Annotated in this window: 107 protein-coding genes (2 of these 107 cut by a window edge); 55 read left to right on the forward strand and 52 right to left on the reverse strand. The window is 69.5% G+C overall.

Annotated features, from left to right (window positions below):
* Together fliJ and fliI are read right to left on the reverse strand one after the other, a co-directional pair.
* Positions 1-305 carry the 5' portion of a flagellar export protein FliJ gene (gene fliJ, locus MKK67_RS31355; protein ID WP_092042766.1) on the reverse strand. 103 nt of this gene lie to the left of the window's left edge, so 305 of the gene's 408 nt are visible here — the first part of the coding sequence; it begins with the start codon at positions 303-305; the stop codon falls past the left edge of the window.
* Between the two features lie 149 nt (positions 306-454).
* The gene (gene fliI / locus MKK67_RS31360) at positions 455-1,807 is read right to left on the reverse strand and encodes a flagellar protein export ATPase FliI (protein ID WP_243972949.1); all 1,353 of its coding nucleotides are present in this window, start codon (positions 1,805-1,807) and stop codon (positions 455-457) included.
* A gap of 421 nt (positions 1,808-2,228) precedes the next feature.
* On the opposite strand from fliI, the gene ctrA reads away from it, so the two are divergent.
* On the forward strand, positions 2,229-2,930 hold the full coding sequence (ctrA, locus tag MKK67_RS31365) for a response regulator transcription factor CtrA (RefSeq protein ID WP_147857559.1): 702 nt from the start codon (positions 2,229-2,231) through the stop codon (positions 2,928-2,930).
* Positions 2,931-3,017: 87 nt separating this feature from the next.
* Here the strand turns inward: ctrA and MKK67_RS31370 are convergent, their stop codons facing one another.
* Positions 3,018-3,785 (reverse strand): trypsin-like serine protease, encoded by a 768-nt coding sequence (locus tag MKK67_RS31370; RefSeq protein ID WP_243973370.1) that lies wholly within the window; start codon positions 3,783-3,785, stop codon positions 3,018-3,020.
* Positions 3,786-3,870: 85 nt separating this feature from the next.
* Entirely contained in the window at positions 3,871-5,268 is a 1,398-nt protein-coding gene (gene cysS, locus MKK67_RS31375) for a cysteine--tRNA ligase (protein WP_243972951.1), read from the reverse strand.
* 309 nt (positions 5,269-5,577) lie between these two features.
* Here cysS and MKK67_RS31380 point away from each other — a divergent pair, with 309 nt between their 5' ends.
* A complete protein-coding gene (locus MKK67_RS31380; protein ID WP_243972953.1) occupies positions 5,578-5,925 on the forward strand; it encodes a hypothetical protein in 348 nt (115 codons plus the stop codon).
* 9 nt (positions 5,926-5,934) lie between these two features.
* Here the strand turns inward: MKK67_RS31380 and MKK67_RS31385 are convergent, their stop codons facing one another.
* The gene (locus tag MKK67_RS31385) at positions 5,935-6,450 is read right to left on the reverse strand and encodes a CreA family protein (protein ID WP_243972955.1); all 516 of its coding nucleotides are present in this window, start codon (positions 6,448-6,450) and stop codon (positions 5,935-5,937) included.
* 163 nt (positions 6,451-6,613) lie between these two features.
* Between MKK67_RS31385 and MKK67_RS31390 the strand changes: the two genes are divergently transcribed.
* Together MKK67_RS31390 and MKK67_RS31395 are read left to right on the forward strand one after the other, a co-directional pair.
* Positions 6,614-7,666, forward strand: coding sequence for a DUF2865 domain-containing protein (locus tag MKK67_RS31390; RefSeq protein ID WP_243972956.1), 1,053 nt, complete (start codon positions 6,614-6,616; stop codon positions 7,664-7,666).
* A 77-nt stretch (positions 7,667-7,743) separates the two neighbouring features.
* On the forward strand, positions 7,744-9,768 hold the full coding sequence (locus tag MKK67_RS31395; protein WP_243972958.1) for an OmpA family protein: 2,025 nt from the start codon (positions 7,744-7,746) through the stop codon (positions 9,766-9,768).
* A gap of 9 nt (positions 9,769-9,777) precedes the next feature.
* Here the strand turns inward: MKK67_RS31395 and MKK67_RS31400 are convergent, their stop codons facing one another.
* A complete protein-coding gene (locus MKK67_RS31400; protein WP_243972960.1) occupies positions 9,778-10,995 on the reverse strand; it encodes an MFS transporter in 1,218 nt (405 codons plus the stop codon).
* Between the two features lie 100 nt (positions 10,996-11,095).
* On the opposite strand from MKK67_RS31400, the gene MKK67_RS31405 reads away from it, so the two are divergent.
* From MKK67_RS31405 to MKK67_RS31435, 7 genes are all read left to right on the forward strand, one after another.
* Positions 11,096-11,692, forward strand: a complete 597-nt coding sequence (locus tag MKK67_RS31405; RefSeq protein WP_243972961.1) for a TetR/AcrR family transcriptional regulator — start codon at positions 11,096-11,098, stop codon at positions 11,690-11,692.
* Positions 11,693-11,841: 149 nt separating this feature from the next.
* Positions 11,842-13,050: an MFS transporter gene (locus tag MKK67_RS31410; RefSeq protein WP_243972962.1), complete on the forward strand. Its 1,209-nt coding sequence runs from the start codon at positions 11,842-11,844 to the stop codon at positions 13,048-13,050.
* Between the two features lie 80 nt (positions 13,051-13,130).
* Complete coding sequence (locus tag MKK67_RS31415) at positions 13,131-13,382, forward strand: type II toxin-antitoxin system ParD family antitoxin (protein ID WP_243972964.1); 252 nt, start codon at positions 13,131-13,133, stop codon at positions 13,380-13,382.
* On the forward strand, positions 13,379-13,669 hold the full coding sequence (locus tag MKK67_RS31420) for a type II toxin-antitoxin system RelE/ParE family toxin (RefSeq protein WP_243972967.1): 291 nt from the start codon (positions 13,379-13,381) through the stop codon (positions 13,667-13,669). The genes MKK67_RS31415 and MKK67_RS31420 overlap by 4 nt, the downstream gene beginning before the upstream one ends.
* Positions 13,670-13,777: 108 nt before the next feature.
* Complete coding sequence (locus MKK67_RS31425) at positions 13,778-14,545, forward strand: class I SAM-dependent methyltransferase (protein WP_243972968.1); 768 nt, start codon at positions 13,778-13,780, stop codon at positions 14,543-14,545.
* 315 nt (positions 14,546-14,860) lie between these two features.
* Positions 14,861-16,150 (forward strand): hemolysin family protein, encoded by a 1,290-nt coding sequence (locus MKK67_RS31430; protein WP_243973372.1) that lies wholly within the window; start codon positions 14,861-14,863, stop codon positions 16,148-16,150.
* 162 nt (positions 16,151-16,312) lie between these two features.
* Positions 16,313-16,630: a hypothetical protein gene (locus tag MKK67_RS31435; protein WP_243972969.1), complete on the forward strand. Its 318-nt coding sequence runs from the start codon at positions 16,313-16,315 to the stop codon at positions 16,628-16,630.
* A 196-nt stretch (positions 16,631-16,826) separates the two neighbouring features.
* Here the strand turns inward: MKK67_RS31435 and gltX are convergent, their stop codons facing one another.
* Positions 16,827-18,167, reverse strand: coding sequence for a glutamate--tRNA ligase (gltX, locus tag MKK67_RS31440; protein ID WP_243972970.1), 1,341 nt, complete (start codon positions 18,165-18,167; stop codon positions 16,827-16,829).
* Positions 18,168-18,316: 149 nt separating this feature from the next.
* Between gltX and MKK67_RS31445 the strand changes: the two genes are divergently transcribed.
* Positions 18,317-19,588, forward strand: coding sequence for an NAD(P)/FAD-dependent oxidoreductase (locus MKK67_RS31445; protein WP_243972971.1), 1,272 nt, complete (start codon positions 18,317-18,319; stop codon positions 19,586-19,588).
* A 3-nt stretch (positions 19,589-19,591) separates the two neighbouring features.
* Here the strand turns inward: MKK67_RS31445 and MKK67_RS31450 are convergent, their stop codons facing one another.
* The 5 genes from MKK67_RS31450 to MKK67_RS31470 form a co-directional block, all read right to left on the reverse strand.
* Positions 19,592-20,062 carry a hypothetical protein gene (locus MKK67_RS31450; protein WP_243972972.1) on the reverse strand — a complete coding sequence of 157 codons (471 nt, stop codon included), beginning with the start codon at positions 20,060-20,062 and terminating at the stop codon, positions 19,592-19,594.
* On the reverse strand, positions 20,059-20,475 hold the full coding sequence (locus tag MKK67_RS31455; protein WP_243972973.1) for a hypothetical protein: 417 nt from the start codon (positions 20,473-20,475) through the stop codon (positions 20,059-20,061). Before MKK67_RS31455 ends, MKK67_RS31450 begins: the two co-directional genes overlap by 4 nt.
* Before the next feature lie 407 nt (positions 20,476-20,882).
* Entirely contained in the window at positions 20,883-21,302 is a 420-nt protein-coding gene (dksA, locus tag MKK67_RS31460) for an RNA polymerase-binding protein DksA (RefSeq protein ID WP_050733124.1), read from the reverse strand.
* Positions 21,303-21,473: 171 nt separating this feature from the next.
* Complete coding sequence (locus MKK67_RS31465) at positions 21,474-22,490, reverse strand: hypothetical protein (RefSeq protein WP_243972974.1); 1,017 nt, start codon at positions 22,488-22,490, stop codon at positions 21,474-21,476.
* A gap of 2 nt (positions 22,491-22,492) precedes the next feature.
* Entirely contained in the window at positions 22,493-23,866 is a 1,374-nt protein-coding gene (locus tag MKK67_RS31470) for an MBOAT family O-acyltransferase (protein WP_243972975.1), read from the reverse strand.
* A 259-nt stretch (positions 23,867-24,125) separates the two neighbouring features.
* On the opposite strand from MKK67_RS31470, the gene MKK67_RS31475 reads away from it, so the two are divergent.
* Complete coding sequence (locus MKK67_RS31475; RefSeq protein WP_243972977.1) at positions 24,126-24,380, forward strand: type II toxin-antitoxin system Phd/YefM family antitoxin; 255 nt, start codon at positions 24,126-24,128, stop codon at positions 24,378-24,380.
* Positions 24,377-24,820 (forward strand): type II toxin-antitoxin system VapC family toxin, encoded by a 444-nt coding sequence (locus MKK67_RS31480; protein WP_243972979.1) that lies wholly within the window; start codon positions 24,377-24,379, stop codon positions 24,818-24,820. The genes MKK67_RS31475 and MKK67_RS31480 overlap by 4 nt, the downstream gene beginning before the upstream one ends.
* 7 nt (positions 24,821-24,827) lie before the next feature.
* On the opposite strand, the gene MKK67_RS31485 is transcribed toward MKK67_RS31480, so the two are convergent.
* Positions 24,828-26,075 (reverse strand): Hsp70 family protein, encoded by a 1,248-nt coding sequence (locus MKK67_RS31485; RefSeq protein ID WP_243973374.1) that lies wholly within the window; start codon positions 26,073-26,075, stop codon positions 24,828-24,830.
* Positions 26,076-26,230: 155 nt separating this feature from the next.
* Here MKK67_RS31485 and MKK67_RS31490 point away from each other — a divergent pair, with 155 nt between their 5' ends.
* Positions 26,231-27,727, forward strand: coding sequence for an ATP-binding protein (locus tag MKK67_RS31490; protein WP_243972981.1), 1,497 nt, complete (start codon positions 26,231-26,233; stop codon positions 27,725-27,727).
* Between the two features lie 117 nt (positions 27,728-27,844).
* Here the strand turns inward: MKK67_RS31490 and MKK67_RS31495 are convergent, their stop codons facing one another.
* Positions 27,845-28,273: a flagellar assembly protein FliX gene (locus MKK67_RS31495; RefSeq protein WP_243972983.1), complete on the reverse strand. Its 429-nt coding sequence runs from the start codon at positions 28,271-28,273 to the stop codon at positions 27,845-27,847.
* Positions 28,274-28,517: 244 nt separating this feature from the next.
* Between MKK67_RS31495 and MKK67_RS31500 the strand changes: the two genes are divergently transcribed.
* The 3 genes from MKK67_RS31500 to MKK67_RS31510 all read left to right on the forward strand — a co-directional run bounded on the left by MKK67_RS31500 (position 28,518) and on the right by MKK67_RS31510 (position 30,559).
* Positions 28,518-29,657: a flagellar basal body P-ring protein FlgI gene (locus MKK67_RS31500; RefSeq protein WP_243972985.1), complete on the forward strand. Its 1,140-nt coding sequence runs from the start codon at positions 28,518-28,520 to the stop codon at positions 29,655-29,657.
* Positions 29,658-29,739: 82 nt separating this feature from the next.
* Entirely contained in the window at positions 29,740-30,099 is a 360-nt protein-coding gene (locus MKK67_RS31505) for a rod-binding protein (protein ID WP_243972987.1), read from the forward strand.
* On the forward strand, positions 30,086-30,559 hold the full coding sequence (locus MKK67_RS31510) for a hypothetical protein (protein ID WP_243972989.1): 474 nt from the start codon (positions 30,086-30,088) through the stop codon (positions 30,557-30,559). The genes MKK67_RS31505 and MKK67_RS31510 overlap by 14 nt, the downstream gene beginning before the upstream one ends.
* A 209-nt stretch (positions 30,560-30,768) precedes the next feature.
* Here MKK67_RS31510 and MKK67_RS31515 read toward each other — a convergent pair whose 3' ends face one another.
* The 5 genes from MKK67_RS31515 to MKK67_RS31535 all read right to left on the reverse strand — a co-directional run bounded on the left by MKK67_RS31515 (position 30,769) and on the right by MKK67_RS31535 (position 36,427).
* On the reverse strand, positions 30,769-30,975 hold the full coding sequence (locus MKK67_RS31515; protein WP_243972991.1) for a hypothetical protein: 207 nt from the start codon (positions 30,973-30,975) through the stop codon (positions 30,769-30,771).
* A gap of 142 nt (positions 30,976-31,117) precedes the next feature.
* Positions 31,118-31,378: a hypothetical protein gene (locus MKK67_RS31520; RefSeq protein WP_243972993.1), complete on the reverse strand. Its 261-nt coding sequence runs from the start codon at positions 31,376-31,378 to the stop codon at positions 31,118-31,120.
* Positions 31,379-31,474: 96 nt separating this feature from the next.
* Positions 31,475-33,073: a flagellin gene (locus tag MKK67_RS31525; RefSeq protein ID WP_243972995.1), complete on the reverse strand. Its 1,599-nt coding sequence runs from the start codon at positions 33,071-33,073 to the stop codon at positions 31,475-31,477.
* 2 nt (positions 33,074-33,075) lie between these two features.
* Complete coding sequence (gene flgK, locus MKK67_RS31530; protein WP_243972997.1) at positions 33,076-35,010, reverse strand: flagellar hook-associated protein FlgK; 1,935 nt, start codon at positions 35,008-35,010, stop codon at positions 33,076-33,078.
* 34 nt (positions 35,011-35,044) lie between these two features.
* Positions 35,045-36,427, reverse strand: coding sequence for a flagellar hook protein FlgE (locus MKK67_RS31535; protein ID WP_243972999.1), 1,383 nt, complete (start codon positions 36,425-36,427; stop codon positions 35,045-35,047).
* A 301-nt stretch (positions 36,428-36,728) separates the two neighbouring features.
* Here MKK67_RS31535 and MKK67_RS31540 point away from each other — a divergent pair, with 301 nt between their 5' ends.
* Together MKK67_RS31540 and MKK67_RS31545 are read left to right on the forward strand one after the other, a co-directional pair.
* Complete coding sequence (locus tag MKK67_RS31540) at positions 36,729-37,196, forward strand: BLUF domain-containing protein (protein ID WP_243973002.1); 468 nt, start codon at positions 36,729-36,731, stop codon at positions 37,194-37,196.
* An 8-nt stretch (positions 37,197-37,204) separates the two neighbouring features.
* Complete coding sequence (locus MKK67_RS31545) at positions 37,205-37,663, forward strand: response regulator (protein ID WP_243973010.1); 459 nt, start codon at positions 37,205-37,207, stop codon at positions 37,661-37,663.
* Positions 37,664-37,860: 197 nt separating this feature from the next.
* On the opposite strand, the gene MKK67_RS31550 is transcribed toward MKK67_RS31545, so the two are convergent.
* Positions 37,861-39,474 carry a peptide chain release factor 3 gene (locus tag MKK67_RS31550; RefSeq protein WP_243973011.1) on the reverse strand — a complete coding sequence of 538 codons (1,614 nt, stop codon included), beginning with the start codon at positions 39,472-39,474 and terminating at the stop codon, positions 37,861-37,863.
* Between the two features lie 255 nt (positions 39,475-39,729).
* Positions 39,730-40,776: a threonine aldolase family protein gene (locus MKK67_RS31555; RefSeq protein WP_243973012.1), complete on the reverse strand. Its 1,047-nt coding sequence runs from the start codon at positions 40,774-40,776 to the stop codon at positions 39,730-39,732.
* A gap of 322 nt (positions 40,777-41,098) precedes the next feature.
* Here MKK67_RS31555 and rpsU point away from each other — a divergent pair, with 322 nt between their 5' ends.
* The gene (gene rpsU / locus MKK67_RS31560) at positions 41,099-41,434 is read left to right on the forward strand and encodes a 30S ribosomal protein S21 (RefSeq protein WP_243973013.1); all 336 of its coding nucleotides are present in this window, start codon (positions 41,099-41,101) and stop codon (positions 41,432-41,434) included.
* A 394-nt stretch (positions 41,435-41,828) separates the two neighbouring features.
* Here the strand turns inward: rpsU and MKK67_RS31565 are convergent, their stop codons facing one another.
* Positions 41,829-42,221: a response regulator gene (locus MKK67_RS31565; RefSeq protein WP_243973014.1), complete on the reverse strand. Its 393-nt coding sequence runs from the start codon at positions 42,219-42,221 to the stop codon at positions 41,829-41,831.
* Between the two features lie 309 nt (positions 42,222-42,530).
* Here MKK67_RS31565 and MKK67_RS31570 point away from each other — a divergent pair, with 309 nt between their 5' ends.
* Positions 42,531-43,319, forward strand: coding sequence for a class II glutamine amidotransferase (locus MKK67_RS31570; protein ID WP_243973015.1), 789 nt, complete (start codon positions 42,531-42,533; stop codon positions 43,317-43,319).
* 123 nt (positions 43,320-43,442) lie between these two features.
* Positions 43,443-44,876: an NAD-dependent succinate-semialdehyde dehydrogenase gene (locus tag MKK67_RS31575; protein WP_243973017.1), complete on the forward strand. Its 1,434-nt coding sequence runs from the start codon at positions 43,443-43,445 to the stop codon at positions 44,874-44,876.
* A 260-nt stretch (positions 44,877-45,136) separates the two neighbouring features.
* Here the strand turns inward: MKK67_RS31575 and MKK67_RS31580 are convergent, their stop codons facing one another.
* From MKK67_RS31580 to MKK67_RS31595, 4 genes are all read right to left on the reverse strand, one after another.
* Complete coding sequence (locus tag MKK67_RS31580) at positions 45,137-45,343, reverse strand: SlyX family protein (protein ID WP_243973019.1); 207 nt, start codon at positions 45,341-45,343, stop codon at positions 45,137-45,139.
* Between the two features lie 60 nt (positions 45,344-45,403).
* Entirely contained in the window at positions 45,404-46,546 is a 1,143-nt protein-coding gene (locus tag MKK67_RS31585) for a sensor domain-containing diguanylate cyclase (RefSeq protein ID WP_243973021.1), read from the reverse strand.
* A 163-nt stretch (positions 46,547-46,709) separates the two neighbouring features.
* Positions 46,710-50,798: a Pls/PosA family non-ribosomal peptide synthetase gene (locus MKK67_RS31590; RefSeq protein WP_243973023.1), complete on the reverse strand. Its 4,089-nt coding sequence runs from the start codon at positions 50,796-50,798 to the stop codon at positions 46,710-46,712.
* A gap of 373 nt (positions 50,799-51,171) precedes the next feature.
* The gene (locus tag MKK67_RS31595; protein ID WP_243973024.1) at positions 51,172-51,759 is read right to left on the reverse strand and encodes a histidine phosphatase family protein; all 588 of its coding nucleotides are present in this window, start codon (positions 51,757-51,759) and stop codon (positions 51,172-51,174) included.
* 98 nt (positions 51,760-51,857) lie between these two features.
* On the opposite strand from MKK67_RS31595, the gene MKK67_RS31600 reads away from it, so the two are divergent.
* Entirely contained in the window at positions 51,858-52,850 is a 993-nt protein-coding gene (locus tag MKK67_RS31600; protein WP_243973025.1) for a polyphosphate kinase 2 family protein, read from the forward strand.
* Positions 52,851-52,866: 16 nt separating this feature from the next.
* Positions 52,867-54,030, forward strand: coding sequence for an AAA family ATPase (locus MKK67_RS31605; RefSeq protein ID WP_243973026.1), 1,164 nt, complete (start codon positions 52,867-52,869; stop codon positions 54,028-54,030).
* Here MKK67_RS31605 and fabI read toward each other — a convergent pair.
* Together fabI and MKK67_RS31615 are read right to left on the reverse strand one after the other, a co-directional pair.
* Positions 54,027-54,851, reverse strand: a complete 825-nt coding sequence (gene fabI / locus MKK67_RS31610) for an enoyl-ACP reductase FabI (RefSeq protein WP_243973027.1) — start codon at positions 54,849-54,851, stop codon at positions 54,027-54,029. The genes MKK67_RS31605 and fabI overlap by 4 nt on opposite strands.
* A gap of 114 nt (positions 54,852-54,965) precedes the next feature.
* Entirely contained in the window at positions 54,966-55,907 is a 942-nt protein-coding gene (locus MKK67_RS31615; protein WP_243973032.1) for a DnaJ C-terminal domain-containing protein, read from the reverse strand.
* Positions 55,908-56,110: 203 nt separating this feature from the next.
* Between MKK67_RS31615 and MKK67_RS31620 the strand changes: the two genes are divergently transcribed.
* The 4 genes from MKK67_RS31620 to MKK67_RS31635 are packed head-to-tail and all read left to right on the forward strand — an operon-like array spanning position 56,111 to position 59,356.
* Positions 56,111-56,494: a VOC family protein gene (locus MKK67_RS31620; RefSeq protein WP_243973033.1), complete on the forward strand. Its 384-nt coding sequence runs from the start codon at positions 56,111-56,113 to the stop codon at positions 56,492-56,494.
* Complete coding sequence (locus MKK67_RS31625) at positions 56,494-57,531, forward strand: iron ABC transporter substrate-binding protein (RefSeq protein ID WP_243973034.1); 1,038 nt, start codon at positions 56,494-56,496, stop codon at positions 57,529-57,531. The genes MKK67_RS31620 and MKK67_RS31625 overlap by 1 nt, the downstream gene beginning before the upstream one ends.
* A 47-nt stretch (positions 57,532-57,578) precedes the next feature.
* Positions 57,579-58,583: a FecCD family ABC transporter permease gene (locus MKK67_RS31630; RefSeq protein ID WP_243973376.1), complete on the forward strand. Its 1,005-nt coding sequence runs from the start codon at positions 57,579-57,581 to the stop codon at positions 58,581-58,583.
* Entirely contained in the window at positions 58,583-59,356 is a 774-nt protein-coding gene (locus MKK67_RS31635) for an ABC transporter ATP-binding protein (RefSeq protein ID WP_243973035.1), read from the forward strand. Before MKK67_RS31630 ends, MKK67_RS31635 begins: the two co-directional genes overlap by 1 nt.
* A 16-nt stretch (positions 59,357-59,372) precedes the next feature.
* Here MKK67_RS31635 and MKK67_RS31640 read toward each other — a convergent pair whose 3' ends face one another.
* Positions 59,373-60,185 (reverse strand): Crp/Fnr family transcriptional regulator, encoded by an 813-nt coding sequence (locus tag MKK67_RS31640; RefSeq protein WP_243973037.1) that lies wholly within the window; start codon positions 60,183-60,185, stop codon positions 59,373-59,375.
* Between the two features lie 137 nt (positions 60,186-60,322).
* Positions 60,323-61,093, reverse strand: coding sequence for a glycoside hydrolase family 25 protein (locus MKK67_RS31645; RefSeq protein ID WP_244017504.1), 771 nt, complete (start codon positions 61,091-61,093; stop codon positions 60,323-60,325).
* 313 nt (positions 61,094-61,406) lie between these two features.
* On the opposite strand from MKK67_RS31645, the gene MKK67_RS31650 reads away from it, so the two are divergent.
* Entirely contained in the window at positions 61,407-61,850 is a 444-nt protein-coding gene (locus MKK67_RS31650) for a DUF488 family protein (protein WP_243973041.1), read from the forward strand.
* Between the two features lie 138 nt (positions 61,851-61,988).
* On the opposite strand, the gene MKK67_RS31655 is transcribed toward MKK67_RS31650, so the two are convergent.
* From MKK67_RS31655 to MKK67_RS31670, 4 genes are all read right to left on the reverse strand, one after another.
* Positions 61,989-62,354: a DUF6894 family protein gene (locus MKK67_RS31655; protein ID WP_243973042.1), complete on the reverse strand. Its 366-nt coding sequence runs from the start codon at positions 62,352-62,354 to the stop codon at positions 61,989-61,991.
* A 44-nt stretch (positions 62,355-62,398) separates the two neighbouring features.
* The gene (locus MKK67_RS31660) at positions 62,399-62,611 is read right to left on the reverse strand and encodes a hypothetical protein (protein WP_092041911.1); all 213 of its coding nucleotides are present in this window, start codon (positions 62,609-62,611) and stop codon (positions 62,399-62,401) included.
* A gap of 106 nt (positions 62,612-62,717) precedes the next feature.
* The gene (locus MKK67_RS31665) at positions 62,718-63,638 is read right to left on the reverse strand and encodes a response regulator transcription factor (protein WP_243973044.1); all 921 of its coding nucleotides are present in this window, start codon (positions 63,636-63,638) and stop codon (positions 62,718-62,720) included.
* Entirely contained in the window at positions 63,631-67,005 is a 3,375-nt protein-coding gene (locus MKK67_RS31670) for an ATP-binding protein (protein ID WP_243973046.1), read from the reverse strand. The genes MKK67_RS31665 and MKK67_RS31670 overlap by 8 nt, the downstream gene beginning before the upstream one ends.
* Before the next feature lie 254 nt (positions 67,006-67,259).
* Here MKK67_RS31670 and urtA point away from each other — a divergent pair, with 254 nt between their 5' ends.
* From urtA to MKK67_RS31715, 9 genes are all read left to right on the forward strand, one after another.
* Positions 67,260-68,528: an urea ABC transporter substrate-binding protein gene (gene urtA / locus MKK67_RS31675; RefSeq protein ID WP_243973048.1), complete on the forward strand. Its 1,269-nt coding sequence runs from the start codon at positions 67,260-67,262 to the stop codon at positions 68,526-68,528.
* A gap of 219 nt (positions 68,529-68,747) precedes the next feature.
* The gene (gene urtB, locus MKK67_RS31680) at positions 68,748-69,674 is read left to right on the forward strand and encodes an urea ABC transporter permease subunit UrtB (RefSeq protein WP_243973049.1); all 927 of its coding nucleotides are present in this window, start codon (positions 68,748-68,750) and stop codon (positions 69,672-69,674) included.
* A 10-nt stretch (positions 69,675-69,684) separates the two neighbouring features.
* Complete coding sequence (gene urtC, locus MKK67_RS31685; RefSeq protein ID WP_243973050.1) at positions 69,685-70,857, forward strand: urea ABC transporter permease subunit UrtC; 1,173 nt, start codon at positions 69,685-69,687, stop codon at positions 70,855-70,857.
* A gap of 7 nt (positions 70,858-70,864) precedes the next feature.
* On the forward strand, positions 70,865-71,650 hold the full coding sequence (urtD, locus tag MKK67_RS31690) for an urea ABC transporter ATP-binding protein UrtD (protein ID WP_058191210.1): 786 nt from the start codon (positions 70,865-70,867) through the stop codon (positions 71,648-71,650).
* A gap of 2 nt (positions 71,651-71,652) precedes the next feature.
* Positions 71,653-72,417 carry an urea ABC transporter ATP-binding subunit UrtE gene (urtE, locus tag MKK67_RS31695; RefSeq protein ID WP_243973058.1) on the forward strand — a complete coding sequence of 255 codons (765 nt, stop codon included), beginning with the start codon at positions 71,653-71,655 and terminating at the stop codon, positions 72,415-72,417.
* A gap of 164 nt (positions 72,418-72,581) precedes the next feature.
* Positions 72,582-73,811, forward strand: coding sequence for a formamidase (gene fmdA, locus MKK67_RS31700; RefSeq protein ID WP_243973059.1), 1,230 nt, complete (start codon positions 72,582-72,584; stop codon positions 73,809-73,811).
* A 117-nt stretch (positions 73,812-73,928) separates the two neighbouring features.
* A complete protein-coding gene (locus MKK67_RS31705) occupies positions 73,929-74,246 on the forward strand; it encodes an FmdB family zinc ribbon protein (protein ID WP_243973061.1) in 318 nt (105 codons plus the stop codon).
* Between the two features lie 253 nt (positions 74,247-74,499).
* Positions 74,500-75,555, forward strand: coding sequence for an aliphatic amidase (locus tag MKK67_RS31710; protein ID WP_243973063.1), 1,056 nt, complete (start codon positions 74,500-74,502; stop codon positions 75,553-75,555).
* Between the two features lie 15 nt (positions 75,556-75,570).
* Positions 75,571-76,140, forward strand: coding sequence for a ClpP family protease (locus MKK67_RS31715; protein WP_243973065.1), 570 nt, complete (start codon positions 75,571-75,573; stop codon positions 76,138-76,140).
* 143 nt (positions 76,141-76,283) lie between these two features.
* Here MKK67_RS31715 and MKK67_RS31720 read toward each other — a convergent pair whose 3' ends face one another.
* A complete protein-coding gene (locus MKK67_RS31720) occupies positions 76,284-77,186 on the reverse strand; it encodes a LysR family transcriptional regulator (protein ID WP_243973067.1) in 903 nt (300 codons plus the stop codon).
* A gap of 107 nt (positions 77,187-77,293) precedes the next feature.
* Between MKK67_RS31720 and MKK67_RS31725 the strand changes: the two genes are divergently transcribed.
* On the forward strand, positions 77,294-78,529 hold the full coding sequence (locus tag MKK67_RS31725; RefSeq protein ID WP_243973069.1) for an MFS transporter: 1,236 nt from the start codon (positions 77,294-77,296) through the stop codon (positions 78,527-78,529).
* Positions 78,530-78,562: 33 nt separating this feature from the next.
* Here the strand turns inward: MKK67_RS31725 and MKK67_RS31730 are convergent, their stop codons facing one another.
* The 3 genes from MKK67_RS31730 to MKK67_RS31740 all read right to left on the reverse strand — a co-directional run bounded on the left by MKK67_RS31730 (position 78,563) and on the right by MKK67_RS31740 (position 82,341).
* Positions 78,563-79,408 (reverse strand): oxidoreductase, encoded by an 846-nt coding sequence (locus tag MKK67_RS31730; protein ID WP_243973071.1) that lies wholly within the window; start codon positions 79,406-79,408, stop codon positions 78,563-78,565.
* 20 nt (positions 79,409-79,428) lie between these two features.
* Positions 79,429-81,390: a cytochrome C oxidase Cbb3 gene (locus MKK67_RS31735; RefSeq protein WP_243973073.1), complete on the reverse strand. Its 1,962-nt coding sequence runs from the start codon at positions 81,388-81,390 to the stop codon at positions 79,429-79,431.
* Between the two features lie 174 nt (positions 81,391-81,564).
* Positions 81,565-82,341 carry an AraC family transcriptional regulator gene (locus MKK67_RS31740; protein ID WP_243973075.1) on the reverse strand — a complete coding sequence of 259 codons (777 nt, stop codon included), beginning with the start codon at positions 82,339-82,341 and terminating at the stop codon, positions 81,565-81,567.
* 170 nt (positions 82,342-82,511) lie between these two features.
* Here MKK67_RS31740 and leuA point away from each other — a divergent pair, with 170 nt between their 5' ends.
* The gene (gene leuA / locus MKK67_RS31745) at positions 82,512-84,197 is read left to right on the forward strand and encodes a 2-isopropylmalate synthase (RefSeq protein WP_243973077.1); all 1,686 of its coding nucleotides are present in this window, start codon (positions 82,512-82,514) and stop codon (positions 84,195-84,197) included.
* Between the two features lie 381 nt (positions 84,198-84,578).
* Positions 84,579-86,558 (forward strand): acyl CoA:acetate/3-ketoacid CoA transferase, encoded by a 1,980-nt coding sequence (locus MKK67_RS31750; protein WP_243973079.1) that lies wholly within the window; start codon positions 84,579-84,581, stop codon positions 86,556-86,558.
* A gap of 213 nt (positions 86,559-86,771) precedes the next feature.
* Here MKK67_RS31750 and MKK67_RS31755 read toward each other — a convergent pair whose 3' ends face one another.
* Together MKK67_RS31755 and MKK67_RS31760 are read right to left on the reverse strand one after the other, a co-directional pair.
* Complete coding sequence (locus MKK67_RS31755) at positions 86,772-87,713, reverse strand: 2-hydroxyacid dehydrogenase (protein ID WP_243973081.1); 942 nt, start codon at positions 87,711-87,713, stop codon at positions 86,772-86,774.
* A 105-nt stretch (positions 87,714-87,818) separates the two neighbouring features.
* Positions 87,819-88,109, reverse strand: coding sequence for a hypothetical protein (locus MKK67_RS31760; RefSeq protein WP_243973083.1), 291 nt, complete (start codon positions 88,107-88,109; stop codon positions 87,819-87,821).
* 159 nt (positions 88,110-88,268) lie between these two features.
* Between MKK67_RS31760 and MKK67_RS31765 the strand changes: the two genes are divergently transcribed.
* On the forward strand, positions 88,269-89,741 hold the full coding sequence (locus MKK67_RS31765; protein WP_243973085.1) for an MFS transporter: 1,473 nt from the start codon (positions 88,269-88,271) through the stop codon (positions 89,739-89,741).
* A gap of 78 nt (positions 89,742-89,819) precedes the next feature.
* Here the strand turns inward: MKK67_RS31765 and MKK67_RS31770 are convergent, their stop codons facing one another.
* The 4 genes from MKK67_RS31770 to otsB all read right to left on the reverse strand — a co-directional run bounded on the left by MKK67_RS31770 (position 89,820) and on the right by otsB (position 92,343).
* Positions 89,820-90,206, reverse strand: coding sequence for a type II toxin-antitoxin system VapC family toxin (locus tag MKK67_RS31770; RefSeq protein ID WP_243973087.1), 387 nt, complete (start codon positions 90,204-90,206; stop codon positions 89,820-89,822).
* Positions 90,203-90,445 (reverse strand): type II toxin-antitoxin system Phd/YefM family antitoxin, encoded by a 243-nt coding sequence (locus tag MKK67_RS31775; RefSeq protein ID WP_243973089.1) that lies wholly within the window; start codon positions 90,443-90,445, stop codon positions 90,203-90,205. The genes MKK67_RS31770 and MKK67_RS31775 overlap by 4 nt, the downstream gene beginning before the upstream one ends.
* A gap of 65 nt (positions 90,446-90,510) precedes the next feature.
* Entirely contained in the window at positions 90,511-91,518 is a 1,008-nt protein-coding gene (locus MKK67_RS31780; protein ID WP_243973091.1) for a glucokinase, read from the reverse strand.
* A gap of 81 nt (positions 91,519-91,599) precedes the next feature.
* A complete protein-coding gene (gene otsB, locus MKK67_RS31785; RefSeq protein WP_243973099.1) occupies positions 91,600-92,343 on the reverse strand; it encodes a trehalose-phosphatase in 744 nt (247 codons plus the stop codon).
* A gap of 118 nt (positions 92,344-92,461) precedes the next feature.
* On the opposite strand from otsB, the gene MKK67_RS31790 reads away from it, so the two are divergent.
* On the forward strand, positions 92,462-92,971 hold the full coding sequence (locus MKK67_RS31790) for a DUF427 domain-containing protein (RefSeq protein WP_243973101.1): 510 nt from the start codon (positions 92,462-92,464) through the stop codon (positions 92,969-92,971).
* A gap of 58 nt (positions 92,972-93,029) precedes the next feature.
* Positions 93,030-94,253, forward strand: coding sequence for a serine hydrolase domain-containing protein (locus MKK67_RS31795; RefSeq protein WP_243973103.1), 1,224 nt, complete (start codon positions 93,030-93,032; stop codon positions 94,251-94,253).
* A gap of 223 nt (positions 94,254-94,476) precedes the next feature.
* On the opposite strand, the gene MKK67_RS31800 is transcribed toward MKK67_RS31795, so the two are convergent.
* The 5 genes from MKK67_RS31800 to MKK67_RS31820 all read right to left on the reverse strand — a co-directional run bounded on the left by MKK67_RS31800 (position 94,477) and on the right by MKK67_RS31820 (position 97,855).
* Positions 94,477-95,091, reverse strand: a complete 615-nt coding sequence (locus MKK67_RS31800; RefSeq protein WP_243973105.1) for a DUF2147 domain-containing protein — start codon at positions 95,089-95,091, stop codon at positions 94,477-94,479.
* 209 nt (positions 95,092-95,300) lie between these two features.
* Entirely contained in the window at positions 95,301-95,831 is a 531-nt protein-coding gene (locus tag MKK67_RS31805) for a GNAT family N-acetyltransferase (protein ID WP_243973107.1), read from the reverse strand.
* Positions 95,832-95,987: 156 nt separating this feature from the next.
* Positions 95,988-96,197, reverse strand: a complete 210-nt coding sequence (locus tag MKK67_RS31810; protein ID WP_058191194.1) for a hypothetical protein — start codon at positions 96,195-96,197, stop codon at positions 95,988-95,990.
* Positions 96,198-96,488: 291 nt separating this feature from the next.
* Positions 96,489-96,689: a hypothetical protein gene (locus MKK67_RS31815; RefSeq protein WP_243973109.1), complete on the reverse strand. Its 201-nt coding sequence runs from the start codon at positions 96,687-96,689 to the stop codon at positions 96,489-96,491.
* A 62-nt stretch (positions 96,690-96,751) separates the two neighbouring features.
* Entirely contained in the window at positions 96,752-97,855 is a 1,104-nt protein-coding gene (locus MKK67_RS31820; protein ID WP_243973111.1) for a helix-turn-helix transcriptional regulator, read from the reverse strand.
* On the opposite strand from MKK67_RS31820, the gene MKK67_RS31825 reads away from it, so the two are divergent.
* The 6 genes from MKK67_RS31825 to MKK67_RS31850 all read left to right on the forward strand — a co-directional run bounded on the left by MKK67_RS31825 (position 97,854) and on the right by MKK67_RS31850 (position 104,535).
* On the forward strand, positions 97,854-98,024 hold the full coding sequence (locus MKK67_RS31825; RefSeq protein WP_243973113.1) for a hypothetical protein: 171 nt from the start codon (positions 97,854-97,856) through the stop codon (positions 98,022-98,024). The two genes, MKK67_RS31820 and MKK67_RS31825, sit on opposite strands and share 2 nt — an antisense overlap.
* A gap of 291 nt (positions 98,025-98,315) precedes the next feature.
* The gene (locus MKK67_RS31830) at positions 98,316-99,488 is read left to right on the forward strand and encodes a polysaccharide biosynthesis/export family protein (protein WP_243973115.1); all 1,173 of its coding nucleotides are present in this window, start codon (positions 98,316-98,318) and stop codon (positions 99,486-99,488) included.
* A complete protein-coding gene (locus tag MKK67_RS31835; RefSeq protein WP_243973117.1) occupies positions 99,485-101,059 on the forward strand; it encodes a GumC family protein in 1,575 nt (524 codons plus the stop codon). Before MKK67_RS31830 ends, MKK67_RS31835 begins: the two co-directional genes overlap by 4 nt.
* Complete coding sequence (locus MKK67_RS31840; RefSeq protein ID WP_243973119.1) at positions 101,056-101,694, forward strand: CpsD/CapB family tyrosine-protein kinase; 639 nt, start codon at positions 101,056-101,058, stop codon at positions 101,692-101,694. Before MKK67_RS31835 ends, MKK67_RS31840 begins: the two co-directional genes overlap by 4 nt.
* A 238-nt stretch (positions 101,695-101,932) precedes the next feature.
* Positions 101,933-103,606 (forward strand): O-antigen ligase family protein, encoded by a 1,674-nt coding sequence (locus tag MKK67_RS31845; RefSeq protein ID WP_243973122.1) that lies wholly within the window; start codon positions 101,933-101,935, stop codon positions 103,604-103,606.
* A complete protein-coding gene (locus MKK67_RS31850) occupies positions 103,603-104,535 on the forward strand; it encodes a glycosyltransferase family 2 protein (protein ID WP_243973124.1) in 933 nt (310 codons plus the stop codon). The genes MKK67_RS31845 and MKK67_RS31850 overlap by 4 nt, the downstream gene beginning before the upstream one ends.
* Positions 104,536-104,548: 13 nt before the next feature.
* On the opposite strand, the gene MKK67_RS31855 is transcribed toward MKK67_RS31850, so the two are convergent.
* Positions 104,549-105,286, reverse strand: a complete 738-nt coding sequence (locus MKK67_RS31855) for a class I SAM-dependent methyltransferase (protein ID WP_243973126.1) — start codon at positions 105,284-105,286, stop codon at positions 104,549-104,551.
* Between the two features lie 24 nt (positions 105,287-105,310).
* Between MKK67_RS31855 and MKK67_RS31860 the strand changes: the two genes are divergently transcribed.
* Positions 105,311-106,504 carry a DUF1972 domain-containing protein gene (locus tag MKK67_RS31860; RefSeq protein WP_243973128.1) on the forward strand — a complete coding sequence of 398 codons (1,194 nt, stop codon included), beginning with the start codon at positions 105,311-105,313 and terminating at the stop codon, positions 106,502-106,504.
* A 28-nt stretch (positions 106,505-106,532) separates the two neighbouring features.
* Here MKK67_RS31860 and MKK67_RS31865 read toward each other — a convergent pair whose 3' ends face one another.
* A complete protein-coding gene (locus MKK67_RS31865; RefSeq protein ID WP_243973130.1) occupies positions 106,533-107,570 on the reverse strand; it encodes a hypothetical protein in 1,038 nt (345 codons plus the stop codon).
* Complete coding sequence (locus MKK67_RS31870) at positions 107,567-108,181, reverse strand: serine acetyltransferase (RefSeq protein WP_243973132.1); 615 nt, start codon at positions 108,179-108,181, stop codon at positions 107,567-107,569. Before MKK67_RS31870 ends, MKK67_RS31865 begins: the two co-directional genes overlap by 4 nt.
* A gap of 128 nt (positions 108,182-108,309) precedes the next feature.
* On the opposite strand from MKK67_RS31870, the gene MKK67_RS31875 reads away from it, so the two are divergent.
* The 3 genes in view from MKK67_RS31875 to MKK67_RS31885 are tightly spaced (each overlapping or abutting the next) and all read left to right on the forward strand, a layout consistent with a single transcriptional unit that may run on beyond the window.
* Positions 108,310-109,797 carry a lipopolysaccharide biosynthesis protein gene (locus tag MKK67_RS31875; RefSeq protein WP_243973134.1) on the forward strand — a complete coding sequence of 496 codons (1,488 nt, stop codon included), beginning with the start codon at positions 108,310-108,312 and terminating at the stop codon, positions 109,795-109,797.
* Positions 109,794-110,735 carry a glycosyltransferase family 2 protein gene (locus MKK67_RS31880; protein WP_243973136.1) on the forward strand — a complete coding sequence of 314 codons (942 nt, stop codon included), beginning with the start codon at positions 109,794-109,796 and terminating at the stop codon, positions 110,733-110,735. The genes MKK67_RS31875 and MKK67_RS31880 overlap by 4 nt, the downstream gene beginning before the upstream one ends.
* Positions 110,735-111,869, forward strand: partial view of a right-handed parallel beta-helix repeat-containing protein gene (locus tag MKK67_RS31885; protein WP_243973138.1) — the 5' portion only. 236 nt of this gene lie beyond the right edge of the window; the window shows 1,135 of its 1,371 coding nt (coding positions 1-1,135); the start codon lies at positions 110,735-110,737; its stop codon lies off the right edge, out of view. Before MKK67_RS31880 ends, MKK67_RS31885 begins: the two co-directional genes overlap by 1 nt.

A 111,869-nucleotide genomic window follows, 5' to 3' on the forward strand; every position in this document is an offset into this window, starting at 1 on the left:
ACCTTCTTCAGTTCCTCGAACGCCTCGCCGAGTTCGGCCTTGGCCTCGGCCAGCTGACCTTCCAGCGCCTGCGCGGACTGGCGCATGTTGTCCCGGCGGCCGGCGGCGGCGCGGGCATAGGTCGGGTAGGCGAAATGCCCGACATCGGTGATACCGGCGCGGGCTTCCTCGACGGCGACCTCGCGGTCTAGTTCCACCGCCATGCGCTGGAAGTCGGCCATCATCATCTCGATCTGGGTCACACGCCGCCGCTTCTCATCAACCTGGAAGCGACGCAGCCGGATCAGCGTGTCACGCGATTTCATTGGGACGCTCACTCCACGCAACGCTCAGGGCCGCGCCAAGGACCGTACCCGGCCCGTGCCCTGACCAGGATCGCAACGGCGAACCTGCTCAGACCCTAGTTCCGCATCACTCAATGCACCCAAGCGGTTACCGCTTCGCTGCATGATGCCTAGGCCCCGCCGATGATCTGGCTGAGCCGTGCGTAACCATCGCCGATGGACGTTGCTTCTTCCTTACCCTGCCCCAGAAAAGCCTCAAGCTGAGGCATGAGCGCCACGGCCTCGTCGACCTCCTGGGAGGAGCCCGCCCGGTAAGCGCCCAGCCGGATCAGTTCCTCCATGTCGGCGTAGGTCGACAGCACCCGCCGGGCCTGGCGGACCAGCGGCAGGTAGGTCGGATCGCAGGAGCGCGGCATGGTCCGAGAGACCGAGCGCAGCACGTTGATCGCCGGATAGCGCCCGCGCTCGGCGATCGCCCGCTCCATGACGATGTGGCCGTCCAAGATGCCGCGGACCGCGTCGGCGACCGGCTCGTTGTGGTCGTCGCCCTCGACCAGCACGGTGAACAGAGCCGAGATCGTCCCGGCGCCCACCCCGGGTCCGGCCCGCTCGAGCAGGCGCGGCAATTCGGAGAACACCGTCGGCGTGTAGCCCTTGGCGGTGGGCGGCTCGCCCGCCGCGAGGCCGATATCGCGCTGGGCCATGGCGAAGCGGGTGATCGAATCGATCATGCACAGCACCTTCGCGCCCTGGTCGCGAAAATGCTCGGCCACCGAGAGGGTCACGTAGGCGGCGTTGCGGCGCATCAGCGCCGGCTCGTCCGAGGTCGCCACCACCACGACGGAGCGTGCGAGGCCGGCGGCGCCGAGATCGTCCTGCAAAAACTCCTGAACCTCGCGGCCGCGCTCGCCCACGAGGCCGATCACCGCCACGTCGGCGGCGGTGTAGCGGGCCAGCATCGACAGCAGCACCGACTTGCCGACGCCGGACCCGGCGAAGATGCCCATCCGCTGGCCGGCGCACATGGTCAGGAAGGTGTTGATGCACCGGACCCCGAGGTCCAGCGGTCCGCCGACCCGGGCGCGGGCATGGGCGGGGGGCGGGTCGGCGCGCAGCGAATACACGTCCGGCCCCTGCGGCAGCGGCCCGAGCCCGTCGACCGGGCGACCAAGGGCGTCGACCACCCGCCCGAGCCAGGCGGCCGAAGGACGGATCGCGCCCGCTGATTCGTCGCGCACATAGGCCGGGCAGCCGCGGCGGACCCCCTCCAGGGATCCAAACGGCATGGCGAGCGCCCGGTCACCCTGGAAGCCGATGATCTCGCACGGCACCAGCCCGAGGCCGTTGGCGCCCTCCACGTCGATCCGGCCACCGAGCCGCATAGCCGCCACCGGCCCGGCCACCTCGACCAGCAGGCCGCGGATCGCCACCACCCGGCCGAACGTCTCCAGCACCTCGACCCGATCGAGGGCGGCCTGCGCCGCGGCGAGATTGGTAACGGACCTTGCCGGAACCTGTGTCATCCGCCTCGCTCTCAACGCTTCGTTTACCGGCCTCCTTAACACTGAGGTCATCGGGCTCGTAGCGGCCCGATCCGGGCTCTCGCGGCTTTTAACGCTTCACGAAGTCGTGGGGCTGTGGCCGCAGGATCACAGCCGGGATCGGGTCGTTACGGGGGAAGCACTTACGCCCCAGGTCGGGGGCGTGCCGATCGCGGACGGACCGGAATCACAGCCCCGGGCGGGCGTGGAGGGACCTCATTCCTCCCGTCAAGCTCGCGGGCCGGTGAACGAGACGCTTGCGGGTGGGAATCAGGTTTTGTTAACGATTAATCCATAGCGTTCCACGTCAAGAGCGACGGAGCGCCCGTCCACAGGCCGGTGGCGGGTGATCGGTGGGGACGTGTCTGCGCGCTGATGCGGCCGGCGGGGCTGGGGACCGACGATGCGGGTACTTTTGATCGAGGACGATAGCGCGACCGCGCAGAGCATCGAGTTGATGCTCAAGTCCGAGAACTTCAACACCTATACGACCGACCTGGGCGAAGAGGGGATCGACCTCGGGAAGCTCTACGATTACGACATCATCCTCCTCGATCTGAACCTGCCCGACATGTCGGGCTACGAGGTTCTGCGCAACCTGCGCGTGGCAAAGGTGAAGACGCCGATCCTGATCCTCTCCGGCATGGCCGGCATCGAGGACAAGGTGAAGGGTCTGGGCTTCGGGGCCGACGATTACCTCACCAAGCCGTTCCACAAGGACGAGTTGGTGGCCCGCATCCACGCCATCGTGCGCCGCTCGAAGGGCCATGCCCAGTCGGTGATCACCACCGCCGACCTGATCGTGAACCTCGACCAGAAGACCGTCGAGGTCGGCGGCGCCCGGGTGCACCTGACCGGCAAGGAGTACCAGATGCTGGAACTCCTCTCGCTGCGGAAGGGCACGACGCTCACCAAGGAGATGTTCCTCAACCATCTCTACGGCGGCATGGACGAGCCGGAACTGAAGATCATCGACGTGTTCATCTGCAAGCTGCGCAAGAAGCTCGCCAACGCCAGCCAGGGCAAGAACTACATCGAGACCGTCTGGGGCCGCGGCTACGTGCTGCGCGAGCCGATGGATGCCGAAGAGCGCATGGCGGTCTGATCCGCCACGGGTCATCCCCGTCTTGAAAAACCCCGTGCGGCTCGGCCGCGCGGGGTTTTCGCGTGTTTGGGACTTACCGGTTGAGCCCTACCGGACCCCGGTCCCGGAAAAGACCTGGGCGGCCGGTGCGACCACCACGTAACCGCCGCACGGGGCGGTCCGGGTGATCACGGCGCTCGCCACGCCCCAGACATAGGTCCCGCCGCGATCCTGCGCGACGACGGGACCGCCGGAATCGCCGAAGCAGATCCGGGCGCCGTTCGCCCGGGCGATGGTCAGGCCGGTGTTGCTCGCCGCCACCGGCGTCAGGCTGGCGGTGCGCAGGCGCCCGACGCCGCGCCCGGACAGGCCGGCACCCGCGATCCGCAGGCTCTTCGGGATACGGCGCGGATCGGCCGCGAGCGGCACCGGCCGCCGGTCCCGCACCGGCTCGGTCAGGCGCAGGACCGCGAGGTCGAGGGACAGGTCGGCAAGGCTCACGTCGGGGGCCGCGTTCGGCAGCATCTCGCCGGGATCGGGGCTGTAGCGGGCCGCGACCCGTGCGCCGTAGACCGGCCGCGCCGGCTCGGTGCCGCGGAAGAACACCACGAGCGCGCCGAGCGGATCGCCGTTCACGCAATGCGCTGCGGTGAGCACGAGGTCCGGCGCGATCAGGATGCCGGTGCAACGGGTGAGGTTCAGCGCCTCCTCGGGCTGGGTGATCGTCCCGATCGCGACGGTGGCCCGCGCCAGCGCATCCCGCCCCGCCGGCGCCCCACCGTCGATGGCGGCGGCCGGCCCGGCGAGGCCGAGCCCGATCGCGGAGGCGCCTAGAGCGGCCACAAGCCGCGTCCCGATGGTCCCGACACTGATCACGCGCAAACCCTGCTGCTCCGAGCCCCGCCATCAGAGATGCGGCACCAGGCACCCGGCGCAATCGGGCGAGAGGACGCGGCCCAGCTCAGCGCGCCACCGTCCAGGTGCTGGTGCCGTCCTTGTTGTCCTTCACCGACACACCCATGGCGGCGAGAGCGTCGCGGGCCCGGTCGGAGGCGGCCCAATCCTTCGCGGCCCGGGCGGCCCGGCGCTCGGCGATCAGCGCCTCGACGGCGGCGACATCGATCCCGGCGGCGGCGACCTGATCCTGCTCGCGGTCGCTGCGGGTGCGGGTGAGCAGGCCGAACAGGTTCGCGCCGGCCCGCAGCGAAGCCGCCTCGTCGGAACCACCGCCGGCAAGGCCGTGCAGCGCGTTGATCGCCGCGGGCGTGTTGAGGTCGTCGCAGAGCGCGTCGAGCACCGTATCCGGCACCGCCTCGGCGGCCGGCGTATCCCCGGCGGCGTTGTACCAGCGGTCGAGCACCCGGCTCGATTCCTCGAGTCCGCGTAGGGTCCAGTCGATCGGCTGCCGGTAATGCGTCTTGAGCATGGTCAGGCGCACGACCTCGCCGGGCCAATCCTTCAGCACGTCGCGGATGGTGATGAAGTTGCCGAGTGACTTCGACATCTTCTCCCCCTCCACCTGCAGGAAGCCGTTGTGCAGCCAGACATTGGCCATCACCGGCGTCCCGAAGCAGCAGCGCGATTGCGCCACCTCGTTCTCGTGGTGGGGGAAGATCAGGTCGATGCCGCCGGCATGGATGTCGAAGGTCTTGCCGAGGTGCTTGGCCGACATCGCGGAGCACTCGATGTGCCAGCCGGGCCGGCCGGGCTCGGCGATGCCGGCGGGCGAAGGCCAGGACGGCTCGCCCGGCTTCGACGGCTTCCACAGCACGAAATCGAGGGGCGAGCGCTTGTAGGGCGCGACCTCGACCCGGGCACCGGCCTCCATCTCATCGAGGGGACGCTTCGAGAGGCGGCCGTAATCGGGCATCGCCGGCACGTCGAACAGCACGTGCCCTTCGGCCACATAGGCGTGCCCCCCGGCGACCAGCGCGTCGATCATCGCGCGCATCTCGGCAATGTGATCGGTGGCCCGGGGCTCGATGAAGCGGGGCGGCTCGCCCGGCACATTCACGTCCTCGGGGCTCAGCACGCCGAGGTCACGCAGGTCCCGATGGAACTGCGCCAGCGTACCGTCGGTGAGTTCGCGGATCGTGATGCCGCGCTCGGCCGCGCGGGCATTGATCTTGTCGTCCACGTCGGTCACGTTGCGGGCGTAGGTGACGTGCGCCGGTCCGTAGAGATGGCGCAGCAGCCGGAACAGCAGATCGAAGACGATGATCGGGCGCGCGTTGCCGATATGGGCCGCGTCGTAGACGGTCGGGCCGCAGGCATACATCCGCACTTGGGCGGGATCGATCGGCGCGAACGCCTCCTTGGCACCGGTCAGCGTGTTGTAGAGCCGCAACATCGGCGCCATGAAACCCATCCCCTTCCGGCGCCGCGGCCGAAATCCGGCGCCGCACCGTCGCCGGAAAACCGGCCCTGCCCTCAACGACCTGCGGGCTCTGCGACACGAAGAGCGGCCGAACCATGGCGGCTCACGCCCTGCCGCAGCGGCCCGCTGTTGCACTGCGGCGACGGTGCCGCCCGCCCGATGGGGCTAACGCAAAAGCGTGAGGAATTCGAGATGGCCCTCGCGAGCGGCGGGTAAGCCTTCCTTAACCGCGCCGTCGGACCGTCCGGCCCAAGCTCCTCACACCTAAGATACTGCACACAAGGACCTTCGATGCGACGCACGGCCGCCGGTTACTTCGTCATCGCCGCTTGCCTGGCCACGGCTTGCCTCGCGCAAGGTGCGTTCGCCGGCAGCGACGGCGAGACGCCCGCGAAGGTGCCGGCCCATGTCGAGAAGACGTTCTTGATCCCGTCGAGCGACGGCTACGGCGTCGGCGACTGCCTGACGACCCCCGGCAGCGAATGCGGTCAGGTGGTCGCCAATGCCTGGTGCGAAGCGCAGGGCTACGCCGCCGCCAACACGTTCGGGATCGCCGCGGCCGACGAATATACCGGTGCCATCGAGCAGCCGATCGCGACCCCGACCGAGCGCCCGATCCGCATCACCTGCCGGGACTGACGCGCGCCGTCAGCCCTTCACGAAATCCGAGCATTTCGGCGCCGGCTCGGTGCCCCAGGGCGCCAGCGGCACCGCCGAGGTCGAGTTCTTCGGCGACCCTTGGATGACCTTATCCGAATAGACCATGTAGATCAGCGTGTTGCGCTGGGCGTCACAGCCGCGCACGATCTGCATCGACTTGAAGATCAGCGAACGCCGCTCGCTGAACACGACCTCGCCCTGGCCCAGCTTGCCTTTGAAGGCGATCGGGCCGGTCTGACGGCAGGCCAGCGAGATGTCGGAGACGTCCTCGGCCAAGCCGAGCGTCCCCTTGATGCCGCCCTTTTCCGGCTGCGTGTACCAACAGGCGACTCCCGATACGGCCGGGTCGTCGATGCCGTAGACCACCAGCTTGTCGTTGGGGGTCAGCGGCCGCCAGACCGTGGATTTGGAGAAGATCCGGTCCGGCTCCTGGGCCGAGGCCGGTCCGGCCGCGGAGAGGCCGAGGGCGACAAGCCCAACATAGGTGAGACTCCGAAACCACATCACGGGTCAATTCCCTGCCTGAGCGCGCCGCCCCGATGTAGGAGGGGTGTCGCCACCTTGCGAGGGGGCGTACACTCAAGCTGCTTCGGTCCCGAGGCCGGGGCAGAACAGCGCCCGACCAGGGTGGATTGCGGCATTTCCGATCAACGCGATGCAGCAGCCGATGCTTGACCGTCCGATCGTCCGTTCGCTCGGCCGCCTCATCTTGAGCGCGGCGTTGGCGTGCGGTCTGTCTCTCAGCCTCGACACCGCGCGGGCGCAGGATGCTCCGCCCAGCCCGCCGGTCGCCGGAGAGGCGAGGCCGGGCGTGCCGCAGCTTCCGTCGCCGCTCTGCCGGCGCTACCGGGCCGAACTCGCCTCCGTCCAGAACGGCGCCAGCACCACCCGGGCGCTCAACGACGAGATCGGGCGGCTGGAAGCGTATTTCCGCGGCCTCAACTGCGAGGGCGGCAAGTTCCTGTTCTTCGACACCCGCCCGCCCCAGTGCGGCGCCGTGGAGCAGCGCATCCGCGCCCTCAAGGCGACCTATGGCGGCGCGGTGTTCGACGACAGCGGCGCCCGCAAGCGCGAGTTGCAGGGGCTTGTCACCGCCAACTGCCCGGCCCGGGAAACCTACGCCGCCACCGGCGAGGCCTATGCCAAGGGCGGCCCGCAGATGGTCTGCGTCCGAACCTGCGACGGCGGCTTCTTCCCGATGCGCAACCTGCCCGAGGGGCGCGGCGGTGCCGACGAGATGTGCCAGGCGCTCTGCCCCGGCACCGAGGCCCAGGCCTATGCGATGCCCTATGGCGACGAGGCGTTGAAGCACGCCGCCTCGGTGAAGGGCAGCCGCGCCTATGTGAGCCTCGCCAACGCGTTCAAGTTCCGCAAGGAATTCGTCCCGAACTGCTCCTGCAAGCCGCAAAATCAGACCTGGGCGCAGTCCCTGGTGAAGGCCGAGAGCATGCTGGTGCGGCACAAGGGCGATATCTTCGTCACGCCGATGCAGGCCGAGGCCCTGTCGCGGCCGAAGGTGCGCCTGACCCTGGTCGGCCGGGCCGACCGGACCGCGGCCGAACTCGCTGCCGACGCCGCCGGACGCGCCGGGGTCGAGTTGAATGCCAGCGCGGCGGAGAAGGCCGGCGAGGCCAAGCTGGCGGGCACCAAGCCCGACCATGTCGCGGTGCGGATCATCGCCCCCGACATGATCGCGGTGCCCCAGCGGCTGACGCCCTGACGGAGTCTTGAGTGGCGGGCGCGGAACCATAGGCCGCGCACGGGGTTCGGGTCGGCTCGATCCGAAACGAGGCCCCGATGCGGCTGCTGCGACTGATCCTCCTCACCGGCACGGTGCTCCCGGGCCTGACCCTGGTGCAGCCCGCAGTCTCGTCTCCGGACCAGATGCTCCTGGCCCAGGGCGGCCCCGACGAGCGCGGCCCGCGCGGCGGCGGCGAGCCTCCGCATGGCGGCCCCCGCCCGGAACGGCCGCCGCAGGAGCGTCCCGGGCCGCCGCCCGGTCCACCGCCCGCCGCACGTGAACGGCCGGAGCCGCGCCCCGAGCGCGCCCCGCCGCCGCGGGAGCGTCCCGAACCGACGCGCGAGCGCCAACCCCAGGCCGAGCCGCCCCCGCGCGAGCGCGCTCCAGAGCGCCAGCCCGAGCCGCCGGCGGCCCGTCCGCCTGCGCAGGAGCGGCGGCCGGATCGCGGCCCGGACAGCCCGGAACGCCCCGGGGCGGAGCGTCCGGCGCCTGAGCAGCGGCGCGCACCCGATCGCCCCGCGCCGGAACGGCCCGGACCCGACAGGCAGCCGGCACAGCGGGATCTATCGCCTCCGCCGCCACCCCGGTCGACGCCGGAGCGTCCGCCGCAGCCGCAGCGTGCGCCGGATCAGGACCGCCGGTCTCCCGACCCGGAGCGGGCGGCGCCCAATGCCGCGCCGAACGCTCCGGCGCAGCGCCGGGACGCCGTTCCCGATCGCGAGGCCCCGGCGCAGCGCTCCGGCAGCCCGGGGGCACCGCCTCCAAACGCAGCTCCCGGCGTGCCGGGTCGGCCCGTACAGCGACCGGATGCCCAGCCGGGCGCTCAGCCTCAGCCGAATGCAGGCCCCGGCGCAGAGCCCGGTCGGCCCGTGCCGCCCAACATGGCCCCGGGCGTCCCCGGCCGACCCGTCCAACGCCTGGAGAACCAGCCCGGCGCCCAGCCGCAGCCGGGCGCGGAGCCCGGTCGCCCAGTGCCGCCGAACCTGGCGCCGGGGGTGCCCGGCCGCCCCGTCCAGCCACTCGCACCACCGCCCGGCGCCGATACCCCTCCCCCGCCGCCACGCGCACTGCCGGGTCAGCCGCCAGCCGGAGGGCCAGGCGCGCGCGGCGCGTTCAACACGCCGGGCCAGCCCGGCTACGTTCCGGGCGGTTTCCGCGCGGACGACGACGTGCGCGACTACGATCAGGTCCGCCGTGACCGGCGCGAATTCAGCGAGGGCGGCCGGACCTATTACCGGGAGCCCGGCCGCATCATCGTCCGGGACCGCGACGGCTATCTGATCCGCCACGACGAGAACGAGCGCTTCCGGGATCTCGACCCGCGCGGCTTCCGCTCCGAGCGGCGCGGCGCCGACTTCTACAGCTTCATCGACCGGCCGGGCGGCGAGCAGATCGTCACCGTCACGGACGACGACGGGCGGATGCTGCGCCGCTACCGCCGTTTTCGCGACGGCCGCGAGGTGGTGATCATCGACAACAGCACGGCCGGCCCGCCGCGCCCGATCTACGACGACGTGGTCGTGCTGCCGCCCCCCGACATCCGCATCCCCCGCGACCGCTACGTGGTGGAATACGAGCAGGCGGACGAGGGCGCGGTCTACGAGGCGCTGACGGCCCCGCCGGTGGTCGCCGTGGACCGCCGCTACACCCTGGACCAAGTCCGCTACAGCCCGGACCTGCGCGCCCGGATGCGCTCGGTCGACATCGACACGATCACCTTCGACACGGCCTCGTTCACGGTCACGCCGGACCAGGCGGCCCGGCTGTCGGTGATCGCCGCGGCGATCAACCGGGCGATCCGCGCCAACCCGCAGGAGGTTTTTCTGATCGAGGGCTACACCGACGCGGTCGGCTCCGACATCGACAACCTGTCCCTGTCGGACCGCCGGGCGCAGTCGGTGGCAACCGTGCTGACCCAGCAGTTCCAGGTCCCGCCGGAGAACCTGACCACCCAGGGCTACGGCGAGCAGTCCCTGAAGGTGAACACGCAGGGCGCCTCCCGGGAGAACCGCCGCGTCACGGTCCGGCGGATCACGCCGCTGCTGCAGCAGGGGACGGCGCCGACGGCACCGCCGCGGTGAGCGGCCCCGTCACGAAGTCAGGTTCCGCCACCGGCGCGGGGCGAGGCTGAGCAGGCCCAGCACGGCGAGCCCCGCGCCGATCCAGAGCGGGGCCGCCAGGCCATAACCTCGGTCGATTGCGAGGCCGCCGAGCCAGGCGCCCAAGGCGAGACCGGCGGTGATCACCGAAGTATGAAGACTGTTCACCAGCGGGCCGGGATGGGCGACCCGCATCACCCGGGCGACCATGGCCGGGTTGAGAGAAACGCCGGTCAGGCCGATCACCAGGAACGCGCCGACGCTGACGGCCGCGTCAGTCGGGAAGGCCGCGAAACTCGCCAGAGCCGCAGCGAGGATGATGAGGCCGATTGCCAGGACGGGGATTGTGAACCGATCCGCCAGCCGGCCGATCACGAGATTGCCGATCACCGTCGCGAGGCCGTAGGTGGCGAGCACGATCGGGATCAGCCGCGGCGCCAGTCCGGTGACTTCGGTGAGGATGGCGGTGACGTAGCTGAAGGCCGCGAAGGTCGCGCCGATGATCAGCCCGCTGGTTGCATAGGCGGCCCAGAGGCGGCCGTTGCGCAAGTCGGCCAGGCCGGACGCCAGGGTGACCTGCGTGCGGCAAGCGGGTCTCGGAATCGTCGGGCCGACGATGGCAATGCAAAGGGCCGTCAGCCCGACGACGAGCCAGAAGCTGGTGCGCCAGCCGAACAGGTCGTTGATCAGCGCGGCGGCGGGCACGCCGACGACCGGCGACACCATCAGCCCGGCCAGGACCAGGGAAGCGGCACGACCCCGCAGATCGGCCCGGACCGATTCGGCGCAGAGCGTCAGGCCGATCCCGAAACAGGCGGCGCTGGTGATACCTTGCAGGGTGCGGGCGAGCGCCATCACCGCGTAGCTCGGCGCCAGGGCGGCCAGCGTGCTGCCGATCAGGAACACGCCGAGCAGCCATAGCAGCGCGTCCTTGTTCGGCACCCCGAGCCGCAGCAGCAGGGCGATCACCAGCGGGCCGCCAAACGTCATGCCGAGGGCGAACAGCGCGATCAGGTTGCCGATCTCGCCGACCGAGACCGCGAAGGCCGAGGCCAGCGACGGCATCAACCCGGCGACCATGAACTCCGCCGTGGTGATCACGAAGATCGTCGCGCTCAGGAGATAGACCCAGGGCGGCACCGTGGCGGCGCCGGGCTCGACCGCGCCAGTAACGTCCCGTGATTCGACCGTTGTCTCCGCTGCCCGCATCGTCGGCCCCCATTTCTGTAAAATCGACTACAGAATGGGTAGGCGAGCTTGCTCCGGATGGTCAAGCCATTCTATAAATCCTGCTACAGAAAGGTGTGCGATGGCTTCCGCGCGAGGACGGCCCCGCGGCTTCGACCGCGATCAGGCCCTGGAACAGCTGATGCAGGTGTTCTGGGCCAAGGGTTACGAGGGTGCGCAGCTCAACGACCTGACCGCCGCGATCGGGGTGAATCCGCCGAGCTTCTACGCGGCCTTCGGCTCGAAGGAGGCGGCGTTCCGCGAGGCGATCGACCTGTACATCGCCACGGTCGGCTCGGCCCAGATGCGGGCGCTCGATGAGGCGGCGACCGTCCGGGACGGCCTTCGCGCGATGCTGGAGGGCAGCGTCGAGGTCGCGCTCTCGACGAAGCCCGGCGGCTGCCTGCTGATCCTCGGCGTGATCAATTGCCTGCCGGCGAACGAGGCGGTGCGCGAACATCTCATGCGCGCTCGACGCAGGACCGTCGAAGTCGTCTCGGACAGGCTCCGGCGCGGCGTCGCGGACGGGGAACTGGCCGCGGACACGGACATCCCCCGGCTCGCGGCGTTCTATCACGGCATCTTGCAGGCGATCTCGTTCCAGGCGCGGGACGGGGCGACGCGGGCAGACTTGCGCGCGCTGATCGACCCGGCTCTGCGCGCCCTCGATCCGGGCTGATCCGCCCGCATGGCGCGGACGCGCCGCCTGCGGTTGACGCCGGCCGCCACGCATCCCACCACCGATTGAGGCCTTTGATGGCGCATCATCGTTTTCCGAAAGCCGGCGACCACCTTTCGGGATGATGCTTTTGCAACGCGGGACGATGCATGGCGAGCGAAGGCAACGAGCGGCTGATCCGGTCGGGCACGCCGGTCTTCCGCCGCACGGCTCTGGCGCTCGCCGCCGCCGGGTTCTCGACCTTCGCGGTGCTCTACGCGGTGCAGCCGCTGCTGCCGATTTTTTCGGATGAGTTCGGCGTCTCGCCGGCCGAGAGCAGCCTCGCTCTATCGCTGCCCTGCGGGCTGCTGGCCGTGGCGCTGCTGGTGGTGAGCCCGCTCTCGGAGATCTGGGGCCGCAAGCCGGTGATGCTGGCCTCCCTGTTCGCCTCCGCTCTTCTGACCATCGTGGCAGCCCTGGTGCCGAGCTGGCACGGTTTTCTGGTCCTGCGGGCGCTGTCCGGGCTGACCGCGAGCGGCCTGCCGGCGGTGGCGATGGCCTATCTCGCGGAGGAGATGGACGCGCAGGCGATCGGCCTGTCGATGGGGCTGCTGGTCGGCGGCAACGCGCTGGGGGGCATGTCCGGCCGACTGATCAGCGGGGTGATGGCCGACCATGTGAACTGGCGGGTCGGGGTCGCCACGATCGGCGGCCTCGCGCTGGTCGCCGCGCTCGCGTTCTGGCGCTGGCTGCCGCCCGCGCGCAACTTCGTACCGCGCCGGATGGCTTGGCACGAGGTGCCGGGCAGCTTCGGCCATCATGTCCGCGATGCCGGCCTGCCCTGGCTGTTCGCCGAGGCGTTCCTGCTGATGGGCGGCTTCGTCTGCATCTACAACTATATCGGCTTCCGCCTGCTCGACCCGCCGTTCTCCCTGAGCCAGACGGTGATCGGCCTGATCTTTTCCGTCTACCTCGCCGGCATGGTGAGCAGCCCCGTGACCGGCGAGCTCGCGAGCCGCTTCGGCCGGCGGCGGGTGCTGTGGCTCGCCACCGGGCTCGGGCTCGTCGGCATCCTGATGACGGCAGCCGACAATATCGTGCTGATCGTCGCTGGGGTCGTGGTGGTGACCATCGGCTTCTTCGGGGCGCATTCGGTGGCGAGCAGCTGGGTCGGGCGGCGGGCCCTGCGCGACCGGGCGCAGGCCTCCTCGATCTACCTGTGCCTGTACTATCTCGGCTCCTCGGTGCTCGGCACCGCCGGCGGCTGGTTCTTCGCCCATTCCGGCTGGACCGGCGTGGTGCTGTTCGTGGGCGGCCTCTACGGTCTGGCCCTCGCCATCGCGATTCGGTTGTCGCGGCTGGCGCCGCTGACGGTTTGAGCCGCATCCCAAACAGCCGAGCGCGCGGTTTTTGACAGTCTTTGCCGAACTTTGCCATGTTGTCCCAAGGAGGGACCAGCATGGCGAGCATGAACATCTCATTGCCCGACCCCATGAAGGCCTGGGTCGAAGAACAGGCCGACACGGGCCGCTTCGCCAATGCGAGCGACTACGTGCGCGACCTGATCCGGCGCGACCAGGAACGCCTGGCCAAGATCGGCGAGCTGCAACGGCTGATCGATGATGGGTTGGCCAGCGGCATCAGCGGTCGGTCGGAGGACAAGATCCGCCAACTCGGACGGGAGCGATTGGCGGCCCTCCAGGCAAAATGAACTTTCGGACGTCCCAGCGGGCCGATGAGGACATCGCCGAGGCCTACGCAGCGGGCGCGCTGCGCTTCGGCATGGCCCAGGCCGAGCGCTACCAGGACGGCCTGTTCGACGCGTTCCGGATGCTCGCCGCGAATCCCCGTATGGCGCATGAGCGGCGGGAATTCGCGCCGCCGATGCGGCTCGATCCCTACAAGGCTCACATGATCGTCTACGTCGAGGGTGAGGCGGGCATCCTGGTCGTTCGCGTCCTGCATGGCCGGCAGGATTGGGACCGCGCCCTGTCGTGAAGGTCGACCGCACGTCCCGGCATGCCGGTGATTGCGGATCACCCCAGCCCGGCGCATCGTCCGCAACCGGATAGCCAGGACGATGCTCCTGAACCGGGGAAGGAACCCATGAGCGCACGCAACCATGCCGGCCACGTCGTCGATCAGTTCGGCGCCCAGGCCGCGGCCTACGTGACGAGCGCGGTCCATGCCGCCGGCGCCGATCTCGATCGGATCGGCGCACTGGTTCGCGAGCTGCCGGGGGCGCGGGTGCTCGATCTCGGCTGCGGCGGCGGCCATGTCGCCTTCGCGGCTGCCGCGGCCGGTGCCGCGGTGACGGCCTACGACCTGTCGGCCGAGATGCTGGCCGCGGTTACCGCCGAAGCCGGGCGGCGCGGCCTCGACCGGATCGAGACCCGCCAGGGCGCCGCCGAGACCCTGCCCTTCCCGGACGCCGCCTTCGATGCGGTGCTGACCCGCTACAGCGCCCACCATTGGCGCGACGTTCCGGCCGCCCTGGCGGAGGCGCGGCGGGTGCTGAAGCCGGAAGGCCTGCTGGTCGTCTGCGATGCCGTCGCCCCGGAAGAGCCGCTGCTCGACACGCATCTCCAGGCGGTGGAGCTGCTGCGCGACCCCTCGCATGTCCGCGACTACCGTGTGTCGGAATGGCGCCGGATGCTGGAGACGGCCGGCTTCGCCCCCGGCGAGGCGCTCGCGAGCCGGCCGCGCATGGAGTACGCGAGCTGGATCGCCCGGATGCGGACGCCGGAGGTCAACGCGGCGGCGATCCGCGCCCTCCAGGCCTCGGCGCCGGTCGAAGTCGCCGCGCATTTTGCCATCGAGGCCGACGGCAGCTTTTTGCTCGATTCCGTGCTGATCGAGGCGCGCCCGCGCTGAGACCCTGTTGGCCGTCGCTATCTCGGTCGAAAGACGATTATCCCAACCTCCCCCCTCATCCTGAGGTGGCGGCGCGCAGCGTCGCCCTCGAAGGAGCCCTCCAGAACCCGCGCGCTCCCTGGAGGGCTCCTTTAAGGCCCGCTGACGCGGGCACCCCAGGATGAGGGCAAGGGTCGGAAGGACGGACCAAGCAGGCGCTGAAGCGCCATCGCAGGCTTGGCCGTTGAACGGTCCGGGCCCCGCACCCATGTTCGAAGTCCGTGTCATCAGAGGAAGCCCGGCCCGCGTTGCGGAATCCCGGCTCTGCAAGCCCGCCTGATCGAGCTCGTCACCGTCGTCCTGCTGATCGCGCTGAACGGCGTCTTCGCTCTCTCGGAGCTGGCGGTGGTCTCATCGCGCAAGAGTCGCCTGCGTGCCTACGCGGAGGCGCGCCGCCCGGGCGCGAAGGCGGCCCTGGCGCTTGCCGAGGAGCCGGGCCGTTTCCTCTCCACGGTGCAGATCGGCATCACCCTGATCGGCATCCTGTCAGGCGTGGTCTCGGGCGCCGCGCTGGGCGACCGTCTGGCGCTGACGCTGATCGATCTCGGCCTGCCGAAGGGCTGGGCGGACACGCTGGGCTACACACTCGTGATCGGGGTGATCACCTACCTGTCGGTGATCATCGGCGAATTGGTCCCGAAGCACCTCGCCCTGCGCAACCCGGAGGGGATCGCCTGCGCGGTGGCGCCCGGCATGCGGCTCGTCGCCCGCGCCGCCCTGCCAGCGGTGTGGCTGCTCGACGCCTCGACCCGGGCGGTGTTCCGGCTGATCGGCCAGGAGACCGAGAGCGCCAGCGCGGTCACCGAGGAGGAGATCCGCAGCCTCGTGGCCGAGGCCGAGACGGCGGGCGTCATCGAGGGTGGCGAGCGCGCCATGATCTCCGGCGTGCTCCGGCTCGGTGACCGGCTGGTGCGCGGCGTCATGACCCCGCGCACCGAGGTCGTGTGGCTCGACCTGTCGGACGATCCCGAGACCATCCGGGAGCGGCTGCTCGCGAGCCCCCATGCCCGCCTGCCGGTGGCCGATGGCGGCCCGGACGCCATGATCGGCGTCGTGCAGGTGCGCGACCTGATCGGACCGCTGTCGCGCGGCGAACCCCTGGATCTGCGGGCGCATGTCCGCCGGGCTCCCGTGCTGCCCGATACCCTCGACGCCCTCGATGCCCTGGACGCCCTGCGCAAGGGGCCCGTGCCGATGGCGCTGGTGCATGATGAGTACGGCCATTTCGACGGGCTGGTGACTCCGGCCGACATCCTCGACGCGATCGCGGGTGCGTTCCATTCCGAGAGCCTCGAGCCGGACGCGGTGCGCCGTCCGGACGGCTCCTGGTTGATCGCCGGATCGATGCCCGCCGACGAGCTGGCCGACCAGCTCGGCCTGCGCCTGCCGCCGTCGCGCGACTACGCCACCGCCGCCGGGCTGGTCATCGCGACGCTTCAGCACCTGCCGGAGACCGGCGAGACCTGCGACATCGCCGGCTGGCGCTTCGAGGTGGTGGATCTCGACGGTCGGCGTATCGACAAGCTGCTGGTGACGCGGCTGGAGGAAGAGGAAGATGAAGATTAGGTTCCGTAATCTGCTCACTTTCAGAGGGGCTTAGCAGTCGGTCGAGTCAATCTTTGGGCCTAGCTTCGCGACAATTTAGCTAACTGTGAATGCCGATCCCCATCCAGGGAACTCATTGATCCATTTACTCTTTGAGATTGATGAAGGATCGGTGAGGTTTCAATGGATACCTATTGTGTAACTTTTCGAATCGCAGATCGTGCGGTCAACGGCAAATCCTATTCCGAACGACGCGACAAACTCGTAGAGAACGTAAGAAGCAAAGGCGGTGGGTATTGGGACGAGACCACGTCATTTTTCTTAGTCGAGTCAAATTTGAACACGCCAAGTTTCGCCGCTCAAGCGGCGGATGGCCTGAGCGAACAATATGATATGCTCTTCGTCTTTGACCCAAAAGACATGTCGGCATGTTATTTCGGGGCTGTCACCCATGTAGATGTATTGAGATCATTTTTCCCGAAAATTCAAAAGGTTAAATAACGATGTATTACAACGGCGTTCGCCGTCTGCATCAAAAAAAACAGCCAGTTGACCGGAAACAGGGCGGGTTCACTGGCAGAATTGTCAATTTAACATGCAAAAGAAATGTATAGCTAGTCGTTTTCTTCACAAGGCGCTTAATATGCCTTCCAGCAGTCGATAGCGAATACAAGCCTCAGCGGCGCTGAGTTCTCTCCTACGCCGCCTCGCCTGCAAGCCGCCGCGCCGCCCGGTCGCGGCCGATCAGCGGCAGGAGCCCGGCGAGATCCGGCCCGTGTTCCAGGCCGGTAAGGGCGAGGCGCAGCGGCATGAACAGGCCCCTCCCCTTGGCGCCGGTGCGGCTGCGGATCTCGGTGGTCCAGGCTTTCCAGGTCTCGGGGCCGAACGGCTCCGGCGGCAGCGTCTCGCGGGCCGCCGCGATCACGGCTTCCTCGGTGATCACCGGTTCGATCGGGCCGGCCACGACCTTCCACCAGTCGCGCGCCTCCGAGACGCGGCCGAGATTGGGCTGCACCGCCAGCCAGAACGCCTCGGCGGTCTCAGGCGGGATGCCGAGATCGGCCAAGCGCGGGGCGACCTCCGGGTACGGCATGGCGTGGACGAGCCGGGCGTTGAGCCCGTCGAGCTCCGTGGGGTCGAACCGGGCCGGCGCGCGTGAGATCTCGCCGAGATCGACCAGGCTCGCCAGGGTGTCGAGGTCGGGCACCGCCCGCACCGATTCGGCCGAGCCGGTGAGCACGGCGAGCGAGCGCACGGCGGCCGGCTCGTAGCCGGCCTCGCGCAGCCCGCGCAGCGACAGGTGGCCGAGGCGCTTCGACAGCCCCTCCCCGTCCGCGGTGGTGAGCAGGTTGTGGTGGCCGAAAACCGGGACAGTGGCGCCCAGAGCCTCGAAGATCTGCACCTGCACGCCGGTATTGGTGACGTGGTCCTCGCCGCGGATCACGTGGGTGATGCCGAGCTCGGCATCGTCCACCACGGAGGGCAGGGTGTAGAGATAGCTGCCGTCGGCGCGGATCAGCACCGGGTCGGACAGCGACGCGCAATCGACATGCGCCGGCCCGCGCACGAGGTCGTCCCACGCCACCGTCCGCGCCTCCAGCAGGAAGCGCCAATGCGGCCGGCGGCCCTCCGCTTCGAAAGCCGACTTCTCCTCCGCGGTGAGCTGCAACGCCGCCCGGTCGTAGATCGGCGGCTGGCCGCGGCCGAGCTGGCGCTTGCGCCGCCGCTCCAGCTCATCCTGGGTCTCGTAGCAGGGATAGAGCCGCCCGGCCGCGCGCAAGGTGTCGGCGGCAGCGTCGTGCTGGGCCTTGCGGTCGCTCTGGCGGGCGAACAGGTCCGGCTCGATTCCGAGCCAGGCGAGATCCTCCCGGATCGCCTCGGCGAAGGTTTCGGTCGAGCGCTCGGCGTCGGTGTCGTCGAGGCGCAGCAGGAACTGGCCGCCCGCCTTGCGCGCGAACAGCGCGTTGAGCAAAGCCGGGCGGGCGTTGCCGATATGCAGGTAGCCGGTGGGCGAGGGAGCGAAGCGGACGAGCGTCATGATCCGCTCTGTAGCCGATCTGCGGCGGGTTTTGCGCGTCCCTTCGCGCATGGGTGGCGCGTACCGCCGCCGCCCATGCGCCAGCCCGCTACCCAGCGCCGGCAAAACCCGTCAGAACGCCCCCCTTGGCGTGGGTCGGGATGCGCGGGATGGACGAGACGGCCGATATCGTGGTGGTCGGCGGCGGGATGGTCGGGCTGGCCTGCGCCATCGCGCTGAAGGATCGCGGCCTCGACGTGGTCCTGTGCGATCCCGGCGAGGCCCGGGCCCGGACCTCCTACGGCAATGCCGGCGTCGTCAGCCGCGGCTCGATCCTGCCGATGTCGAGCCCGGCCCTGTGGGGCAAGCTCCCGGCCTATCTGCGCAATGCCGACCGGGGCCTGCGCCTGCACTACACACACCTGCCGCGGATCCTGCCCTACACCGCGCATTTTCTGGCGAGCGCCCGGGCCTCGCGCTGGCGGCGGGCCGCCGCCGCGCTGCTGCCGCTGACCAGCGCCGCCTACCCGGCCCACGAACGCCTCGCCGCCCGGGCCGGCACCAGCGAGCGGCTGCAGCGGACCGGCTGGCTCAAGGCCTATCGCACCGACGCCGCCTTCAAGGCCGCCGCCCTGGAGCGGGAGATTCTTTCAGGGCACGGCGTGGCATTCGACATCCTCGACACGGCTGGGATCCGCGATATCGAGCCCGCCCTGGTCCGCGCCTACGCGCGGGCGATGCTGCTCACCGAGACCGGCTTGGTGCGCGAGCCCGGCCGCCTGATCGAGGCCTGCGAGGCCCTGTTCGCGGGCCTGGGCGGACGGCGTCTGCGCGGCAGCGTTGCACGGTTGGCGCCGGAGACCGATAGCTGGCGCATCGTCCACGAGGCCGGCGCGGTGCGGGCCAAGCAGGTGGTGCTGGCGGCAGGCGTGGCTTCGGGGGCGATCGCCAGGACCCTGGGCTACCGCTTCGCGGTGGCGGCCGAGCGCGGCTATCATCGGCACTACGCCCTGCACCCGGACAGCCCGCCCCTGACCCGGCCGGTTCTCGATACCGGCGCCGGCTCGATCCTGTCGCCAATGGGCGACCATCGGGTGCGGGTGCTCTCCGGCGTCGAGCTCAATGCCCGCCACGCCGCCCCGGACCATACCCAGATCGAGGCGGCGTCCCGCGAGGCGGCCGAGACCCTGCGGTTGGGCGGCCCCCTGGACAACGAGCCCTGGCTCGGCTCGCGCCCATCCACCCCCGACGGGATGCCGGTCATCGGCCCGGCGCCCCGGCACAAAGGCCTGCTCTTCGCCTTCGGCCACGGCCATATCGGCCTGTCCACCGGGCCGATCACCGGCGAGATCGTGGCCGACCTCGCCACCGGACAGAAACCGGCGGTCCCGGTGGCGGCCTTCGCCCCCGAGCGCCTGCTGGGCTGGCCGCGTCTGCTGTAGGCCTCAGCGCCAATCGTAGGGGTTGTAGGGCTCCAGCGCGGCCTGGATCCGTCTCAGGATCGCGGGCTGGCGCTGGAGATCGGCCTCGTGGGCGAGGGCCCGCAGGAAGGCCCGGGGGCTGTGTTCGAGGTCCCGTGCCAGGCCGTCATAGCGCTCGGCCGGCTCGACATGGGGCGGGTTGACGGTGACCAGGTAATCGAGGCCGCAGGTCGGCGGGTCGATCCCCAGTCGGTAGCAGATCTGCACCCGGGCGAAGGGCTCGCCGGGCCGGCGGACGACCCGGTAGCCGCCGCGCGTGAAAGCCCCCCCGGTGGCGCGCTCGGCATAGGCGAGCGTCCCGTCCACCGTGGCGAGGCTGTCGGTGTGCCGCGTGCGCACGAGGTCGATCGCGGCCCGCTCTGTGGGCAGGAACGGCTGTGCATGCGCCCCGGACGCGACCGAGGCGGCGAGCAAGGCGAGGGCGAGAGGTCTCACGGCTTCCTCATGCAGACGGCAACCGGTTTCGCATCCTTGGCGGCCTTGGCGGTCATGTCGAGGCATCCGACCGTGGCCACGCCTTCGGTGACGGTGACCGACGGCACCACCGCCATGCCCTGGCAATAGGCGCCGATCAGCTCCTCGTCGCGGTGGCAGGCCACGTCGAGCCGCACCAGCGTGTTCATCGCCGGCCCCGGAGGTCCGGCCGCACCGGCGGGGCCACGATCCCCGGAGGGACCGCGCTCGCCGGTGGCGCCGTTCAGGCCCGGCGGCCCCTGCAGGCCGGGCGGTCCCTGATCGCCCTTCGGACCCGGCGGACCGGCCGGCCCAGGCTTGGGCGCCTCGCAACCGGCGAGCGCAAGCGACGCGATCAGCCCTGAGACGATCGCGGCTGTCCTGGGGATTCGCATACATGTCTCCGGCCGGGATGCCGCCGACGAAGTGGCGCCGGGGGGGCCGAGCGTCAATGGCGGCCCATCGCCGATCCGGTGGGGTATCGGCCCCACAACACGACCTTCAGCGGAAGGATTGCTCGGTCGATCGCGATCCGCTCGATTGGATCGTCATTTTTGATCGTCCTACGAGCCGCGAGCCAGACTGATCGATCCATGTCGATCCGGGGCCATGCCCTCCATCAGCCTCAACAGTGCCGGAGATGACATTCATCTCGCGCCGTCTCTCCGTTCGCCCGCAGCGGAATACGGACGGGGCGGCTGCAGCGGCATTCGTCGTGCCGTGCCGGAAAGGGCCGGTCCTGATCGGGTGTTCAACGAGGGTCGGCCGTCCAGCGAGCAGCTGGGAGCGCGCCGCTGTCCCCTCAATCGTCGCGATAAACTTTCTCCCGGCGCTCGTGCCGTTCCTGGGCTTCGAGGGACAGGGTCGCGATCGGCCGGGCGTCGAGGCGGCGCAGCGAGATCGGCTCGCCGGTCTCCTCGCAGAAGCCGTAGGAGCCGTCCTCGAGGCGGGCGAGCGCCGCGTCGATCTTGCCGGTCAGCTTGCGCTGGCGATCGCGCGCCCGCAGCTCGATCGCCCGGTCGGTCTCCGAGGAGGCGCGGTCGGCGAGATCGGGATGGTTCTCGTTCTCGCTCTGCAGCGCGACCAGCGTGTCCTGCGCCTCGCGCAGGATGTCGCTCTTCCAGCTCAAGAGCTTGCGCCGGAAGTACTCGCGTTGCCGGTCGTTCATGAAGGGCTCGTCGTCGGACGGGACGTAGCCGTCCTCCAGCGTCACCTTCGCCATGCGTCACCCTCGCTGGATCGTAACCGCCCACCAGGGGATGGCCGGTGCGCGGCGATAACGTGAGGTGCCGTATAGTCGAGGTGCTTAATCGCGACAACGCGCAGCGTTGCAGGGCTTGGATGTTGTCTCCAATGCGTCCGCGCGTGCGACAAACAAGCCACGGTCTAGGGGTTATTCAGTCGCGTGCGTACGCAACCGTACGATTGCGGCAGCGATTTCGTCGGTCAAGGCCCGGGCGAGCGGCAGCCGGTAATGGGTCTGGTCGAAGAACAGGTCTGGATTGTCCGCTTCCGGACGCCCGGCGCGTCCGTCGATGACCGTATTCAGCGGGTGAACGGCAAGCGCGGAGCGCACCTGCGCCCGGCAGGCGGCCTCGGCTGCGTCCCGGGGGCTGCCGGCCGGCGGCTCGGCGCGGGCATAGACCGGCGGGAAGACCAGCACCACAGCGGTCTCGGCCGGGACCCGCGCCAGCTCGGCGCGCAGCCGGTCGACGACCGGGAACGGGCCACCGTGATGCGGCTCGGCCTCGGGTCCGACGGGCCGTTCGAGCGCCGCCTTCTTGGCCGGGTCGCGGCCGAAGCCCTGGCCCAGATAGTTCGACTCGTAATCCCACCAACCGTCGGCTGCTGCCTGCTTGCGGCGCGGGTTCAGGAGCCAGCCGAGGCGGTTGATCGTCTCCTGCGCGGCGGTGAAGCGCAGCAGGCCCTGGAGATAGTCGGGCCAATCGCCGAGCAGCCAGTACGGAAAGCCGTGCTCGCTCGGGAAGGTCGGATCGTCGGAGCACCAGAACGCGTCGGCCGAGAGCACGATCGCGTCGGGTCGGGCGTGGTGCTTCAGATACCAGCCGAGCAGGGCGAACTGCTCGGCCGGGCCGGTGGCCGGCACAGAAAGCTGCACGAACGGGATGCCGGTGAGACGGGTCAGCGCCGCCGGCTCGATCAGCTGGATGTGGGAATTGCCGATCACCGCGCCGGAATAGGCCGGGTCGCGGCCGCGCAGAGCCGAGGCGGTGCGCGGCCCCTGCGGGCGGACGGCGCCGCGGGACAGCAGGGTCGAGCGGCCGGTGTCGTAGGGATCGACCACGACCGCGAGGGCGAGATAGGCCACGAACAACCCGGCCATCGCCAGCAACAGGGTGCGGGTGAACCCGCGCCAGGCCCGATCCTGTGGGGGTTGAACGCGCGCCATCCTCAAAACTGGAAGTAGATGAACTCGTAATTCGCATCGTCCCCGATCTTGAGGAGGACGACGACGAACAGGAGCGCGAAGCCGAAGGCGAGGACGCGCTTAGGCGGCAGGCGATGGACCGCCGCCCAGGCGGTCGGACCCACTATGGCGACCAGGGCCGCCACCGCGATGGTGCGCCATTTGAAGCCGGAACCGTGGGGCGCGAGGCCGAACAGGCCTTTGAAGATCAGCAGCGCCGCCTCGAAGCTGGTGGCCCGGAACAGCACCCAGGTCAGGATCACGAACAGGCTGGTGAGCAGCCAGCCGAGGGGCGTCGGAACCGTGATCCGCGCCCGCCGCGCCAGCAACCCGGCGCCGAGGCCGAGCCCGTGCAGGGCGCCCCAGGCGAGAAACGTCAGCCCCGCCCCGTGCCAGAGGCCGCCGAGCGTCATGGTGGCGGCGAGCGCTCCGACCTGCCGCTTCAGGCCGCGCCGGTTCCCGCCCATCGGGATGTAGAGGTAGTCGCGCAGGAACCGCGACAAGGTCATGTGCCAGCGCCGCCAGAAGTCGCGCAGCGAGGTGGCGCGATAGGGCGCGTCGAAATTCTGCGGCAGGACCAGCCCGAACAGCAGCGCGATGCCGAGCGCCATATCGGTATAGCCGGAGAAGTCGAAATAGATCTGGAAGGTGAAGCCCAGCGTCGCCTGCCACGCCTCCGCGACGGTGATCACCTTGCCGGCGGCCGCCGCCTGGAACACCGGGTTCACGTAAGCCGCGAGCGGATCGCCCAAAAACACCTTCTTGGCGAGGCCGACCGTGAGCAGCATCAGCCCGCGGGCGAAGCGCTCCGCAGCGTCGGGCCGCGCGTAAGGTCGCTCGTCGAACTGGTGCATGATCTCGCTCCAGCGCACGAGCGGGCCGGCGAGAACCTGCGGGAAGAACGCGATGTAGAGGGCGTATTTGGTCAGCCCGAAGGCCGGCGCCCGGCCGGCCCGCAGGTCGGCGAGATACATGATGTGGTGGAAGGTGAAGAACGAGATGCCGAGCGGCAGGGCGAGCCCGAGCCGCGGTGCCTCCAGGCCCGGGATCAGGTTGGCGAGGTCGGCGAAGAAGTCGAGGTACTTGAACACGCCGAGCAGGGCGAGGTTGGCGGCGATCGCCGCCGGGATCAGCCACCGCCCCGGCCATCGGCGATAGAGGCGGGCGACGCACCAATTTGCGAGGATCGAGCCGGCGAGCAGCGGCACGAACCGGACATCCCACCAGCCGTAGAACACGAAGGACAGGACGACGAGCAGCGGCAGCCGCCAGGCCGGCGCCGCGCGCGCCACCAGCGCGTGCAGGATGAGCGCGGCCGGCAGGAAGGCGAGGAGGAAGACGAAGGAGTTGAACAGCATCGGGCGGGGCGGCGCGCAGGGGAAGGATGGGCCGCCGGTCTCTCCGGGCGCGAGGCGCCCGCCTTGTCGGGGATCGCGGCGGGCCCGTCAATCGCGAGGTTCTGGGCCGTCGGTGCGGATCGGGGCAGGCACCGCATGGGCTCGCTCGTGAAACGAAATCCAGAACGTCAGACCAGAGCCGTCGCGACACGGTCCGGATTGCCCATCGTTTCCCAAGGTTCTAACATATCAACATTGCCGTCGCTCAAGAGGGCCGGCCATGACCGTCACGACTCTGTCCAGTCGAGCGTTCCAGCAAAACGCCAACCAAGCGCAAAAGGCCGCCGAGAAGGGCCCCGTCTTCATCACGCGGCGTGGCGAGCCGGTGCAGGTACTCTTGAGCATCGAGGAGTATCGGCGTCTCACGGGCCAGCGCCGCAGCCTCGTCGAAGCGCTATCGAAGCCCGGGCTTTCGGAGATCGCGCTGGAAACCCCCAAAGCCAGCGACCTGCCGCGGCCGGCGGATCTGTCGTGACGTTCCTACTGGACACGAACGTCGTGTCCGAACTCCGCAAGGTCGGTGACGGCCGGGCGGATCCCAACGTGGTGCGCTGGCTTTCCGCCGAGGATGCGGATCGCTTCTACCTGTCGGCGATCACGGTGATGGAGCTGGACCTCGGCATCCGCTTGGCGGAGCGTCGCGATCCGACCCAGGGCGCGCATCTGCGTGCATGGATGGATGAACAGGTCATGCCGGAATTCTCCGAACGGATCCTGCCCATCGACACGGCAGTGGCCCTGCGCTGCGCGGGCCTGCACGTCCCGAACCCACGACCCGAACGGGATTCGCTGATCGCCGCGACGGCTCTGGTGCACGCGATGACGGTGGTCACCCGCAACGTCGCGGATTTCGCGCCGACGGGGGTGCGGATCCTCGATCCCTGGACCACTCGCCCGCCGGTCTCGGGCACCTAACCGACGCTCAAGCCGCCCGCCGTCCCGCCTCGATGGTCAGGCCGAGCCCCACCGACCCGAACGTGTCGCCCTCCACCACCCGGGCCGCCGGCAGCGCGGCGGTGAGCGCGGCGCGTAGGTGCGGCAAGCCCGTTGAGCCGCCGGTGAGGAACAGCGCGTCGATCCGCTCCGGCCCGAGCTCGGCCTGGGCGAGGCAGCGGGCGATCCGGGCGGCAACCGCCCGGGCGAGGTCGCCGGTCTGCGCCGAGAGCGTGTCGCGGCTCACCTCGGCCGCGAGGCCCGGCTCGATCAGGCCGAGATCGAGATCGGTCGTGCCGGCCTCGGAGGCGGCGATCTTGGCGCCCTCGACGGCGCCGGCCAGGGCGTGGCCGCGCTCACCCTCGACCGCCGCGCGCAGGCGCTCGACCAGGTCGGGCTTGGCGCAGTCGCGGATCACCTCGTCGATCTCGCGCAGGGTCTTCGCATTGTAGAGGCGGTTGATCGCCGACCAGGTGGCGAGGTCGTGGTAATAGGCATTCGGCACCGCGAGGTCGCCGCGCCGCATCGGGCTGCCGAGGCCGAGCAGGGGCATCACGGTGCCGAGGCTCAGCTGCCGGTCGAAATCGGTGCCGCCGATGCGCACGCCGTCATTGGCCAGGATGTCGCCGGCCCGGTCCGGTCGGCCCCGCCGCTCGGGCGACAGGCGCACGATCGAAAAGTCCGAGGTGCCGCCGCCGATATCGGCGATCAGCGCGATCTCCTCCGACCGGACCTGGCGCTCGTAGTCGAGGGCGGCGGCGATCGGCTCGTACTGGAACGAGACCGCGCGGAAGCCGACGTCCCGGGCGATGTCGCGCAGCGTGTCCTCCGCCCGCCGGTCGGCCTCCGCATCGCCATCGACGAAATGCACCGGCCGGCCGTGGACCACGGTGTCGAGGGATTGCCCGCAGGCAGCCTCGGCCCGTGCCTTCACCGCCGAGAGATAGCGGGCGATGATATCGCGCAGGCGCAGGCGCTCCCGGCCGACCGGGGTCGCCTCGTCCATCAGGGGCGTGCCGAGCACGGATTTCAGGCCGCGCATCAGCCGGCCGGCATGGCCGTCGACATAGGCCGCGGTGGCGGCCCGGCCGATCAGCGGCGCCTCGCCGGGCTCGAAGAAGATCGCGCTGGGGATGGTCCGGTGCGCGCCTTCGAGCGGCAGCAGGGCCGGTCCCGCCGCCGCGAGATGCCCCAGGGTGGTGTTCGACGTGCCGAAATCGAGGCCGCAGGCCGCCATCGTGGTGGGGATCCGGTTTGTTTCGAGGGAGGGCGGCCCGTACAGGGCGGCGGCGTCCGGGTCCAGCGCGGCCGCGGCATTGCAGCCGCGCAGGAAGCGTGGACAGCGCATCCGGAGCACGCACGGATCCGGTTTCGGCGTGGTATGGAGCGATCATGCGTTCCGATATCGATCTCGGCCTGACCGGCGGGCAGCCGGCGCTCCTCGACCTGACCGAACTGCTGGCCACCCGGCTCCTGGTCCAGGGCAATTCGGGCTCCGGCAAGTCGCACCTGCTCCGGCGCCTGCTGGAGCAGAGCGCCGGGCTCGTGCAGCAGGCAGTGATCGACCCGGAAGGTGATTTCGCCAGCCTCGCCGACCGCTACGGCCACGTGGTCGTGGAGGCCGACGGCGACGATGTCGCTCTCCAGCGCATCGCCGCAAGGGTGCGCACGCACCGGGTCTCGGTGGTGCTGTCGCTGGAGAATCTCGACGCCGAGGGGCAGATGCGCGCCGCCGCCGCTTTCCTCGGCGGCCTGTTCGACGCCGACCGAGACCATTGGTACCCGATGCTGGTGGCGGTGGACGAGGCACAGCTCTTCGCACCCGCGGCGGCCGGAGAAGTTTCGGACGAGGCAAGGCGCCTTTCGCTGGGCGCCATGACCAACCTGATGTGCCGCGGCCGCAAGCGCGGGCTGGCCGGCGTGATCGCGACGCAGCGCCTCGCGAAGCTCGCCAAGAACGTCGCGGCCGAGGCCTCGAATTTCTTGATGGGCCGGACCTTCCTCGACATCGACATGGCCCGCGCCGCCGATCTTCTGGGATTGGAGCGCCGCCAGGCCGAGACATTTCGCGACCTGCCGCGGGGCCATTTCGTGGCCCTCGGGCCGGCTTTGTCCCGGCGCCCGCTCACCATCGCGGTGGGGCCGACCCTGACGGTGAGCCGTTCCTCATCACCGGTGCTGGTTCCCCTCCCCGATCCGACCGAGGATGCCCGGGCGCTGATCCTCACGGCGAGCCCGGCCGACAGCCTGGCGCCGCCGATGCCGCGCCCGAAGCCGCGCCCGGTGGCGGCCCCGGACGTGCTCGTCCAGCTCGCCAGCTACCGCCCCCCGGCCCCGCCGGAGGAGCCCGAAGAGGAGCCGATGGATCCGGAGGCGCGCGAGGCCGCGCTGGCCGAGGTTCTGGCCTCAGTCCTGGCCGATGCCGACGCCGCCGCCTGCACCCCCGCGACGCTCTACCAGGATTTCACCGTCCGTTGCCGCATCCGGCGCCTGCGCGGCGACACGATGGGCCTGCCGGAATTCAAGCGCCGCCTCGCGGTGGCCCGGGCCGAGGCCGGCGGCGCGGTTGCCGACAATTCTACCTGGGAGCGGGCCCAGGAGATCGCGACCGGCCTGCCGGACGACCTCGCCGGCCTGTTCCTGGTGGTCGCCCGCGCGGCGATCGAGGGCGCCCCCTGTCCCACCGACGCGATGCTGGCGGACGCCTACGGCACCAGCTCGGGCGGCCGAGCCCGACGGATGCTGGCGTATCTCGAGGAGCGCGGCGCGATCGTCACCCGTAAGGACCTGCGCGGCGCACCGATCATCGCGGTGCCCGATCTCGGGGTCGAGACCGGCCCGGGCGAGCCGCAGATGCTGCCGACCGGGCCGAAGCGGCGGGCGGGGTAGCGGCCGTAAAGCGATCCGTCATTGCGAGCGGAGCGAAGCAACCCAGTGTGGCGCGCGATCCCAGGAGGCGGCGTTTCCCTAGGTTGCTTCGCTCTGCTCGCAATGACGGTGGTGCAGCTATGCGCTGCGCCGGCCTTCGAGCTTGGCGAGTTCCACCGCGGCACGCAGCTCGATCTCGCCCATAAGCGTATCCAGCCGCGGATCTCCCGATGACGCCGCGCGCTCGGCCAACCGTCCGGCGATGGCGCGCAGATCCTGCGGGGCGACGCGGCCGCCGAGCATTGCGGCCTTGAGGCGATCGAGGCCGTCGAGCAAGTCGTGGCCGCGCTTGGCCGTGCGGCGGCGGCGCTCCTGCGGGGTCTCGGCCTCGCCCTGAAGGAGCAGCACCGCGTCGAGCCCGGCCAGGGTCGCCGCCGCAGCCGGCGCACCGGTGCCGGAGGCGGAGGCCGGCGCCGCATCGAGGCTGAAGCCGCGACCGCCCTCGGCCCGGCCCTTGGCCGCGACGCCGCCGGCATTCTGGATCGGCTGGCGAGTCTCGACGCGCATGATGCTGTTCGTGTCGCTCCGGGCGCCCCTGCGCTGCTCGGACACTCGCGCCGGCAGGGTTAAGCACCGGTAAACAGGCCGGCAGAAGCTGCCGGGTCGGCAGGTTCGGTGCCGGTCGATCGTAATCGGCGGCCGCATACCGGCCGTAGAATGATATTTTTCCTCAGAGACTTAACCAAAAAATCCGGCTGGCACGGGGCTGGCAGGAGGGAGGCAGGTCCGTTCACCCTCGAAAAAACCCGGCATGCGCCCGAGCCACCCCTTCAGTCTCATCGGATCGGCCCTCGCCGCCCTCGTCGCAGGTGCGCTGCTGCTGACGATGGCTTCCGGCCCGGCGCTCGCCCTGTCGCGGGTGAAGGACCTCGCCTCGATCGAGGGCGTCCGCCAGAACCAGCTCGTGGGCTACGGCATCGTGGTCGGCCTCAACGGCACCGGCGACACGCTCAACAACATCCCGTTCACCAAGCAGTCGCTGCAGGCGATGCTGGAGCGGCTCGGGGTCAACACGCGGGGCGCCACGATGCGCACCCAGAACCTCGCCGCCGTGATGGTGACGGCGAGCCTCCCGCCGTTCGCCGCGCAGGGCACCCGCATCGACGTGACCGTCTCGTCGCTCGGCGACGCGAAATCCCTCCAGGGCGGCACGCTGCTGGTGACGCCGCTGCTCGGCGCCGACGGCGAGGTCTACGCCCTGGCGCAGGGCTCGGTAGCGATCGCCGGGTTCTCCGCCGAGGGCGATGCCGCCAAGATCACCCGGGGCGTGCCGACCAACGGGCGCATCTCCAACGGCGCCAATATCGAGCGCGAGATCGCGTTCAAGCTGAACGATGCCCGCGCCCTGCGCCTGTCCCTGCGCAACCCCGATTTCACCACCTCGAAGCGGATCGCCGCGGCGATCAACGACTTCATGGGCGCCGATACCGCCGAGCCGACCGACCCGGCCACCGTCACGATCCAGATCCCGGCCAAGTACAACGGCAACATGATCCGCCTGATCACCGAGGTGGAGCAGCTGAAGGTCGAGCCCGACCAGACCGCCCGGGTGGTGGTCGACGAGCGCTCCGGCATCATCGTGATGGGCCGCGACGTGCGCGTCTCGACGGTGGCGATCGCGCAGGGCAACCTCACGGTCACGATCAGCGAGCAGCCGCAGGTGAGCCAGCCGGCACCCCTGTCGAACGGCCGGACCACCGTGGTGCCGCGCACCAGCCTGAAGGTCGATACCGGGGACGGCAACAAGCTGGCCCTGGTCAAGGAGGGCGTGAGCCTGCGCGAGTTGGTCGACGGGCTCAACGCCCTCGGGGTCGGCCCCCGCGACCTGATCTCGATCCTCCAGGCGATCAAGACCGCCGGAGCGCTCCAGGCCGATATCGAGCTGATGTGATTGTCGCGTGCATCGTCCCGAAAGGTGGTTGCCGGCTTTCGGAAAAAGACGATGCCCCAGGAAGGGATTGGAGGGCCAAATCATGCTGCCACTCGCCAACTTCGCGGCCACCGCCGCCGCCGGCGTCGGGAAATCCATCGCCACCAGCGTATCCGACGGCATCCTCAAGACCGGCAGCACCGCCAAGGCGCACAAGACCGCCACCGAGTTCGAGTCGATGTTCCTGGAGAACAGCCTCGACCGGATGGTGCAGTCGGACGGGACCGAAGGCCCGCTCGGCGAGAACGGCACCGGCGGCGGCGTCTACCGCTCGATGCTGACCAAGGAATATGCGGGACAGATCGTGAAGAGCGGCGGTGTCGGCATCGCCGATTCGGTGTTCCGTGAGATCATGAAGATGCAGGGCGCGGCGAGCGATGGAGCGACCAATGCAAAGGGCTGAGCCGTTGCGCGTCGCCGACCGGATCACCGCCGAGGCGCTGGTCGGGGGCGTGCTGGCCAACATGGCCGCGCTGGAATCCGTCCTGGCCGAGGAAGCCGCCCATGTCCGGGCCGGGCGCCTGCGTGAGGGTCTGGCGGCGGCCGAGCCCAAGGCCGCCCTGGCGGCCGCCTACATGCAGGGGCTCGAAGTCGCCAAGGCGAATGCCGTGGCGCTCAAGCGCTTCAATCCCGACGGCGTCGAGACCCTGCGGGCCGCCCATCGCCGCTTCACCGCCGCCGTGGAGGCGAACCAGTCGGTGCTCGACAGCGCGAAATCCGTCTCCGAGGGGCTGATCAAGTCGCTGGCGGAGGAGATCGCCCGGGCGCAGATGCCGTCGGGCTATGGAAGGCAGGCCCCGGCCCCCTCTCCGTACGGACGCGGCGCGCGCAGCGGGCCGCTGGTGCTGTCGCGGAACCTGTAGGGTTCAGCGTCGGCAACGATCGCGGGTAGAGATACGCCAACCCACCTCCCTCATCCTGAAGTGCCCGCGTCAGCGGGCCTCGAAGGAGCCCTCCAGCCGGCCGCGCGATCCCCGGAGGGCTCCTTCGAGGCCTCCGCTTGGCTCCGTCACCTCAGGATGAGGGCGAGGGTTGGAGAGACGCATGCTCGAGTTAGTCTCTCCCGTGACACTCAATCAAGGCCGCCGCGCTGGCGCTGGCCGTTGCCGATCCGCACGAAGGTCCGCACTTCGCCGAGATCGGTATCGGCGCGGTTGTCGATTGCCAGGCGGCCGGCGATGACGGGTGGGCTCGAAGCGCCGGCACCGTGACCGGGCCGCAGGTCGGAGCCCGCGATCACCCGGCCCGAGACGCGGATGCAGCTCGCGCCGCCGGGCATCCGCACGAAACCCGGCCCTTTCGCCGGGCACGGTATCGCCGCCGCTGCGGTTGGGGCCTTTTCGAGATCCCGGGCCTCGGCAGGGCCGATGAGAGCGAGCGCTGCCGAGAGAACCAGGGCACTCGAATGCAGCCGGGCCATCTCAGGCGGCCCGGCGCGCGAGAGCCCGATACAGCAGATCGATGTAGCGCTCGACCTCGCCGATGAAGCCGTCGAGGTCGGGCTCCAAGAAGCGGAGACGCGCAAGGTCGCGCAACAGGATATCGAGGGCGACGGCGCGGTCGTCGGGCCGGCCATAACCGTCGAGATAGGTGTCGATCGCCTGCTCGGCCAACACGATGGCGCCGATCTGCGCCGTGGAGCCGAGGCGGCGGACCGCGCGGACGGGTTCGGACAGCGCCATGCGGACCTCTCCTCGATCGGGCGGTCGCAGCGACCGCGATCCGCGCTTCACTGCGGGAAAGCGGCGAGACTATGGTGGCGCAGCCGAATACCGGCGTCAGCTGATGTAATTGACCAGCGAGAGCTTCGAGAGCGAGGCGGTGACCGAGTAGCTGGCCTGCAGTCGGTTCTGGACATCGAGCAGCTTGGCGACGACTTCTTCCGTCGGGGCCTGCTCGATCCCGTCGAGGGTGTTCTGGACCGTCGTCTGGGTGGCGGCGTTGGTCGTCTTGGCGTTCGACAGCCGCGTCGAGGCGATGCTGAGCTGCGTGACGGTGTCCTGGACGCTGGGGTTGGTCTGGTCGGAGGACGACAGCAGCGTCCCGGCCTTGTTGACCACCGTCTGGTAGGTGGCGCTGGTGTTGGCGTCGCTCGTCGTCGGCAGCGCGAAGGCCATGGTCGCCAGGCCGGCGAGCACGTTCCGGACGGTCGGGTCGTTGGCGCGTGCGCCGGTGCCGACCTTGCCGGTCGCGCTGACCTGGACCGACTGCGTGTCGAGGGCTGAGGTGGGCTGCGGCGGGTTCGTCGACGTGTCGTAGCTGTTCTCGCCCTGGTACCAGAGCACCGTGTTGGTCGCAGTGGCGGGGGTGTAGCTGATCGGGTTCTTGCTCGCATCGTAGACGATGCGCTGCTGGGGCATGATCCCAGTCCCGGACGGGCCGCCCTTCGCCGAGCCGGTGAAGAAGTCCTGCGTCACTGCCGCGGTGGCGTTCACCGCCAGGGTGCCGGTGGCCGCACCCTTGAGGGCGTTGGTCAGCGTGGCAGACAGGTTCTTCATCGTGTCGTTGACGCTCGCCCCGATGGCGAAGCTTGTGGTCGAGCTGGAATCCGCGCTGGCGGCCGCGGTCAGCGTCACGGTCGTGGAGGTGCCATCCGGCATCTTCAGCGCGAAGCTGACGCTGTCGCCGGCGGTGGGCTGAGCCGACAGGCTCAGGTTCAGCGAGGCCGGGCCGGTTCCCGTGATCGAGGCGTTGAGCGCCGTTCCGGTCGTGGTCGGGGTGCCGGTCAGGGTGAAGCCGAACGTGCCGCGCGTCGCGGCGTTCCCTTCCTCGGTCACCTGGACGGAGGTGGCGCTCGGCGAGGTCTGCGTCAGCCGGCCGTTGCCGCCCGAGCCCAGCTCCGCGGTGACGCGCTCGTTGATCAGCGCGGTGAGGCCCGCGAGCTTGTTGCCCTGGCTGTCGGTGGTGCCGTTGAGGATCGTATCGGCGTCGAGCACCGGCTGGGTCGTGGTATCGCGGCCGCCGAACAGGTAGCTGCCCGCCGCCGACTGGTTGAGGGTGTCGAGCGCCGTCTGCAGGTTGGCAAGCGCGATCGAGCGCCCCGCGGTGGTGTTGGCCGCCACGCTCTGCAGGCCGTTGTTCAGGGCCGTACGGGCGTCGGTGCCCAGCTTTGCGACCTGGGTCAGGCTGGTGACCGCCAGGTTCGTCCGGGTCTGGGCAGCGGTGATGCCCGCGCCGTAGCCGTTGAGCGCGCTCAGGGTCGCCTGGGCGCCGAGCGCCGTCGAGCGCCCGGTGCCGAGCCCGCCATAGGTCTGGGAGACCTTGCCGCTGGAGAGCTGGTTCGACAGGTCGTTCAGCTGGTTCTTCAGCGTCAGGAGCTGCGAGGTGTTCCGGTTGGCGACGTAGGAGCCGGCCGCGAAGGGTGAGATCGTCGTCATGGTCAGATCTGCAGCAGCTGGTTGAGCATGTCGCGCGCGGCGGTGAGCACCCGGGCATTGGCGCCGTAGGCGGTCTGCAACGCGATCAGGTTCGACATCTCCTGGTCGATATTGACCCCCGCGCCCGCGGAGAACCGGCTCTGCGCGGTCGAGAGCGCGGTCTGCTGGGTGTCGTTGAGCGCGGCCGCGTTCGAGGCGGCGGAGCCCTGCGAGGCGATCACGTCCTGGGCGAAGCCGACGACGCTCGCCCGGTAGGGCGCCGAGACGCCGCCGATGCCGCTCGACGACGAGAACGTCTGCTGGGCCGAGGTCAGGGCAGTGAAGATCGCCTGCGCGCGGCCCCCCGAGGCGCTCGTATCCGTGGCGCTCGATGCGGTGAGCGCCGAGGTGTTGCCGGAGATCGCCGGATTGACCGAAATCCGCTGCGCGAAGCCGGTGAGCTGCGAGCCGCTGTCGAACGAGCCGGTGAACAGCTGCGGGGTTGGCGGCGGCGCCGCGGACACGTCGGTGAACAGGGCGAGCTGCGGGTAGCCCGTGGTCAGATCGCTCGGCGAGGTTGGCAGCGTGACGCTGGCGGTCGCGGCGCTCGCTACCTTGCCGCCCGCCGTGAGCGTGAGCGTCGCATTCGCCGCCGTCGCAGGGCCGTTCGTGACGCCGAGCGCAGGGAGCTTGTAGGGGGCGGATGCGGGATCACTGTTGAACGTGTTCAGCGCGGCCTGGATCTGCGTGAAGTAGGTGGTCGGACCGCCGCTGGCGTTGAACGTCAGCGTCAGGCCGCTGGCATCCGTCGTCTGTCCGGCGGAAATGATCGTGCCGTTACTCTGGGTCGTCGACGCTACCAGCGTCACATTCCGCACCGTGTTCGTGCTGTCGGTCACCTGGAAGGTCACCGAATTGCCGGGTTGCATCTTCGGCAGGGTGATCGTGGTGTCGCTGGCCGTGACACCGGAGGTGGTCGTGGTGTTGAGCGTGCCGCCGACGCTGGTGTTGGTCAGGGCGCTGGCGAGCCCCCCGGCGAGGTCGTCGAGCTGGCGCTGGGCCTGCGGCAGGGTCTGGTCGCGCAGCTCGATCCCGGCGGCGAGGCTCCCCGACCGGATGGCGCCGGGCGCCCCGAGATCGATCTTGCCGCCGCCCGGCAGCGTCGCCGTGATCGTGCCGACCGTCCGTTTCGTCGGGTCCGTCGAGTAGCTCGAATTCGCGCTCAGCGACCCGTGCCCGTCGAAACTCAGCGTTGCCGCGTTGCCGCGATCGACCAGGGTCACGCCGGACTGGGTCAGCACCGAGACGGTGCCGTCGCGCTGCGCGACGGTCTGGACGTCCATGTAGCTCGAGAGCGTGTTGATCACCTGATCGCGCTGGTCCTGGAGATCGGCCAGGGACGAGGCGTCGGTGGTGTTCTGGATCTTGGCGTTGAGCTTCGCGACGTTGGACAGCAGGGTGCTGGCCGATTGCGTGTCGGTACCAAGCTGCGCCTCGACGCCGGTGCGCAGGTTCTGCACCGAGGCGGCGGCGCCGTTGATCTGGCTGGCCAGCGCCGAGGCGTTGCTCAGCACGGTGGTGCGGGCGGCCGCCGAGGTCGGGTTGGCGGCGAGCTCCTGGAGCGATTCGGTGAAGGTGTTGAGCGTGCCGTCCATCGACGCCGCGCTGCCGGGTGTCCCGTAGAGCGAGTCGAGCTGGGACGCGATGCCGGCCTTCGTGCTGGTGTAGGCCGCCCCCGAGGTCTCGAGCCGCAGCTGCTTGAGCGCGGCGGCATCGAAGCTGCGGGTGATCGTCCCGGTGGCGACTCCGGAATTGTTGGTTCCGGTGGCGACCGTCGAGAGCGTCCGCTTGACGTAGCCCGCCGTGCCGGAATTGGCGACATTCTGCGAGACGAGGTTGATCGCCGCCTGCGTGGCCGCAAGCCCGGCGGTCGCGGTGGAAAGCGCGTTCAGCGACATCTCACGGCCTCCGCGGTTCGGATCGCGCCCTCACTCAGCGGATCACGTTGAGCAGGTCAGACATCATCGTCTGGGCCGTCGACATGACCCGCGTGTTCGCAGAGTAGGCCTGCTGGGTTACGATCATCTTAGAGAACTCGCTCGCAATGTCGGTATTCGACTGTTCATTGCTCGCGCCCGTGATCGTGCTCCCGTTCAGCCCGACGAGGGCCGGACCGGAATCGGCGGTCTGGAGGTAATTGCCGTTCGAATCGGCCTTCAGCCCGTCGGGATTGGCGAACTGGGCGATCCCCACGGTGGCGAGCCCCAGCACCGAACCGTTCGAGAACGTGCCGTTGATCTTGCCGTCCTCGCCGATGGCGACGCTGGTCAGCGTGCCGGCGCTGTTGCCGTTCTGGCTCAGCGTGTTGGTGGTCACGGCACCCGACGTGTCGGCGTACTGCGTCAGGCCGGCCGTGCCGACATTCATGGTCATGCCCGAGAAGGTGTAGTCGCCGACCTTCACGTCGCCGAGCGAGACCGGGCTCGTCGTCGGCGCGGTCAGCTTGCCGGTGGAGTCGAAGGTGAACGCCGTCCCGACATTCTGCCAGTCCGTCGCGTTCGCCGAGGCCGAGGGATTGGAAGCGTAGTACAGGTTCCAGACCGCCGCCTTCTGTGTCGGGGTCGTGGCGGCATCCTGCACCTTCGCCCAGCGCGTGCTCAGGGTGACCGGCGCGCCGGTCTGCGTGTAGGCGGTGATCGACGGGCCCGCGATGCTGTTGTTCACGAAGGTTCCGGCGCTCGCCGAGGGCACCGTGGGCCCGGGTACCGTGGCTCCCGACAGGACGACCGCTGATGGCAGCTGATTGTACACGTCGGAGCCCGACGTGGCGGACGCCGTGGTGGCCGGCGTCGCCGGAAGGTTGGCCGCGTAGGTCAGCGACGTCGTCGGCTGGGCCGGGAGCGACGTGTTGCCGATCTTGAGCAGCCCGGTGCTGGTCGCCTGGCCGGTGACCGGGTCGAGATTCGTGCCGGTCAGGTAGCCGCCGGCGCCGTTGACCAGGTAGCCGTCCTTGTCCTGAGAGAAATCGCCCCGGCGCGTGTAGACGTTGGTGCCGCTGAAGGTGGCGGCGCCGTTCGAATCGCCGGTCTTGCGGACCACCGTGAAGAAGCCGTTGCCGTTGATCGCCATGTTGGTCGGGACGCTCGAGGCCACGACGTTGCCGGCGATCGTGTTGGTCAGCTGCGACTGGGCGAGCACGGAGCCCGCGACCTCGCGCTTCGGCGTGGTCTCGGACATCATGTCGACGAAGCTGGTGTCGATCCGCTTGAAGCCGGTCGTCTGCGAGTTCGCGATGTTCCCGGAGATGTTGCTGATGGCGTAGGACTGCGCCTGCAGTCCGGAGACCGAGGTCTGCAGGGCGGTGAAAAGATCCATGGCATGCGATCCCGATACGCGCCGCACTGGCCGGCAGGATCAAGCGACCGCAACCGCCGTGCCAGAGCTAAGTCTTTGTCGGATCAGACATTGGCCGCAGCATGCTCGGCAGCACTGACCGGCCTGAGATGCCGACCCGGCAGTTTCTGCCGGACCGGAAACCACGCCGATGTGATCGGGTGAGGCCTGCGCGTTTACGGGGTGTTATCCGGCTCGCGCGAGGATCGCAGGCGGGCTAAGCTGGGCGGGGCGCGTCCTGCCCGAACACGCCGACGCGGAACGGATTGCGGATCTCGAGGTCATGCGGGCGAAACGGACGAGCCTCGTCCACATCATTTACTTCTCGCGCCTCAATCTGTCGTCGGACCCTGCGAAGCGGTCGGAGCAGATCACCGAGATCGGCCGAGTCGCGCAGAAGAAGAATGAGTTCTCTGTGATCACGAGCTTCCTGATCATCGAGGGCAACTTCGCCTGCCAGGTGATCGAGGGCGAGCGCTCGTCGGTGCACGAGACCTTCGACCGGGTCAGCGCCGACCAGCGCCACCGCGACGTCCAGATCAACGAGTGGCGGGAGATCGCCAAGCGCGAATTCGTCCACTCCTTCAAGAGCGCCCAGCGCACCGCGGCGAATGACGGCCTGTTCGCCAAGGCCAACCTGCTGCCGATGCTCCAGCGCGGCACCCCGAAGGCGACCGCGATCCACGGCCTCTGCGTGGCGCTCCAGAACGACGCGATGTCCCGTCAGGGCATCGATCACCTCTTCATCTGAGCGCAGCGATGCCCGAGAGCGATACGCCCCCGATCCTCATCGTCGACGACCAGGAGAAGCTCCTGCGTCTCGAGGTGATGCTGATGACCCGGATCGGCTTCCCCGATGTCGAGGGGGTCACCACGGCCGCCGAGGCGCTGGAGCGGCTGCGCACCCGCCGCTACGCCCTGGTGATCTCCGACCTGACCATGGAGCCGATGGATGGGCTGAGCCTGCTGCGCGAGATCCGCGGCGACGACGCGTTGATGAACACGCCCTTCATGCTCACCGAATCGTCCTTCGACTTCGAGGATATCAACCTCGCCCACCAGGCCGGGGCGGACGCCTTCATCCTCAAGCCGTTCGACATGGCGGTGCTGAAGAGCAAGCTGAAGCAGGTGCTCAACCGCAAGCCGCGCAAGCGCGACGCCCCGATCGCGACGGAATCGACGCTGACGGTGGATTTCCCGATGCTGGGGAAGTTTTGAGGTAGGCTCTCTCGCCTCGGCGGCCTCTCCAACCCAGATTCCCTCATCCTGAGGTGCTGCGCAGCAGCCTCGAAGGAGGCCTCCACGGATCGCGCGGCTGGCTGGAGGGCTCCCTTCGAGGCGCCCGCTTCGCGGCCGCGCCTCTCAGGATGAGGGGAATTGGTGGGAGAGCCTGTCGCGCCCGCCCCCCAAAAAACTCAAGCCGCTCGCTTCTGATAATCCTTCACGTCGGTGAAGCGCACTGCCGGGTAGCGCTCCTCCTCGTAGCGGAGCGAGAACGCCGTGGTCGCCATGAAGACCGGAGCCCCGTCGAGGTCTTTGGCCATGGCCGAGCCGTGGCTGTCCACGAACTTGTCGAGCTCGATCTCCGAATCCGACTCGATCCACCGGCACACCGAGAACCGCGAGGTCTCGTAATCCACCGGCAGGCCGTACTCGGCCTGGAGACGTTCCTTCAGCACGTCGAGCTGGAGCGCGCCGACCACGCCGACGATTGCCTGGCTGCCGTCCTGCGGCACGAACACCTGGACGACGCCCTCCTCGCCCATCTGCTGGAGCGCCTCGCGCAGCTTCTTGGCCTTCATGGCGTCGGTGAGCTTGATCCGCCGGAGGATTTCCGGGGCGAAGCTCGGCACGCCGCGGAATACGATGTCCTCGCCTTCCGTGAGCGTGTCGCCGATCCGCAGGGTGCCGTGGTTCGGGATGCCGACCACGTCGCCGGCGAAGGCTTCGTCCGCGATGGCGCGGTCCTGCGCGAAGAAGAATTGCGGCGCCGAGAGCGAGATCGGCTTGCCGGTGCGCACCAGCCGGGCCTTCATGCCCCGGCTGAGCTTGCCCGAGCAGACCCGCATGAACGCGATCCGGTCCCGGTGGTTCGGGTCCATGTTCGCCTGGATCTTGAACACGAAGCCGGTCATGCGCGGCTCGGTCGGCTCGACCAGGCGCTTGTCAGCATCCTGGCCGCGGGGCGGCGGTGCCACCTTGGCGAGACCGTCGATCAGGTCGCGCACGCCGAAATTGCGCAGCGCCGATCCGAAGAACACCGGCGTCAGGTGGCCCTCTCGGAACGCGTCGAGGTCGAACGGCTTCAGGCCGCCCTCGGCCAGCTCCACCTCCTCGCGCCACGCATCGGCTGCACCGTTCTCGGTGAGCAGCTGGTCGAACAGCGGGTCCTGGGGGCCGGACACCGTGACCATGCCGGCATCCTCGGCAGCGTCGAGCCGGCGCACGCGATTGGCGCCGAGCTCGTAGGTCCCGGAGAAGTTGCGGCCGGTGCCGATCGGCCAGGTGACCGGGGCGACGTCGAGGGCCAGCGTCTTCTCGATCTCGTCCAGAAGCTCGAACGGGTCGCGGGCCTCGCGGTCGAGCTTGTTGACGAAGGTGACGATCGGGATGTCGCGCAGCCGGCAGACCTCGAACAGCTTTCGCGTGCGCGCCTCGATGCCTTTCGCGGCGTCGATCACCATGACGGCCGAATCGACCGCGGTCAGCGTCCGGTAGGTGTCCTCGGAGAAGTCTTCGTGGCCCGGCGTGTCGAGCAGGTTGAAGACGCAGTCGCCGTACTCGAAGGTCATCACCGAGGTGACCACCGAGATGCCGCGCTCCTTCTCGATCCCCATCCAGTCGGACCGGGTCGAGACCCGGTTGCGCTTGGCCTTGACCTCGCCGGCGAGCTGGATCGCGCCGCCGAACAGCAGCAGCTTCTCGGTCAGCGTGGTCTTGCCCGCATCCGGGTGCGAGATGATCGCGAAGGTGCGCCGCCGCGCAACCGGGTCGGCCGGCCTCGCTTCGGTCTTGGTCTGCATCAGCATGGAGCGAACGCTCTGGGTCGGCAAAACGTGAGGGGCGTCGCCCGGCGCGCAGTCTCGGGTGACGGTCTCGGGATCGTGTAGCGGCAAGCCCGGGTATTGGCAAAGAACCCGCGGAGTGGGCCGACCTCGGGCTGATCCAAAGTCCCGGTTTCAAAAGGTCGTTCGACCTTTTGCGGGTGCAGGGCAGAGCCCTGCAAGCTTCCGGGCTCTGCCCCAGAACCCCGCCAAAGGGCTGAGCCCTTTGGAAACCCAATCTCACGCCGCCTCGGCTGCCAGCGCCCGCAGGTCGGCGATCAGGGCGTCCACGCGCGCGGTCTCGGCGTCCCAGGCGAACATGAATCGTGCCCCGCCGCCGATGAAGGTGTAGAAGCGCCAGCCGCGCGCGCGCAGCCGCTCCATGGCCGCGGCCGGCATCGCCAGGAAGACCGCGTTGGCCTCCACGGGGAAGAGCGCGCGAATTCCCGGCAGGCCGGCGACGGCATCGGCGAAGCGCCGGGCGCAGGCATTGCCGTGGGCGCCGTTCCGCAGCCAGGCGCCGCTCTCCAGCATGCCGACCCAGGGGGCGGCCAGGAAGCGCATCTTCGAGGCGAGCTGCCCGGCCTGCTTGCACCGGAAGCCGAAATCCTCGGCGAGCTTCGGATCGAAGAACACCACCGCCTCGCCGGCATGCATGCCGTTCTTGGTGCCACCGAAGCACAGCACGTCGACCCCCGCCCGCCAGGTCATGTCGGCGGGGCTGCAGCCGAGGCTGGCGCAGGCGTTAGCGAAGCGCGAGCCGTCCATGTGCAGCGCGAGGCCGAGTTCGCGGCAGGTCGCCGAGAGCGCCCACAGCTCGGCCAGCGTGTAGACCTGCCCGGTCTCGGTCGGCTGCGTGATCGTGACCACCCGCGGCCGCGGGAAATGGATGTCGCTGCGGTTGGTGGCGAGCCCGCGGATCGCCTCCGCGGTGAGCTTTCCGCCTTCGGTACGGACCGTGAGCAGCTTGGAGCCGTTGGAAAAAAATTCCGGCGCGCCGCACTCGTCGGTCTCGACATGGGCCGAATCGGCGCAGATCACGCTGTGATAGGATTGACACAGCGAAGCCAGCGCGAGCGCGTTCGCCGCCGTGCCGTTGAACGCGAAGAACACCTCGCACACGGTCTCGAAGACTCCGCGAAAGGCATCTGCGGCCCGGGCCGTCCAAGCATCCTCGCCGTAGGCCGGCGCGTGGCCGCGGTTGGCCGCCTCCATGGCCGCCCAGGCCTCCGGGCAGATGCCGGAGTAGTTGTCGCTGGCGAATTGCTGCGAGTCGTCGTTCGTCATCCGCGTAGCCTAGATCCGCGTCCGAGCGCGTTGCAATCGGGCTCAGCGGCAAATCGAGCCCGAGCAGGGCTGCTGCGCGTCGAACCGGTATCCGAAAGAGCGCCGTGGATGCCGATACGGCCGCTGCGAAGATCGATGCCGCGAAGATGTTGGAACTGGTTCGCGCTTGGTGTAGAAGCCGCGCCAAGGCGTGGGCTCCACGCCGATTCGGAAACCGACGTTCCCGTCCCTCCCGGGTTCACCCGGGCGAGGGACGTTGCCGGTTTCCAGATCGGCGGCGGGCTGCGCAAGCCCCAAATCCAGGTCCAGAGGATCAAGTCCGTTGCAGGTACTCGTTCGCGATAACAACGTCGATCAGGCGCTCCGCGTCCTCAAGAAGAAGATGCAGCGTGAGGGCATCTTCCGCGAGATGAAGCAGCGCAAGGCGTATGAGAAGCCGTCCGTGCGCAAGGCGCGCGAGAAGGCGGAAGCCGTCCGCCGCGCCCGCAAGCAGGCGCGCAAGACCGCCATCCGCGAGGGCCTGATCGCCGCTCCGAAGCCGAAGCCCCGTTTCCCGGCTGGCAGCCGCCGTCCCGGCTTCCCGTCGCCGTCCGCCGCCGGCCCGCAGGCTGGCAACGCCGCCGGCCAGGTCTCGGTGAACCCGACGCCCGTCGCTTAAGACGTTCTCTTCGAACGGCAGAGGCCCGGACCGCGCGAGCGGCCGGGCTTTTTGCGTTTGATCATCACTTGGATCGTGAGGGTTATGGGCGCGGCCGTAGCTGCTGTTAGCCCATGAGCCGCCCTTGGTTCCCGTTCGGTCGTTCAGCGCACAGCGCCGTCATCGCGAGCGCAGCGAAGCAACCTAGTGCGGCGCGCGCTTCCCGAACGTGGCGTTTCCCTGGGTTGCTTCGCTGTGATCGCAATGACGGGGGAGGAAGCTGCAACCGCCTCGCCCGAAACCAACCGGGCGGCTGAGTAGGATGACGGATCGGGCGTTTGAGCGTCTGCGATCAGCCCCGACACGCGGCCCCCTCCCCCGCTACGGAGGAGGAGAACCGCGCGTCCCCCCCTATTCAGGCCGCCTTGGCCGCCATCGTGGCGTGCTCGGCCTGGACCAGCACGTCCAGCGCCCGCCAGGGCTTCTGCATGTAGACCGTCTGGTCGGGCAGGCGTTCGTCGCGGCTGGCCCCGGAGGTGACGACCACGCGCACGTCCGGCCAGCGGCGCTCGACCGCCTGAGCGAGCGACACGCCGTCCATGGCGCCGGGCAGGCGGATATCGGCGAACAGCAGGGCCACGGTGACGTCGGACCGCTCCAGCACCGAGAGCGCGGCCTCGGCGCTCTCACAGGCGATGACGCCCAAATCGCTCTCTTCCAGCACCGCGGTCGCGAGGTGGCGCACCGCCGCATCGTCCTCCACGACAAGCGCCACGGGGGCGGAACACTCGGGCTGTGCGCGATCCATGAAAATCTCCTGCTCTCGGTTGCTTGAAACCCCTTTTCGGGTCGCAGCCTCATTGATGGACCGCTGATTCCCCGATTCGGCCATGCTGGCCTGCCAGGAGCCGGCTCACAAGTGTCCTCGTGATTGAGCCGCCCCTGCCCGATCCGCGGTCAAGCGGCGCCATTTTTGCGCGGTACGCCCGAAAATGGCGCAGCTGGGTCGCGGTTAAGAACCTGTTCACCCGTGTGGACCGACTGTTAATCTCATTCGCGGGCGCCCGTTCCGTTCCGGAATGGCCTTCAGCGGACCACAGAAGGATCGACGTCCGACATGTGCCGTTTCCTCGCCTATAGCGGAGAGCCGGTCTTTCTTTCGGACCTGGTCTGCGCGCCGACGCATTCGCTGGTGCATCAGTCGCTGCACGCCGACGAGGGGAAGACCGAGACCAACGGGGACGGCTTCGGCATCGGCTGGTACGGCGAGCGCCCGGAGCCGGGCGTCTATCGCGACATCTCCCCGGCCTGGTCGGACGAGAACCTCACCAACCTGTGCGGCCAGGTTCGCGCAAGGACTTTCTTCGCCCATGTGCGCGCCTCCACCGGCACCGCCACGGCCCGGGCGAATTGCCACCCGTTCGTCTACGGGCGGCACCTGTTCATGCATAACGGCCAGATCGGCGGCTACCACCGGATCAAGCGGCGGCTCGAGGCCCTGATTCCGGACACGTTCTACGATCAGCGGCGCGGCAGCACCGATTCGGAAGCCATCTTCCTGCTGGCCCTGGCCAACGGGCTCGAGCAGGATCCGGTCGGCGCGATGGCCCGCACCCTGGAGACGATCCGCGGCCTGATGAAGGAGGCCGGCGTCTCCGAGCCGTTGCGCTTCACCGCTCTGCTCACCGACGGCGAGACCCTGACCGCTTATCGCTGGGCCTGCGACGGCCGGCCGCCGAGCCTGTACTTTCGCGATGGCCCGGGCGGGATCGTCGTCGTGTCCGAGCCGATCGACGGCTGCCGCGAGGGCTGGCAGGTCGTCCCGAAGGGCGGCACCCTCCGGGCCCGGCACGGCCACGCCACCATCTTGACCGGACCCGAGGCCGCCCGCTCTCGCGCCGCCTGAACCGGCTTCGGCGGCGAACGCTCTGATCCCACCTCAGCCATGCCCGGGGCGGGATTGTCGATCCGTGCCACGTTGCCACATGTCGGGCCACGGCCGAGCATGCGGCCGGGCGGGAATTGACCGATGTATCCGGATACCGAGCTTCACATTGCCGGACGCTGGCGCGCGGGCGCCGACCGGGAGACCCTGGGCGTCCTGAATCCCGCCACGGGCGAGACGATCGGCCAATGCGCCGTCGCCACCACGGCAGATCTCGACGAGGCTCTGGCTGCGGCCGCCCGCGCCTTCCCGATCTGGCGAAAGGTGTCGCCGTTCGAGCGCGGCAAGCTGATGCGCAAGGCTGCCGACCTGCTGCGTGCCCGCGTCGACGAGATCGCCCGCATCATGACCCAGGAGCAGGGTAAGCCCCTGGCCGAGTCGCGCGTCGAGACGCTCGCCGCCGCCGACATCATCGACTGGTTCGCCGAGGAGGGGAAGCGCGCCTACGGCCGCGTCATCCCGGCCCGCGCCGACGGCGTGCTGCAGGCGGTTCTGCGCGAGCCGGTCGGCCCCGTGGCCTGCTTCACCCCCTGGAACTTCCCGATCAACCAGGCCGTCCGCAAGATCTCGGCGGCGCTCTGCACCGGCTGTACGGTGATCCTGAAGGGTCCGGAGGATACCCCGGCGAGCTGCGCCGCCCTGGTCCGCGCCTTCCTGGATGCCGGCATCCCAGGCGATGCCCTGTCGCTGGTCTACGGCGACCCGGCGACGATCTCGGCCTACCTGATCCCGCACCCGGTGATCCGCAAGATCTCGTTCACCGGCTCGACGGTGGTCGGCAAGAAGCTCGCGGCGCTGGCCGGCGAGCACATGAAGCGGGCGACCATGGAGCTCGGCGGCCACGCCCCGGTGATCGTGTTCGGCGATGCCGACGTGGAGAAGGCCGTGTCGGTCCTCGCCCCGTCGAAGTTCCGCAATGCCGGCCAGGTCTGCGTGTCGCCGACCCGGTTCCTCGTCCACGATTCGGTGTTCGACCGGTTCGTCGAAGGCTTCACCAGCTACGCCAAGAGCGCGAAGGTCGGCGACGGCCTGGATCCCGACACCAAGATGGGCCCGGTGATCCACGGACGCCGCCTGGAGGCGATCGAGGCGCTGACCGCCGACGCCGAATCGGCCGGAGCGTCCCTGCGGGCCGGCGGCAAGCGCATCGGCAACCGCGGCAACTTCTTCGAGCCGACGGTCTTCACCGAGGTGCCGCTGACTGCCCGGATCATGAACGAGGAGCCGTTCGGCCCGGTGGCGATGATCAACCGGTTCTCGGAGGACGAGGAGGCGCTCACCGAGGCCAACCGCCTGCCCTACGGGCTCGCGGCCTACGCCTATACCCGCTCGGCCGAGCGGGCCGCGCGGGTGTCGAACACGGTGGAGAGCGGGATGATCTCGATCAACCACCACGGCCTCGCCGTGCCGGAGACGCCCTTCGGCGGCGTCAAGGAATCCGGCTACGGCAGCGAGGGCGGCTCGGAAGCGCTCGACGCCTACCTCGTGACCAAGTTCGTCACCCAGGCGAATTTTTAGAGCTTGAACCGGCGCGTTGCCGACAGCGACGCGCCGGCCTTCTCGAAGTTCGTTCGCTCTCGCGAGCTTGGTTACATGCCGGTGAAGCTCGGGCTCGTCCCAATCTCCACCTCATCCTGAGGTGCCCGGCGATCGAAGATCGCTGGGCCTCGAAGGAGACCTCCAGGGATCGCACGGCCAACTGGAGGGCTCCTTCGAGGCTCGCTTCGCTTACACCTCGGGATGAGGACGAGGGTGGGCCATGCGAGCCAGACAACCTCTCAGTAATGCGGCGGCGGCGGTTCCGGCCCACGGGGTGCAGACCGCGCTGCCGCTTCCTCAACCTGATCCCGCAGCGCATCGACCTGGCGGACCAGCCGGTCGATCACCCGCCACTGCTCCGTCACGGTGCGGTTCAGGTCTTCGATGACCGAGTCCTGCTCGGTGAGGCGCATCTCCAGGCGATCGATGCGGGTGGGCTCGTCCATGGCCGGTCTCCAGTCCGGCCCGCGATAGCGCATCCGCGCCGGATTTCCGACTGCGCCGCCTCAGGCGGCATATGCGGCCACCGCGACTCGGTCGCGCCCCTGGTGCTTGGCGGCGTAGAGCGCGGCGTCGGCCCGGCGCATCAGCGCCTCGAAGTCGGACCCATCCCGGGCCTGCGCAATCCCGATGCTGACGCTGACCCGCAGGGTCGGCAGTTCCGGCACCGAAAGGCCGGAGAAAGTCCGGCGCAGTTCCTCGGCCCGCGCCAGGGCCTCGGCGGGGGAGACGTCGGGCAGCAGGCAGGCGAATTCCTCGCCGCCAAGCCGGCCGAGCATCGCCTCACCCGGCAGCAGGGAGCCGGCCATGACGCAAAAACCCATCAGCACCGCGTCGCCGACCGCGTGGCCGTGGACGTCGTTGACGGCCTTGAACCGGTCGAGATCGAACAGCAGCAGGGCCGCATGCTGGTTCGTGGCGAGGGCCGCCTCCGCGGCACTCGCGAAGGCCCGCCGATTGGGGATTCCGGTGAGCGGATCCGTCGACGCCGCAGCGCGCTGCTCGCGCTCGGCCCGCTCCTTGACCAGGGCCATGAAGGTGAAGGCCGAGGCGATCGAGAACATCAACGTGACGAAGCACAGGATCGCCACCCAGGGCGACGTCAGCGGGTTCAGCCCGGGTCGCGGCGGCGCCAGCAGCGTCGAGGGGATCCGCACGATGTAGAAGAGGGCGTGCAGCCCCAGCAGGGTGGCGGCCGCGCCCCGCGAGGCGAGGCGCTCCCGGTGACCGCGCCAGAATTCGGCAGCCGCATCGCCGCAATACACGGTCGCGGCGGCCGACGCGTAGATGATCCGCGCCTCGATCGATTCATAGAAGGCCGGCACGAAGCAGAGGACGCACCAGATCAGCGCGCCGGCCAGAGCCAAGCCGGCCCGGGTCGGCCGCCCCTCGAACGAGCGCACGCCGCTCCAGATCAGCCCGTAGGCGGCGAGCACCACCGCATTGGCCACACCGATCGACAGCAGGTCCGGGATCTGACCGCGCAGGGCGAGGCCAGTGGAGCCGAACGCGCCCACGATATGCGCAGCGCCCCAGATCGCCAGGGCTCGCGAGGACGGCGCTTGGCGCCACGACAGCAGGAACAGCGTGCCGACCAGCAGCGTCGTCACGGAACTGACGATCAGCAGGGTAGTGGGATCGAGATGCACGGCTTTCTATCAGTCTCCGAGCGAGACGATAGCATGGGATGATCCGGTATTCTCCACCGCGCGAGGCATGTGAGCGCGCTTTTAGAAGCAGAGCGATGAAAATGGCGCGCTCACGTTGGTAACGTCAGTTCATTATGGTCGCAGGCGCGCCCGCACGGCCTGTTCATGCGGCCTCACCTGCCTTGGCGGCATGGATCACCGGCACCGCCGGCGCCCCTTCCCACTCGGTGTTGGCGGGGATCGACTCGCCCTTCATCACGATGGTCAGCGGGCGCAGCCGCGCGTAGTCGCCGACCTTGGTGTCGTACAGGACCGTCGCGAAGGCGCCGACCGAGACGCCGCGGCCGACCACGACGCGGCCGATCTTCATGATCCGGTCCTCGTACAGGTGGGTCTGCAGCGCCGAGACGCGGTTGATCGTGGCGTAGTCGCCGATCGACACGCAGTCGAACTCGGTGATGTCGGTGGTGAGCATGCACACGCCCTGGCCGACCTTCACGCCGAACAGGCGTAGCGCCCAGGGCAGGAACGGCGTGCCCTGGAGGTGCTCCAGCAGCACCTTGCCGGCCAAGCCCCAATAGGCCACCGCGATCGCCTCGGTGCGCATCGCCCACCAGGACCACATCGGCTGCATGCCGGGCTTGTAGACGCCCATTAGCAGCCACTTCATCGCGATGACCGCCGCGGACTGGATCAGCGCAATGCAGACGCTGGCGGTCACGAAGCTGAGTGCAAGGCCGGACCAGTCCTTCTCGAGGATCGCCGGGTAAAAATACCAGTCGATCACGGTGATCGCGAGGGTGATGTAGAGCATCGGCGAGAACGAGGTCGCGAACGCCTCGAACACGCCGCGCCGGATCTTGGGCCATAGCCCGGGCTCGTAGGTCTGCGCGTTGGAGCCGAGATCCACCCTCTGGCGGGCGGGCAGCCGGATCGGCGGCGAGCCGAACCAGGTCTCGCCGGGGCTCATGGCGTCATTGGCGGGGGGCTTCGACTTGATGCCGATCAGCACGTCGTCCGGGATGTCGGCCCCCGGCGGAACGACCGCGTCGTTGCCGACGAAGACCCGCGCACCGGTCCGCGCCACTTCGAGATGCATCCAGCCACGCCGGATCTCTTCCTCGCCGAAGACGACCTCGTCGGCGACGAAGTTCTTGGCGCCGACCTCGGCGAGGTCGTAGCGGCTGCCGAGGTTGGTCGAGATCTCGGCGCCATGGCCCATCCGGGCGCCCATCAGCCGGTACCAGGCCCGCATGTAGACGGTGGCGAATAGCGACGAGAGCGTCTCAAGCGTCACCTCGACGGCGAGCGCCAGCGACCACTTGCGCAGGTAGAACAGCGAATGGACCGAGTAGGTGCCCGAGCGGGTCCGCGGCAGCACGATCCAGCGGATGCCGGCGATCAGCAGCACCGTGCCGGCGGTCATCAGCATGGCGGTCGGCCAGGTGAGGATCGGCAGATACCAGTGGTAGTCGATATCGGTGATGTCCGAGAGCGAATCCGAGATTTGGTCGAAGATGAAGAAGGCCGGGAAGATCGGCAGCAGGCCGACCGCCGGGATCGCCCCGAGCAGCACGGTATAGGCCACCCCGAAGGCGGCGCGGCGCGACCAGGGGGCGTCGGCGGCCTCCGGCAGCTCGGACGGATCGGCCATCCCGACCTTGCGGCCGGGCGAGCCGTCCCAGATCTCGGCCGGCCCGACCCGGGTGCCGGTCGGGATCGTGGTCAGGTCGGCGATCTCGGCCTGCGCGCCGATCACCGTGTCGTGGCTGATGACGCAGGAGGTGCCGATGGCCGCGTCGGCGCCGATCTCGACCGCGCCGATCACCAGCTCGTTGCCGACGATCTCGGCATTGGCGATGACCAGGCGGCCGCCCAGCGAGGCGCCGTCGCCGATGGTCAGCAGGTCGGGGGCGCCGATCTCGATATCCGAGATCAGCGCGTCGCGGCCGACCTTGGCGCCCATCAGCCTCAGGTAGACCGAGATCGCCGGCGAGCCCTGGAGCCATTTTACGTGGACCAGGGGGGCCAGGCGCTGCGCTAGCCACCACCGGTAGTAGTAGGCCCCCCAGAGCGGGTAGCGGCCGGGCTTGGTCCTGCCGAGGATCAGCCACTTGCCCGCGACTGCGATCACCGCGGTCACGCCGTTGATCGCGATGTAGACGAGCAGCAGCACGCCGAGTTCGGCGAAGAAGCTGAGTCCGCCGCCGGTGAGCAGCAGGTAGGTGACGAAGATCCCGAGCCACTGGGCGGTGGAGAGCGTGATGACGATGGGCAGCGCGATGGCCTGGGCCAGCCCGCACAGGGCCCGGCGCAGCAGCGGCGGCGGCTCGAAGCTGAGGTCGCGGACGGAGGCCGCCGCGCCCATGCCGCCGGTGCGGGCGATCAGCGCGTCGGCCATCGCCCGTAGGGTGCGCAGGGCGTAGACGTCCGGCAGGGTGATGCCGGCGAGCGCGGGCGCCTCGCGCACCGCCGAGACGAAGCGGGCGGCCAGGAGGGAATGGCCGCCGAGATCGGCGAAGAAATCGCCCTCCAGGGGGATCGGCTGGTTGCCGAGGACCTGCTTGGCCGCGGCGACCAGGGCCGCCTCGGTCTCGTTGGCCGGGGGCTCCTGCTCGCCGTCGGCGGAGACGACCGTGAGCGGCGCGATCTTGAGGGCCTTGCGGTCGACCTTGCCGGAGGTCAGGCGCGGCAGGGTCTCGGCCAGCTCGAAATGGCCGGGCACCATGTAGGGCGGCATCTGGCCAGCCAGCGTCCGGCGTAAGGTAGCGGTATCCACCGACCGGCCGCGCTCGGGGATCAGGAAGGCGACCAGCCGGTCGACGCCGTCATCCTGGCGCAGCACCACGGCGGCTTGGTTGATGTCGGGCACGCTGCGGATCCGCGCCTCGATCTCGCCGAGTTCGACCCGGAAGCCGCGGATCTTGACCTGATCGTCGATGCGGCCGTGGAACAGGATCCGGCCGGCGACATCCATCGAGACCGCGTCGCCCGAACGGTAGAGGATCGGGTCGGTCCCGTCCAAGACGAACGGGTTGGCGATGAACTTCTCCGCGGTCAACTCGGGCCGCGCCAGGTAGCCCCGGGCCACGCCTGGGCCGCCGATCAGCAATTCGCCCTGCTGGTCACGGCCGAGCAGGCTCAGATCCTCGCCGGCGACGTAGACTGAATAGTTCGGGATCGGGCCGCCGATGGTGACGGGCTCGCCCGGCCGCATCTCGGCCGCGGTGGCGACCACGGTCGCCTCGGTCGGCCCGTAGGTGTTGAACAGTTTTCGCGTGCCGGTAGCCCAGCGGGCGACCAGCGGCTCGGGCAGGGCCTCGCCGCCGAGCAGGACCAGGCGCACGGTCGGCAGGTCGCCGGAGATCATCGCCAGCAGGGTCGGCACGGTGTCGAGCACCGTGATCCGCTCCGCCTCCAGGATACCCGGCAGGGACTCGATGTCGCCCATCATGGCCGGGCTCGCCACGAACAGCGTCGCGCCGACGAGATACGGGACCCAGATTTCTTCCATCGACAGGTCGAAGGCGACCGAGGCGCCCTGGAACACGATGTCGTCGGCGCGCATGCCGTAGAGCGCGTTCCCCGACCGGAGGAAGTGGCAGATGTTGGCGTGGCTGATGACGATGCCCTTGGGCACGCCGGTCGAGCCGGAGGTGTAGATCAGGTAGGCGGGGTGCTCCGGCGTCAGGCCGGCGGCGCGGGGATCCGGCACCGCCGCCTCCGCGGGGGTCGCCGCATCGAGATCCGACAGCGTGAGCGCCGGCGCGGCATCGGGCGCGGCGGCGGCCAGCGCCGGCGAGACCAGCAGAGCCTTGGCGGCGGCATCCGTGAGACAGACCCCGACCCGGTCGGCCGGCGCTTCGGCGTCGAACGGCAGCCAGGCGGCGCCCGACAGGGTGATGCCGATCTGGGCGACGAGCAGGTCCGGGCCGCGGGCCATCCACAGGCCGACCACGTCCCCGGGGCCGATGCCGCGATGGGCAAGGCCGGCGGCGATCCGCCCGGCGCGGGCGGCAACCTCGGCATAGGTCAGGTGCGGATGGGCACCGCCCGCAACGAGGCGGGCTCCGTCGACGAGGCAGGGATGCTCGGGCCGGGCACGCGCCGAGGCAAGGAAGATCTCGGCCAGCACCTCGTCGCGGATCAGGTCGGGGCGGTGTTCGCCACGCAGCACGGCCGCCCCGTCCGCCGGACGCTCGCGCGCCGCGTCAGCCGGTTCGAGCCGGGTCTTCTCGGCGAGGTCGCTCATCCGCTGCTCCGCTGGCCGCCCGAACAGGTCGGCGCATACCGTGGCGACCGCCCTATAGCCAGCCGATCATGCCGTTATCGAGGCGGCTTTGAACCGTAGGTGAAGGACGGATGAAAGCGCTCGCCGCCGAAGTGGCAATCGGTTCGGCGAAAGCAAGCGCGTCCGATCCGTCCCGCCAGCCCTGCATCCTGGACGTCGGATCGCGAACGCGGGGCGGGCGACCAGAGCGCTCGCCGCCGAAGTGGATACCGGTTCGGCGTAAGCGAGCGCGTTCAATCAAGGACTTAGAGCCGTTCCCGATTGCAACGCGATCGGGAACGGCTCTCGGTTTTGCGTAATCCCGAAAGCTGCCTACACCGTTTGCGATGAGGCGCTACGCCCAGTGCCACCCCCCCGGCCCCAGGACCAGCACCTCGCCCTGGCGGATGCCGAGGCGAGGCGCCGCGTAGATGTCGAGATATCCGAGCGCCACCAGCGCCGCCCGGGCGACGCCGCCATGGGCGACGACAACCGCATCCCGCTCTAGGCCAGCCAGGACCGGGCCCACCCGTTCGACCAGGGTGGCGTAGCTCTCACCGCCGGTGCCGGGCGGACGGTGGTTCCAGCGCGCGCGGTCGCGTGCCGAGGCGCCCCCCGGATCGCGGCGGCGGATCTCGGCCCAGGTCGAGCCCTCCCAGCTGCCGAAGCCGATCTCCCGGAGCCGCGGATCGGTGCGGTACGCCTCCGGCGGCAGGCCGAGCGTCGTCCGCAGGATTTCCATGGTCCGCCGGGTGCGCTTGAGCGGACTCGCGAGGAACTCCGCTTCCGCCACGCCCGGCCCCGCAAGCGCGGCGAGACGCTGCGCCGCGGCGACGGCCTGCGCCTCCCCTTGAGGGTTGAGATCGATGTCGCGACTGCCCTGCAGGCGGCCCTCGGCGTTCCAAGCGGTCTGGCCGTGGCGGATGAAGTAGATCGTGGCCAACCGTGTCAAAGTCCTGTCGCTGCGCAGGCGCCCGGAACGGCCGGGCTTGCCAACCGTTCTGGGCGTTCGTCGGCAATGCCCCTCAACAGGTCCTGCCCATGTCCAAGAAACACGGTAAGCATCTTCCCGGCCAGTCGCGAGACGACGGTGTGACAGACAGCCCCGATCGGCACGAAGCCGCCCGGGCCGGCGCACCCTCGACCGCCCGTTGGGCCGGGGCGGCCGACGCGATCGCCGGGACGGCCCCGGCGGCCTTGGGCGCTCACCGGCCGGTCCGGATCCTGGCCGCCCCGGGCATCGTGACGGTGGAGCCCGGGACGCGCATCGACCTCGCGGCCGTGGATTGCGACGCCGATGGCGGTCTCGACAAGGTCTGGGCGAAGGAGGCTCTCGCCCAGGAGCGCGACCGCATCAGCGCGCTGCAGGAGCAGCTCTATGCCGAGCGGGCGCGCAGCCTGCTGCTGGTGTTCCAGGCGATCGACACCGGCGGCAAGGACGGGACGATCCGCTCGGTGCTCAAGGGCGTGAATCCGCAGGGCTGCGCGGTGGCGTCGTTCAAGGTGCCGTCGAGCGAGGAGCTCGATCACGACTTCCTGTGGCGCTACCACGCGCGGGTGCCGGGGCGCGGCATGATTGGGGTGTTCAACCGCAGCCATTACGAGGATGTGCTCGTGGTGCGGGTGAAAGGCCTGGTGCCGGACAAGGTCTGGCAGGGACGTTACCGGCTGATCAACGATTTCGAGCGGCTTCTCACCGAATCCGGCACGGTGGTGATCAAGTTCTTCCTGCACATCTCCAAGGGCGAGCAGAAGAAGCGCTTGGAGGCCCGGATCGCCGACCCCGAGAAGAACTGGAAGTTCGACCCCGCCGACCTCGTCGAGCGGAAATCCTGGGACGCCTACCAGCAGGCCTTCGCCGACGCGCTCTCGCAATGCTCGACGCCGCAGGCGCCGTGGCTGGTGGTGCCGGCCAACCACAAGTGGTTCCGCAACTACGTGATTGCCCGCACGATCGCCGATACGCTCGAAGCGATGGACCCGCGATTCCCGAAGGCGAAGAAGGGCATCGCCGAGTTGAAGATCCCGGACTGATCCGAAGAGGTGCCGCATGCTGGTGGTTCGGGAAATCGCGGTCTCGGGCTACCGCTCCCTACGGCGGATTGGCTTCCCGGTGGACGATCTCTCGGTGTTCGTCGGTGGCAACGGCACCGGCAAGACCAACCTCTATCGCGGCCTCGAATTGCTGCAGGACGCGGCCCGGGGGACGCTCACCCGCGCGCTTGCCGCGGAAGGCGGCATGGACTCGGTGCTCTGGGCCGGACGTCGGCGGCACGGCGAGGCGGCCCGGATCCGCCTATCCGCCACCCTGCACGATGACGGGACCGGACAGGTGTTTACCTACGCGGTCGAGGTCGGGCTCGTGCAGCAGGCCGGCGGCACCACCTACGGCGCCGCCTTCCGCAAGGAACCGCAGGTGAAGGCCGAGCGGTTGACCGTCCGGACGGGCGCCCGCACGGCGGTCATCCTCGACCGCGATGGCCGGACCGGCTTCGCCCGCGACGAGGAGGGGCGCAAACGGCCGCTGGGCCTGGATCTGCTGCCCACAGAGACCGCGCTCGGCACCTTCCTGGACGCCACGCGCCACCCGGAGATCGCCCTGGTTCGGCTCGCCATGACGGCCTGGCGCTTCCACCACGATTTTCGCACCGATGCCGAGTCGCCGCTCCGCCGCCCGTGCCTGGCGGTGACGACGCCGACCCTCGCCTCGGACGGGTCCGACCTCGCCGCCGTGTTCGCCACCCTGGCCCATATCCGGCAGGACACGGGCGATCTCGACGAAGCGCTGGACGGCGCCTTCCCGGGCGCCCGGCTCGTGGTGCCGGAGCCGGGGCGCGAGGCAAGCTTCGGGGTCACCTTCCGGGACTTCCCGGGCCGCATCTTCGCGGCCACGGAGCTGTCGGACGGGACGCTGCGCTACCTCGCGCTCACCGGAGCGCTGCTGGCCTACCGCCTGCCGCCCTTCATCGCCCTGAACGAGCCGGAAGCGAGCCTGCATCCCGATCTGATGGAACCGCTCGCCCGGATGATCGCCCGGGCCGCCGAGCGCACTCAGATCTGGCTGGTCACGCATTCCGAGCGGCTGGCGGACGGGATCGCGACCCATGGCGGCGCGCGCCCGCGCGTCGTGATCAAGCGCGACGGCGAGACCTGGATCGACGGGCTCACGCTGTCGGGTGAATTCGCCGACGCGAACGACGGCGAAGTCGATTAATCCTTGTCGAGGGTCAGGTCCGGCGCTTCGGGGTTCTTCATGCCGACGACGTGGTAGCCCGCATCGACGTGCAGGATCTCGCCGGTCATGCCGGCCGACATGTCGGAGATCAGATAGGCGGCCGTCTCGCCGACCTCGCCGATGGTCACGGTCCGGCGCAGGGGCGCGTTATACTCGTTCCACTTCAGGATGTAGCGGAAGTCGCCGATGCCCGAGGCCGCCAGGGTCTTGATCGGGCCGGCCGAGATCGCGTTGACCCGGATGTTCTTCGGGCCGAGATCGGCCGCCAGGTAGCGCACCGAGGCTTCGAGCGCCGCCTTGGCCACGCCCATGACGTTGTAGTGCGGCATCCACTTCTCGGCGCCGTAATAGGTCAGCGTCAGCAGGGAGCCGCCGGGGCGCAGGATCTTCTCGGCGCGCTGGGCTACGGCCGTGAACGAGTAGCACGAGACCAGGAGCGACTTGGTGAAGTTCTCCTCGGACGTCTCCAGATAGCGGCCGGTCAGCTCGTCCTTGTCCGAGAAGGCGATGCAGTGGACGACGAAGTCGATGCCTTCGGGGAAGACGCGCGCGGCCTCCGCGAACACGGCGTCGATCGTGGCCGCATCGGTCACGTCGCAATGCCCGATGACATGCGCGTCGAGTTCCTTCGCCAGGGGCTCGACCCGCTTGCGCAGGGCGTCGCCCTGATAGGTGAAGGCGAGTTCGGCCCCGTGCGCGCGGGCGCTGCGGGCGATGCCCCAGGCGATCGAGCGGTTGTTGGCGACGCCGAGCACGAGGCCCCGCTTGCCCGCCAGAATGCCCTGCCCGTGTTCCGCCATGATCGATCCTGGAAACCTCTCGGCCCCTTGCGGCACCGGGGGTCTCCTTAACGGAGCCGGCCCGGCGACGGAAGTCCGCCCTCGACCGCATGACGGTCGGGGGCGTCGCGTGTGTCAGGCGGCTTTGGCGCGCCGGCCACGGGCGAAGTCGGTGAGGATCGGATCCTCGTTCTCCGGCAGGGTGATCGCCGTTGTGGCGAACAGGTCGCCGCGGGTGCCGTCCTTCTTGGGCAGGCCCTTGCCGCGCAACCGGAAGGTGCGGCCGGAACTGGTCATCGGCGGCATCTTCATCTCGACGGCGCCGGTCAGGGTCGGCACCCGGATCATGCCGCCGAGCACGGCGTCCTCCAGCGGCACCTCGACGTTGGTGCGCAGGTCGGCGCCATCGACGGTGAAGCGGGGATGCGGGCGGATGCGGATGGTGAGCAGCGCGTCGCCGGGCTCGCCGCGGGGTCCGGCGCTCTGGCCGAGGCCGCGGAGCCGAATGGTCTGGCCGTCCTCGACGCCCCGGGGGATCACCACGTCGACCTCGCGGCCGGTGGGGAGCGCCAGCCGCAGCTTCTCCTCGCTGGCGACCTGCTCCAGGCTCACGGACAGTTCGGCCGCGACATCCTCGCCCTTGGCCGCCTGGCGGGCGCCGCCAGGCCCGGCGCCGCCCGCGCGGAACGCCTCGCCGAAGATGTGCGAGAAGATGTCCTCGCCCATCCCGCCGCCGCCCATCCCACCGCCCATGCCGCCCTGCCGGCTGCGGGCCATGTTTTCGAAATCGAAGCCGCTGGACCTGCCGCCGCCGCCGAAGCCGCCCGAGAATCCCTCGAATCCGGAGGCGCGCGGCCGTCCGTCGGCATCGATCTCGCCGCGGTCGAACTGCTTGCGCTTCTCGGAATCGCCCAGGATCTCGTAGGCCGAGTTCGCCTCGGCGAACCGGTCCTTGGCCTTGACGTCGTCCTTGTTGCGGTCGGGGTGGAAGTCCTTGGCGAGCTTGCGGTAAGCCTTCTTGATGTCGGCTTCGCTCGCTCCCTTGGGGACGCCCAGCACGTCGTAGGGATTGCGCATCGGTCTCTTGGGCTATGCGGTGTGGAATTTCCACCCGGATGTGGGAAGGATGTTGCATCCCTGCAACGATCGCGGCGGCGAAAGTCTGCGGGTTCGGGCCCTGCGTCAAGCGGCGGATCTCGCCCCCGCGCGCGCGACGGCATAACCTTGACGCACGACGCCCGCACCGACCCATCGGGGTCGGGGCGCAGGAGAGATAAGCGATGCAGTACGCCTGCGACCACGTTCACCTGCGCAGCCGTGACGCCGTGAAGGCCGCCGCCTTCTACGTCGAAACCTTCGGGGCCACGGAGGTGAAGCGCGTCGGCGCCGATCCGGTGCAGCGCATGGTGCTCGACCTCGGCGGCCTGACCGTGTTCATCGAGCAGGCCCCGGCCGAGACCGCGCCGGCCACGCAGACGCCCTGTCTCGGCATCGAGCATATCGGCCTGCGCGTCGCCGACATCGACGCCGCCATGAGCGATCTCGCGGCCCGCGGCGTCACCGTGCGGGCCGGCATCACCGAGCGCGGCCCCGGCCTGCGGATCGCCTTCGTGGAGGGTCCGGACGGGGCGCTGATCGAGATCCTGGAGCGTCGGTCCGCCTGATGGCTTTTTCTGTCGGACGCGGCCTCGCGGGAGCGCTGTTGGTATTCCTCGCCCTGGCCGGCGGGGCGGCCGCGCGCCCGTTCACCGACGCGGCCGGCCGCACCGTCGAGCTTCCCGAAAAGATCAACCGGGTCCTGGCCGCGGGGCCGCCGGCCTCGGTGCTGCTCTACAGCCTCGCCCCCGATCGGATGGCCGGCTGGGTGAGCGCGCCCGCACCGGCCGCCCTGCCCTATCTCGAACCCCGCACCCGGACGCTCCCGGCCTTCGGGCGGCTGACCGGGCGCGGCGGCACCGCCAATGTCGAAGCGGTGCTGGCCGCCAAGCCGGACCTGATCGTCGATTCGGGCAGCCTCGGGCCGACCTACGCGTCGCTCGCCGACCGGGTGCAGGCCCAGACCGGGATCCCCTACATCCTGCTCGACGGCGCGTTCTCCACAATGCCCGAGACCTACCGGCAGCTCGGGGCGGCCCTCGGCCGGCAGGAAGACGCGGATGCCCTGGCCGCCTACGCCCAGGCGTTGACCGACGCCGTCGCAAAGGCGGTCGGGTCCCTGCCGGAGTCGCAGCGTCCCCGGGTCTATTACGCCCGCGGTCCCCGCGGGCTGGAGACGGGCTTTGCCGGGTCGATCAACACCGAGCTGCTGGAGGCGGCCGGCGCCCGCAACGTCGCCCAGGATGGCGGCGGCCGGCTCGGGACCGTCTCCCCCGAGCAGGTGCTGGCCTGGAACCCGGAGGTGATCGTCACCCTCGATCCGACCTTCGCGGCGACCGCCCGCACCGACCCGATCTGGAAGGACGTGAAGGCCGTGCAGACCGGCCGGATCTACCTGGCGCCGCTGCAGCCGTTCCCGTGGTTCGATGCACCGCCGGGGGTCAATCGACTGATCGGCCTGCGCTGGCTTGCCGGCCTGCTCCATCCGGATCTGTTCCCGGAGCCGATGTCCGACGTGGTGCGCGCCTTCTACCGACGCTTCTACCATGTCGAGCTCGACGCCGAAGAGGCCGCCGCGATCCTGTCGTCGAGCCCGGCCCGGTGAGCCGGGGCCCCACGGCCGTCGCAGGCGAAGCTCCGACCCGGAAACAGATCGGCATCCCGGCGGCGATCCTCTCCGGGTTCGCCCTGCTGGCGCTGATCCTGGCCGCCCTGGCCATCGGCAAGTACCCGGTCTCCCTGGCGGATCTCGGCGCCGTGCTCGGGCACCGGCTCCTCGGCCTACCATCGCGGGCGCCGGCCGCGGTCGAGACCGTGGTGATGCAGGTCCGCCTGCCCCGAGTGGTGGCCGCCCTGGTGGTCGGAGCGGCCCTGTCGGCGGCGGGGGCGACCTATCAGGGCCTGTTCCGCAATCCGCTGGTCTCGCCCGACATTCTCGGCGTCTCGGCCGGGGCCGGGCTCGGGGCGGTGCTCGGGATCTATCTCGGCCTGCCGGTGGCGGCGATCCAGGGGCTCGCCTTCGTGGGCGGCCTCGGGGCGGTCGCCCTGGTCTACGGCGTCGGTCTGGCGGTGCAGCGCCAGGATCCGGTCCTGACCCTGGTGCTCGCGGGCGTTGCGGTGGGCGCGGTCCTCGGCGCCGGGATCTCCCTGCTGAAGGTCCTGGCCGATCCCTACAATCAATTGCCGGCGATCACCTTCTGGCTGCTCGGCAGCCTCTCCTCGGTGACCCTCGGCGATATCGGGGCGATCCTGCCGATGATGCTGCTGGGCCTGGCGCCCCTCGTGATGCTGCGCTGGCGCATGAACCTGATGAGCCTCGGCGACGAGGAGGCGCGGGCGCTCGGGGTCGAGACCCGAGTGCTGCGGCCGGTGCTGGTCGCCGGGGCGACGCTCGTGACGGCCGCCGCCGTCTCGATGACCGGGGTGATCGGCTGGATCGGCCTGATCGTCCCGCACATCGCCCGCCTCTTGGTCGGGCCGGATTACCGCCGGCTGCTGCCGGCCTCGCTGGTTCTGGGGGCCGCCTACCTGCTCACCGTCGACCTGATCGCCCGCAGCGCCGGGACGATCGAGGTGCCGCTCGGTATCCTTACGGCCCTGGTCGGCGCGCCGTTCTTCCTGTGGCTGCTGGCGGCCGGGCGGCGGGGGCTCGGCTGATGCTGCTGCGGGTCGAGGATCTGGCCTTCGGCTACGGCGCTCGTACGGTCGGCGCAGATGTCTCGTTCGGCCTGGAGGCCGGCGAAGTGCTGTGCCTGCTCGGCCCGAATGGCGGCGGCAAGACCACCCTGTTCAAGACCTTGCTCGGTCTGCTGCCGGCGCGGGCCGGGCGCGTCGCCCTCGACGGCGCCGACTTGTCCACGCTGTCGCGCACCGCAATCGCCCGGGCGATCGCCTACGTGCCGCAGGCCCATGCGGCGTTCTTCCCGTTCACGGTGCGCGAGGTGGTGGTGATGGGTCGGGCGAGCCGGCTCGGGCCATTCTCCGCCCCCGGACCTTCGGACGAGGCAGCGGCGAGGCGGGCGCTTGAGACGCTCGGCATCGGGCACCTGTCGGACAAGATCTACACGGAGATCAGCGGCGGTGAGCGGCAGCTCGTGCTGATCGCCCGGGCGCTCAGCGGCGAGCCGCGGCTGCTGATGATGGACGAGCCGACCGCGAGCCTCGATTTCGGCAACCAGGCCCGGGTGCTGACGCAGGTCCGCCGCCTCGCCCGGTCCGGCATCGCCGTGATGCTGTCGACCCACGATCCCGACCATGCGCTGCTCTGTGCCGACCGGGTCGTGGCCCTGCAGGACGGCCGCCTCACCGCCTATGGGCCGCCGGCCGAGACGATCACGCCCGCGCTGCTGCGCCGGCTCTACGGGATCGACGTGGTGGTGGCACGGGTTCCGGGCGTCGCGGCCCCGGTCTGCGCGCCGGTGCTCGACTGACGACCGTCAGACCGCCTCAGCCGCGCGCTCTGCCGGGCAACGCCATGGCCGGCTCCAGATCGCCGTCGACGGGGGCCGGCGGCTCGATCCGGTCGAAGCCGTCCGCGGTATAGACGGCGCCGAGCACGGTCTTGAAATGCCGCTGCACCCGGCCGTGGCACTCGCAGGCGGCCCCCGACATCGCCCGGCGGTCGAGCACCGTGATGCGCCCGCGCCCGACGCGGATCAGGCCCTGATCCTGAAGCGTCCGCAGGATGCGCGTCAGGTAGGTGCGCTGGACGCCGAGCATGGAGGCCAGCAATTCGTGGGTGATCGGCAGCGTGTCGCCGCCGATCCGGTCCTGGAGCGTCAGGAGCCAGCGCAGGCAGCGCTGCTCGATCGGGTGCAGGGCGTTGCAGGCCGCCGCCTGGAGCACCTGGGCCAGGAGGCAGTCGGAGTAGCGCGCGAACAGGTTGCGGATTTCGGTGGACCGGCGCTTGGCATCCTGGAGACGCTCCGCATCGAGGCGCAGCATCGGGCCGCCGATCTGCACGATCGCCTCGGTGGAGGCCGGCACCCGGCCCGCGCTGACGATGCCGCCGACCGCGCCTTCGCGCCCGATCGTGGCGGTCTCGGCGCAGCGCCCGTCCCGGGTGGCGATGATGAGAGCCACGACGGTCTGGTCGCACGGGAAGGTGATGTGCGTCACGTCCGAGCCCGCCTGGAACACGCTCGCCCCCTTGTCGAAGGAGACCGGTTCGAGATGGGGCGCGATCAGCGCGCGGTCGGGCTCCCGAAGCGCATCGAGGAGCAGGTTGCCCGTGAGGGAGGCGGCGCGGTCAGCGGGCATTGCAGGCAGGGGATCATGGGAGAAGAGGCTCCCGGAAGGATCCTCGTCGAGCGGCCCGCCGGCGTGCGGGAGAATCCGACACGCTTATATCCCAGCCTGTGTTGGCAAACCAACTTAAGTCTATCGGGCACGATCATTTATTTGTCGGTGCACAAACCCTGTTCCGAGAGCCGCCGGTGCTCGCGGGGATCGCAATCGGTCGACAGGAACGAGGCCCAGTCGGACGGCGTGCCGTAGAAGGCGTTCCGGTCGACGTCGCCCTGCACCCCGGGGACGCGCCCGGTCGAGGTGAACTGCCACAGCATCCACTTCCGATTGACGAAGCGTTGCTCCGGCTCGGCCGCGGTGGAGCGCAGCCAGTGCGGGTAGTCGGGCAATTCGCCTTCGAGCACGTCCTTGTGGAAGGTGATGTCGGTGTAGATGATCGGGCGCTTGCCGGTGTAGCGCTCCATCTCCTCGAGCATCTCGGTGACCATCGCCAGGGCCTGCGCCTTCGGCAGCTTCTTCGGGCAGGTCTGCGAGTGGCCGTTCCACTCGACGTCGAGCACCGGCGGCAGGGCCGTCGGGTCGTTCGGGACGTTGCGCTTGAACCACTCCATCTGGTCCCGGGCCGAGCGGCACCAGAACACGAAGTGGTAGGCGCCGCGCGGCACGCCGGCCCGGGCCGCGTTGTCCCAGTTTGTCCGGAAGCGCTCGTCGACGTGGTCGCCGCCCTCGGTCGCCTTGATGAAGGCGAACTGGGTGCCAGCCGCCCGGACCGAGGCCCAGTCGACGTTGCCCTGCCACTTCGAGATGTCGATGCCCTGGATCGGGTGCTGCTTGGCCTTGGCCACGCCCGGATGGGGCTTGGCGTCACCCTTGGTCGGGTAGAAATCGTTGTTCGACGCGCAGGCCGCGAGGCCGGCCATCACCGCGACGGCCAGGACCCGCGTGGCGAATCGCCGAACGCCCTTCAGACGGCCGGCACCCCGGCCCGATTCGGCGGACGGCGCCTGCGAAAGCTTGTAATCCCGCACCATCAGTGTTCAGCCCGCCACCGAAGAAGCGCCAAAGTCAGGCGTAATCGATGGCCCTGGCGCAGTTAACGGAGCTTTGCGATCATTGCGGCGGAATTCCGGGATGCGTTGCACCGCCGCGACATACCGCTTCAATCCCCGGTTGGTGCACAGGCCCGGATCCGGCTAAGTGCCGGTCCCGCAACGCGAGTCCCGACACGGTCCCGTGAGCAAGCTTTTATTCACCATAGGCTACGAAGGGCTCGACCCGGAGCGGCTGACCGACGCCTTGAAGTCGGCGGGCGTCGCCGTGCTCGCCGACGTGCGGGCGGTGGCGAATTCGCGCAAGCGCGGCTTCTCGAAGGGCGCGCTCGGCACCGGTCTCGTGGAGGCAGGGCTCGGCTACGCGCATCTGCGCAGCCTGGGCACGCCGAAATCCGGCCGCGAGGCCGCCCGGGCCGACGATGCGGCGCTGATGCGCAGGATCTACTGCGAGGAGGTGCTCGACACGGCCGCGGGCGGCGTCGCCCTGGACGAACTCGCCGCCATGGCGGAGGCCGCGCCGACCTGCTTGCTCTGCTTCGAGCGGGACCCGGCCCGCTGCCACCGCCGCGTGCTGGCCGAGCGGCTGGCGGACCGGGGATTTTCCGTCACCGACCTGTTCGGTTGAATCGCCGCCGGCTTCAGCCGTCGCGCATGAATGAAACGTGCGTCCCTTTCCCGGGTCGCATTCCACTCTTGCTCCATGCGCCCGGGAAAGGGGCAGCGTGAAACCGGCACCATTCGGCAGAGCCAGTTCTTATCTCGATCAGCGCATCGCCCGCGTGGCGGCGAACCGCCGGATCGGCGCCATGGCGGCGCTGAGCAGCATCCGGGATGTCCGCACGGCGCCGAATTCCCGCGGGATCGGCCGGCGGCGATTCGGGTCGTTCACCGGCTCGACCGGCAGGTACAGGGCTTCGAGGAACGACATCTCCAGTAGCGTCGTGCCGGCCTCGTCGGCGATCACCAGGGCGGCGTCGAGCAGCCGGGGGTCGCCGCCGTGCTGGCGCATCAAGCCGCGGACGATGGTCCGGGCCGCCGTCCGGGCGGCATCCATGTCCGTGATGTCCTGGGCCGTCGGCGCGGCGAGGTAGGCGCCGTCGAGGCGGATGTAGAAATAGGCGCGGACCATGGGGGCGCTCTCCGGATCGGGCGGCGATCGTCAGTCAGCAATCGTCAGGCGGCCTGGGCGCCGTCCTGGGGCTCGGCCTTCTCGACCGCCGATTTCGGATCGAAGGCGTCCGCCAAGAGGCTGAGCCGGCGGGCCATGTCCCGGACCTCGTTGAGCGCGATCGACTTCTGGCCTTCCTTCACCGCCCGGGTGATGTCGCTGACCTGCGTGGTGGCGACCCGCCTCAGTTCGTCGGCGAGCTGGTGGCTGCTCATCATCGCGTCCGTTCCCGAATTGGTGCGTCTGTGCCGGGACCGTGGTGGGACGCCGCTTACCAACGGGTTTCGCAGTGCCGCGATGCCTGTGGACAAGCCAGAGAGCGTTTCAGTCCTGCAGGTGGCGGGCCGCGATGATCGATGCGGCGGTGCGATTCTCCACACCGAGCTTGGCGTAGATGCCCTCCAGGTGCTTGGTCACGGTGCGGTGGCTGAGGCCTAAAATCTCGCCGATGTCGCGGCTCGATTTCCCCCGGGACAGCCAGAGCAGGACCTCGGCCTCGCGGCCGGTGACGGGAAGCCGGGCCCGCAGCCGCTCGATGCCGCCGGAGGCCTCCTCGCGCGACAGGCGCAGCAGGATCTCGTCCGGGGTGCGGCCGATGAAGCTGAGCGCGTAAGCCGTGCCGTCGGGGCCGGTGAGCGTCAGGGCGTTGGAAGATGCGCCGGTGAGGCAGCCGCGCAGCCAGTCCCGGGCGCGGGCGGGCAGTTCGAGGGTGCCGGACGGGTCGGCGCCAAGCCCGGCGAGCAGCCGCCCGGCCTGCGGGGTCGCCCACAGCACCGCGCCCGCCTCCGAGACCGCGAACAGGGTGCGCCCGGCGGTGTCGAGGGCGGCCCGGGCGCTCTGCGCGGCCCGGGCGCTGGCGAGGTGCACGCGGATCCGGGCCAGGATCTCGTCGGGAGCGATCGGCTTGGTGACGTAGTCGATCCCGCCGGCGCTCAGACCCTTCACGATATGCTCGGTCTCGCTCAAGCCGGTCATGAAGATCACCGGCACGCCGGCGAGCTGCGGCTTGGCCTTGAGCCGCCGGCAGGTCTCGAACCCGTCCATGCCCGGCATCATCGCGTCGAGCAGGATCACGTCCGGGGTGATCTCGTCGACCAGCGCCAGGGCGAGGTCGCCGCCCACCGCCACCAGCACGGTGGCGCCGGAGCGCTCGATCGCCTCGGTGAGGAAGCTCAGCGTGTCGGGCGAATCGTCCACCACCAGGACGATGTCGCGGCTCGGCTGGTTCGTCGGCGCCTCAGCCATGGCGGGCGAGTCCTTGCAGGACCGAGAGGTAGCGGCGCAGGTCGTAGCCCTCCACGAGGCCGCGCATCTGGGCCACGAAGGCGGGCGGGACCGTCGCGTCGCCCTCCATCTGAGCGAGCTTGGCCTCGATGGCCCGGATATGGCCGATCCGGCCGAGGCGCAGCAACTCGCCGACATGGGCGGATCCGGGATGGCCGATCTCGGCGAGCGCCGGGGCGGGCTCGCGCAAAGCCGGCGTCGCCGCGTCGGTCCATTCGAGGTGGAGCAGCTTGCCGATCCGCTCCAGCACGTCGCGCAGGTCGAAGGGTTTTGCGAAGATCGCGTCGTGGGGGGCGTCGTCGCCGCGCACGGGGCTGATCTCGTGGACGTTGGCCGACATCATGGCGATCGGCCCGGTATGCCCCTCGGCCCGGAGCGTCGCGGCGGCGGCCCAGCCGCTCATGCCCGGCATGGCGATGTCGAGCAGGATCAGGTCGATCCCGCCCCTGGCCACGGCCGCCAGGCATTCCGGTCCCGAGCCCGCCTCGATCACAAGAATCCCGTGCGGTTCCAGGATCGCCCGCATCAGGGCGCGGTGGGCGGTGTCGTCGTCGGCCACCAGGACCGTGCGGCGGGCGCCGGCATAGGCCCGCTCCGGCGCAGAGGCCGGGGCCGGCAGCACGATCGGAGCGGGCTGGGCCACGGAGGCCAGCATCAGGCGCAGCCGGGCCTGCGTACCGCCGCCGGGCGCTGCCGCCACGGTGATCTCGCCGCCCAGGAGCTGCGACAGCAGGTCGGCGATGGTGAGCCCGAGCCCCGTCCCCGGGGTGCTGCGAGCGGCCGGGGTCGAGCCCCGCTCGAACGGCTGGAAAATCCGGGCCAGATCCGCCTCCGGGATGCCCGGGCCGGTGTCGCGGATCGTGAACACCGCGATCTGGCTGCGGTAGCTCAGATCCAGCGAGACGGTGCCGGACGGCGTGAACTTGATCGCGTTGGACAGGAGGTTGAGCAGCACTTGGCGCAGGCGCTTCTCGTCGGTGGCGACCACCGCCGGCAGGATCTCCGGCCGCGAGAACCGGAATTCGAGGCCCGCCTCCCGGGCCTGGAGCCGGACCATATCGACCAGCTGGTCGAGGAACTCGGTGAGCCGGACCTCGTCTCGGTGGATCTCGAGGCGGCCGGCCTCCATGCGCGAGATGTCGAGCAGGCCGTCGATCAGCCCGGAGAGGTGCTGGGCGCTGCGCCTTATCACCCGGATGCCGTTGAGGCGCGGGGCCGGGATCGCGGGATCGGATTCGAGGAGCTGGGCGTAGCCGAGCACGGTCGAGAGCGGCGTGCGCAACTCGTGGCTGATGCCGACGACGTAGCGGCTCTTGGCGAGGTTGGCGGCCTCGGCCCGCTCCTTGGCCTCCTGCAGCTTGGCGTCGGTGAGCTTGTGGGCCGCGATCTCGGCCTCGTAGAGGGCGGTCTGGCGCATGGTCTCGGACTGGGCGACGCGCCGGCTCTCCTGGGCGAGCACGAACAGCCACGCCACCACGCCGAGGATCACAACCAGGATGAAGAACACGCTGGTGAGCGCCGAGCGCAGGACGTCGCGATGCTCGGGATGCGCGATGGTCGCGCCGGCATGGACGATCCCCAGGATCAGGCCGATCACCGCGCAGAGCGTCAGCATGACCGCCAGATAGCGGCCGAGCGGCGCGCCGATCCAGGCGGCGGTGCGGCCGGGCAGGATCCGGCCGAGCGCCTGCTGCGCCTGGGCCTCCAGCCGGCCGTGCGGCTTGCACAGGTCGCCGCAGCGGGCGTCGAGGGAGCAGCACAGGGAGCAGATCGGGGCGTCGTAGGCCGGGCAATGGGCCATGTCCTCGCCCTCGAACGGCAATTCGCAGACCCGGCAGGTGATCTCGCCCGCCCCCCAGTCGCGCTTCGGATTCCGGGCGAGGTACCAGCGGCCGTCGGTGGCCCAGGCGATCACCGGCGCCGCGCTGAAGGCGGTCGCCAGGGTCAGGAGCGGCGCGAAGGGCTGGAGTGCGTGGCCGAGGAGCCCCGCATAGGCGAGGCCGCCGACGGCGAGCGCCAGCACCATGGCGCCGGTCCCCACCGGGTTGATCGCGTAGAGATGGGCGCGCTTGAACTCGATACCCGGGGGCGAGAGGCCGAGCGGCTTGTTCACCGCGAGGTCGGCGGCCAGCGCTCCCACCCAGGCCGAGACCACGGAGGCGTAGAGCGGCAGCGTGCTCTCGATGGTCTTGTCGATGCCGAGCTCCATCAGGAGCACCGCGATCGCCACGTTGAACACCAGCCAGACCACCCGCCCCGGATGGCTATGGGTCAGCCGGGAGAAAAAATTCGACCACGCGATCGAGCCGGCATAGGCGTTGGTCAGGTTGATCTTGAGCTGCGAGACCAGGACGAACAGCCCGGTGAGCAATAGGGCCGCACGGCCGCCCTCCCCGGTGACGTAGCCGAACGCCACCGCGTACATCCGGGTCGGCTCGGCGGCGTGCTCGGGCGGGACGCCGTGCCCGAGCGCCAGGACCGCGAGACCGGCGCCGAGCAGGATCTTGAGCATGCCGGGCACGATCCAGCCGGCACCGCCCGACAGCACCGCCAGCCACCAGCGCCAGTCGCGCGGGCCGACAGGCTCGGGCACGAATCGCAAGAAGTCGACCTGCTCGCCGACCTGGGCCAGCAGGGCCAGCAGCACCCCGGTGGCGAGCCCGAACCGGCCGATGTCGAAGGCCGCTCCGCCGCCGTCGAGTCCCGGGAAATCCGCGAGTGCGTGGAGGGGCTCCGGGCCTTGCGCCGCCACGAAGGCGAGCGGCAGCAAACTCAATCCGATCCAGAGCGGCTGCGTCCAGATCTGGAAGCGACTGATCAGCCGGATGCCGTAGACCACCAGGGGAATCACCGCGGCGGCGCAGAGGAGGTAGCCGACGCCCAGCGGCAGCCCGAAGCAGAGCTGCAGCGCCAGGGCCATGATCGCCGCCTCGATGGCGAAGAACAGGAAGGTGAAGCTCGCGTAGATCAGCGACGTGACCGTGGAGCCGAGATAGCCGAACCCGGCGCCCCGGGTCAGCAGGTCCATGTCGAGCCCGTAGCGCGCCGCGTAGACGGTGATCGGCGCCGCGGTGGCGAAGATGATCAGGCCGACCACCAGCACGGCGGCCAGCGTGTTGGGGAAGCCCGCCGTCAGCGCCAGGGTCCCGCCGATCGCCTCGAGCGCCAGGAACGAGACCGAGCCCAAAGCCGTCTGCGCCACCTGGAAGCCGGACCAGCGCCGCGCCTTCTTGGCGGTGAAGCGGAGGGCGTAATCCTCCAGCGTCTCGTCGGCGACGAAGCGGTTGTAGTCCCGGCGGATCGGGATGATGCGCTGGGGACCGCTCATCGGTGCCCGGTCCGGCACATGGAGCCGCGTTCGCGCGCGCGCGCGCGGAAAAAATCCAGCGCCCGGGCGCCGCCCACGCTCCCCGCCTTCGCTCCCAACGATCCCTCAGACTTCTGCGCCGCGATGGTGCGCTCGATGCAAGAGAACGGCCATACGCAAAACATCGTATAGGCCGCAGTGCAACCGAAGACCTAGCCTGGACTGGTCGATCCGAGCCGCTTCTCAAGGCCCGGACGCGGATTAAGGCAGGCACGATGGCTGACGACACCGAGACCGGCGCGAAGAACGGCTTGCACTCCCCGCTGCGGCGCAGGCTGCTCATGGGACTGGCCGGCGCACCGGCCCTCGCCCTGATGCCCCGCAGCGCCTGGGCCGCCGCGCCGACCTCCGCGGTGAACACCACCGGGCTCGCCGTGACCGACACCGAGGTGACGGTCGGCATCCTGCACTCGGTCACCGGCACGATGTCGATCTCCGAGACCGGCGCCCAGGAGGCGGAAAAACTCGCCATCGCGCAGATCAACGAGGCCGGCGGCGTGCTCGGCCGCAAGATCAAGATCATCCAGGAGGACGGCGCCTCCGACTGGCCGACCTTCGCCGAGAAGGCCAAGAAGCTCCTGGTCAACGACCATTGCGCCGCCGTGATGGGCTGCTGGACCTCGGCCTCGCGCAAGGCAGTGCTGCCGGTGTTCGAGCAGTATAACGGCCTCCTGTACTACCCGACCTTCTACGAGGGCCTGGAGCAGTCCAAGAACGTGTTCTACACCGGCCAGGAGGCAACGCAGCAGATCCTCGCCGGGCTCGACTGGGTCCACAAGGAGAAGGGCGGCGACAGCTTCTACTTCATCGGCTCGGACTACATCTGGCCGCGCACCTCGAACAAGATCGCCCGCAAGCACGTCGAGAACGTGCTCAAGGGCAAGGTGGTCGGCGAGGAATACTTCCCGCTCGGACACACCCAGTTCAACTCGGTGATCAACAAGATCAAGCTGACTAAGCCGAAGGTGATCTTCACCGACGTGGTCGGCGGCTCCAACGTGGCGTTCTACAAGCAGCTCAAGGCGGCCGGCATCGACCTGTCCAAGCAGGTGCTGATGACGATCTCGGTCACCGAGGACGAGATCGACGGCATCGGCGGCGAGAACATCGCCGGCGCCTATGCTTGCATGAAGTATTTCCAGTCGATCGACAACGAGAACAACAAGGCGTTCGTCACCGCCTTCAAGAAAATGTGGGGCGAGAAGACGGTCATCGGCGACGTGACGCAAGCGGCCTATCTCGGCCCGTTCCTGTGGAAGATGGCCTGCGAGAAGGCCGGCTCGTTCGACGTCGACAAGGTGGTCGCCGCATCGCCGGGCCTGGAGTTCAAGGGCGCGCCGGAAGGCTACGTCCGGATCGACGAGAACCATCACCTCTGGTCGAAGACCCGGGTCGGCAAGGCCAAGCCCGACGGCCAGTTCGAGATCGTCTACACCAGCCCGGAACTGATCAAGCCGGATCCGTTCCCGAAGGGCTACCAGTAGTCGCCGCCGGTCAGGCACCTCCAAGACGCACCCTCATCCTGAGGTGCAGGGCGATCCTCGATCGCCCTGCACCTCAGGAGCCCTCCAGAGACCATCGAGACTTCTGGAGCCCTCCTTCGAGGCCTCCGCTGCGCTGCGGCACCTCAGGATGAGGTGGCTGGATGGGATCACGGGCGCTCGCCGGCGGCGAGACGCATGTCGGATCGGAGACACGAAACAATGTTGGGCGAGTATTCCCTCGGCGACCTCGGCGCGATCTTCGCCATGCAGGGCTTTGCCGGCCTGATCCTGTTCTCGGTCTATCTGCTGATGGCGCTGGGGCTGGCGATCATCTTCGGCCAGATGGGCGTGATCAACATGGCCCACGGGGAGTTCATGATCCTCGGCGCCTACGTCACCTATCTCTGCTCGGCCTTCTGCCAGAGCTACCTGCCGGCGCTGTTCCCGGTCTACTTCTTCGTCGCGATGGGGCTGGCGTTCCTGGCCTCCGCCGCGCTCGGCATGCTGGTGGAGTGGAGCCTGATCCGGTTCCTGTACAAGCGCCCCCTCGACACCCTGCTCGCCACCTGGGGCCTGTCGTTGATCCTGCAGCAGGCCTACCGCTCGATCTTCGGCGCCCGCGAAGTCGGCGTCGAGCTGCCGTCCTGGCTGATCGGCTCGGTGCAGGTCACCGACACGATCGAGATCCCGGTCAACGGCCTGTTCGTGATGGCCATCACCATCCTGATCACGGTGAGCGTAGCGCTGCTGATCTACCGCTCGCGCTTCGGCCAGCAGGTCCGGGCCGTGATGGCCAACCGCGCCATGGCCGGCGCCGTCGGCATCGATACCGAGAAGGTCGACCGCTACACGTTCGGCCTCGGCTGCGGCATCGCGGGCGTCGCCGGCTCGGCCTTCACGATGATCGGCTCCACCGGGCCGACTTCGGGCCAGCTCTACATCGTCGACACCTTCCTGATCGTCGTGTTCGGCGGCGCCGCGAGCCTCTTGGGCACCATCGCGTCGGCCTTCTCGATCTCGCAGACGCAATCGACGCTGGAGTTCTTCCTCTCCGGCTCGATGGCCAAGGTGATCACCCTGCTCGCGGTGGTCGGCATCCTGATGTTGCGGCCGCAGGGCCTCTTCACCCTCAAGGTCCGGCGCTGAGGATTTCCCGATGACGAATCCGGTCCAGACCCTGACCAAGTCGGTCACCGTCAACGACAACCCGTTCATGAAGCCGGTGGAGTGGCTGAGCTTCGCTCTGCTCGCCGGGGTGATCCTGGTGGTCCTGCCGCTGGCGCTCGACGGGTTCCGCCTCAACCTCGTCGGCAAGTACCTGACCTACGCCTTCGTGGCGCTCGGGCTGGTGATCTGCTGGGGCTATGCCGGCATCCTGTCCCTCGGCCAGGGCGTGTTCTTCGGCTTGGGCGGGTACTGCATGGCGATGTACTTGAAGCTCGAAGCTTCGAGCGTCGCCAACACGAAAATCCAGTCGACCCCGGGCATCCCCGACTTCATGGACTGGAACCAGATCACCGAAGTGCCGTGGTTCTGGCTGCCGTTCAAGAGCCTGCCGCTGACCCTGATCCTGGTGGTGGCGGTCCCGGTCCTGTTTGCCTTCATCATCTCCTACGCGATGTTCAAGCGCCGGGTCGGCGGCACCTATTTCGCGATCATCACCCAGGCGATCGCCGCGATCCTGACGATCCTGATCGTCGGCCAGCAGGGCTACACCGGCGGCATCAACGGCATCACCGATCTGCGCACCCTCCATGGCTGGGACATCCGCACCGACCACGCCAAGGTGATCCTGTACTTCGTCAACGGCGGCCTGCTCATCGCCTGCATCCTGGCGGCGCAATACGTGAAGAAGTCGAAGCTCGGTCGCATCCTGGTCGCCATGCGCGACAAGGAGGACCGGGTCCGGTTCTCGGGCTACTCGGTGGCCGGCTTCAAGGTCTTCGCCTTCTGCCTGGCGGCCGGCTTCGCGGCGATCGGCGGGGCGATGTTCACCCTCCAGGTCGGGTTCATGTCGCCGTCCTTCGTGGGGATCGTGCCCTCGATCGAGATGGTGATCTACGCCGCGGTCGGCGGGCGCCTGTCCCTGTTCGGCGCGTTCTGGGGCACGCTGCTGGTGAACTGGGCCAAGACCAGCTTCTCCGAGAGCTTTCCGGATCTCTGGCTGTTCGGCCTCGGCGCCCTGTTCATCGCCGTGGTGCTCGCCTTCCCGAACGGTCTCGCCGGCATCTGGCGCGAGCAGATCGAGCCCCGCCTGACCCGCCGGGTGAAGGGGCTGCGGGCGCCGCCGCCCGCCATCGCCCCGCCCCACGGCGCTCCGGCCGAGTGAGGACATCATGAACGCCGCGCTCCTCTCCTCCCCCGTGGTCGGCGCCGAAGCGGCGCCGGCGGATTACCTCCTCGCCGTCGAGGCGCTGACCGTCTCGTTCGACGGCTTCAAGGCGGTCAACGACGTGTCGTTCTACGTCGACCCGGACGAGATCCGGGTCATCATCGGCCCGAACGGCGCCGGCAAGACCACGGTGCTCGACCTGATCTGCGGGCGCACCAAGGCCAGCACCGGCTCGATCAAGTACAAGGGCCAGGAGCTGACCAAGCTCTCCGAGAGCGCGATCGTGCAGGCCGGGGTCGGCCGCAAGTTCCAGACGCCGTCGATCTACGACGACCTCACGGTGTTCGAGAACCTGGAGATCTCGTTCCCCCGCGGGCGCTCGGTGTTCGGCGCCCTCACCTTCAAGCGGGACGCCGAGGTCCGCGACCGGATCCACGAGATCGCCCAGACGATTTTTTTGAAGGACCAGCTCAAGGAGCGGGCCGAGTTCCTGAGCCACGGCCAGAAGCAGTGGCTCGAGATCGGCATGCTGCTGATCCAGGACCCGGAACTGCTGATGCTCGACGAGCCGGTGGCCGGGATGAGCGTCGGCGAGCGGATCAAGACCGCCGAGTTGCTCAACCAGATCATCAAGGGCCGCTCGGTGCTGGTGATCGAGCACGACATGAAGTTCGTCGAGGACATCGCCCACCGGGTCACCGTGCTCCACCAGGGCAAGGTGCTCTCCGAAGGCTCGATGGAGCGGGTCAAGAACGACCCGAAGGTCATCGAAGTGTATTTGGGACATTGACCATGGCGTCGCTCCAGACCGCGCACCCGCCGCTCGTCCAGGCGCCCCCCCGCGCCGCGATCCCCGATCTGGACCCGGCGCTGGCCGTCCACGACCTCCACGCCGCCTACGGCCAGAGCGAGGTCCTGCACGGGCTCAGCTTCTCGGTGGCGCCCGGCGAGATCGTCGCCGTGATGGGCCGCAACGGCATGGGCAAGACCACCCTGATGAAGACCCTGATGGGCCTCGTGCCCGTCAAATCCGGGACGATCCGGGTCGAGGGCGAGGAGGTCGCGGGGCTCAAGAGCCACGCCCGGGTCGCCAAGGGCCTCGCCTACGTGCCGCAAGGCCGGATGATCTTTTCCACCATGACGGTCCAGGAGAATATCGAGACCGGCCTGACGGTCACCGGCGCCCGCAAGGTGCCGCAGGACCTGTACGACATGTTCCCGGTGCTGCTGGAGATGAAGGGAAGGCGCGGCGGCAACCTGTCCGGCGGCCAGCAGCAGCAGCTCGCCATTGCCCGGGCGCTCGCCAGCCGGCCGAAGGTGCTGCTGCTGGACGAGCCCACGGAGGGCATCCAGCCCTCGATCATCCGCGAGATGGGTCGGACCCTGAAGAAGATCCGCGACGACCGCGGCCTGTCGATCGTGGTGTCCGAGCAGGTCCTGAGCTTCGCCCTCGACGTCGCCGACCGGGTGATCGTCCTGGAAAATGGCGCCATCGTCCACGAAGCGCCCCGCGCCGGCATCGACGAAGCGCAGGTCGCCCGCTTCCTGTCGGTCTAGCGGACGCAAAAGATCGTCCGAGGGTCGTCATCGCGAGCGCAGCGAGGCGACCCAGGGCGGCGGGACATGTCCGAGCGTGGCGCTGCTGGGTTGCTTCGCTTCGCTCGCAAAGACGGCCGCCCCAGGGACCCGGCAACTACGATCGCAGCAGGGAGTGATAAAAAATGCCCGAGACGCTGATCAAGGTCGATCTCACGCAATCGGCCTACGACAACGAGATGGTGCACAACCGCTGGCACCCGGACATCCCGATGGTCGCCACCGTGAAGCCGGGCGCCGATTTCATCGTCGAGACCTACGACTGGACCGGCGGCTTCATCAAGAACAACGATTCCGCCGACGACGTGCGCGACATCGACCTGTCGATCGTCCACTTCCTCTCGGGCCCGATCGGCGTCGAGGGCGCCGAGCCGGGCGACCTGCTGGTGGTCGATCTGCTCGACATCGGCGCCAAGCCCGAGAGCCAGTGGGGCTTCAACGGCTTCTTTTCCAAGAAGAACGGCGGCGGCTTCCTCGACGAGCACTTCCCCCAGGCTCAGAAGTCGATCTGGGATTTCGAGGGCCTGTTCACGAAATCCCGCCACGTGCCGGGCGTGCGCTTTCCCGGCCTGATCCACCCCGGCCTGATCGGCTGCCTGCCCGATCCGAAGATGCTGGAGACCTGGAACACCCGCGAGAAGGCGCTCTACGACACCAATCCCGAGCGCGTACCGGCGCTCGCCACCCTGCCCTTTGGCCCGACCGCCCATATGGGCCGCCTCAAGGGCGAGGCGAAGGACGCAGCCGCCGCCACCGGCGCCCGCACCGTCCCGCCCCGGGAGCACGGCGGCAATTGCGACATCAAGGACCTGTCGCGCGGCTCGAAGATCTACTTCCCGGTCTACGTCCCCGGCGCCGGGCTCTCCATGGGCGACCTGCATTTCAGCCAGGGCGACGGCGAGATCACCTTCTGCGGCGCCATCGAGATGGCCGGCTGGGTCCATCTCAAGGTCGAGCTGATCAAGGACGGCATGGCCAAGTACGGGATCAAGAACCCGATCTTCAAGCCGTCGCCGATCACCCCGAAATACGACGACCACCTGATCTTCGAGGGCATCTCCGTCGATGAGCACGGCGGCCAGCATTATTTGGATGTTCACATCGCCTATCGGCAGGCCTGCCTGAACGCGATCGAATACCTCAAGAAATTCGGCTATTCGGGCGCCCAGGCCTACTCGATCCTCGGCACGGCGCCGGTCCAGGGCCACATCTCCGGGGTGGTCGACATCCCGAATGCCTGCGCGACCCTTTGGATTCCGACCAAGATCTTCGAGTTCGACATCAATCCCGGCGCCGATGGGCCGACCAAGTTTTTGGACGGCTCGGTCCAGATGCCGCTCTCGCCGGATCTTTGACGGTCCGGTCGTCCCGGGGGCCTCAGTGGACGCGACCTGCCCCCTCTCCCGTGCGGAAGAGGGGACCCGCGCCTTTCCGATAGTGTCTGCGTCTCTGATTTCGCCGGGAGCCTCGAAATGCCCGTCTACGATTACGCCTGCCAGGCCTGCGGGCCGTTCACCGCCATGCGGCCGATGGCGGAGTTCAAGGATCCGCACGCTTGCCCGGATTGCGGGGAAGCCTGCCAGCGGGCCTTCCTCACCGCGCCGCGGATCTCGGGCATGGATGCGGGGCTCAAGGCCGCCCACGCAACCAACGAGCGGAGCCGCCACGCGCCGCGGCGTTCTTCAGGCCACGGGGCAGGCTGCGGCTGCTGCGGACCGAAGAAGACGGCCTCGGCCCCCGCAGCGGCCAAGAGTTTTCCGAGCGCGCGGCCCTGGATGATCAGCCACTGAACCAGCCCTTCCCCCGCCGCGGGCTTACGGACTCGCACGCTCACGAACGCGGCGCGGGTCCCCTCTCCCGTGCGGGAGAGGGACAGGGTGAGGGGTGCGACTTCCCCGGACAAAGCTGATCCCTCACCCCAACCCTCTCCCGCACGGGAGAGGGGGCGCGTCGCAGCCTTCACAGCTCGATGTTCGGACACGGAACCCCCGCGATGGGGGGAGCCGGTGCCTTAAGAGTCAAATAGCAGGAGGAATCCTCGCCATGATGCACGGAGACATCTCGTCCAGCCAGGACAGCGTCGGCGTCGCCGTCGTCAATTACAAGATGCCGCGCCTCCATACCCGCGCGGAGGTGCTGGAGAACGCCAAGGCGATCGGCAAGATGATCATCGGGATGAAGACCGGCCTGCCCGGTCTCGACCTGGTGATCTTTCCCGAATACTCGACCCACGGCATCATGTACGATGCCGCCGAGATGTACGAGACCGCCGCCTCGGTGCCGGGCGCGGAGACCGAGGTGTTCGCCGCGGCCTGCCGGGAGGCCAAGGTCTGGGGCGTGTTCTCGCTGACCGGCGAGCGCCACGAGGAGCACCCGAACAAGGCCCCCTACAACACCCTGATCCTGATGAACGACCAGGGCGAGATCGTGCAGAAGTACCGCAAGATCATGCCCTGGACGCCGATCGAGGGCTGGTATCCGGGCGACCGCACCTACGTCTCGGACGGGCCGAAGGGGCTGAAGATCAGCCTGATCATCTGCGACGACGGCAATTACCCGGAGATCTGGCGCGACTGCGCCATGCGCGGGGCCGAGTTGATCATCCGGTGCCAGGGCTACATGTACCCGGCGAAAGAACAGCAGATCGTCATCTCGAAGGCGATGGCGTTCGCCAACAACGTCTACGTGGCGGTCTCGAACGCTGCCGGGTTCGACGGCGTCTACACCTATTTCGGCCATTCCGCGATCATCGGCTTCGACGGCCGCACCCTCGGTGAGTGCGGCGAGGAGGAGATGGGCATCCAGTACGCCGCCCTCTCAAAATTCCTGATCCGGGATTTTCGCGCCCACGGCCAGTCCGAGAACCACCTCTTCAAGCTGCTGCACCGCGGCTATACCGGCATGATCAACTCGAAGGAGAACCGACATGGGATGTCGGAATGCCCCTACGAGTTCTACCGCCGCTGGATCGAGGATCCCGACGGAACCCGCGACGCCGTTCGGGCCATTACCCGCCAGAGCGTTGGCACCGAGGAATGCCCGATCGAGGGCATCCCGTTCGTCGGCAAGGGCCAGGGCGCGCCAGACCCGGTCCGCTGAGATTACAGGAACCCCATGGACACCACACCCCTCGGCCCGACCGCATTCCGCAGCCCCGCTGTGCTGCTGTCGGGCCCGGTCGACTACGACATGTACAAGGATTTCCGCCGCCAGTTCGGCGCGGCCGGCGAGCGCGACCTCGTCGTGATCGAGCTCTCGACCCTGGGCGGCGACCCGGAGGTCGCCCGGATGATGGGGGAGGACATCCGCTACCACAGCGAGATGAGCCCGGACCGCCGGTTCGTCTTCCTCGGTAAGGCCGCGATCTACTCGGCCGGCACCACCTTCATGAGCTTCTTCGCCCGGCCGAACCGCTACCTGACCCGAGGCACGCGGCTGATGATCCACGAGCGCAAGATGAACAAGCAGCTCCAGGTCCAGGGGCCGCTCACCACCTGCATCGCCGCCGTGACGGCGACGCTCCACGAGATCGAGTGTTCGATCGTGATCCAGAACGAGGGGTTCTCGAACCTGATCCAGGGCTCGGACGTGACGCTGGACGAGGTTTTGGAGAAGGCGCCGGCCAATTGGTATCTGGAGGCGGAGGAAGCGAAGCGGCGGGGGCTGATAGAGGCGGTGATCTGAGAGCCGTGAGCGAGGGTTAGGCCCGTAGCTTTCTCGGCCTCCCCGTCATCGCGAGCGCAGCGAAGCGACCCAGCGACACGCCGGGTTCGAAGATCGTGCGCTGCCCTGGGTCGCTTCGCTGCGCTCGCGATGACGGCGCGGGCTCAAAGTCGCGCCCCTTCGGACCCGAGCCGGAGGGCGAGGGTTTCCACGAACAGCCGCGTCCTGACCGGCGTGCCCGCGGCTCCGGGCCAGACGGCCTGGACCGGAACCGGCGGCGGCTCGAACGCCGACAGGACGACCTTCAAACAGCCCTGATCGAGATCCTCCTGGATCTGCCAGAGGGGAGCCAGGCCGAGGCCCGCGCCCGCGACCACGGCCGCGTTCGCGGATGCGGCGTCGTTGCAGCGGAAGACGCCACGCACCGGAATGCGCGCGACCGTGCCGTCGATCGTCAGCGGCCAAGCATCGCCTTCCGGTCCGAAGGTGCGCACCACGCAATCATGCTCGGCCAGGTCTTCGGGCGTTTGCGGCAGCCCGCGACGGGCGAGATAAGCTGGAGACGCGACCACGCCCCTTCGCAGTTGCCCTAAGGGACGCATCTTCAGGTGCGGCGGACCGGGATCGCCGATCCGGATCGCCAGATCGAGCCTGTCCTCGACGAGGTCGGCGATCCCGTCCGATAGGACGAGTTCGATTTCGACCTGCGGATGGCGCGCCAGGAACGCCGCGGCAGCCGGGACGACGTGCTTCGGTGCGAACAGGACCGAAGCGCCGATCCGCAACGTACCAGCAACCCGGGCGCTCTCGCGCCCGATCTCCGCACGGGCCAGTTCGATCTCGGTCAGCGCGGCCTTCACCCGGGCGTGGAAGGCGAGACCGGCGGGGGTCGGCTGGAGCCGACGCGTCGTGCGCCGGATCAGTTCGACCCCGAACTCGCGCTCCAGCGTCGACAGGGACCGGCTGATCGATTGCAGCGAGACGTCGAGATGACGGGCGGCGGCGGTCAGGCTGCCCCGATCGATGATCTCGATGAAGGCTCGGTAGCGCTCCAGGCTCACCATCATTCTCACGATCTGAGCAACAAACTCTCGCGAAATGGGACAATTGTCTCACCGCGCGTAGAGAATTAGCGTTCCGGACCTGCCGCCACAACAGGATTTGGACATCCGCCATGACGACATCCGTGCCTGCCGACGCGATCGCCGCTCCTGAACCCGCGCAGGTGTCGCGCGGATTGACCCTGATGTTCGCTGTCGCGGCCGGCGTGATCGTCCTCAGCCTGTACGCGTCGCAGCCGCTCGCGGGCGTCATCGGCCCGTCCCTTGGCCTCGGGGTGACCGAGGCGGGGCTCGTCACGACCATCACGTCGCTCGGTTATGCAAGCGGGCTGCTTCTCGTCGTGCCTTTGACGGATCTGGTCGAGAACCGCGCGCTGATCACGCGGACGCTCAGCGCGGGGGTGATCGCCCTGGCCGTTGCCGCCGCGGCACCGTCGGCGCCGCTCTTCCTCGTGGCGTCGTTCCTTGTCGGCCTGACGGCGAGCGCGATCCAGATGCTGGTGCCGACGGCGGCCGCCCTTGCGCCGGTATCCGAGCGCGGACGCGTGGTCGGGAACGTCATGAGCGGCCTGATGCTGGGGATCCTGCTGTCACGCCCGGCCGCAAGCCTCGTCGCCGAATATGCCGGCTGGCGCTGGTTCTACGGCATCCTGGCCGGGCTCGTCGCTCTGCTGACGATCGTCCTCGCCCGGGTCGTGCCCGAACGGCGTCATTCACAGACAGCCTCCTATCCGCGCCTCATCGCCTCCCTGTTCGCCTTGCTGAAACAGGAGCCCGTGCTTCGGCGCCGCGCCGCCTCCCAGGGTCTGTGCATGGGCGCGTTCGGCGTGTTCTGGACCTCCGTGGCGCTGCGTCTGGCCGAGCCGCCGTTCGGACTGAGCCAAACCGGCATCGCCGTCTTCGCCCTGGCGGGCGCGGCCGGCGCCGTCGTGGCGCCCATCGCCGGCCGCGCCGGAGACCGGGGCCAGACACGACCCGGCACGATCCTGGCCCATCTCGGCATTCTCGGCGCCATGGCGCTGGCAGCCTGCGGTGGGGCTGAGGAGGCAGGCACGCGACCGGCCTCGCTCGCCCTCGGCATGATGGTGGTCGCGGCCATTGTCCTCGATCTCGGCGTCGTCGGCGATCAGACGCTCGGCCGGCGGGCGATCAACATGCTGCGGCCCGAAGCCCGCGGTCGCCTGAACGGGCTGTTCACGGGCCTGTTCTTCCTCGGTGTCGCTGTAGGATCGGGCCTTTCGGGCCTGGCATGGGTCCAGGCTGGATGGGCCGGCGTTTGCGCGGTCGGCGCCCTGTTCGGCGCCGCCGCTCTCGTGCTGTCGCTTAGCGACCTTCATCCGTCTGCCTGACGCGACGACGAACGGAGGTCGTCGAACCGCTGCTTACCCCTCCGGGTAATCCGCCTCCAGGCTCGTCTCGCGCCACGCCTCGATCTCGGCGAGGCGTTGCTTTAGCCGGCTCGTGACGGCCTCGTAGCCCCAGGCGCCGAGCACGAGATGGCGGGGCGGGTTGTCGATCTCGGTCACCCGGATCATCGCCTCGCCGGCGCGGACCGGATCGCCGGCCTGGGTGCCGCTCTTCTCGGACGTGGCCTTGAGCCGGGCGCCCGCGGTTTCGGCATAGTCGGGAATCGTGCTCGGGGTCTGGATCAGGGAGCGGCCGGCCCAGTCGGTGCGGAACGGGCCCGGCTCGATGCAGGTGACCTTGATGCCCAGCGGCCCGGCCTCGGCGGCGAGCGCGTCGGAAAAGCCTTCCACGGCGTGCTTGGTCGCCGCGTAGTAGCCGGAGCCCGGGAAGCCGACGAAGCCGGCCACCGAGGTGACGTTGAGGACATGGCCGGAGCGCTGCGCCCGCATCACCGGCAGCACGGCGCGCGTCAGGGCGAACAGACCGAACACGTTGGCGTCGAACTGGGCGCGGATCTTGTCGTCCTCGCCCTCCTCGATCGAGGCCTGGTAGCCGTAGCCGGCATTGTTCACCAGCGCGTCGATCCGCCCGAATGTCTTTGCTGTTTCGCTCACCGCCTGGGCGATCTGGCTCGCGTCGGTGACGTCCAGCGAGAGCGCCAGGACTCGGTCGGCGGCGCTCTCCGCCAGGTCGGCGACCTTGGCCCGGTCGCGGGCGGTCACCACCGCGCGCCAGCCGCGGGCGATGACAAGCCTGGCGAGCTCCCGGCCGAAGCCGGTTGAGCAGCCGGTGATGAACCAGACCGGTTGGGTATTGGGCATGGTGCGTCGTTCCGTGATGATCAGGGCGTCGCCGCCGGCTCGGTCAGCGTATCGATCGACAGCAGGTAGGCAATCAGCGCATCCTGGTCCTGGCGCGACACGCCGGTGCCGGCATCCGCCCAGTAGACGTGGCCTTCGCCGGTAACGCGCGCGATCCGTGCCGTATCCGAGGCTTTGTTCGCAGCGATCACCTTTGCCCGCAGGTCCCGGTCGATCAGGCTGCGAAGGCTGTTCGCCGGATCGGGGGCGATGCCGCGATAGAGCGTGCCCGGAACGCCGAGTTGCATCGCCGGATCGGGGCCGACCGCGATTCCCGAATCGTGCAGGTAGGGCGCGGTCCAGGCCAGCCCGACGAGGTTCGGCACCTTGTAGCCACCTTCGGTCTCGCCCTGCCCCCAGGCGAGCTGGACCTGAGCGAGCTTGTCGCCCGCCAGCGGCACTGGGACGATCACCGGATCGGCCGACAGCGGGAACCGCGTGTCAGTGGCGAAGAGGCTCGGGGGCGAAAGGCGCGCCTCCATCTTGGCACCGGCCCTGGCTCGGGTTGGCTCGGTGCCGATCTCCGCCGCCGGGATGATCCGGTGGTTGGTCAGCGCCGGGCCGGCATGGCAGGCGCCGCAGCCGGCCTTCTCGAACACCGCGCGCCCGGCCTGCACGGCGGCGGGACCCTGCTTGGCGGCCGGCGGGTGGAGCAGGTTCTGGAACGCCGACATGGCGTTGTTGGCGTGGTTGACCGGCTCCCCGGGCACCGAGGTGAACAGGCCGTTGTCGGTGACGTAGTTGGTCGCCGGATAGGTCGGCAGGACCGCGTAGCTGTTGAGCCCGGGCGAGGCCGGCGTCGGGTCTACGCTGCGCAGCACCTCCGACGGCCGGCGCGCCTCGCCGGGCTTGTACCGAAAGGACTCGGTGGCCGCGCCACGCAGGACGATGCCGAGATAGGCCTCCGCATCCATCCCGAACAGCCAGGGTGCGGCGGCGGCGAGCTGGGTCGTGTCGGAATTGGCGGCGTGGACATTGTTGTTGAGCGAAGACAGGCCGGCGAACGGTCCGACCGCTTCGCGCCCGCTCCAGCTATAGGGCTCGCCGTAGGCGGAAAAGCTCGACGGGATCGAAGTCGGATTGGTCACCCGGTCGGCCGAGGAATCGAAGCTGCCCGGCGGCCAGCTCGCCACCTGGACCTTGGTGGCGGCCTCCACGGCCTCTGCGTCCGGAAGGGCGGTCCCGGTCCCGGTGGAGCCGGTGTGCTGGGGGTCGGCTGGGGGCTTGGCATCGGCCTCCGGCACGCTGGCATGCATGAAATAGGCAGAGGAGTTCTTGGCCAGCGCCATCAGCAGCCCGGCATTGAGATCGGTGTTGGGCGCCCCCTCCACGACCTTGCCGGTACCCGGATCGACCGCGGCGTGGCACAGGGCGCAGGTGATGCCCATCCGCAGATGGCCCCGGTCGGAAAAAGTCTTGATCCCGATGATGAAGGCGCCGCCCTTCGGCACGTCGAGACCGGTCGGGACCAGCTCGCCCTTGCGGTAGGTCCGATCGCCGACGCGCACGTCCTGGGCCATGGCGACCTGGAGGTTGGTGGTGCCCTGCCCGCCGAGCTTGGCCACCGCCAGGGCCACCTGGGTGGGCGTCAGGCCGCCGTCGAGCATGCCCATCACGTCGGTGAGGAAGACCTCGTTGCCGAACGTCTCCTGGTAGAAGGCCTGCCGCCCGCGCTCGACCATGGCGGGATCGATCGCCACGGCACCGTTGTTGGCCGAGAGTTCCTTACGGCCCGCTTCGGTGCCGTTCAGGCGGTCAGCCTCCGCGTGCGAGACCCGGCGCCCGAGGACATCGAACGCGGTCTGGATCGGATAGCGGTCCGGGTTGAGCAGGTCCGCGCGGTCCGGCATCGGCGCGTAGCTGAACCGGCCGAGGCCGATTGTTGCACCGGCCGCGACGGTCGCGAGGCCGGCGACGATGAGGATGCGGCGGGGCCAACCCATGGATCGTCTTCGATCTCCTCGGGCCGCCACCCGGCGGGCATGCGGGGAGCGGCGGCCGGCGATCAACGGATGTCCCTGGCCGAGGTTCACCCCGGCGGGCGCACCCGGGTGTCACGTTCTCGCCAGCGGGGGCGGCGTCTGAACGGTCCGTCGGCCTGATCCGCAATGTCGCGATCAGCCCCGGTCGACGCTTTCCGCAGGCAGCGGCCGGAAATACCCGCTCGGCGGGCGCCCGAAGGAGCGTCGGAACACGGCCGCGAAGGCGCTCGGACTGTCGTAGCCGCAATCCAGCGCGACATCGAGGATGGCCCGGCCCTCCGCCAGCAGCGGCAAGGCGTGGAGCATCCGAGCCTGCTGGCGCCACCGGCCGAAGCCGAGACCGGTCTCGCGCTGGAACAGCCGCATGAACGTCGCCCGGCTCATGGCGAGCTCGGAGGCGGCCGCCGCGATGGGATGCGCGCGGGCGGGATCCCGGCAGATCCGATCGCACAGCGACGCCAGGCCGGCATGCTTCGGAGCCGGCAGGTCGAGCGGCTGCACCGGCAGGAACGCCAACTCCAGCATGAGCAGGCGGATCACGGCCTCGGCGACCACCCGGTCCCCTCGCGTCTCGGTGAGGGCGGCAAGCTTGAGGATCAGCTCGCGCAGGAGCGGCGTGACCTCGACAACCCTGCAGCGATCCGGGACTCCGTCGAAGCCGGTCGCGTCGATCAGGAGCGAGCGGAAGCGGATCCCGGCATGGCTGGCGGTGACATGGTTCGTGTCCGGCGGAAGCCAGACTGCCCGGCTCGGCGGCACCACCCAGGTCCCGCTGTCGGTCGTGACAGAGATCACGCCAGCCATCGCGTAGAGGAGTTGTGCCCGCGCGTGGCGATGCAGTGGGCTGGCGAAGCGGTCGCCGTCATGTCGGATGACCGCAATCTCGTCCGTGACCCGAATGCCGTCGATCACCGTCTGAGCCTTTCGCGACGAAGCTTGATCCTCGCACGCGAGAATATCACCGCCGCCTGACCTAGGGCTGGATCTCCGCATCGGGACCGTCGCCGCACATCGCGGCCGACCGGCAGCCAGCGCCTTCCGGGCCGCATTCCCGAGCCATCGATCCCACGGCCGATCCCATCATGCTGACCAACCCCGCCACCAAATACCGCCCGTTCGTCTCCCCGATCGACCTGTCGGATCGCACCTGGCCGTCGAAGCGCCTCGCGACCGCGCCGCGTTGGCTGTCCACGGATCTGCGCGACGGCAACCAGGCGCTCGCCGACCCGATGGATGTCGCCCGCAAGCTGCGCTTCTACGACATGCTGCTCGGCATCGGCTTCAAGGAGATCGAGGTCGCCTTTCCTTCGGCCTCGCAGACCGACTTCGATTTCGTCCGGATGCTGATCGAGGACGATCGCATTCCCGAGGACGTGTCGATCCAGGTTCTGACGCAGGCGCGGACCGACCTGATCGCCCGCACCTTCGCGTCGCTGGACGGTGCCCGCCAGGCCATCGTGCATCTCTACAACGCGACGGCGCCGCTGTTTCGGCGGGTCGTGTTCGGCATGGAGCGGCACGAGATCGTCGCCCTCGCCGTATCCGGCGTGACCGCGATGCTGGAGGAGAGCCTGAAGCGGCCCGGCACGCGCTGGACCTTCGAGTACTCGCCGGAGACCTTCTGCTTCACCGAGCCGGATTTCGCCCTCGAGATCTGCGAGCGCGTGCTCGATGTCTGGCAGCCGACGCCGGAGCGGCCGGCGATCCTCAACCTGCCGACGACGGTCGAGGTGGCGATACCGAATGTCTATGCGGACCAGCTCGAGTGGTTCTGCCGCCACATCTCCCGGCGGGACGCCGTGATCATCAGCGTGCATCCGCACAACGACCGCGGCACCGCCGTGGCCTCGGCCGAGCAGGCGCTGCTGGCCGGCGCGGACCGGGTCGAGGGCTGCCTGTTCGGCAACGGCGAGCGCACCGGCAATGTCGACCTCGTGACGCTGGCGTTGAACCTGTACACGCAGGGCATCGATCCGAAGCTGTCCTTCCCGGCGATCCGCGAGGTCGTGAGCACCGTCACCTATTGCAACGGCCTGCCGGTGCATCCGCGCCACCCCTATGCGGGCGAGCTGGTCCACACCGCCTTCTCGGGCTCGCACCAGGATGCGATCCGGAAGGGTTTTGCCGCCCATGCGCAGCGGAACGACGGCCTCTGGGAGATGCCCTACCTGCCGATCGACCCCGCGGATCTCGGCGAGAGCTACGAGGCGGTGATCCGGGTCAACAGCCAGTCCGGCAAGGGCGGCGTCGCCTGGGTGATCGAGCAGGATCTGGGGTTGAAGCTGCCCCGTGCCCTGCAGGTCGACCTGAGCCGGCGCGTGCAGGTCCTGGCCGACCGGACCAGCCGGGAACTATCGGCCACCGACATCGCGGGCGCCTTCAGGCACGCCTATCACGTCGACGACACGGAGATTTTCGCGCTGGTCGATGACGGGGGCGGCCTGCGCCGACAGGCGGGTTCCGAGCGGATCTTCACGGGCCGGATCCGCCATCGCGGGCAGGAAGTATCGGTGTCGGGGCGCGGCAATGGCCTGATCTCGGCCCTGCTCGCTGCCCTGGCCGACGCGTTCGGCATCGCCCTCGCGGTGGTGGATTATTCGGAGCATGCGCTCCGGCGCGGTTCGGATGCGCAGGCGGCGGCCTATCTCGAATGCAGCCTCGCCGACGGCAGCCCGATATTCGGCGTCGGGATCGACAGCGACGTGGCGACCGCGACCGTGAAGGCCGTGCTGAGCGCGGCGAGTGCAGCCGCATCGCTCGGCCGGTAAGGCCGGGCCGCCCTCGCGCGGCGTCGGCGGAGGCTGCCGATCACCCCAACCTCGGCCCTTGTCCTGAATCGACGGAGCGAGGCGAAGACCTCACGCGGTTGGCCCTCGCATGCGCGGGGGCCGCACAATTTTTCTGACCTTGCGCCAAAGACTTTTTCAGCAGCACGTCCGGGTCATTATGCGTTAGCATGATGTAACGGACTTGCCTGTACTGCAATGCCGCAAATCTTTGATGCGGCGCAACAGTGCTGACGGTCAGAAATTTGGTCGACCGTGCGCCGGAACCCTGCGGGCTCCGCACCGCCGGCCCGTAACAGACTCGGAGACGGCCGGCGCCGAGGCCGGCCGGACATCCGGGCCGGAGGGAGGATCGTGGGCTTCATGCGGAAGAACAAGGTCATCACGGCGGACGAGGCGATCGCGCTGATCCGCGTGAACGACGTCGTGACCACCACGGGCTTCGTCCAGAGCTGCATCCCGGAGGCTTTGCACGCCGCCCTGGAGAAGCGTTTCGTCGAAACCGGATCGCCCCGGGGTCTGACCCTGATCATGACCGCGGGCGCGGGCGACAGCAAAGGGCTGGGCACCGGCCGCCTGCATCATGACGGCCTGCTCTCGCGGGTCATCGCCGCCAATTTCGGCCGGATGCCCAAGGTGGCCCAGGCCGCGCAGAACAACCTGATCCGCGGCTACAACCTGCCCCAGGGGGTGATCTCGCAACTCTACCGGGCCTGCGCCGCCGGCCAGCCCGGCCTGTTCTCGAAGGTCGGGCTGCAGACCTATGTCGATCCGCGCCACGGCGGCGCCAAGGTCAACACGCTGACCACCGAGGACATCGTCAAGCTGGTCGAGGTCGATGGCGAGGAGTGGCTGTTCTACACCGCCACCAAGATCGACGTGGCCTTCATCCGCGCCACCTCGGCCGACCCATCGGGCAACCTCTCCTACGAGAAGGAGGCGCTGACGCTGGATTGCCTCGCCCAGGCCATGGCGGCCCGCAACAACGGCGGCATCGTCATCGCGCAGGTCGAGCGCATCGTCGAGGACGGCTACCTGCTGCCCAAGGACGTGCGCGTCCCCGGCATCCTGGTCGATTGCGTCGTGGTCGCCGAGCCCGAGATGCACCGCATGAATTACGGCGTCATGCACGACGCCGCGCTGGCCGGCGAGATCCGCGTCCCCGTCACCGGCATCAAGCGGATGCCGCTCAACGAACGCAAGATCATCGCCCGTCGGGCCGCCTTCGAGCTGCCGCCGAACGGCGTGGTCAATCTCGGGGTCGGCGCCCCGGAGGGCATCTCCTCGGTCGCCAACGAGGAGAAGATCACCCCCTACATCACGCTGACCACCGAGGCTGGCGCGGTCGGCGGGGTGCTGGCCTCAGGGTCCAGCTTCGGCGCGGCCACCAACGCCGACTGTATCATCGACCAGAACCAGATGTTCGACTTCTACGACGGCGGCGGCCTCGACATGACCTGCCTGGGCATGGCCGAGTGCGACGAAGCCGGCAACGTCAACACCTCGAAGTTCGGCGGCAAGCTCAACGGCTGCGGCGGCTTCATCAACATCTCGCAGAACGCCCGCACGGTGGTGTTCGCCGGAACCTTCACGGCGGGCGGGCTGGAGATCGCCGTCGATGACGGCGTCGTGCGGATCGTGAGCGAGGGCCGGTCCCGCAAGTTCGTGACACAGGTCCAGCAGAACACCTTCTCGGGCCCCTACGCGGTCGAGCGGGCCCAACCGGTCCTCTACGTGACCGAGCGCTGCGTGTTCCAGCTGACCGCCGACGGCCTGGAGCTGGTCGAGGTGGCGCCGGGCATCGACATCGAGCGCGACATCCTCGCCCACATGGATTTCAAGCCGGTGGTGCGCAATCCCGTGCCGATGGACCCGCGCATCTTCCGCGACGAGCCGATGGAGCTGCTCTCCGACCTGCTCAACCTCGATCTGGCCTCGCGCATCAGCTACGACGGCGAGCGCAACATCCTCTTCATCAACCTCGAAGGCTGGTATTGCCGGGTGAAGAGCGACATGGACGAGCTGCGCATGACCATCGTCGAGGCCTGCCGAAAGGCCGGCCAGCGGGTCAACGCCGTGATCAACCACGACGGCTTCCGGCTCAACGAGAACCTGATCGACGACTATGCCGGGATGATCCAGTATCTCCAGGCGAACTACTACGCGACCACGACCCGCTACGTCACGAGCGCGTTCCTGCGCCTGAAGATGGAGGAGGCGCTGACCAAGCGCGGCGTCGCCCCCCACGTGTTCGAGCGCAAGGAGGAGGCCCAGGCCTTCCTGGGCAGCACCGACAAGAAGGCGCGCAAGCGGATCTCCCCGGCCGTCGCCTCGGCGGCATAGGGCTCCGATACGATCGCATCTCTATCGAAGCCTCTGTCAGATCCCCCTTCTTCCAATCTAACCCCCTCATCCTGAGGCGACGGAGCGCAGCGGAGGCCTCGAAGGAGGCCTCCAGGGATCGCGCGGCTGGCTGGAGCGCTCCTTCGAGGCTTGCGCTGCGCGCAAGCTCCTCAGGATGAGGTCGAGGGGTGGATGCCCGCCCCCAGACAGACCCTAATACCCCCGCCCGGCATCGACGCCCCGCGGCGGCTGCCCGGTGCTGCGGTACTCCCGCAGGTTGGCCGCCACCGTGGCGGCTGCGGAGTCCATGTCGGTCGGGCCGGAGATGTGCGGCAGCACGGTCACGCCCGAATGGGTCCAGAGCGGAGACTCGGCCGGAAGCGGCTCGACATCGAACACATCGAGCACCGCATGCGCCAAGTGGCCGGCATCGAGCGCCGCGATCAGGTCCTCGGTCACCACGATCGGCCCGCGGGCGAAGTTGATCAGCGATGCCCCGGGCTTGAGCGCTGCCAGCCGCTCGGCATTCACGAGGCCGCGCGTCTCCGGCGTCAGGGGCACCAGGCAGACGAGGATGTCGCAGCGCCCGAGCATCGGCGCGAGACCGTCCGCGCCATGGAGCGTTTCGATGCCCGCGATGGTCTTGGGCGTCCGGCTCCAGCCGGTGACGGAGAACCCGGCCCCGGTCAGCCGCTCGGCCGCCGCCGTGCCGAGCGCGCCGAGGCCGAGCAGGCCGACCATCGTGTCGGCAGGCTTGCGGTAGGGATGCGGCTGCCAGACCCGCTCGCGCTGCTGGCGGGCATAGGCCGGCATGTCGCGCTGGAGGTAGGTGGTCCAGGCCAGCACCGCCTCGGCCATGGCGCGGGCCATCTCCCAGTCGACCAGGCGGACGATCGGCAGCGGCCGGTCGAAGGCGCCGACGAGCTTTTCCACGCCGGCCCACAGGCTCTGCACCCAGACGAGGCCCGGCAGGGCGGCGACCTCGGCGGGATCCGGGTTCGCCACGATGGCGACCTGCGCACCCGCGCACTCCGCATCCGTCATCCGGCGGAACGGAACCAGCCGCTCCCCGGGCATCGCGGCCGACAGGATCTGCAGATACTCCGCCTCCTGCGCCGGGCTCTTGCACCCGACCAGTGCGACAACCTCCGCCATCCTCGAACTCCGTACGCGTCTCAGGCTACGCCCGCTCGGGGCGATGCAGGCGCTGTGCCTGGCCGAGGCGGGTTCGCCAAGTCAGCTGCCAAGTCGGCTGCCAAGTCAGCGCGCCTCGACGAGTGCCGGGTAGACGAAGCGGACGTTGCGCCGCCCCTCGGGGATCACGGTCTCGGCGCGCTTGCGCAGGCTGCCGGTGGTGACCGGCACCGCCACCTCGGTGGGCCGCAGGCGCCAGCGCTCGGCGCTCGCCATCGGGACCGGCGGCTTCGGGCGTTCCAGATGCCGGTCCGCGCCCTCGGTGGGGACGGTGGCGAGCCCGGCCAGAGTCATGACGGCGAGGAGGCCGTACCGGGACCGGCGCAGCGGCCGGGAACGAGGGGGTGGCGTGGACATGTCAGGGAACCCGCGTGGACACGCGAGTTCTGCCTGTCACGGGTGAAGACGGGATCGAACCGAATCGATTCCCAACCTGTTCCCAACACCTGCGTCGAGTCGCGGTAAACGCCGAGTCTTGAGGCACGGTAAACGAACCCATTGGGAGGACGCACAGGCATGGCGAGCAAGGTTGAGGGAAGCGCCGGGACACCCGAGCGTGCGGAGATCGGCCGCGTCATCGACACCGACATCTCCGCGCGACTGGATCGGCTGCCCTGGGGCCGCTTCCACGTGCTCGTCATCGTGGCGTTGGGCATCACCTGGGTGCTCGACGGGCTCGAGGTGACGCTGGCCGGGTCCCTGGTCGGCGCCCTGCGCCAGCCGCCGATGTCGTTCTCGGAATTCGATGTCGGGCTCGCCGCCTCCTGCTACCTCGTCGGCGCGGTCACCGGCGCCCTCGGCTTCGGCTGGCTGACCGACAGGATCGGCCGCAAGAAGCTGTTCTTCATCACGCTGGCCCTCTACCTGATCGCGACCGCGGCCACGGGCCTGTCCTGGAACGTCGCGAGCTTCTGCGTCTTCCGGTTCTTCACCGGCGCGGGCATCGGCGGCGAGTACACGGCGATCAACTCGACCATCCAAGAGCTGGTCCCGGCCCGGGTCCGCGGCTGGACCAACCTGGTCATCAACGGCTCGTTCTGGATCGGCGCGGCGCTCGGCTCGTTCATGTCGATCGTGCTGCTGCGGCCGGAGGTGATCGATCCCGCCTGGGGCTGGCGCGTCGCCTTCTTCACCGGTGGCGCCATCGGCCTCGTGATCCTGCTGCTGCGCACCTGGATCCCCGAGAGCCCCCGGTGGCTCGCCACGCACGGCTACGCCGCGGAAGCCGACCGGGTCGTCACCGGCATCGAGAAGCGCTTCACCGACGAGGGCGTGACCCTGCCGCCGGTGGACGAGAGCAAGCGCATGAAGGTCCGGACCCGCGACCACACCCCCCTGTCGGAGGTGTTCCGGGCCCTGTTCGTCACGAACCGGTTGGCTACGATGGTCGGGCTCGCCCTGATGGTGGCGCAGGCGTTCTTCTACAACGCGCTGTTCTTCACCTACGCGCTGGTGCTGGAGCGGTTCTACGACGTGCCGGGCAACAGCGTCGGCTGGTACCTGCTGCCGTTCGCGCTCGGTTCGTTCCTCGGCCCGCTGCTCCTCGGGCGGCTGTTCGACACGATCGGCCGGCGCCAGATGATCGCCTTCACCTATGGCATCTCGGCGGTGCTGCTGGTCGCCGTGGGCCTGCTGTTCCGCCTCGACGTGATCGGGCCGGTGGGGCAGACTGCCGCCTGGATGGTGGTGTTCTTCTTCGCGTCCGCCGCGGCGAGCTCGGCCTACCTGACCGTCTCCGAGACCTTCCCGCTGGAGATCCGGGCGCTCGCCATCGCGGCCTTCTACGCGGTCGGCACCGGCATCGGCGGCGTTTCCGGGCCGCTCCTGTTCGGCAGCCTGGTCGAGACCGGCTCCCGCGACTGGGTGCTGTTCGGCTACGGGATCGGCGCCGCGCTCATGCTGATCGCCGCGGTGGTTGGCGGGGTCTGGGGCACGGCCGCGGAAGGCAAGTCCCTGGAGGACGTGTCGAAGCCGCTGGCGGCCGCGTAGGCAGAAGACAGCCCCCTGAGCCGGATCTCCTTGCGTTCAACGCATCGAGATCCGGCCGAACGGGCACGCGACATCCGCTCAGACCAATCTGATCGGGCCGCCATAGTGTGCGAGGGTCCGATCGGCCGTGACGAATTCAAGTCCCTCGACCTGGGCCTGTGCGATCAAGAGCCGATCGAACGGGTCGCGATGGACGGGCGGAAGGCCGGCGACAGCGGCCGCATGAGCCCCTGTCACCGGAAGCTCGATATAGCCGCTGTCGAGCAAACCTTTCCGCAGGTGCTTCGCATCGACCTGAAAGTCGTTGCGACCCAGCCCGCTTTTGATCGCAATCTCCCACAGGCTCGCCGCGCTGAACACGAGCGTATGCGCAGGATCCTCGATGAGGCGGCGTGCGGCAGATGTCAGCCGGTCGGATCCTGCCGCAGCCCAGAGCAGGATATGTGTATCGAGCAGATAGCTCACCGGCCTTCGAACGCCGCCGCGATCTCTTCGCTACCCATCCGATCGAAATCGTCCGGGATGCGGATGGACCCAGCCAGAAATCCGATCCGCGAGGTCTTGGCTGACGCCGGTGCGTCGAACGGGACGACACGAACCAAGGGCTTGCCGTCTTTCGCGATGATGAACGGCTCGCCCGAGGCAGCCTGCTCCACGAGGCGCGGCAGGTTGGTCTTGGCGTCCTTCAAAGTGACCGTCCGCATCGATCCGGTCCCAACTCCACACACGCCCGCCGCCGCGCGACGACCGCATGGGTGATCGTAAACCCTCAGCCGTCTTTCCGCCAAACCTGCCCATGGTAGACGAAGCGCCGGCCCTCATTGGCGAGGGCGGCCAGGCCCTTGAAGGCCGGGTCGTGGACCGTGATGACGCTGGTCGGGATCTGGCGCATCATCTCGGCGAAGGGCGCCTTGCGCTCGAACGCCTCGCGAAACCCGCTCTCCTCCAGCACCTTGACGATGCGCGGTGCGATGCCGCCGCCGATATAGACGCCGCTGGTTGCGAGAAAAGTCAGGGCGAGGTCGCCGCAGACGCGGCCGAGCAGGCGGCCGAACAATTCCAGCGCCTCCGCAGCGTGCGGGTCCGAGGCGTTGAGCCCGGCCTCGGTCACGGCCGCCGGGTCGAGCTTCTCGTGCGGCTGGCCGGTGCGGACATGCGCCACCGCTGCGTGCAACCGCGCCAGGCCCGGCCCCGACAGAACCGCCTCGACGGTGATGCGCCCGTCGACCCGCTCCAGCGCGTGCCAGATCTTTTCTTCGAACGCGTCCGCCGGGCCGAAATCGGTGTGACCGGCCTCCGTGGAAACGATGGCGAGGTGGGCCGAGTAGGGCACCAGGGCCGCCGCCCCGAAGCCGGTGCCGGGCCCAAGCACGACCCGGGCGCCCCCTGGAATCGTCGGACTGGGCCCGACCGGCGTGAGGTCGTGGGGCTCGATATCGGCCGCGCCGGCCGCGACCGGCACGTAGTCGTTCACCACCACGGCCGAGGAGAGCCCGAAATCCTTCGCGATGCGCTCGCCGCCGATCCGCCAGTGCGCATTGGTGAGTTGGGGCTCCGGCCCATCGACCCGCCCGCCCATCGCCAGGATGGTCGAGCGCGGCGGCGGCAGAGCATCGCCGCCCTTGGCCAAAGCCGCCTTGATGGCGTGCGACGGATCGGGATGGTCGGCGGTCGCCTCGTGCGAGAGCAACTGGGGCTCGGCGCCCTTCTCGGCGATCAGGCCGAAACGGGCGTTCGTGCCACCGATGTCACCGATCAGAACCGGAAACTCGAACATCGACGAAGGGCCTTTTCCTGAGCTGGCTCACAACGAGGCAGGACGCGTGCCTGCCGCCATGCGACGAAGGATAGGGCAGGCTCACGCCGGCGGCAGGGCCTCGGGGTTGATCGTGCCGTTCTCCGCCCAGTCCCGCAGCAGGGCGCGGACGGCGGCCGGGTCGGGCAGGCGCCGGCTCGCCACGGTGTCGCCGTCGCCGACCCGGACGGCGATGCCGCCATCCTCGTTCACGGACGCGAAGGCGATCTCATCGGTGCGGTCGTCGCCGAAGAACACCGGCCGGCGGCCGGCATAGGGGGGCTGTTCCAGGAAGGCGCGGATCGCGTGCGCCTTGGTCGCCTGTGCCGGGACGATCTCGCCCACCGCCTTGCCGAGCTGAAGCCGGTAGGCGCCCCCGAGGGCTTCGGCCGCGTCCTTGACCAGCGCCTCGGCCCGACCGGCATCCTCGGCGTTCGCCAAGCGCCAATGCACCGCCACCGAGGCACCCTTGTCCTCGATCAGAACGTCGGCGAGCGCCCGGCTCTCGGCATGCAGGCGCTCGACCTGACGGCGCAGCTCCGGATGGTCCTCGGCCCGGCCGCCCGACAGCGCCCCGCCGACCCGGCGCTCGACGCCGTGCAGCCCCGCCGTGTCGAGGCGGGACGGCGCCAGAAAACCGTCGATCACCGAGACCGGACGGCCGGTCACGATCGCCAGCGCCCCGCCCAGCCGGTCACGCAGCCGTTCGAGCGTCTCGACCAGGCCGGGCTCGACCTGCACGGCATCCGGCCGCGGCGCGATCTCGGCGAGCGTTCCGTCGAAGTCGAGGAAGAGGGCGATGTCCATCGCGGTCGGTCCCGGGCGGTGAGCGTCGGGCACGGGCTAGCATGCGACGACGGCGCGAGAAACGGTCACCTGCATCAACCTATCGCTTACCCTGGATACGATATACGCCCGACCCGTCATGGCCCGCCCGCTTTCCCGTCCGATCCCCGACCCGACGAACCCCGGCGACGAAAGCGTCTGGGACTATCCACGCCCCCCGCGCCTCGAACGGGTGTCGGAGACGCTGCGGGTGGTGCTCGGCGGCGCGGTGTTCGCGCAGACCAAAGCCGGCTACCGGGTGCTGGAGACAGCCCATCCCCCGACCTACTATTTTCCGCCCGGCGACGTGATGGCCGGCGTGCTCTCGGGGCCGCGCCGTGGCGGGATCTGTGAGTGGAAGGGGCAAGCCGTGCTGTTCGACGTGCATGGCGGCGACCGGCTGGCACCCAGCGCCGCCTGGTCGTACCCGGACCCGACGCCGGGCTTCGATGCGATCGGCGGCTACGTCGCGTTCTACGCCCTGCCGATGGATGCCTGCTTCGTCGGCGACGCGCGGGTCACGCCCCAGCCCGGCACCTTCTACGGCGGCTGGATCACCCCCGGCATCGTCGGCCCGTTCAAGGGCAGCCCGGGCACGATGGGCTGGTAACTTCGCCGCCGCGCGCTTTATCGTTCCTCGCCGAGTCTTACCGGCCGAAGGAGACGCCATGAGCGCGCTGACCGAGATCGACCCGACAGGCGCGGGGTTCAGCCCGCACGGGCTCGCACGGATCGCGCCGTGGATGGACCGACTGGTGGATGAGGGCCGGCTCGCCGGCCTGTCGGTTACGGTGGCGCGACGGGGCAGCGTCGCTTTCGCCCGTGCCTGCGGCCAGGCCGACCTCGCCCGTGGCACGCCGTTCACCCTCGACACGGTGACCCGGATCTACTCCATGACCAAGCCGCTCACCTCGGTGGCGGTGATGCAGCTCTACGAGCAGGGCCGGTTCCAGCTCGACGATCCGATCGCGCGGGTGCTGCCGGACTTCGCCGAGATGCGCGTCGCGGTCGGCGGCAACCGGGCGAAGATCGAGACCGAGCCGGCGCGCCGCCCGATCACTGTCCGCGACCTCCTCACCCACACGGCCGGCCTGACCTACGGGTTCATGGAGGCGACCCTCGTCGACGCGCAGTATCGCGAGCACGGCATCGACTACCTGGCGCGCGAGGGCAGCCTCGCCGAGATGACGGCGCGGGTCGCCAGGATGCCGCTGCTCGCCCAACCCGGCAGCGCCTGGAACTACAGCGTCGCCACCGACGTGCTGGGCCAGTACGTGGCTTCCCTCACCGGCCGCCCCTTCGCCGACTACCTGCGCGAGGAGGTCATCGGCCCGCTCGGCATGGTCGACACCGACTTCCATGTCCGCCCGGAGCTGATGCCGCGCTTCTGTGCGACCTACGTGTATGACCGGGCGCGCAAGCTCAAGCTGTTCGACGATTCCGTTGAGACCGCCTTCGCCCAGCCGCCGGCCATCGCCTCGGGGGGCGGCGGCCTCGTCTCGACGGCGGCCGACTACCACCGCTTCTGCCGGATGATCCTCAACGGCGGGACGCTCGACGGCAATCGGCTGCTCGGGAGGAAGACCGTCGCGCTGATGCTGGCCAACCACCTGTCCGGGGATCTGGCGGCCATGGGCACGCCGCGCTTTGCCGAGACCTCCTATACCGGGATCGGTTTCGGCCTCGGCTTCTCGGTGATGCTCGACCCGGCCCGAGCCCAGATCCTCGGCACGCCCGGCGAAGTCGCCTGGGGGGGCCTTGCCTCGACCGCCTTCTGGATCGACCCCGCCGAGGATCTGTCCGTCGTGCTCATGACACAGCTTGTGCCGTCCTCGGCCCTGCCGATCCGGCGGGAGCTGCGGGTCCTGACCTACGCGGCCCTCGACGATTGAGGACTTGTTGGAGCGAGGTTTCCCACCCTCGACCTCATCCTGAGGTGCTGCGCAGCAGCCTCGAAGGAGGGCTCCAGGGATCGCGCGGCCGGCTGGAGAGCTCCTTCGAGGCCCGCTGGCGCGGGCACCTCAGGATGAGGGTGAGATTTGGACATCCGATCATCTCAACGGTTGTTCGATCGAAATCGCACACCGATAAGATACGGTCCAAACGCGCCATGGATTATTGCGGAGCGGGGGCGTCCGCGGCCGGCTTCGCCGGCGCCTTCGGGGCCGCCTTGGCGGTGGGCTTGGGCGGCGGCGCGGTGACGAATTCCGGGTCGCTGCGCGGGCCGTTCGGCGCGTTGGTCGGGCCGGGGAGCTGGCCCGGCGCGAGGTCGACGACCTTGTTCCAGGTCTGCGACTTGCACAGGAAGGCGATCAGGCAGCCCCGCACCGTCAGCTCGTTGGGCGCGTCGGTCCAGATCGTGACGTCGTAGGACTTGCCGTCCTCGGAATTGTAGATCTTGCCCTCGTAATGGGCGTCGGCGTTCAGCTTCAGGCCCATGATCAGCTGGTGGCCGAGGGAGGCGCGCGCCTGCTTCTTCGGGTCTGGGTTCTTGAAGTCGATCCGCGGCTCACCCTTGTCGTTGAGCGGGACCTTCAGCCAGACCACGTAGCCGCACAGCCGGTCATTGGCGGCACCGCACTTCTCGAGGCGGACGCGGGCGCGGCCGTCCTCGGTGAGATAGGTGCCGCTGGGGTCGGCCGGAGCCGCGGCCTGCGCGGGAGCCGCCAGCGCGGCGAGCGCCAGGACCGCGAGCGGCGCGAGCCGCCGACCGATCGAAGACATCATCATACCCGAACTCCCTGCCTCGCGAGCCGTGAAGGGACGAGACCGCCCACCATGCGGAAGGCCCCTAGCTCGCGTCATTGCGCTGTCGCCCGGCCGGAACCAGGCGACGCGCGCGTCCTGCCCGCCCTCTCCCGCGCGAAGTTGTCCGCATCATGACGGCGTTGCCTGGGACGCTGGGGTATTGGAAAGTCTTCGCGTCGGTTGAGACCGTGTCAAACGCGAGTCGGCGGCACGCTCCGGCCGGGTCCGAGCTGGCGCTGCATCAGGGTCACGTCGAGCCAGCGTCCGTGCTTGTAACCCACCCCCGCGAGGATACCGACCGGTGTGAAGCCGAGGCCCGCATGCAGCGCGACGGAGGCGGGCGAGTCGCTCTCGGCGATGACCGCGACCAATGTCCGGCCGCCGATGCGCTCGGCTTCCGTAATCAGCGCGGCGAGTAGCGCCCGTCCGATACCGGTGCCCCGGGCCGCCCGCGCGACGTAGATCGAGTCCTCAAGGGTCGAACGATAGGCCGCGCGCTGGTGATAAGGGCCGGCATAGGCGTAGCCGGCGACATGGCCGTCCCGGACGGCCGCGAGATACGGGAAGCCGCCTTCGCGCACCACGGCGAACCGGCGGGCCATCTCCTCGACGCTCGGCGGTTCCAGCTCGAAGCTGGCCGTGCCGGTGCGGACGGCATCGCCGTAGATGGATGCGATGGCCGCAATGTCGGCCTCGGTCGCGGGGCGGATCGCCTGGGTCACGGCACGAGCCTATCCGCGCCACGCGCCAAACGGAAATGCGCGATCACCCCGGGGGGCCGGGTGATCGCGCGCGGTTCGTCACGGGCCGATCGCGTCGCGGGGCTGCGCGGGGATGGACGCCGGCCCCGCCCGCGATCGAAGCGCCGTGCGAACCGATTACTCGGCCGCGGTCATCTCGGCGGTGAAGTGGCCGCACCAATCCTTGGACGCCACCACCGGCCACAGGCCCTTCGACTGCGGCGCCGGCTGGCTGACCGGCGGGTTGAAGCGGCAGAGACCCTCGTCGCCCTGGGCCTGGGCGCCATTGAGCTTGTGATCGTCGAAGAAGCGGCAGCTCTCGCAGGCAGCGTTCGCGGTACCGGTCATGGTGTCTCTCCGTCGTCGTGAAGGCTTCGGCAGGGGCCGAAGTAGGGCCGCCCGCTCACAGTTCTTAATTAGAACAGCTCCAATGAACGGTCAAGCGTCCGGTCCTATCAGGCGCTCCGGGGAAACGATCGGCTCGGCACCGCCCGACCGGCAGCGACGGCCGGCCGCAGAGCCCAATCCAAAACGCGTGAAGCCGGACCCCCGATCGGGGATCCGACTTCACGAGGCCGTCGGTATCGTCGGGTCACCGCTCTGTCGGGCGCGGCGCCTGTGTGGGACGAGCGGGGTCGATCAGCCCTGCTTGTCCTTCTTGTTGGCCCGGTGGTGGCCCACCGCGCAGCCGGCGGCAGCGCCCATCTTGCCGTGCCCGGCCATATGCCCGGCGACGCCGCCGACGACCGCGCCCTTGAGACACCCCTTCGCCTCAGCCGGCGCGCCGAGCACGAGAGCGCCGATCGTCAGCGCGGAGGCCAGTGCGATCCGATATGTCATTGCGTTCTCTCCCATCGTGTCGGTTGCAACGGCCACGCAACCCGACACGTTCCGCGAGCATCCTACCGTGCCAGCCCAGTCACCAGCCGGAGCAGGTCCGATTGCCGGGTCGCGCCGGTCTTGGCGAAGATCGCCTTCAGCTGCGACCGCGCGGTGGCGGCGGTGATCGCGAAGCGACCCGCTGCCTCCGCGAGGCTGAGGCCGCCGGACAGCGCCTGGGCGAGGCGCGCCTCCGCGGGGGTCAGCCGGTAGGCGACCTGAAGGATGGCCGCCGGGGGAACCGGCGCACTGCCGGGGACGCTGGCGATCAGCAGCGTGCTCCCGCCCGCGAACAAGCCCCGGCTGGGACCGACCAGCGGAACGACGTGGAGGGCGATCGGCAGTGCATCGCGCCGCGGCACCACCACGGCGGAGATCGGCGGTCGCCCGCACGGCCGCGACAGCGCCTCGAGCTGCCGCGCGGCCTGCCCCTCCTCGGCGGTGAGACGTCCGCTCGCCAGCTTCAGGTCGCGGCCGAGCAGGCCTGCGAACGCCGTGTTCCAGCGGATGGCCTTGCCCTCGGAATCCAGGATCATGGCGGCGCGCCCGAGGACGTCGAACGCCTCCGTCAGCCCGGCGAGCCGCGCCTTCTCGACCATCGTGGTGAGAAGCCCCGCGCGTCGGAGCAGCGGTGCCAGGGTGGCGAGACGCGCCTGCTCGTCGGGCTCGTACAGGCCCTGCGCCACGGTCCTCTGCAAGGCCAGGCACCAGAGCCGCCCCCCCGCCTCGAAGCCGATTCCAGCGAACCAGCGCAGGCCGCTGGAAGCCAGCAGATCCTGGTAGAACGGCAGGCGCTCGATCTCCTCGGGGGTCGTGAAATCCTGGTCGACCGCGATGCCCCGGGTCCGGATCATCGGCAGCCCGCGGAAGCGGTGATCCTCCCGGTGCCAATTCTCCTCGAAGTAGCGCTTCGAGGATTCGGCGAGCGAGGCGGTAGTGATCGCGTCCAGCCCCGTCCGGTCGGTGCGCAGGAGCAGCGCGCCCTCACTCCCGGAAGCCCGCGCCACCCGCTCCATCAAGTCCGGCCAGCGGGCCGGATCGACCACCGCCTCCTCCAGGTCTTCCCGGAAGGTCATCTCCAGATCATCGCGCAGGCGCGCGACGGGATCGGGATTCAGGCCGGGCATGGCGCTCGACTCCGGGGCGGCGGTGACCGGCAATCAGGACCGCAATGCTCCGGATTCATCAGAACATCGCCTAAGTTTCGATCGAAGTTCTATTAATCGAACCGTCAAGATTGAGCAAGCATCTGAAGAGATGGCGTTTTCGGTCGATCGATTTCGGCCGATGGACTGATGATCGGGCCGATTGGGGCAGGCCGTCATGCCGCGCAGGCGGCGTCCGCGGATCCGCTGTCGCGAGGCGATGAGCGTCGGTCGGCCGCGAGGCAGGGCGTCGCGGCGAGGCCTCGTTCCCCCGCGGCAGCTCCGCAGTTTGCCACAAGGCCGCAATCACAACTTCTGATAGAGTTTGGCCGGGCCGGGTTCAAGCCTCGTTAACCAAACCCGTCGATTGTATCGCTCTGCGCGGTTCGATCACGAGTTGTCATCGGACGGGCGCAGTCGAGCATGGTGCGGCTGAAGGTCGATGGCGTTTTTCCTGTCTGCGTTCCTCGGCGCGGCGACCCGGCGCGTCTCCCGAGCCTCCAGCGTCGCGGATCATCCGCGAGGCCGTACCGTCGCGCTGGCGGTCCTGACCTGCGTACCGTTGCTGACGGGTTGCACGACCGGCAAGCCTCAATCGGCCGGGCGATCCGGCCCGGACGTGACGCAGACCGGCTCGATCCCCGACGGCCTGCCGCCCGCCATCGTCGCCGCCGCGCAGGAGGAGGTCGGGCGCACCATGCGCCTTGGGCTCGCCAATTACCGGCTCAATGTCGGCGACAACCTCGAAATCTCGTTCCTGATCGACTCGAGCGTGGTCCAGCCGACCTACCGCCTCAACCCGAGCGACGAGTTCGACGTCGATTTCCGCACCCATCCGGAATACAACCGTACCGTGCTGGTGCGGCCGGACGGCCGGATCTCGCTGCCGGGCAAGAACGGCATCAAGGTCGCCGGGCTGTCGCCCGAGGCTGCGGCCGCGCTGATCAAGACCACCTACGACGACGTGCTGATCGACCCGGTCGTTACGATCATGCTGCGCAAATTCCGCACCGTGACCGATGATTTCCGCGAGCTCACCCAGCGGGCCGATATGGGCCGCGTGAAGGTCCTGGCGATCGAGCCGGACGGCAAGATCAACCTGCCGATGGTGCCGCCGGTCCAGGCGGCGGGCCGGACCGTCACCGAGCTCGCCGGCAACCTAACCGCGGCGTACCACCGTCAGCTCTCCACGGTCAGCACGAGCGTGCGGCTCGCGAGCCTGGTGCCGGCCAACACCATGGTGTTCGGCGAGGTCCGGGCCCCGGGGCCGGTCACCCTTCAAGGCGCCCGCACCCTGGCGCAGGTCCTCGGCTCGGCCGGCGGCATCCTCCCGACTGCCGCAGGCGAGGCCGTGCGCATTATCCGGTTCGACGCCGAAGCCGCGGGCAGCGTCCGCATCGTCGATATCGGGGAACCGGGATTGGCCGACTCGATCATCGTGCCGCCGAACGCCACGGTCTACGTGCCGCCATCGCTGCTGGCCAAGACCGCCCGCGCCGTCGACCTGGTGGTCCGCCAGATCCTGCTCTTCAACGGCACCGGCTTCGGGGTGAACTACATCACTGGCCCCTCCGCCAGCACCTCCACCAGCGCCACCGTGAGGTCCGGGACGTGACGAAGCCCGACCTGTCCCGGCCCGACCGGACCGCACCCGACGCCTTCGAGGATATCACCTTCGATCTCCGCGACGCCCTGGCGGCCCTGTTCCGGCACATCCGTCCGGCGCTGCTGATCCTGACCGCCGCGATCCTCGGCGCCGGCATCTACCTGCTGCTGACGCCGGCCGAATACACGGCCGACGCCAAGCTGATCATCCGCCTCGGCCGTGAGAAGTCGGCCGGCTCGGTCCAGGGCGGCGCCAACCAGAACTACATGTTCTCCGAGCGCGCGCAGAACGTGAACAACGAGGTCGAGATCCTGCGCGACCCGAGCATCGTGCGTGACGAGTTCGCGGCGCTGAAGGCGATCACCCCGGCCGGCGATCTGGGCCCGCCCCCCGAGGATTGGATGGACTGGCTGATCTACCAGGGCCGCGTCGCCATGCGCGGGGCCAAGGCGGTCAAGACCTGGGTCGTGGATACGGTCCGCATCCCGTTTGAGGCGCTGGGCCTGCTGCGCCACCTCAGCCCCGACGAGAAGCTGTTCGAGGCCTATCTCGCCTCCTTCAAGGTCGTGTTCGTCAAGGAGACGGACGTGATCCTGACCGGCTTCACCTGGACCGACCCGAACTTCGCCGCCCAGGCCCTGAACCGGCTGCTCGACGCCTATAAGCGCCGGCATGTCGAGGTCTATGCCGACGAGACCCCGGCGACCTTCTACCAGGGCAAGCTGGAGCGGGCGCGCGCCGACCTCGCCGCCATCGACACGCAGCTCGCGAAATCCCTGAAGGGCAACAACACCGCGAGCTTCGAGATCGAGCAGCAGAACGACCTCGGCACCCTCTCGGACCTCGCCCGGCAGAAGTCGGCTGCCCAGATCGAGCGCGAAGGCGTCGAGTCCCGGCTCAAGCGCACCCGCGAGACCGGTCCCGACCGTTGGCAGCCGACGCCGCCCGACGCAGACCCGACGGTGGCGGCCTTCGACACGCGCTGGGCGGATCTCAGGACCAAGCGGGCGGAGCTCGCCGTCCGGTTCCGGCCGACCGCGCCCGAGTTCGTCAGCCTCGACCGGGATCTCACCGCCCTGACCCGGCAGAAGTACCAGGCCCTGATCGCCGCCGACACGGCCCGCCTCGCGGTGCTGGCGGAGAAGATCCAGACCATCACGGGGATCGAGGCCGGCCGGCGCAAGGCCGCCATCGGCCAGAGCGACGCGGCGCTGGCCTACGGCCGGCTCGCGCAGCAGAAATCCCTGCTCAGCGACGAGATCACCGATACCCAGAAGCGGATCGACGCCCTGCGCACCGGCACCGGGCTCGACGCGCAATCGGTGACCTCCTCCGCCTTGGTGGCGCGCGCCGTGCCGCCGCGGCTGCCCTCCGGCCCGAACCGGCCGCTGATCCTCGGCCTCGCGGCCGGTCTCGGCCTGCTCGCGGCGCTCGCCTACGTCGCCCTGGCGGAAATCCTGGCCCAGACCTACCGCAGCGCGTCCGAGGTCGCCCGCTCCCTGCGGGTGCCGGTCCTGGCCGCCGTGCCGCTGCGCTCGGGCACCGCCCGCCGGCCCCGTTTCGGGGGATCGGCCGCATGATCGCCGCCGCTACGCAGATGATCGACCTGGCCGTGCTGGAGCCGGCACTGGTCCAGCTCAGCCGCCACGAGACCCGGCTGCGCCGGGTCGGGATCACCGCGGTCCAGCCCGGCGAGGGGGTGAGCACGCTGGCCCGCGAACTCGCCGGCGCCTATGCCCGCCGGGGCCGCACCGCGGCGCTGATCGAGGCGAACTGGTCGCGGCCGTCGCTGGCCGAGGCCTACGGGCTCACCGGGCGGCCGGGCTTCGCCGACATCGTCGCCGGCGACGTGGCGCCGAGCGTCGGCGTCCATCCGGTCGCCGACGGCCTCAGCATCGTCCCGGCCGGCAACGCGGCGGCGATCCGGCGGGCGACCCTGGACGACGGCCGCGTCGAGGATTTTTTGGCGCTGGTCGACGAGCGCTTCGACCTCGCGATCCTGGATTGCGAGCCGATCACCGAGATCGGCGACGCCGCGGCGCTCTCGCCCTTCGTGGACGGGTTCGTGGTGGTGATCGGCGCCGAGCGCACCCGGCGGGCGGTGGCGCAGCGGGCGCTGGCCGACCTCAAGGCCGCCGGCGGCGCGCCACTCGGCATCGTCCTCAACGGCACCCGCCGGCCGATCCCGAAATGGCTGTACCGGTGGCTCGGATGAGCGGCGCGCCTTCCTGCATGAGCAACGGGCCGGGCGGATGTGGGTTCGGCATGCCTTCGTCTCGAACGACGGACGAGGCGCGGGTCCCCTCTCCCGTGCGGGAGAGGGACAGGGTGAGGGGTCCGGGTCTTCCGGAAAGGGCGGATCCCTCACCCCAACCCTCTCCCGCACGGGAGAGGGGGCCTGTTGCGTCTGAGCAGGCTCGGCGCGTCCGGCCGATAAGCCGAGAGTCGGTTCAATGCAGATCATAGCGCGCGCCCTGCCGGTCGCCGGCCTCGGCCTCGCGGCGGCGGCCGGCGCGGTGGCGCTGAGCGCGGCGCCGCTGAAATTCGCCGTGGTCGGCTTGGCCGCGGCCTTCGGCGGGGTCGGCGCCTTGATCGCCGGGCAGCGCTACCGCCTGACGCCCCTGCTGCTCGTCGCCCTCGCGGTCGGGCTGACGGTGAAGCTCGATGTCAGCTTCTTCCAGCACTTTGAAGCGATCGGGCAGTACCTGCCGAGCATCGGTGGCGGCGCGGGGCTGACCGTCAGCGTCGCCCTCTTGGTGGCGCTGACCCTGATCCTGTCGAAGCTGTTCGGCATCGGCGAGCGCGTCCGGGGCCTGCGCCTCGACCGGCCCCTCGTCCTGACGCAGCTCGGATTCCTGGCGGCCGGCCTGCTCTCCCTCAGCAACGCCACCGACACCGCCTACCTCTGGTTCGATGCCTGGCGGTTCCTGGGCCTGCTCCTGGTCTCGGTGGCGGTCTCGAACCTGTCGGGGGCCGATATCCGTACCCTGGCGCTGGCGATCTGCGCCCTCTGCCTGGTGCAGACCGCGGTGGCCGGGCTGCAATACGTCTCCGGCTCCGAACTCGGCCTCTCGGTGCTGGGCGAGGAGCAGATCGTCGAGGAGAACATCAACTTCACCGCCCAGCGCCGGGCCGGCGGCCTGAAGGTCCACCCGAATATCCTTGGGTACTATTACGAGTTCGTTTGGCCGCTGGCCCTGGCGCTCGCCCTCTCTCGGGGCCCTAGACTCCTGCGCCTCATCGGCGCGGCCGGTGCCGGATCGGCCGTCATCGGCGTGGTGCTGACCCTGTCGCGCGCCTCGTGGCTGACCTACCCGCTCTCGGCCGCCCTGGTGATCCTGCTGGTCTATCGCGACCGGCTGTTCTCCCGGGCGAGCCTGATCGTGTTCGGCCTCCTCGTGGTCGTGGCCGGGATCGCCGCGATCGTCGCCGGGCCGCTGGTCTGGGAGCGCCTCACCGCGGATGACGGCGGCTCGGCGGCCCAGCGCGGGCCGCTCAACGCCGCGGCCCTGGCGCTGTTCGCGCAATTCCCGATCTTCGGCGTCGGGCTGAACAATTTCGGCAACCAGTTCGCGGTGCTCGACCAGACCGGCCTGTCCCGCCTCGCCGGCCTGTTCGACCGCTCGAACCACGTGGTGCACAACCTGCACATCCTGATCCTCACCGAGGTCGGGATTGTCGGCTACACCGCCTTCGCCCTGGTTTTTCTGGTCGGGATCGTCCGGGGCTTCCGGGCGGCCTGGCGCGCGCCGGTCGGGGATCCCCTCGCCGCCATCGCGGCCGCCTGCGCGGTCGGCCTGATCGCCCACCTGCTGCACGGCCTGGTCGACCCGGGCTTCCGCCTGAATCTCGGCATCGCCGAGCTGCTCTACACCGGCCTCGGGCTGATCGCGGGCGTGCGGGCGGCCCAGCGACGGGCGGCTGCCGAGGTCTACGGCGCGACGCGCTCCCTCTCCCGTGCGGGAGAGGGTTGGGGTGAGGGATCAGGACTCTCCGGAAAGGGCACACCCCTCACCCTGTCCCTCTCCCTCCAGGAGAGGGGACCCGCGTCATCGCCGGGCCACCGCGCGAGACCGTCCGCGACCCAGAACCGTCCGGCCCTCAGACCGCGGAGTGATCGACCATGACCGGGATCGGCCTCAGCGTCCTGATCGTCACCTACAATGCCGGCGCCGATATCGAGACCTGCTTGCAGCTCCTGACGGCGAGCCGGATCGACCGTCCCTACGAGGTGATCCTGGTCGACAACGCCTCCACGGACGGCACGCCGGTGCGGATCGCCCGCGGCTTCCCGTGGATGCGCCTGATCGCCGAGCGCACCAATCACGGCTTCGCGGGCGGCAACGCCGTCGCGTTCGAGGCGGCGCGCGGCGACACGATCCTGCTGCTCAATCCCGACGCGTTCCTGCGCGACCCGGAGGCCCTCGCCGCGGCGCTCGCCCATCTCGACGCGCATCCGGATGTCGGCGCCCTCGGGCCCCGGCTGATCTTCCCGGACGGCCGGCACCAGGTCGGCGATGCCGGCTACGAGCCGCGCCCGCTCTCGACCCTTGTTCACGCCGCCGGCCTGTCCGGGCGCTTCGGCCTGCGCGGGCTCTACCTCGCGAGCCGGCAGGCAAGGGGGCGCGCGGCCCTGGACGTGGACTGGGTCTGCGGCGCGTTCGTGCTGATGCGCCGGGCGGCGATCGAGGCGATCGGCGGCCTGGAGAGTCCGATGTTCCTCTACGGCGAGGATGTCGATTGGGGCTGCCGCCTGCGCGATGCCGGATGGCGGGTCGCATACCTGCCTGGGATCGCGGTGGTTCATCTCCAGGGCGGATCGGCCGGCGCGCGCTCGGCCCGCTGGCTCGACGGGCTGGCGGGGATCTACCGCCTGCGCAATGCCGGCCGGTTCCTGTCCTCGCCGGCCTTCTTCTCGGGCCCGCTCCGGCTCGGCTTCACCCTGCGGGCGCTGGCCTACGAGCTCGCCGGCCGGCTGAAGCGCCGGCCGGAACTCGCCCGCAAGGCCGAGGATATGCGTAGGTTTTCCGCCCACCTGCGCAGTCTTCGGAGCTGAAATGACCCGAACCTCACGGCTTCTTGCGGATGAAGACCATGTGATAGCCCTTCAACGGACCCGGCGTGAGCCGGAACAGCAGCTCCCAGAACTTACCCAGGACGATGTTCTCGCCATGATAGAACGGCTGCCCGTCGAAACTGTAGGTGAAGTGCTCGAACCGATCAGTTGGGAAAAGCCGCTGCCGCGCCGCCTCCGTGTTCATCGTGTAGAGCGGCACGAACGAGTCGATCTCGACCCGCCGCGGCTCGACCCAGCGCAGGACCTGCGCGTGCAGCCGCTTCGGGATAAGCCGCGCGCCGACCCCGACATAGCCCCAACGGTTGGGCGTCCAGGCGCAGAGCCAGCCCCCCGGGGCGAGGACTCGGCCGAGCTCGGCCGCGGTGACCTCGGGATGCTCGATATGTTCGAGGACCGAGAAGGCCGAAATCAGGTCAAAACTCCCGTCCGGGAATGGAAGATTCCCGTCGTGACCGATCAGCCGGACCGCGTCGGCCGACTTGTTCTCGAGGACCGCCTCGTCGACGTCGCAGGCCATGACGTGGGCGCAGCGCCCGCGGAAGTCGCCGAGGTGCCGGCGCAGTGGGACCGGATCATCGCTCCATTTGCCGCGCCCGGCCCCGAACTCCATCACCCGCATGTCCGGCCGGAGCAGCGCGTTGACGCGGACGATGTACTCCATCCGGTGGTCCTGCCGGGAATATCCCCCGGCCCCCATCTCCCGGAACAGGCGCTGTTCGACGGTGACCATCTTCTAGGCTCCTCTGACGGCGCGATGCGCGCGGTACGGGTGAAGGGGGGCGAGCCGGACGGACGTCCGGCCGTGGCGATCCTCGGCACCCGCGGGGTGCCGGCCGCGCATGGGGGGTTCGAGACCCTGGCCGAGCGCCTCGCGCTGGATCTCGTCGCGCGTGGCTGGCGGGTCGAGGTCTATTGCCAGGTCAGCGAACCGACCCCGCCGAGCGTCTGGCGCGGCATCGCGCTGATCCCGGTGGCGGTGCGCGGCGACGGTGCCTTCGCGACCATCGTGTTCGACCTGAAATGCACCCTGCGGGCGGCGTTCCGGCCAGCCATGCCGCTGGTCCTCGGCTACAACACGGCCGCGTTCTCGATCCTGTACCGGCTCACGGGCAAGCGCAGCGTCATGAACATGGACGGGATCGAGTGGAAGCGCGACCGCTGGTCGAAGCCCGCCAAGGCGTGGTTCTGGCTGAACGAGCGGCTGGGCAGCCTGTTCTCGACCCATCTCGTCGCGGACCACCCGGAGATCGCCCGGCACCTCGCCCGCAACACGTCGGCGAAGCGGATCACCACCATCGCGTACGGCGCCGATCCGGTGCTGGAGGCGCCGACGACCCCGCTCGCCGAGTTCAACGTGCGCCCGCGCGATTACGGGCTGCTGATCGCCCGGGTGGTGCCGGAAAACCTCGTGCTCCAGATCGTCCGCGCCTGGAGCGAGATCCGCCCCGGCCTGCCGCTGGTCGTGCTCGGCAAGCTGATGGAGTCCGATCCCTACCACCGGGCCGTGAAAGCCGCGGGCGGACCGGACGTGATCTTCGCCGGCGCGATCTATGAATCCGAGCGCGTCGCCGCCCTGCGGCTGCATGCCCGCTTCCACATTCACGGCCACACGGTCGGCGGGACGAACCCGTCCCTGGTCGAGGCCCTGGGCGCCGGCTCGCCGATCCTGGCCCACGACAATCCGTTCAACCGCTGGGTGGCGGGCGACGGGGCCGTCTACTTCGGCGACGAGACCGAGCTGCGCCGGGGCATCCTGAACCTCGTGCGCGCCGCGCCGAGCCGGCTCGACGCCATGTCGGCAGCGTCCCGGGAGCGGCACGCCGACGCCTTCGGCTGGCCAGGCATCTTCGACGCCTACGAAGGCGTGCTCCGGCGCCAGCTTCCCTCGCGGCGCGCCGCCCGCCGGGGCCGGGAGGCGATCCGCCGGCACGAGCACGGGCCGGCGTGAATGGCGGGCCGGATGTTCGAGAGGGGCGCTAAATCGCATCTTCGCCCCCTGGTGCCACGGCTATCGCACGCACGCCTCGGGCTGGAGCTACGATGTTCACACATCGGCTTGCGAAAGCCGCGACGCGCGCCCTCTCCCGCACGGGAGAGGGTTGGGGTGAGGGACCAGGTTTTTCCGGAGACGTCGCATCCCTCACCCTGTCCCTCTCCCGCACGGGAGAGGAGACCTGCGCCACATCCGGGGATGTGGGAATCCGATAGTCTGCGGGGGATGCAGGGCCCTGCATCAGCAGGGGTCGGGAGAGGGAAACCCGGCTTCCGGACGAGGCAGAGTGGGCGTGTGGCCCGGAGCTTTTTCCTGCACCGTCGCTCCCCTCTCCCGACCCCCTTCGGGGCCCACCCTCCCCCGCAGAGGGGTGAGGGAGAGGCGCGTGTATTCGGCCGTCGCGCTCGTCCGGCGCCGATACACGAGCATCGAAGGGGCTAGCCTCAGGCGTTCGGATCTGCCGCTGAGCCAGCATCGTCACGGTGCCGGCCGGCACGTCCCGCAGGGTGCAGACGCCGATCCCGATCGTCGCCCCGGCGCCGATCGTGACGGCGCCCTGGACGGCGGCGTGGGCGCCGACCACCGCGCCGTCGCCAAGACGCGGCGCGTCCGCCGGGAACGGCTGCCCGGGAAACACCCAATCCCGCGGTCCCACCAGGGTCCCGGGCAGCAGGATCAGATCGATCCCGGCGCTGCCGCAGAACACCACCCGCGCCGGGTGCGGTACGAACAGACCGGCCCCGATCGGCGAGCCCGGATGCAGGCTCGCGCCGGTCAGCCGCAGCGACAGGTCCGAGACCAAAGCGGCGCAACGGCGCCAGCCGCGGACGTGGAGGCAATGCGCGGTCCGGTGGAAGATCGCGACCTGCATCGCCGGCAGGGTCAGGTGCATCAGGCGGCGCAGCCGGGAGGTCGGCTTGCCGCCGGTCGTCTGGCGCAGGACCCGGGCGAAGTCCGCGGACAGCAGCCGGCGCAGCTCCGTGAAGCCGTTTGGGTCGGTGGTCGTGGTGGCGCCGGTCATGCCGCAGCTCCGCGGCCGGGCAGTGCGCGCCAAGGCTGGGGCATCACGGCCTCGCCCGCCTGCACGTCCTTGAGGATGATCGTGCGGGGGCCGAGCCGGGCCCGGTCCCCGATATGCACGGCGCCGAGGACGATCGCGCCGGCTTCCAGCACCACGCCGTCGCCCAGCACCGGGAGGCCGGGGCCGCCGCCGATATCCTGGTCGGGCTCCTTCAGCAGGCCGCCGATCGAGGCCTGGACGCCGAAGGCCGCATCGCGCCCGACGGCCCCGGCAATCACGGCGCCGTAGGGATAGGGCAGGAACAGCCCCCCGGCGATCCGGCTCGACGGCGGGATATCGGCGCCGGTCCACCAGCCGTTGACGAGCCACAGCAGCCACGCCGCCATCCGCCAGCCGCGCTCGTGGCTGTAGCGTGAGAGCCGATAGAGCCAGACGGCGTGATAGCCCCGGCGCAGGGCCGCCGGCCCTTGGCCCCGGCGGTCCCAATGCGCCCGGTCGGCGGCGAGCGCGGCGCGCACCTGCGGCCAGCGCGGTCGCCGCCCCGCGGCGGATTCCGATGGGGCGACGAGGGGGATTCCTCGGGCGGCGTCGGTCTCGGCGCGCTCGGACATACGCAGTCCTCCGGTTTCCTCAGACGCTTCATCTTTGCAACCATAAATTGAAGATACGGTTGCAAGCCATACGCACCCTGCCACGATGCAATCGTAGGTCGCGGTTTTCAGTAAGGCTTCACCGAGAGATGGTTCGCTTGGTAAACCGATTGCGTGGACGCGGCCGCCCCGGCGGCCTGCGATACGGCGCTAACCTGCTCGGGCAGGCCGCCGGGCGCGGCGTCTACTTGGCCGCGGGCTTCGCCGCCTTCGTGATGGTCGGCCATGGTGTCGGCCCGGAGGCGCTCGGCCGCTACGGTCTCGCGCTCGCGGTGCTGGCGGTGGCGCTGATCGCAGCCGATTTCGGCACGACGCTCACCTTCGGGTCGCGCCTGGGTGCCGGTGCGCCGGAAATGCGCGCCGTCGAGTTCGGCCGCATGATCTCGGCCCGGCTGATCCTCGGCCTCGTCACCGGGGTGGCCCTGCTCTGCGCCCTGCCGCTGCTGCCCGTCGAGATCCGGCCCGCGCTGGCGCTCGCGGCTTTACTGATGCCGCTCGCCGCCGCGCGTTTCCTCGATTCCCTGTTTCAGGTCTGCGGCCGGCCCGGCTGGTCGGTCTGGCCATCCCTGGCCAATGCCGCGACCCTGGTCGGCGGCACGGCGCTCGCGCTCTGGTTGCAGATGCCCGAAGCCGCACTGAGCGTCGTCGCAGTGGCCTCCGGCATCGTCTACGGCTTGGTCGGCCTGATCCTGGCCGCCCGGCTCGTGCCCCTACGCCCCGCTTCCCTGTCGCATGGCTGGGCGACCATCCGGGCCGCCGCGGGGGTCGGGATCTCGAACGCACTCGGCTCGCTCAACGGCCGCATCAGCCTGATCATGCTGGCGGCCCTAGCCGGGGCGGCCGAGCTCGGCCAGTTCACCGCCGGCTTCCGGTTCTTCGAGCTCGGCGCCGCGGTGGCGATCACCCTGTGCGCGCCGCTGGTGCCGGTGTTCGGCCGGGCGGTCGGGACCCTCGATCCCGCCCGCCCGCGCGCCGGCACCGATCGCCTCCGCGCCAGCGTGCGCCCGGCGCTGACCCTGATCCTTGCGGCCTCGGGGGCCGGGACCGTGGCGGCCTGCGCCGTCGCCGAGCCCCTGGTCCGCCTGGTCTTCGGCCCGGACTTTTCCGCCGCCGCGCCGGTGCTGCGCATCGCCGCCGCGATGAGCGCCCTGCTGATCGCCGCCACGGTGCTGTTCGCCGGCCTCGTGCCCCTCGGCCGGACCGGCTTCGCGGTGCGCGGCAGCGCCGCCGCCTGTGCCGTGAACCTCGCGGCCTGCGCGGTGCTGATCCCCTGGGATCCGCTGCTCGGCGCCGCCTGGGCCGCGCTCCTGGCCGAGGTGGCGATGCTCGCGGTCGTCGCCCACGCCTTCTGGCGGGAAGCGGGGGCGCCGCTCGGCCTCGCCGACGCGCCGACCGTGCTCGGCCCCGGCCTCGTCACCGCCCTCGTCTGGGTCGCAGGCCCCGCGGCACTCGCGCCGGTGACGGTGCCGGTCGCCGCCGGCCTCGCCGCCCTGGTGGCCGCATGGCTGTGCCTGCGCCGCCGCGCCCCCGCCGATCCCCTCCCCCTCCCCCTCTCGATCCCGGAAGCTTCGTCATGAGCGACGTCCCCGTGCTCTCGGTCATCATCCCGACCTACAACCGCGCCGAAACGCTGCGCCTGTGCTTGCGGGCCTTCGACCGGCAGGCGACCGACGTGCCGTTCGAGATCGTGGTCTGCGACGACGGCTCCACGGACGCGACCGGAACGGTAATCAGCCGGGCGGTCACCGCGGGCGGCGTTCCGGTGGTGCATCTGCGCCAGGAGAATGCCGGAGCCAATGCCGCCCGCAACCACGCCATCGCGGCGGCCCGGGGCGAGCGGCTGCTGATCGTCAACGACGACACGATCCCGGCCCCCGGCCTCGTCGCGGCGCATCTCGCCGCCCATGCGAGACGGGGCGGGCGCGAAACCGCGATCCTCGGGCGCATGACCATCGACCCGGCGCTGCCGTTCTCGCCGTTCTCGGCCCTGCACCACGACGCCTCCTACGACGCGCTCGAAGGCCGCGTGGAAGTCGGCTGGGACGCCTTTTTGACCTGCAACGTCAGCGTCGACCGGCGCCTGCTCGAAGAGGCCGGCGGCTTCGATCCGCGGCTGACCTGGCACGAGGATATCGAACTCGGCGAGCGGCTGGCCCGCCGCGGCATGCACCTGTTCTACGCCCCGGAGGCGTTGGCCTATCACCACCACCTCCTCGACGAGGCGGCCTATCTGCGCATCGCCGAGCGCGAGGGCGCGGCCCTGGTGCTGTGGTACCGCAAGCGCCCCGATCTCGCCGCCGACCTCACCCGGCTCGGCCTCGTCGGGCCGCCGCCGCTGGCCGCCTCCCCGCGCCACCGGGTCGCCGACCTGGCGATGCCGACGGCCCTGCTGCCCGGCTGGCAGATGGCGGCGCGCGCCCTGACGCGGGTCAGCCCGGAAGCCGGCCGCACGATCTGGCGCCGGCTGTTCCAGCGCCAGAAGCGTCTCGCCATCGCCCGAGCGCTGGAGGCGTGATGCGGTACGCCCGACACAGCCTTGTGGCCCTGCTCATGCCGGCGCTCGCCGCCTGCGGCGCGGCCGATGCGCAGTCGCAGCAGAACATCCTGGTCGATCCCGCGGGCGGCGCGATGGAGAACTACCGCACGGTGGCGCGGCTCGCCGACGTGCCGTTCGCGAGCCTCGGCCCCGGATCGAGCGTGCTGATCCGGGGCGGCAGCTACGACACCGTGGCTCTGATTGGGTCCCGCGGCAGCGCCGAGGCGCCGGTCACGGTGGCGGCGGTGGCCGGGACCAAGCCGGTCCTGTCGAACTCGGTGGTGTTCGAGAATGCCGCCTACGTCACGGTCACCGGCCTGACCGTGCAAGGCGCGGTCAATTCCGGCTTCATCATCCGCCTGGGCTCGCACCATGTGACCGTCTCGGGCTCGACCGTGTCGAAATCCGGCCTCGGCATCTGGATCGGCGACGGCGCCGGAGCCGGCCACCGCATCACCGGCAACACGCTGTCCGACAACAAGACTCACGGCGTCGCCGTCGACGTGATCAACGTGCCGCCCGAGGACCCGAGCTACATCCTGGCCAACACCGTGACCGGCAACGGCATCCACGGGATGGAGATCAACGGCTCGGGCTACGTGGTCGAGGGCAACCGGGTCTCGGGCAACGGCGTCGGGATGTCGGGCACCTCCGGCATCCACGTCTTCGCCAAGGATGCCGCCCAGGACGCCGGCGACCGCAACACCATCCGGTACAACATCGTCACCGGCCAGAAGGAAACCACCGGCCAGGACGGCAACGGCATCCAGATCGACCAATGGTGCGACGGCAACACTGTCGCGTTCAACGTCGCCACCGACAATGACGGCGCCGGCATCAACCTGTTCGACGCCGGCTCCAATACGGTGGTGAACAACACCGTCACCGGCAACATGCGCGATTCCGGCGGGAAGCACGTCTACCGCGGCGAGATCGTACTGGCCTCCGACTACACGAAGCGCGTCGACCGCACCGCGGGCAACCGGGTGCTCAACAACATCGCCTTCGCCACACGGCCGGGCATCGCCGCCATCGCGGTCGAGGCGACCACCGCCGACAACGGCAACGCGATCGGGCCGAATTTCATCGGCAGCAGCGTCGGCGCCCCGCTCT

Source organism: Methylobacterium sp. J-072 (assembly GCF_022829425.1).
Classification (GTDB): domain Bacteria; phylum Pseudomonadota; class Alphaproteobacteria; order Rhizobiales; family Beijerinckiaceae; genus Methylobacterium.

Bases quoted from the DNA above. Each gene is read 5' to 3' on its own strand.
- fliI (WP_243972949.1), bottom strand. From the start codon at position 1,807: ATGACACAGGTTCCGGCAAGGTCCGTTACCAATCTCGCCGCGGCGCAG.
- ctrA (WP_147857559.1), top strand. From the start codon at position 2,229: ATGCGGGTACTTTTGATCGAGGACGATAGCGCGACCGCGCAGAGCATC.
- cysS (WP_243972951.1), bottom strand. From the start codon at position 5,268: ATGGCGCCGATGTTGCGGCTCTACAACACGCTGACCGGTGCCAAGGAG.
- MKK67_RS31380 (WP_243972953.1), top strand. From the start codon at position 5,578: ATGCGACGCACGGCCGCCGGTTACTTCGTCATCGCCGCTTGCCTGGCC.
- MKK67_RS31385 (WP_243972955.1), bottom strand. From the start codon at position 6,450: ATGTGGTTTCGGAGTCTCACCTATGTTGGGCTTGTCGCCCTCGGCCTC.
- MKK67_RS31390 (WP_243972956.1), top strand. From the start codon at position 6,614: ATGCTTGACCGTCCGATCGTCCGTTCGCTCGGCCGCCTCATCTTGAGC.
- MKK67_RS31395 (WP_243972958.1), top strand. From the start codon at position 7,744: ATGCGGCTGCTGCGACTGATCCTCCTCACCGGCACGGTGCTCCCGGGC.
- MKK67_RS31400 (WP_243972960.1), bottom strand. From the start codon at position 10,995: ATGCGGGCAGCGGAGACAACGGTCGAATCACGGGACGTTACTGGCGCG.
- MKK67_RS31405 (WP_243972961.1), top strand. From the start codon at position 11,096: ATGGCTTCCGCGCGAGGACGGCCCCGCGGCTTCGACCGCGATCAGGCC.
- MKK67_RS31410 (WP_243972962.1), top strand. From the start codon at position 11,842: ATGGCGAGCGAAGGCAACGAGCGGCTGATCCGGTCGGGCACGCCGGTC.
- MKK67_RS31415 (WP_243972964.1), top strand. From the start codon at position 13,131: ATGGCGAGCATGAACATCTCATTGCCCGACCCCATGAAGGCCTGGGTC.
- MKK67_RS31420 (WP_243972967.1), top strand. From the start codon at position 13,379: ATGAACTTTCGGACGTCCCAGCGGGCCGATGAGGACATCGCCGAGGCC.
- MKK67_RS31425 (WP_243972968.1), top strand. From the start codon at position 13,778: ATGAGCGCACGCAACCATGCCGGCCACGTCGTCGATCAGTTCGGCGCC.
- MKK67_RS31435 (WP_243972969.1), top strand. From the start codon at position 16,313: ATGGATACCTATTGTGTAACTTTTCGAATCGCAGATCGTGCGGTCAAC.
- gltX (WP_243972970.1), bottom strand. From the start codon at position 18,167: ATGACGCTCGTCCGCTTCGCTCCCTCGCCCACCGGCTACCTGCATATC.
- MKK67_RS31445 (WP_243972971.1), top strand. From the start codon at position 18,317: ATGGACGAGACGGCCGATATCGTGGTGGTCGGCGGCGGGATGGTCGGG.
- MKK67_RS31455 (WP_243972973.1), bottom strand. From the start codon at position 20,475: ATGCGAATCCCCAGGACAGCCGCGATCGTCTCAGGGCTGATCGCGTCG.
- dksA (WP_050733124.1), bottom strand. From the start codon at position 21,302: ATGGCGAAGGTGACGCTGGAGGACGGCTACGTCCCGTCCGACGACGAG.
- MKK67_RS31465 (WP_243972974.1), bottom strand. From the start codon at position 22,490: ATGGCGCGCGTTCAACCCCCACAGGATCGGGCCTGGCGCGGGTTCACC.
- MKK67_RS31470 (WP_243972975.1), bottom strand. From the start codon at position 23,866: ATGCTGTTCAACTCCTTCGTCTTCCTCCTCGCCTTCCTGCCGGCCGCG.
- MKK67_RS31475 (WP_243972977.1), top strand. From the start codon at position 24,126: ATGACCGTCACGACTCTGTCCAGTCGAGCGTTCCAGCAAAACGCCAAC.
- MKK67_RS31485 (WP_243973374.1), bottom strand. From the start codon at position 26,075: ATGGCGGCCTGCGGCCTCGATTTCGGCACGTCGAACACCACCCTGGGG.
- MKK67_RS31490 (WP_243972981.1), top strand. From the start codon at position 26,231: ATGCGTTCCGATATCGATCTCGGCCTGACCGGCGGGCAGCCGGCGCTC.
- MKK67_RS31495 (WP_243972983.1), bottom strand. From the start codon at position 28,273: ATGCGCGTCGAGACTCGCCAGCCGATCCAGAATGCCGGCGGCGTCGCG.
- MKK67_RS31500 (WP_243972985.1), top strand. From the start codon at position 28,518: ATGCGCCCGAGCCACCCCTTCAGTCTCATCGGATCGGCCCTCGCCGCC.
- MKK67_RS31505 (WP_243972987.1), top strand. From the start codon at position 29,740: ATGCTGCCACTCGCCAACTTCGCGGCCACCGCCGCCGCCGGCGTCGGG.
- MKK67_RS31510 (WP_243972989.1), top strand. From the start codon at position 30,086: ATGCAAAGGGCTGAGCCGTTGCGCGTCGCCGACCGGATCACCGCCGAG.
- MKK67_RS31515 (WP_243972991.1), bottom strand. From the start codon at position 30,975: ATGCCCGGCGGCGCGAGCTGCATCCGCGTCTCGGGCCGGGTGATCGCG.
- MKK67_RS31520 (WP_243972993.1), bottom strand. From the start codon at position 31,378: ATGGCGCTGTCCGAACCCGTCCGCGCGGTCCGCCGCCTCGGCTCCACG.
- MKK67_RS31525 (WP_243972995.1), bottom strand. From the start codon at position 33,073: ATGACGACGATCTCACCCTTCGCGGCCGGCTCCTACGTCGCCAACCGG.
- flgK (WP_243972997.1), bottom strand. From the start codon at position 35,010: ATGTCGCTGAACGCGCTTTCCACCGCGACCGCCGGGCTTGCGGCCACG.
- MKK67_RS31535 (WP_243972999.1), bottom strand. From the start codon at position 36,427: ATGGATCTTTTCACCGCCCTGCAGACCTCGGTCTCCGGACTGCAGGCG.
- MKK67_RS31540 (WP_243973002.1), top strand. From the start codon at position 36,729: ATGCGGGCGAAACGGACGAGCCTCGTCCACATCATTTACTTCTCGCGC.
- MKK67_RS31545 (WP_243973010.1), top strand. From the start codon at position 37,205: ATGCCCGAGAGCGATACGCCCCCGATCCTCATCGTCGACGACCAGGAG.
- MKK67_RS31550 (WP_243973011.1), bottom strand. From the start codon at position 39,474: ATGCTGATGCAGACCAAGACCGAAGCGAGGCCGGCCGACCCGGTTGCG.
- MKK67_RS31555 (WP_243973012.1), bottom strand. From the start codon at position 40,776: ATGACGAACGACGACTCGCAGCAATTCGCCAGCGACAACTACTCCGGC.
- MKK67_RS31565 (WP_243973014.1), bottom strand. From the start codon at position 42,221: ATGGATCGCGCACAGCCCGAGTGTTCCGCCCCCGTGGCGCTTGTCGTG.
- MKK67_RS31570 (WP_243973015.1), top strand. From the start codon at position 42,531: ATGTGCCGTTTCCTCGCCTATAGCGGAGAGCCGGTCTTTCTTTCGGAC.
- MKK67_RS31575 (WP_243973017.1), top strand. From the start codon at position 43,443: ATGTATCCGGATACCGAGCTTCACATTGCCGGACGCTGGCGCGCGGGC.
- MKK67_RS31580 (WP_243973019.1), bottom strand. From the start codon at position 45,343: ATGGACGAGCCCACCCGCATCGATCGCCTGGAGATGCGCCTCACCGAG.
- MKK67_RS31590 (WP_243973023.1), bottom strand. From the start codon at position 50,798: ATGAGCGACCTCGCCGAGAAGACCCGGCTCGAACCGGCTGACGCGGCG.
- MKK67_RS31600 (WP_243973025.1), top strand. From the start codon at position 51,858: ATGTCCAAGAAACACGGTAAGCATCTTCCCGGCCAGTCGCGAGACGAC.
- MKK67_RS31605 (WP_243973026.1), top strand. From the start codon at position 52,867: ATGCTGGTGGTTCGGGAAATCGCGGTCTCGGGCTACCGCTCCCTACGG.
- fabI (WP_243973027.1), bottom strand. From the start codon at position 54,851: ATGGCGGAACACGGGCAGGGCATTCTGGCGGGCAAGCGGGGCCTCGTG.
- MKK67_RS31615 (WP_243973032.1), bottom strand. From the start codon at position 55,907: ATGCGCAATCCCTACGACGTGCTGGGCGTCCCCAAGGGAGCGAGCGAA.
- MKK67_RS31620 (WP_243973033.1), top strand. From the start codon at position 56,111: ATGCAGTACGCCTGCGACCACGTTCACCTGCGCAGCCGTGACGCCGTG.
- MKK67_RS31625 (WP_243973034.1), top strand. From the start codon at position 56,494: ATGGCTTTTTCTGTCGGACGCGGCCTCGCGGGAGCGCTGTTGGTATTC.
- MKK67_RS31635 (WP_243973035.1), top strand. From the start codon at position 58,583: ATGCTGCTGCGGGTCGAGGATCTGGCCTTCGGCTACGGCGCTCGTACG.
- MKK67_RS31640 (WP_243973037.1), bottom strand. From the start codon at position 60,185: ATGCCCGCTGACCGCGCCGCCTCCCTCACGGGCAACCTGCTCCTCGAT.
- MKK67_RS31645 (WP_244017504.1), bottom strand. From the start codon at position 61,093: ATGGCCGGCCTCGCGGCCTGCGCGTCGAACAACGATTTCTACCCGACC.
- MKK67_RS31655 (WP_243973042.1), bottom strand. From the start codon at position 62,354: ATGGTCCGCGCCTATTTCTACATCCGCCTCGACGGCGCCTACCTCGCC.
- MKK67_RS31660 (WP_092041911.1), bottom strand. From the start codon at position 62,611: ATGATGAGCAGCCACCAGCTCGCCGACGAACTGAGGCGGGTCGCCACC.
- MKK67_RS31665 (WP_243973044.1), bottom strand. From the start codon at position 63,638: ATGGCTGAGGCGCCGACGAACCAGCCGAGCCGCGACATCGTCCTGGTG.
- MKK67_RS31670 (WP_243973046.1), bottom strand. From the start codon at position 67,005: ATGAGCGGTCCCCAGCGCATCATCCCGATCCGCCGGGACTACAACCGC.
- urtA (WP_243973048.1), top strand. From the start codon at position 67,260: ATGGCTGACGACACCGAGACCGGCGCGAAGAACGGCTTGCACTCCCCG.
- urtB (WP_243973049.1), top strand. From the start codon at position 68,748: ATGTTGGGCGAGTATTCCCTCGGCGACCTCGGCGCGATCTTCGCCATG.
- urtC (WP_243973050.1), top strand. From the start codon at position 69,685: ATGACGAATCCGGTCCAGACCCTGACCAAGTCGGTCACCGTCAACGAC.
- urtD (WP_058191210.1), top strand. From the start codon at position 70,865: ATGAACGCCGCGCTCCTCTCCTCCCCCGTGGTCGGCGCCGAAGCGGCG.
- urtE (WP_243973058.1), top strand. From the start codon at position 71,653: ATGGCGTCGCTCCAGACCGCGCACCCGCCGCTCGTCCAGGCGCCCCCC.
- fmdA (WP_243973059.1), top strand. From the start codon at position 72,582: ATGCCCGAGACGCTGATCAAGGTCGATCTCACGCAATCGGCCTACGAC.
- MKK67_RS31705 (WP_243973061.1), top strand. From the start codon at position 73,929: ATGCCCGTCTACGATTACGCCTGCCAGGCCTGCGGGCCGTTCACCGCC.
- MKK67_RS31710 (WP_243973063.1), top strand. From the start codon at position 74,500: ATGATGCACGGAGACATCTCGTCCAGCCAGGACAGCGTCGGCGTCGCC.
- MKK67_RS31715 (WP_243973065.1), top strand. From the start codon at position 75,571: ATGGACACCACACCCCTCGGCCCGACCGCATTCCGCAGCCCCGCTGTG.
- MKK67_RS31720 (WP_243973067.1), bottom strand. From the start codon at position 77,186: ATGATGGTGAGCCTGGAGCGCTACCGAGCCTTCATCGAGATCATCGAT.
- MKK67_RS31725 (WP_243973069.1), top strand. From the start codon at position 77,294: ATGACGACATCCGTGCCTGCCGACGCGATCGCCGCTCCTGAACCCGCG.
- MKK67_RS31730 (WP_243973071.1), bottom strand. From the start codon at position 79,408: ATGCCCAATACCCAACCGGTCTGGTTCATCACCGGCTGCTCAACCGGC.
- MKK67_RS31735 (WP_243973073.1), bottom strand. From the start codon at position 81,390: ATGGGTTGGCCCCGCCGCATCCTCATCGTCGCCGGCCTCGCGACCGTC.
- leuA (WP_243973077.1), top strand. From the start codon at position 82,512: ATGCTGACCAACCCCGCCACCAAATACCGCCCGTTCGTCTCCCCGATC.
- MKK67_RS31750 (WP_243973079.1), top strand. From the start codon at position 84,579: ATGCGGAAGAACAAGGTCATCACGGCGGACGAGGCGATCGCGCTGATC.
- MKK67_RS31755 (WP_243973081.1), bottom strand. From the start codon at position 87,713: ATGGCGGAGGTTGTCGCACTGGTCGGGTGCAAGAGCCCGGCGCAGGAG.
- MKK67_RS31760 (WP_243973083.1), bottom strand. From the start codon at position 88,109: ATGTCCACGCCACCCCCTCGTTCCCGGCCGCTGCGCCGGTCCCGGTAC.
- MKK67_RS31765 (WP_243973085.1), top strand. From the start codon at position 88,269: ATGGCGAGCAAGGTTGAGGGAAGCGCCGGGACACCCGAGCGTGCGGAG.
- MKK67_RS31775 (WP_243973089.1), bottom strand. From the start codon at position 90,445: ATGCGGACGGTCACTTTGAAGGACGCCAAGACCAACCTGCCGCGCCTC.
- MKK67_RS31780 (WP_243973091.1), bottom strand. From the start codon at position 91,518: ATGTTCGAGTTTCCGGTTCTGATCGGTGACATCGGTGGCACGAACGCC.
- otsB (WP_243973099.1), bottom strand. From the start codon at position 92,343: ATGGACATCGCCCTCTTCCTCGACTTCGACGGAACGCTCGCCGAGATC.
- MKK67_RS31790 (WP_243973101.1), top strand. From the start codon at position 92,462: ATGGCCCGCCCGCTTTCCCGTCCGATCCCCGACCCGACGAACCCCGGC.
- MKK67_RS31795 (WP_243973103.1), top strand. From the start codon at position 93,030: ATGAGCGCGCTGACCGAGATCGACCCGACAGGCGCGGGGTTCAGCCCG.
- MKK67_RS31800 (WP_243973105.1), bottom strand. From the start codon at position 95,091: ATGATGATGTCTTCGATCGGTCGGCGGCTCGCGCCGCTCGCGGTCCTG.
- MKK67_RS31810 (WP_058191194.1), bottom strand. From the start codon at position 96,197: ATGACCGGTACCGCGAACGCTGCCTGCGAGAGCTGCCGCTTCTTCGAC.
- MKK67_RS31815 (WP_243973109.1), bottom strand. From the start codon at position 96,689: ATGACATATCGGATCGCACTGGCCTCCGCGCTGACGATCGGCGCTCTC.
- MKK67_RS31825 (WP_243973113.1), top strand. From the start codon at position 97,854: ATGGCGCTCGACTCCGGGGCGGCGGTGACCGGCAATCAGGACCGCAAT.
- MKK67_RS31820 (WP_243973111.1), bottom strand. From the start codon at position 97,855: ATGCCCGGCCTGAATCCCGATCCCGTCGCGCGCCTGCGCGATGATCTG.
- MKK67_RS31830 (WP_243973115.1), top strand. From the start codon at position 98,316: ATGGCGTTTTTCCTGTCTGCGTTCCTCGGCGCGGCGACCCGGCGCGTC.
- MKK67_RS31840 (WP_243973119.1), top strand. From the start codon at position 101,056: ATGATCGCCGCCGCTACGCAGATGATCGACCTGGCCGTGCTGGAGCCG.
- MKK67_RS31845 (WP_243973122.1), top strand. From the start codon at position 101,933: ATGCAGATCATAGCGCGCGCCCTGCCGGTCGCCGGCCTCGGCCTCGCG.
- MKK67_RS31850 (WP_243973124.1), top strand. From the start codon at position 103,603: ATGACCGGGATCGGCCTCAGCGTCCTGATCGTCACCTACAATGCCGGC.
- MKK67_RS31855 (WP_243973126.1), bottom strand. From the start codon at position 105,286: ATGGTCACCGTCGAACAGCGCCTGTTCCGGGAGATGGGGGCCGGGGGA.
- MKK67_RS31860 (WP_243973128.1), top strand. From the start codon at position 105,311: ATGCGCGCGGTACGGGTGAAGGGGGGCGAGCCGGACGGACGTCCGGCC.
- MKK67_RS31865 (WP_243973130.1), bottom strand. From the start codon at position 107,570: ATGACCGGCGCCACCACGACCACCGACCCAAACGGCTTCACGGAGCTG.
- MKK67_RS31870 (WP_243973132.1), bottom strand. From the start codon at position 108,181: ATGTCCGAGCGCGCCGAGACCGACGCCGCCCGAGGAATCCCCCTCGTC.
- MKK67_RS31875 (WP_243973134.1), top strand. From the start codon at position 108,310: ATGGTTCGCTTGGTAAACCGATTGCGTGGACGCGGCCGCCCCGGCGGC.
- MKK67_RS31880 (WP_243973136.1), top strand. From the start codon at position 109,794: ATGAGCGACGTCCCCGTGCTCTCGGTCATCATCCCGACCTACAACCGC.